This is a genomic window from Micrococcus sp. GPGPB33, assembly GCF_037853785.1.
In the GTDB taxonomy this organism is placed as follows: domain Bacteria; phylum Actinomycetota; class Actinomycetes; order Actinomycetales; family Micrococcaceae; genus Micrococcus; species Micrococcus luteus.
Window position 1 is genome coordinate 227212 of record NZ_JAQMWO010000002.1, and the last position, 115343, is coordinate 342554.

The 115343-nt window shown below is 73.0% G+C and carries 93 protein-coding genes, 7 tRNA genes, 3 rRNA genes and 2 pseudogenes (2 of these 105 only partly in view); 43 read left to right on the forward strand and 62 right to left on the reverse strand.

What is annotated here, in order from left to right; translation table 11 throughout:
* Window positions 1-1874 carry the 5' portion of an NADP-dependent isocitrate dehydrogenase gene (locus POD19_RS01105; protein ID WP_144818782.1) on the reverse strand. The gene continues 349 nt to the left of window position 1, outside the view, so the window shows 1874 of its 2223 coding nt (coding positions 1-1874); its start codon is at window positions 1872-1874; its stop codon lies off the left edge, out of view.
* A gap of 323 nt (window positions 1875-2197) precedes the next feature.
* Entirely contained in the window at window positions 2198-3889 is a 1692-nt protein-coding gene (purH, locus tag POD19_RS01110; RefSeq protein ID WP_144818780.1) for a bifunctional phosphoribosylaminoimidazolecarboxamide formyltransferase/IMP cyclohydrolase, read from the reverse strand.
* A gap of 118 nt (window positions 3890-4007) precedes the next feature.
* Here purH and POD19_RS01115 point away from each other — a divergent pair, with 118 nt between their 5' ends.
* The gene (locus POD19_RS01115; protein ID WP_144818778.1) at window positions 4008-5429 is read left to right on the forward strand and encodes an MFS transporter; all 1422 of its coding nucleotides are present in this window, start codon (window positions 4008-4010) and stop codon (window positions 5427-5429) included.
* On the opposite strand, the gene purN is transcribed toward POD19_RS01115, so the two are convergent.
* A complete protein-coding gene (gene purN, locus POD19_RS01120) occupies window positions 5416-5979 on the reverse strand; it encodes a phosphoribosylglycinamide formyltransferase (RefSeq protein WP_041102979.1) in 564 nt (187 codons plus the stop codon). The two genes, POD19_RS01115 and purN, sit on opposite strands and share 14 nt — an antisense overlap.
* Window positions 5980-6001: 22 nt before the next feature.
* Here purN and POD19_RS01125 point away from each other — a divergent pair, with 22 nt between their 5' ends.
* Window positions 6002-6439, forward strand: coding sequence for a hypothetical protein (locus POD19_RS01125; RefSeq protein WP_002853717.1), 438 nt, complete (start codon window positions 6002-6004; stop codon window positions 6437-6439).
* Between the two features lie 10 nt (window positions 6440-6449).
* Here the strand turns inward: POD19_RS01125 and POD19_RS01130 are convergent, their stop codons facing one another.
* Window positions 6450-7814, reverse strand: coding sequence for a cell division protein PerM (locus tag POD19_RS01130; protein WP_239664476.1), 1365 nt, complete (start codon window positions 7812-7814; stop codon window positions 6450-6452).
* Between the two features lie 160 nt (window positions 7815-7974).
* On the opposite strand from POD19_RS01130, the gene POD19_RS01135 reads away from it, so the two are divergent.
* The 3 genes from POD19_RS01135 (at window position 7975) to POD19_RS01145 (ending at window position 12006) form a co-directional block, all read left to right on the forward strand.
* A complete protein-coding gene (locus tag POD19_RS01135) occupies window positions 7975-9192 on the forward strand; it encodes a glycosyltransferase family 4 protein (RefSeq protein WP_070709353.1) in 1218 nt (405 codons plus the stop codon).
* Window positions 9193-9413: 221 nt separating this feature from the next.
* Window positions 9414-10754, forward strand: coding sequence for an NADP-specific glutamate dehydrogenase (gdhA, locus tag POD19_RS01140; RefSeq protein ID WP_100058532.1), 1341 nt, complete (start codon window positions 9414-9416; stop codon window positions 10752-10754).
* A gap of 193 nt (window positions 10755-10947) precedes the next feature.
* On the forward strand, window positions 10948-12006 hold the full coding sequence (locus POD19_RS01145; RefSeq protein WP_101965717.1) for a hypothetical protein: 1059 nt from the start codon (window positions 10948-10950) through the stop codon (window positions 12004-12006).
* A gap of 140 nt (window positions 12007-12146) precedes the next feature.
* Here POD19_RS01145 and POD19_RS01150 read toward each other — a convergent pair whose 3' ends face one another.
* The 3 genes from POD19_RS01150 to POD19_RS01160 are packed head-to-tail and all read right to left on the reverse strand — an operon-like array spanning window position 12147 to window position 14284.
* Complete coding sequence (locus tag POD19_RS01150) at window positions 12147-12593, reverse strand: acyl-CoA thioesterase (RefSeq protein ID WP_002853740.1); 447 nt, start codon at window positions 12591-12593, stop codon at window positions 12147-12149.
* Window positions 12590-13810, reverse strand: coding sequence for an App1 family protein (locus POD19_RS01155; protein WP_100058769.1), 1221 nt, complete (start codon window positions 13808-13810; stop codon window positions 12590-12592). Before POD19_RS01155 ends, POD19_RS01150 begins: the two co-directional genes overlap by 4 nt.
* Window positions 13811-13837: 27 nt before the next feature.
* On the reverse strand, window positions 13838-14284 hold the full coding sequence (locus tag POD19_RS01160; protein WP_020621601.1) for a DUF6508 domain-containing protein: 447 nt from the start codon (window positions 14282-14284) through the stop codon (window positions 13838-13840).
* 82 nt (window positions 14285-14366) lie between these two features.
* Between POD19_RS01160 and POD19_RS01165 the strand changes: the two genes are divergently transcribed.
* Window positions 14367-15272: an inositol monophosphatase family protein gene (locus POD19_RS01165; protein ID WP_020621600.1), complete on the forward strand. Its 906-nt coding sequence runs from the start codon at window positions 14367-14369 to the stop codon at window positions 15270-15272.
* Between the two features lie 67 nt (window positions 15273-15339).
* Window positions 15340-15864 (forward strand): pyridoxamine 5'-phosphate oxidase family protein, encoded by a 525-nt coding sequence (locus tag POD19_RS01170; protein ID WP_020621599.1) that lies wholly within the window; start codon window positions 15340-15342, stop codon window positions 15862-15864.
* A 55-nt stretch (window positions 15865-15919) separates the two neighbouring features.
* Here the strand turns inward: POD19_RS01170 and POD19_RS01175 are convergent, their stop codons facing one another.
* The 4 genes from POD19_RS01175 to POD19_RS01190 all read right to left on the reverse strand — a co-directional run bounded on the left by POD19_RS01175 (window position 15920) and on the right by POD19_RS01190 (window position 20605).
* Window positions 15920-16972 (reverse strand): dioxygenase family protein, encoded by a 1053-nt coding sequence (locus tag POD19_RS01175; RefSeq protein WP_144818776.1) that lies wholly within the window; start codon window positions 16970-16972, stop codon window positions 15920-15922.
* A gap of 258 nt (window positions 16973-17230) precedes the next feature.
* Window positions 17231-18949, reverse strand: coding sequence for a thiamine pyrophosphate-binding protein (locus POD19_RS01180; RefSeq protein ID WP_144818774.1), 1719 nt, complete (start codon window positions 18947-18949; stop codon window positions 17231-17233).
* Window positions 18946-19962, reverse strand: coding sequence for an agmatinase (speB, locus tag POD19_RS01185; RefSeq protein ID WP_100058845.1), 1017 nt, complete (start codon window positions 19960-19962; stop codon window positions 18946-18948). Before speB ends, POD19_RS01180 begins: the two co-directional genes overlap by 4 nt.
* Before the next feature lie 73 nt (window positions 19963-20035).
* The gene (locus tag POD19_RS01190; RefSeq protein WP_144818772.1) at window positions 20036-20605 is read right to left on the reverse strand and encodes an XRE family transcriptional regulator; all 570 of its coding nucleotides are present in this window, start codon (window positions 20603-20605) and stop codon (window positions 20036-20038) included.
* Window positions 20606-20789: 184 nt separating this feature from the next.
* Here POD19_RS01190 and POD19_RS01195 point away from each other — a divergent pair, with 184 nt between their 5' ends.
* Both POD19_RS01195 and POD19_RS01200 read left to right on the forward strand, forming a co-directional pair.
* Complete coding sequence (locus tag POD19_RS01195; RefSeq protein WP_144818770.1) at window positions 20790-22286, forward strand: sodium:solute symporter; 1497 nt, start codon at window positions 20790-20792, stop codon at window positions 22284-22286.
* Between the two features lie 218 nt (window positions 22287-22504).
* The gene (locus POD19_RS01200) at window positions 22505-23698 is read left to right on the forward strand and encodes an alcohol dehydrogenase catalytic domain-containing protein (protein WP_098093545.1); all 1194 of its coding nucleotides are present in this window, start codon (window positions 22505-22507) and stop codon (window positions 23696-23698) included.
* Between the two features lie 75 nt (window positions 23699-23773).
* On the opposite strand, the gene POD19_RS01205 is transcribed toward POD19_RS01200, so the two are convergent.
* Both POD19_RS01205 and POD19_RS01210 read right to left on the reverse strand, forming a co-directional pair.
* The gene (locus POD19_RS01205) at window positions 23774-24097 is read right to left on the reverse strand and encodes a DUF202 domain-containing protein (protein ID WP_129867222.1); all 324 of its coding nucleotides are present in this window, start codon (window positions 24095-24097) and stop codon (window positions 23774-23776) included.
* 4 nt (window positions 24098-24101) lie between these two features.
* A complete protein-coding gene (locus tag POD19_RS01210) occupies window positions 24102-24521 on the reverse strand; it encodes a YidH family protein (protein ID WP_129867221.1) in 420 nt (139 codons plus the stop codon).
* Window positions 24522-24614: 93 nt separating this feature from the next.
* Here POD19_RS01210 and POD19_RS01215 point away from each other — a divergent pair, with 93 nt between their 5' ends.
* Window positions 24615-25745, forward strand: a complete 1131-nt coding sequence (locus tag POD19_RS01215) for a VIT1/CCC1 transporter family protein (protein ID WP_144818768.1) — start codon at window positions 24615-24617, stop codon at window positions 25743-25745.
* Between the two features lie 126 nt (window positions 25746-25871).
* Here POD19_RS01215 and sucD read toward each other — a convergent pair whose 3' ends face one another.
* The 3 genes from sucD to pcrA all read right to left on the reverse strand — a co-directional run bounded on the left by sucD (window position 25872) and on the right by pcrA (window position 30735).
* Window positions 25872-26792 carry a succinate--CoA ligase subunit alpha gene (gene sucD, locus POD19_RS01220; RefSeq protein WP_044659020.1) on the reverse strand — a complete coding sequence of 307 codons (921 nt, stop codon included), beginning with the start codon at window positions 26790-26792 and terminating at the stop codon, window positions 25872-25874.
* Window positions 26793-26819: 27 nt separating this feature from the next.
* Window positions 26820-27989 carry an ADP-forming succinate--CoA ligase subunit beta gene (sucC, locus tag POD19_RS01225; RefSeq protein ID WP_144818766.1) on the reverse strand — a complete coding sequence of 390 codons (1170 nt, stop codon included), beginning with the start codon at window positions 27987-27989 and terminating at the stop codon, window positions 26820-26822.
* Window positions 27990-28173: 184 nt separating this feature from the next.
* The gene (pcrA, locus tag POD19_RS01230) at window positions 28174-30735 is read right to left on the reverse strand and encodes a DNA helicase PcrA (protein WP_144818764.1); all 2562 of its coding nucleotides are present in this window, start codon (window positions 30733-30735) and stop codon (window positions 28174-28176) included.
* Window positions 30736-30850: 115 nt separating this feature from the next.
* Between pcrA and POD19_RS01235 the strand changes: the two genes are divergently transcribed.
* The 3 genes from POD19_RS01235 to POD19_RS01245 all read left to right on the forward strand — a co-directional run bounded on the left by POD19_RS01235 (window position 30851) and on the right by POD19_RS01245 (window position 32711).
* Entirely contained in the window at window positions 30851-31891 is a 1041-nt protein-coding gene (locus POD19_RS01235) for an acyltransferase family protein (RefSeq protein ID WP_083908104.1), read from the forward strand.
* A 30-nt stretch (window positions 31892-31921) separates the two neighbouring features.
* Window positions 31922-32599 (forward strand): hypothetical protein, encoded by a 678-nt coding sequence (locus POD19_RS01240; RefSeq protein WP_043282793.1) that lies wholly within the window; start codon window positions 31922-31924, stop codon window positions 32597-32599.
* A gap of 38 nt (window positions 32600-32637) precedes the next feature.
* Window positions 32638-32711 (forward strand) — tRNA-Arg (locus POD19_RS01245).
* Window positions 32712-32737: 26 nt separating this feature from the next.
* Here POD19_RS01245 and POD19_RS01250 read toward each other — a convergent pair.
* The 3 genes and pseudogenes from POD19_RS01250 to POD19_RS01260 form a co-directional block, all read right to left on the reverse strand.
* Window positions 32738-34606 (reverse strand): ABC transporter ATP-binding protein, encoded by a 1869-nt coding sequence (locus POD19_RS01250; protein WP_020628345.1) that lies wholly within the window; start codon window positions 34604-34606, stop codon window positions 32738-32740.
* A gap of 76 nt (window positions 34607-34682) precedes the next feature.
* Window positions 34683-35177, reverse strand: a complete 495-nt coding sequence (locus POD19_RS01255; RefSeq protein WP_020628346.1) for an HNH endonuclease — start codon at window positions 35175-35177, stop codon at window positions 34683-34685.
* Between the two features lie 159 nt (window positions 35178-35336).
* Window positions 35337-36058: pseudogene (locus POD19_RS01260) on the reverse strand (metal-dependent transcriptional regulator).
* 128 nt (window positions 36059-36186) lie between these two features.
* Here POD19_RS01260 and serC point away from each other — a divergent pair.
* A complete protein-coding gene (serC, locus tag POD19_RS01265; protein WP_020628348.1) occupies window positions 36187-37314 on the forward strand; it encodes a phosphoserine transaminase in 1128 nt (375 codons plus the stop codon).
* 19 nt (window positions 37315-37333) lie between these two features.
* On the opposite strand, the gene POD19_RS01270 is transcribed toward serC, so the two are convergent.
* The gene (locus POD19_RS01270) at window positions 37334-37855 is read right to left on the reverse strand and encodes a DUF3027 domain-containing protein (protein ID WP_020628349.1); all 522 of its coding nucleotides are present in this window, start codon (window positions 37853-37855) and stop codon (window positions 37334-37336) included.
* A 3-nt stretch (window positions 37856-37858) separates the two neighbouring features.
* Window positions 37859-38242 carry a cold-shock protein gene (locus tag POD19_RS01275; RefSeq protein ID WP_020628350.1) on the reverse strand — a complete coding sequence of 128 codons (384 nt, stop codon included), beginning with the start codon at window positions 38240-38242 and terminating at the stop codon, window positions 37859-37861.
* Between the two features lie 211 nt (window positions 38243-38453).
* On the opposite strand from POD19_RS01275, the gene POD19_RS01280 reads away from it, so the two are divergent.
* The 6 genes from POD19_RS01280 (at window position 38454) to POD19_RS01305 (ending at window position 42643) form a co-directional block, all read left to right on the forward strand.
* Window positions 38454-38705 carry a hypothetical protein gene (locus POD19_RS01280; protein ID WP_020628352.1) on the forward strand — a complete coding sequence of 84 codons (252 nt, stop codon included), beginning with the start codon at window positions 38454-38456 and terminating at the stop codon, window positions 38703-38705.
* 77 nt (window positions 38706-38782) lie between these two features.
* A complete protein-coding gene (locus POD19_RS01285) occupies window positions 38783-39490 on the forward strand; it encodes a response regulator transcription factor (RefSeq protein WP_020628353.1) in 708 nt (235 codons plus the stop codon).
* Between the two features lies 1 nt (window position 39491).
* On the forward strand, window positions 39492-40442 hold the full coding sequence (locus POD19_RS01290; protein ID WP_340309272.1) for a HAMP domain-containing protein: 951 nt from the start codon (window positions 39492-39494) through the stop codon (window positions 40440-40442).
* Window positions 40379-41296: a sensor histidine kinase gene (locus POD19_RS01295; RefSeq protein ID WP_340309496.1), complete on the forward strand. Its 918-nt coding sequence runs from the start codon at window positions 40379-40381 to the stop codon at window positions 41294-41296. The genes POD19_RS01290 and POD19_RS01295 overlap by 64 nt, the downstream gene beginning before the upstream one ends.
* A gap of 55 nt (window positions 41297-41351) precedes the next feature.
* Window positions 41352-41642, forward strand: a complete 291-nt coding sequence (locus POD19_RS01300) for a WXG100 family type VII secretion target (protein WP_010079419.1) — start codon at window positions 41352-41354, stop codon at window positions 41640-41642.
* Window positions 41643-41710: 68 nt separating this feature from the next.
* Window positions 41711-42643, forward strand: a complete 933-nt coding sequence (locus tag POD19_RS01305) for a DUF4031 domain-containing protein (protein ID WP_041103081.1) — start codon at window positions 41711-41713, stop codon at window positions 42641-42643.
* Window positions 42644-42753: 110 nt separating this feature from the next.
* On the opposite strand, the gene groL is transcribed toward POD19_RS01305, so the two are convergent.
* The 3 genes from groL to POD19_RS01320 form a co-directional block, all read right to left on the reverse strand.
* Entirely contained in the window at window positions 42754-44391 is a 1638-nt protein-coding gene (gene groL / locus POD19_RS01310; protein ID WP_340309273.1) for a chaperonin GroEL, read from the reverse strand.
* A gap of 320 nt (window positions 44392-44711) precedes the next feature.
* A complete protein-coding gene (locus POD19_RS01315; protein ID WP_136940008.1) occupies window positions 44712-45743 on the reverse strand; it encodes a LytR C-terminal domain-containing protein in 1032 nt (343 codons plus the stop codon).
* Between the two features lie 3 nt (window positions 45744-45746).
* Window positions 45747-46091, reverse strand: a complete 345-nt coding sequence (locus tag POD19_RS01320) for a DUF3263 domain-containing protein (RefSeq protein WP_240756375.1) — start codon at window positions 46089-46091, stop codon at window positions 45747-45749.
* Window positions 46092-46127: 36 nt separating this feature from the next.
* Between POD19_RS01320 and POD19_RS01325 the strand changes: the two genes are divergently transcribed.
* Window positions 46128-46805, forward strand: a complete 678-nt coding sequence (locus POD19_RS01325) for a uracil-DNA glycosylase (protein ID WP_136940010.1) — start codon at window positions 46128-46130, stop codon at window positions 46803-46805.
* 13 nt (window positions 46806-46818) lie between these two features.
* Here POD19_RS01325 and POD19_RS01330 read toward each other — a convergent pair whose 3' ends face one another.
* The 5 genes from POD19_RS01330 to POD19_RS01350 all read right to left on the reverse strand — a co-directional run bounded on the left by POD19_RS01330 (window position 46819) and on the right by POD19_RS01350 (window position 51980).
* Window positions 46819-48735, reverse strand: a complete 1917-nt coding sequence (locus tag POD19_RS01330; RefSeq protein ID WP_136940027.1) for a threonine/serine exporter family protein — start codon at window positions 48733-48735, stop codon at window positions 46819-46821.
* A 166-nt stretch (window positions 48736-48901) separates the two neighbouring features.
* A tRNA-Val gene (locus POD19_RS01335) sits at window positions 48902-48975 on the reverse strand.
* Window positions 48976-49175: 200 nt separating this feature from the next.
* Complete coding sequence (locus POD19_RS01340; RefSeq protein WP_340309274.1) at window positions 49176-50453, reverse strand: S8 family peptidase; 1278 nt, start codon at window positions 50451-50453, stop codon at window positions 49176-49178.
* A 449-nt stretch (window positions 50454-50902) separates the two neighbouring features.
* Window positions 50903-50979, reverse strand: a tRNA-Thr gene (locus POD19_RS01345).
* A gap of 128 nt (window positions 50980-51107) precedes the next feature.
* A complete protein-coding gene (locus POD19_RS01350) occupies window positions 51108-51980 on the reverse strand; it encodes a DsbA family protein (RefSeq protein ID WP_100058880.1) in 873 nt (290 codons plus the stop codon).
* Window positions 51981-52087: 107 nt separating this feature from the next.
* Between POD19_RS01350 and POD19_RS01355 the strand changes: the two genes are divergently transcribed.
* Entirely contained in the window at window positions 52088-53389 is a 1302-nt protein-coding gene (locus tag POD19_RS01355) for a DUF4032 domain-containing protein (RefSeq protein ID WP_100058879.1), read from the forward strand.
* A gap of 13 nt (window positions 53390-53402) precedes the next feature.
* Here POD19_RS01355 and treZ read toward each other — a convergent pair whose 3' ends face one another.
* The 4 genes from treZ to POD19_RS01375 all read right to left on the reverse strand — a co-directional run bounded on the left by treZ (window position 53403) and on the right by POD19_RS01375 (window position 59493).
* Window positions 53403-55394 carry a malto-oligosyltrehalose trehalohydrolase gene (gene treZ, locus POD19_RS01360; RefSeq protein ID WP_136940011.1) on the reverse strand — a complete coding sequence of 664 codons (1992 nt, stop codon included), beginning with the start codon at window positions 55392-55394 and terminating at the stop codon, window positions 53403-53405.
* A complete protein-coding gene (gene treY / locus POD19_RS01365; RefSeq protein ID WP_136940012.1) occupies window positions 55391-57871 on the reverse strand; it encodes a malto-oligosyltrehalose synthase in 2481 nt (826 codons plus the stop codon). Before treY ends, treZ begins: the two co-directional genes overlap by 4 nt.
* A gap of 61 nt (window positions 57872-57932) precedes the next feature.
* Window positions 57933-58391: a hypothetical protein gene (locus tag POD19_RS01370; protein ID WP_020625726.1), complete on the reverse strand. Its 459-nt coding sequence runs from the start codon at window positions 58389-58391 to the stop codon at window positions 57933-57935.
* 58 nt (window positions 58392-58449) lie between these two features.
* Entirely contained in the window at window positions 58450-59493 is a 1044-nt protein-coding gene (locus tag POD19_RS01375; protein ID WP_020625725.1) for an aldo/keto reductase, read from the reverse strand.
* 65 nt (window positions 59494-59558) lie between these two features.
* On the opposite strand from POD19_RS01375, the gene POD19_RS01380 reads away from it, so the two are divergent.
* The 5 genes from POD19_RS01380 to POD19_RS01400 all read left to right on the forward strand — a co-directional run bounded on the left by POD19_RS01380 (window position 59559) and on the right by POD19_RS01400 (window position 63819).
* Entirely contained in the window at window positions 59559-60461 is a 903-nt protein-coding gene (locus tag POD19_RS01380; RefSeq protein WP_020625724.1) for a fumarylacetoacetate hydrolase family protein, read from the forward strand.
* The gene (locus tag POD19_RS01385) at window positions 60448-61188 is read left to right on the forward strand and encodes an NADPH-dependent F420 reductase (RefSeq protein ID WP_020625723.1); all 741 of its coding nucleotides are present in this window, start codon (window positions 60448-60450) and stop codon (window positions 61186-61188) included. The genes POD19_RS01380 and POD19_RS01385 overlap by 14 nt, the downstream gene beginning before the upstream one ends.
* 61 nt (window positions 61189-61249) lie before the next feature.
* Window positions 61250-62809, forward strand: coding sequence for a DUF5129 domain-containing protein (locus POD19_RS01390; protein ID WP_020625722.1), 1560 nt, complete (start codon window positions 61250-61252; stop codon window positions 62807-62809).
* Between the two features lie 92 nt (window positions 62810-62901).
* Window positions 62902-63399, forward strand: coding sequence for a carboxymuconolactone decarboxylase family protein (locus POD19_RS01395; RefSeq protein WP_144818760.1), 498 nt, complete (start codon window positions 62902-62904; stop codon window positions 63397-63399).
* A 57-nt stretch (window positions 63400-63456) separates the two neighbouring features.
* Window positions 63457-63819, forward strand: a complete 363-nt coding sequence (locus POD19_RS01400; protein WP_070709497.1) for a GNAT family N-acetyltransferase — start codon at window positions 63457-63459, stop codon at window positions 63817-63819.
* A gap of 65 nt (window positions 63820-63884) precedes the next feature.
* On the opposite strand, the gene POD19_RS01405 is transcribed toward POD19_RS01400, so the two are convergent.
* Window positions 63885-63961 (reverse strand) — tRNA-Pro (locus POD19_RS01405).
* A gap of 131 nt (window positions 63962-64092) precedes the next feature.
* Here POD19_RS01405 and POD19_RS01410 point away from each other — a divergent pair.
* Window positions 64093-64521, forward strand: a complete 429-nt coding sequence (locus POD19_RS01410) for a hypothetical protein (RefSeq protein ID WP_144818759.1) — start codon at window positions 64093-64095, stop codon at window positions 64519-64521.
* A gap of 132 nt (window positions 64522-64653) precedes the next feature.
* On the opposite strand, the gene rrf is transcribed toward POD19_RS01410, so the two are convergent.
* The 12 genes and pseudogenes from rrf to POD19_RS01470 all read right to left on the reverse strand — a co-directional run bounded on the left by rrf (window position 64654) and on the right by POD19_RS01470 (window position 82984).
* Window positions 64654-64770 (reverse strand): 5S ribosomal RNA (gene rrf, locus POD19_RS01415).
* A gap of 192 nt (window positions 64771-64962) precedes the next feature.
* Window positions 64963-68054: ribosomal RNA gene (locus tag POD19_RS01420) — 23S ribosomal RNA — on the reverse strand.
* A 436-nt stretch (window positions 68055-68490) separates the two neighbouring features.
* A 16S ribosomal RNA gene (locus tag POD19_RS01425) occupies window positions 68491-70012 on the reverse strand.
* The 16S, 23S and 5S rRNA genes sit together here, the layout of an rRNA operon.
* A 743-nt stretch (window positions 70013-70755) precedes the next feature.
* Entirely contained in the window at window positions 70756-73086 is a 2331-nt protein-coding gene (glgB, locus tag POD19_RS01430; protein WP_445299758.1) for a 1,4-alpha-glucan branching protein GlgB, read from the reverse strand.
* A 40-nt stretch (window positions 73087-73126) separates the two neighbouring features.
* Window positions 73127-75227, reverse strand: a pseudogene (locus POD19_RS01435) (alpha-1,4-glucan--maltose-1-phosphate maltosyltransferase).
* A gap of 103 nt (window positions 75228-75330) precedes the next feature.
* Window positions 75331-76122: an ABC transporter ATP-binding protein gene (locus POD19_RS01440; protein WP_036382449.1), complete on the reverse strand. Its 792-nt coding sequence runs from the start codon at window positions 76120-76122 to the stop codon at window positions 75331-75333.
* On the reverse strand, window positions 76115-77104 hold the full coding sequence (locus POD19_RS01445) for an ABC transporter permease (protein WP_036382447.1): 990 nt from the start codon (window positions 77102-77104) through the stop codon (window positions 76115-76117). Before POD19_RS01445 ends, POD19_RS01440 begins: the two co-directional genes overlap by 8 nt.
* Before the next feature lie 132 nt (window positions 77105-77236).
* Window positions 77237-78244, reverse strand: a complete 1008-nt coding sequence (locus tag POD19_RS01450; protein WP_060973912.1) for an ABC transporter substrate-binding protein — start codon at window positions 78242-78244, stop codon at window positions 77237-77239.
* A gap of 233 nt (window positions 78245-78477) precedes the next feature.
* Window positions 78478-79467, reverse strand: coding sequence for a 23S rRNA (guanosine(2251)-2'-O)-methyltransferase RlmB (rlmB, locus tag POD19_RS01455; protein WP_036382443.1), 990 nt, complete (start codon window positions 79465-79467; stop codon window positions 78478-78480).
* A 74-nt stretch (window positions 79468-79541) separates the two neighbouring features.
* Window positions 79542-80999 (reverse strand): cysteine--tRNA ligase, encoded by a 1458-nt coding sequence (gene cysS / locus POD19_RS01460; protein ID WP_060973913.1) that lies wholly within the window; start codon window positions 80997-80999, stop codon window positions 79542-79544.
* A gap of 73 nt (window positions 81000-81072) precedes the next feature.
* Window positions 81073-82347 carry a 2-C-methyl-D-erythritol 2,4-cyclodiphosphate synthase gene (locus tag POD19_RS01465; protein WP_340309497.1) on the reverse strand — a complete coding sequence of 425 codons (1275 nt, stop codon included), beginning with the start codon at window positions 82345-82347 and terminating at the stop codon, window positions 81073-81075.
* A gap of 154 nt (window positions 82348-82501) precedes the next feature.
* On the reverse strand, window positions 82502-82984 hold the full coding sequence (locus POD19_RS01470) for a CarD family transcriptional regulator (RefSeq protein ID WP_036384689.1): 483 nt from the start codon (window positions 82982-82984) through the stop codon (window positions 82502-82504).
* 201 nt (window positions 82985-83185) lie between these two features.
* Here POD19_RS01470 and POD19_RS01475 point away from each other — a divergent pair, with 201 nt between their 5' ends.
* On the forward strand, window positions 83186-83737 hold the full coding sequence (locus POD19_RS01475; protein WP_036384688.1) for a hypothetical protein: 552 nt from the start codon (window positions 83186-83188) through the stop codon (window positions 83735-83737).
* Window positions 83738-83828: 91 nt separating this feature from the next.
* On the opposite strand, the gene POD19_RS01480 is transcribed toward POD19_RS01475, so the two are convergent.
* Both POD19_RS01480 and POD19_RS01485 read right to left on the reverse strand, forming a co-directional pair.
* A complete protein-coding gene (locus POD19_RS01480; RefSeq protein WP_041104721.1) occupies window positions 83829-84509 on the reverse strand; it encodes a response regulator transcription factor in 681 nt (226 codons plus the stop codon).
* Window positions 84506-85735, reverse strand: coding sequence for a sensor histidine kinase (locus tag POD19_RS01485; RefSeq protein ID WP_340309275.1), 1230 nt, complete (start codon window positions 85733-85735; stop codon window positions 84506-84508). The genes POD19_RS01480 and POD19_RS01485 overlap by 4 nt, the downstream gene beginning before the upstream one ends.
* Window positions 85736-85898: 163 nt before the next feature.
* On the opposite strand from POD19_RS01485, the gene phoU reads away from it, so the two are divergent.
* On the forward strand, window positions 85899-86567 hold the full coding sequence (gene phoU / locus POD19_RS01490) for a phosphate signaling complex protein PhoU (RefSeq protein ID WP_136940051.1): 669 nt from the start codon (window positions 85899-85901) through the stop codon (window positions 86565-86567).
* Between the two features lie 61 nt (window positions 86568-86628).
* Here phoU and POD19_RS01495 read toward each other — a convergent pair whose 3' ends face one another.
* Entirely contained in the window at window positions 86629-87387 is a 759-nt protein-coding gene (locus tag POD19_RS01495; protein ID WP_063189350.1) for a phosphoglyceromutase, read from the reverse strand.
* Window positions 87388-87436: 49 nt separating this feature from the next.
* Here POD19_RS01495 and POD19_RS01500 point away from each other — a divergent pair, with 49 nt between their 5' ends.
* Window positions 87437-88279, forward strand: coding sequence for an SAM-dependent methyltransferase (locus POD19_RS01500; protein WP_101966087.1), 843 nt, complete (start codon window positions 87437-87439; stop codon window positions 88277-88279).
* A 25-nt stretch (window positions 88280-88304) separates the two neighbouring features.
* On the opposite strand, the gene POD19_RS01505 is transcribed toward POD19_RS01500, so the two are convergent.
* On the reverse strand, window positions 88305-88601 hold the full coding sequence (locus tag POD19_RS01505; protein WP_036384680.1) for a DUF2516 family protein: 297 nt from the start codon (window positions 88599-88601) through the stop codon (window positions 88305-88307).
* An 81-nt stretch (window positions 88602-88682) separates the two neighbouring features.
* On the opposite strand from POD19_RS01505, the gene tmk reads away from it, so the two are divergent.
* Both tmk and POD19_RS01515 read left to right on the forward strand, forming a co-directional pair.
* Entirely contained in the window at window positions 88683-89342 is a 660-nt protein-coding gene (gene tmk / locus POD19_RS01510; protein WP_036316043.1) for a dTMP kinase, read from the forward strand.
* Window positions 89339-90529 carry a DNA polymerase III subunit delta' gene (locus tag POD19_RS01515; protein WP_036316045.1) on the forward strand — a complete coding sequence of 397 codons (1191 nt, stop codon included), beginning with the start codon at window positions 89339-89341 and terminating at the stop codon, window positions 90527-90529. The genes tmk and POD19_RS01515 overlap by 4 nt, the downstream gene beginning before the upstream one ends.
* A gap of 29 nt (window positions 90530-90558) precedes the next feature.
* Here POD19_RS01515 and POD19_RS01520 read toward each other — a convergent pair whose 3' ends face one another.
* Entirely contained in the window at window positions 90559-91293 is a 735-nt protein-coding gene (locus POD19_RS01520) for an HAD family hydrolase (RefSeq protein ID WP_036316046.1), read from the reverse strand.
* A gap of 182 nt (window positions 91294-91475) precedes the next feature.
* Between POD19_RS01520 and POD19_RS01525 the strand changes: the two genes are divergently transcribed.
* Window positions 91476-91549, forward strand: a tRNA-Thr gene (locus POD19_RS01525).
* Between the two features lie 74 nt (window positions 91550-91623).
* Here POD19_RS01525 and POD19_RS01530 read toward each other — a convergent pair.
* Window positions 91624-92073, reverse strand: coding sequence for a hypothetical protein (locus POD19_RS01530; protein WP_049145163.1), 450 nt, complete (start codon window positions 92071-92073; stop codon window positions 91624-91626).
* Window positions 92070-93131 (reverse strand): NAD(P)H-quinone oxidoreductase, encoded by a 1062-nt coding sequence (locus tag POD19_RS01535; RefSeq protein ID WP_081097720.1) that lies wholly within the window; start codon window positions 93129-93131, stop codon window positions 92070-92072. The genes POD19_RS01530 and POD19_RS01535 overlap by 4 nt, the downstream gene beginning before the upstream one ends.
* Window positions 93132-93267: 136 nt before the next feature.
* On the opposite strand from POD19_RS01535, the gene POD19_RS01540 reads away from it, so the two are divergent.
* The 3 genes from POD19_RS01540 to POD19_RS01550 all read left to right on the forward strand — a co-directional run bounded on the left by POD19_RS01540 (window position 93268) and on the right by POD19_RS01550 (window position 98534).
* Window positions 93268-93355 (forward strand) — tRNA-Ser (locus tag POD19_RS01540).
* A gap of 142 nt (window positions 93356-93497) precedes the next feature.
* A complete protein-coding gene (locus tag POD19_RS01545; RefSeq protein ID WP_136940050.1) occupies window positions 93498-95762 on the forward strand; it encodes a bifunctional metallophosphatase/5'-nucleotidase in 2265 nt (754 codons plus the stop codon).
* Between the two features lie 27 nt (window positions 95763-95789).
* Window positions 95790-98534, forward strand: coding sequence for an ExeM/NucH family extracellular endonuclease (locus POD19_RS01550; protein ID WP_169577791.1), 2745 nt, complete (start codon window positions 95790-95792; stop codon window positions 98532-98534).
* Between the two features lie 84 nt (window positions 98535-98618).
* Here POD19_RS01550 and POD19_RS01555 read toward each other — a convergent pair whose 3' ends face one another.
* Window positions 98619-100574: an FAD/NAD(P)-binding protein gene (locus tag POD19_RS01555; protein WP_340309276.1), complete on the reverse strand. Its 1956-nt coding sequence runs from the start codon at window positions 100572-100574 to the stop codon at window positions 98619-98621.
* 292 nt (window positions 100575-100866) lie between these two features.
* Here POD19_RS01555 and POD19_RS01560 point away from each other — a divergent pair, with 292 nt between their 5' ends.
* Window positions 100867-101769, forward strand: coding sequence for a PRC and DUF2382 domain-containing protein (locus tag POD19_RS01560; RefSeq protein WP_002858048.1), 903 nt, complete (start codon window positions 100867-100869; stop codon window positions 101767-101769).
* 196 nt (window positions 101770-101965) lie between these two features.
* A tRNA-Ser gene (locus POD19_RS01565) sits at window positions 101966-102057 on the forward strand.
* Between the two features lie 77 nt (window positions 102058-102134).
* Here the strand turns inward: POD19_RS01565 and POD19_RS01570 are convergent.
* Window positions 102135-102986 (reverse strand): hypothetical protein, encoded by an 852-nt coding sequence (locus POD19_RS01570; RefSeq protein ID WP_145032424.1) that lies wholly within the window; start codon window positions 102984-102986, stop codon window positions 102135-102137.
* Between the two features lie 195 nt (window positions 102987-103181).
* On the opposite strand from POD19_RS01570, the gene POD19_RS01575 reads away from it, so the two are divergent.
* Window positions 103182-104546, forward strand: a complete 1365-nt coding sequence (locus POD19_RS01575) for a hypothetical protein (RefSeq protein ID WP_145032427.1) — start codon at window positions 103182-103184, stop codon at window positions 104544-104546.
* Between the two features lie 25 nt (window positions 104547-104571).
* Here the strand turns inward: POD19_RS01575 and POD19_RS01580 are convergent, their stop codons facing one another.
* Window positions 104572-105723 (reverse strand): MFS transporter, encoded by a 1152-nt coding sequence (locus POD19_RS01580; protein WP_260979611.1) that lies wholly within the window; start codon window positions 105721-105723, stop codon window positions 104572-104574.
* 141 nt (window positions 105724-105864) lie between these two features.
* On the opposite strand from POD19_RS01580, the gene POD19_RS01585 reads away from it, so the two are divergent.
* Window positions 105865-107340, forward strand: coding sequence for a phosphomannomutase/phosphoglucomutase (locus tag POD19_RS01585; RefSeq protein WP_145032430.1), 1476 nt, complete (start codon window positions 105865-105867; stop codon window positions 107338-107340).
* A gap of 10 nt (window positions 107341-107350) precedes the next feature.
* Here POD19_RS01585 and POD19_RS01590 read toward each other — a convergent pair whose 3' ends face one another.
* Entirely contained in the window at window positions 107351-109546 is a 2196-nt protein-coding gene (locus POD19_RS01590; RefSeq protein ID WP_101966090.1) for a RecQ family ATP-dependent DNA helicase, read from the reverse strand.
* Window positions 109547-109617: 71 nt separating this feature from the next.
* On the opposite strand from POD19_RS01590, the gene POD19_RS01595 reads away from it, so the two are divergent.
* Window positions 109618-110076: an RrF2 family transcriptional regulator gene (locus POD19_RS01595; RefSeq protein ID WP_036339809.1), complete on the forward strand. Its 459-nt coding sequence runs from the start codon at window positions 109618-109620 to the stop codon at window positions 110074-110076.
* A 94-nt stretch (window positions 110077-110170) separates the two neighbouring features.
* Entirely contained in the window at window positions 110171-111361 is a 1191-nt protein-coding gene (locus POD19_RS01600; protein WP_098093631.1) for a globin domain-containing protein, read from the forward strand.
* Between the two features lie 26 nt (window positions 111362-111387).
* Here POD19_RS01600 and POD19_RS01605 read toward each other — a convergent pair whose 3' ends face one another.
* The 5 genes from POD19_RS01605 to POD19_RS01625 form a co-directional block, all read right to left on the reverse strand.
* Window positions 111388-112380, reverse strand: a complete 993-nt coding sequence (locus POD19_RS01605; protein ID WP_060775568.1) for an urea transporter — start codon at window positions 112378-112380, stop codon at window positions 111388-111390.
* Window positions 112377-113435: a HoxN/HupN/NixA family nickel/cobalt transporter gene (locus POD19_RS01610; protein WP_100056467.1), complete on the reverse strand. Its 1059-nt coding sequence runs from the start codon at window positions 113433-113435 to the stop codon at window positions 112377-112379. The genes POD19_RS01605 and POD19_RS01610 overlap by 4 nt, the downstream gene beginning before the upstream one ends.
* 38 nt (window positions 113436-113473) lie before the next feature.
* A complete protein-coding gene (locus POD19_RS01615) occupies window positions 113474-114328 on the reverse strand; it encodes an urease accessory protein UreD (protein ID WP_002854155.1) in 855 nt (284 codons plus the stop codon).
* Entirely contained in the window at window positions 114321-114932 is a 612-nt protein-coding gene (ureG, locus tag POD19_RS01620; protein ID WP_002854154.1) for an urease accessory protein UreG, read from the reverse strand. The genes POD19_RS01615 and ureG overlap by 8 nt, the downstream gene beginning before the upstream one ends.
* 82 nt (window positions 114933-115014) lie before the next feature.
* Window positions 115015-115343, reverse strand: the final stretch of a protein-coding gene (locus POD19_RS01625) for an urease accessory protein UreF (protein ID WP_100056466.1). It continues 388 nt past the right edge of the window; only the last 329 of its 717 coding nucleotides appear in the window; its start codon lies off the right edge, out of view; its stop codon occupies window positions 115015-115017.

Genomic DNA, 115343 nt, shown 5'->3' on the forward strand with positions numbered 1-115343 from the left:
CGCGCGCGGTGGTTCTCGTTCGCGGCCGCCTCGTGCTCGAAGGACACGGCCAGCGCGAGGAACTCACCGAGGGAGTCCCAGCGCAGGTGGTTCTCCTCCACCAGCTGCTGCACGTGCTTCGGGGCGGAGCCGCCCGCACCGGTCTCGAACAGGCCGCCGCCGTTGAGCAGCGGGACGACCGAGAGCATCTTCGCGGAGGTGCCCAGCTCGAGGATCGGGAACAGGTCCGTGTTGTAGTCACGCAGCACGTTGCCGGTCACGGAGATGGTGTCCTCGCCGCGGCGGATGCGCTCCACCGAGAGCTTGGCGGCCTCCACCGGGGAGAGGATGCGCAGATCCAGGCCCTCCGTGTCGTGCTCCTTGAGGTACTCCTCGACCTTCTTGATGAGCTCGCGGTCGTGGGCGCGGGTCTCGTCCAGCCAGAACACGGCCGGGGTCTGGGACGCGCGGGCGCGGGTCACGGCCAGCTTCACCCAGTCGCGCACCGGGACGTCCTTGGTCTGGCAGGCGCGCCAGATGTCGCCGGCCTCGACCTCGTGGGAGAGCAGGGTCTCTCCGGCGGAGTTCTTCACGGCCACGGTGCCCGCGGCGTCCATGATGAACGTCTTGTCGTGCGAGCCGTACTCCTCGGCCTTCTGCGCCATGAGGCCCACGTTCGGGACGGTGCCCATGGTGGTGGGGTCGTAGGCGCCGTTGGCCTTGCAGTCGTCGATCACGGCCTGGTAGACGCCGGCGTAGGAGGAGTCCGGGATGACGGCCAGGGTGTCCTGCGTCTGGTCGTCCTTGTTCCACATGCGGCCGGAGGTGCGGATCATGGCCGGCATGGAGGCGTCCACGATCACGTCGGAGGGCACGTGGAGGTTGGTGATGCCCTTGGCGGAGTTCACCATGGCCACGTCCGGGCCGTTCTCGTAGGCGGCGGCGATGGCGGCGCGCACGCCCTCGGCGGTCTCGGCGTCGAGCTTGTCCAGGCCGCCCTCGATCGCGGCGAGGCCGTTGTTCGCGGACAGGCCGGCGGCGGCCAGCTGCTCGCCGTACTTCTCGAACAGCTCGGAGAAGTAGGCCTTCACGACGTGGCCGAAGATCACCGGGTCGGAGACCTTCATCATGGTGGCCTTCAGGTGCGCGGAGAAGAGGATGCCCTCCTCCTTGGCGCGCTTGACCTGCTCGGCGAGGAACGCGTCCAGGGCCTTGGCGGACATGAACGTGCCGTCCACGACCTCGCCCTTGAGGACCTTCAGGCCCTCCTTGAGCACGGTGGTCTTCCCGTCCTCGCCGGTGAACTCGATCGTCAGCACGTCGGCGGCCGGCAGCGTCACGGACTGCTCGTTGGCGCGGAAGTCGTCCGCGCCCATGGTGGCGACGGCGGTCTTGGAGTCCGGGGTCCACTCGCCCATCGAGTGGGGGAAGCGCTTGGCGTACGCCTTCACGGCCTTCGGGGCGCGGCGGTCCGAGTTGCCCTCGCGCAGCACCGGGTTCACGGCGGAGCCCTTGACCGAGTCGTAGCGCGCCTTCGCGTCCTTCTCCTCGTCGGTCTTCGGCTCGTCCGGGTACTCCGGCAGCGCGTAGCCGTCCGCCTGCAGCTCCTTGATCGCGGCGCGCAGCTGCGGCACGGAGGCGGAGATGTTCGGCAGCTTGATGACGTTCGCCTCGGGGGACTTCACGAGCTCGCCGAGCTCGGCGAGGGCGTCCGCGGTGCGCTGGTCCTCGGGCAGGACGTCCTTGAACGCGGCGAGGATGCGGCCGGCCAGCGAGATGTCACGGGTCTCCAGCTCCACGCCGGCGGTGCCCGCGTAGGCCCGCACGATCGGCAGCAGCGACGCGGTGGCCAGCATGGGCGCCTCGTCCGTGAGCGTGTAGATGATCTTCGACATGCGGATGATCTCTCCTTCTGGCCGCACTCGAGACGCGGCCCTCGTCGGCAGGGAACGGGTGACTCCCCGCCAATCTACCCGGCGCCCCGGACGCGCCACACCGTGTGTGGCTCGTGTGGCTCGGCGTCAGCGCCCGCGGCCGTCGCCGGTGCCCTCGCCGGGCCGGACGGGGTCGCCCGGGCACCAGGGGGGCGTCGGGTCGGCGGGGGCGCCCTCCGACGACGGCGGCGTGGATCGTGGCCGGCTCAGATGCCGAGCACGGCCTGGGCGATGAAGAAGTAGACGACCAGGCCGAGGGGCTCCTCACGACCGGCCCGCCGCGCTCAGCCGTGGAAGAAGTGGCGCGCCCCGGTCAGGTACAGGGTCACGCCGGCGGCCTCGGCCGCGGCCACGACCTCCTCGTCCCGGACGGAGCCGCCCGGCTGGACGACGGCCTTCACGCCGGCGTCGATGAGGATCTGCAGCCCGTCCGCGAACGGGAAGAACGCGTCCGAGGCGGCCACAGACCCGCGGGCCCGCTCGGGGGCCCCCTCCCCGGAGACGTTCTCCGCGCCGCCGGCGCTGCTCACGTCCTGCCCGCCGGTCTGCGCGGCGCCCAGGGTGTTGGCGCGCTCGACGGCCAGGCGGCAGGAGTCGAGGCGGTTGACCTGGCCCATGCCCACGCCGACCGTGGCGCCGTCGTGGGCCAGCAGCACGGCGTTGGACTTGGCCGCGCGCACGGCGCGCCACGCGAAGGCCAGGTCGGCCAGGACGGCCTCGTCGGCGGCCGGGCCGGCGGCGAGGGTCCAGGTGGCCGGGTCGTCGCCGTCCGCGTCCACCGCGTCCGCGATCTGCAGCAGCATGCCGCCGGAGACCTGCTTGGCCTCCACCGCGTCCCGCAGGAAGCCCTCGGGCAGGCTCAGCAGGCGCAGGTTCTTCTTGGTGGAGAGGATCTCCAGGGCCTCGGGTTCGAACGCCGGGGCCACGACGACCTCCGTGAACACGTCCTTCACCTGGGCGGCCATGGCGGCGGTGACGGGGCGGTTGGCCGCGATCACGCCGCCGAACGCGGAGACCGGATCGCACGCGTGGGCCTTGGCGTGCGCCTGCGCGATGTCCGTGCCCTCGTCCGTGACGGCCACGCCGCACGGGTTGGCGTGCTTGACGATCGCCACGGCCGGGACCGGGTGGTCGAAGGCGGCGCGCACCGCGGCGTCGGCGTCCACGTAGTTGTTGTAGCTCATCGGCTTGCCGTGCAGCAGCTCGGCCTGCGCGATGCCGGGGGCCGCCGAGGAGTCCAGGTACAGCGCCGCGGGCTGGTGCGGGTTCTCGCCGTAGCGCAGGATCTGCGCGCGCTCGAGGGAGAAGCCGGCGTAGGGCGGGAACACGGGGATCTCGTCGGCGTGCGTGTCCTCGCCGAAGTGGGCGGCGGTCCAGGCGGCCACGGCGTTGTCGTACGCCGCGGTGTGGGCGAAGGCCAGGGCGGCCAGGCGCCGGCGGGCACGCAGGTCGAAGCCGCCGGACTGGGCAGCCTGGACGACCTCGCCGTAGCGGGCCGGGTCCACGACGATCGCCACGGACGCGTGGTTCTTCGCCGCCGCGCGCACCATGGACGGCCCGCCGATGTCGATCTGCTCGACGACGGCGTCCTCCGCGGCGCCCGAGTTCACGGTGTCCACGAACGGGTAGAGGTTCACGACGACGAGGTCGAACGGCTCCACCTCGAGCGCGCGCAGCTGGGTCACGTGGTCCTCGCGACGACGGTCCGCCAGGATGCCCGCGTGCACGCGCGGGTGCAGCGTCTTCACGCGGCCGTCCAGGCACTCCTGGAACCCGGTGACCTCGGCGACCTCGGTCACCGGCACGCCGGCGGCGGCGATGCGCTGGGCGGTGGAGCCGGTCGAGACGATCTGCACGCCCGCGGCGTGGAGCCCGGTGGCGAGCTCCTCGAGGCCGGTCTTGTCGTACACGGAGATCAGGGCCCGCTTCAGGGGCACCGTGTCCAGGACGGTGGTGGTGGGCTGGGCAGAGGTCACGAGGGGGCGCTCCTTCGAGGGGGTCCGGGTGCGTCCTCCAGCATAGGCCGGGCCGCATAATGGCCCAGGCGGCCGTGTGACGGACCGCCCCCACCCACCCGACGAACGGGAGCCGACCATGTCCTCCGCCACCCCGCCCCGCCCCAGCGCCGACGGCGCGCACCCCGGGCCCGCGCCCGACGTCGTCGCCCCCGACGTCGCCCTGCCCACCGGCGAGGCGGTCGTCCAGGAGCTGCCGTGGCGCTGGTCCGTCCAGGGACGCATCTTCCTGATCGGCGGCCTGGGCTTCATGTTCGACGCATGGGACGTCACGCTCAACGGCGTGATGATCCCGCTGCTGCGCGAGGAGTGGGCCCTGGACAAGGCCGACGCCGCGTGGATCGGCACCGCCAACCTCATCGGCATGGCCGTGGGCGCGTTCCTGTGGGGCACCATCGCGGACCGCATCGGGCGCAAGGCGGCGTTCGCGTGGACGCTGGCGATCTTCTCCGTGTTCACGATCGCGGGCGCGCTGACGGACTCCCTGCTGTGGTTCGCGCTGTTCCGGTTCGTGGCCGGCATGGGCCTGGGCGGCACGATCCCCGTGGACTACGCGCTCGTGGGCGAGTTCACCCCGCGCCGCCTGCGCGGCCGCGTCCTGGCCGCGATGGACGGCTGGTGGCCCGTCGGCGCCGCGCTGTGCGGCCTCGTCTCCGCCTGGCTCGTGGGCACGTGGGGCGACTGGCGCCTGCCCCTGCTGGCCATGGTCCTGCCGGCCCTGCTCGTGTTCGTCGTGCGCCTGGGCATCCCCGAGTCCCCGCTGTTCCTGATGAGCCGGGGCCGCGAGACGGAGGCCCGCGCCGTCATCGACCGCATGGTGGCGGCCACCGGCGCGCCCCGTCGGCCCTACACGATGCCCCCGGCCGAGCCGGCCCGCTCCGGCGGCGTCGGCGCGCAGCTCGCCGCGGTCTGGCGGTTCTCCCCGCGCATCACCGCGGTCGCCTGGGCCCTGTTCGTGGCCATCATGCTCGTCTACTACATCGCGCTGCAGTGGCTGCCGACGTTCCTCATCGACGCCGGCTACGCGGAGGGCCGCGCCTTCATCATGACCTCCGGCATGGCCGCGGCCGGCTTGCTCGGCGTGGTCGTGGCCACCGTGCTGATCGAGGTCACCGGCCGCCGCTGGCTGCTGGCCGTCAGCGCCGTCGTCGCGAGCGCCCTGACCGTCTGGCTGGCGAGCGTGCTGGACGTGCCCGCCGCGGTGCTGCCGCTCGTGCTGGCGTTCGGCTTCGTGGTGCAGGTCGCGATCCCGGTGCTCTACACGTACGTCTCCGAGCTGTACCCGACGACGCTGCGCGCCTCCGGCTTCGGCTGGGCGTCGGCGGCCTCGCGGGTGGGCGCGGGCCTGGGTCCGCTGCTCTTCGTGGGCACGCTGGTCCCCGCCCTCGGGCTGCCGGGGGCGTTCGCCGTCACCGGCGGGCTCGTGGTCCTGGCCTGCGCGGCGATGCTGGCGCTGGCCCCGGAGACCCGCGGCCGCGCCCTCGAGGTCAGCGCCGACTGAGCTCGCCGAGCACGCGCAGCAGCAGGGCCCGCTCCTGGACCTTGATGCGCTCGTGCAGCTCGGCCTCGGTGTCCGTGTCCAGCACGGGCACCGCGGCCTGGGCGAGGATCGGGCCGGTGTCCACGCCCGCGTCCACCACGTGCACGGTGCAGCCGGTGACCTTCACCCCGTGCGCCAGCGCGTCCCGGACGCCGTGGGCCCCCGGGAAGGAGGGCAGCAGGGCCGGGTGGGTGTTGAGGATGCGGCCGTCGAACCGCTCGAGCAGCGGGGCGCCCAGGATCCGCATGAACCCGGAGCACACGACCCAGTCCGGCGCGTAGGCGGCGACGGCGTCCGCGAGCGCCTCGTCCCACGCGCGCCGGTCCGCGTGGTCCTTCGGGGACACCACGAACGTCTCGATCCCGTGGGCGCGGGCGCGCTCCAGGCCGCCGGCGTCGGCGACGTCGGCGCCCACCGCGGCGATCTCCACGTCCAGGGCGCCGGAGGCGACGGCGTCGAGGACGGCCTGCAGGTTGGTGCCGGAACCGGAGACGAGGGCAACGATGCGCATGCGCCCATCGTAGGGTGAGGGGGTGTCCGCCCCCGTTCCCTCCTCCCCGCCCCGCCCGCCGCAGGGCGCCCCGGACCCCGGCCGCGTCCGCACCGGCCGTGCCCTGCTGTGGCAGTCCGTGGCGCTGCTGGGGATGGTGCTCTCCTTCTCCCTCGTGCTGCCGTGGAAGCTGATCGCCCTCGCGCTGGGGCTGGTCGCCCTCGTGCTCGGCGTGCGCGTGTGGGTCACGAGCCGCGGCGCCGAGCGCTCGGGGCTGCCCCGCGCGGTGGCGTCCGCCGGCATGGCGATGGCGCTGGTGGGCATGACGACGGCGGCGCTGCCGCTGCTCGCGTGGGACGCGACGGTCCAGCTCGAGCAGTGCGGCGCCTCCGCGCTCACCGTGCGGGCGCAGCAGGCGTGCGCGGACGAGTTCACCCGTCAGGTGGAGGAGCGCACGGGGGTGCCCCAGCTGCGGCCCTGAGCCGCGGGCGTCAGTCCCGCGCCCGGCGCGGAGACGGCCGGTCGCGCGGGCCCGAGGCGCGGTCGCCGGACCGCGGCACCGTCGTCGTCCCGTCCCGGTGCCCGGCCACGGCCAGGGCCGTGAGGTAGCCGGCGGCGCAGCCCAGCGCGACCCACCCGGCGACGGCGGCGCACACCGCCCAGACGTGGGAGCCGATGTCCGTCAGCGTGCCGAGCCCGAGCGTCCCGGAGGTGAGGGCCAGCGGCACGAGCAGCAGCAGCCCCGTGAGCAGGCCGGTGAGCACGGCCAGGGCCAGCGTGGACAGCGTCAGGGACACCGCGCGGCTGCCGTGGCGGGCGTGCAGCCAGTCGTCGAGGTGGTTCTCCCCCTCCCGCAGCAGCCACACGCCGGCCACGGCGCCGGCGCCGATCGGCACGGCCAGCAGGAGCAGCTGCCACGGCGACCACGTCCCGGGCAGCGCACCCAGCGCCGGGAGGGCGGGCGCGGTGGCAGGCGTCGCGCCGAACACGGAGTAGAGGCTGTCCGCGCCCACGGAGAACCCCGGGCCCGCCGTCCACGCGATCGACCACGCGGTGAACGTGGGCAGCCAGCCGATCTGCAGCAGCGCCACCAGCAGGCCGCCCAGCGGGCCGCCCCCGATCGCCTGGGCCACGGTGACGACGGCGGCCCACTCGACGGCCAGCCGCCCCGCCACGAGCAGCGCGTTCAGGCCCGTCAGGGCGAGCACGGCGACGGCCGCGGCGCGCACCACGGACCACGCGTACGAGCCGGCCCAGCGTTCGTACTGCGAGCGCCGCGAGATCCGCTCCGTGAGGTCCAGGCCGATCAGGTGCGCCCAGGTGCCGGCCTCGCGCCGCGCCCCCGCGAGGGCGGCGACGCCGAAGAGCAGGGCGGGCAGCAGCGCCGCCGGGGCGGGGTGGGCCGTCAGCTCGTCCGTGCCGGGCAGGAACGCCACGGCCAGCCCCACCAGGGCGTAGGCCCCCACCGCGCCCACGAAGGCCTGCCACGCCTGGTCCCGGTAGGACGCGCGGGCCAGGCGCCGGCCGGCCCGCCAGGACAGCGCGAGCGGGACCAGGGTCAGGCCCCACGGCACGAGCCACGCCGTGCCGGTGATGAGGTGATCCGGCGCGGTGGGCATGGCCGTGGCCACGGTGACGGGCACCGCGTGCAGGGCCAGCCACAGGACGCCGCCCACCTGGACGGCGCCCTCGATGGTCGGCCGCTCGAACCCGCCCGTGGCCCACACCGCGAGGGTGGGGACCATGACCGCCAGCAGGCTGATCATCGCCGTGACGAGCGCCTCGACCACCCCCTGCAGCCACAGCGGCAGGGGGACGGGGCGCAGCAGACGGGGCGCAGCGGGGCGGGAACTCACCCGTCCATGGTGCCACCCGACTCCGGGCGGCGCCTGGACGGGGGCGGGCCGCGCGGGCCGGTGCGACGACCGTCACCGGACCCGAGAGTTCATCGCGGGGTCACCGGGCCGTCGTCGGCGGGTGCCCCGGCCGTGGTCCGGGGTCCTTAGCGTCGGCCACGTGCGTGTCGTCGTGGTCGCCGAATCGTTCCTGCCCCATATGAACGGGGTCACCAACTCCATCCTCCAGGTGCTGCGCCACCTGCGGGAGCGGGGCGACGAGGCGATGGTGATCGCCCCGGCTGCCTCGTGGTCCGCCGGGTGGACCCAACGCGCGGGCGCCGGTGAGGCCCCCCGCGAGGTCGAGGGCTTCCCCGTGCGCACCCTGCCCTCCGTGCCCCTGAGCGGGTACGCCTCTGTGCGGGTGGCCGCCGGCACGGTGGGCCGGCTGCGCGGCATGCTCGCCGACTTCGCCCCGGACGTGGTGCACATCGCCTCCCCCTTCGTGCTGGGCTGGCGCGCGGTGCAGGCGGCCGAGGAGCTCGGCATCCCCTCCGTGGCCGTCTACCAGACCGAGGTCCCCGGCTACGCGGCCCGGTACGGCGCCCCGTGGCTGGAGGACGTCCTGTGGAGCCACGTGGCGCGCCTGCACAACATGGCCACGCTGACGCTCGCGCCGTCGTCGTTCACCGTCCGGCAGCTGCACCGCCAGGGGGTGCGACGCGTGCACCTGTGGGGCCGCGGCGTCGACTCCCGCCGATTCCATCCCGCCAAGCGGGACGAGGCGCTGCGCGCCGAGCTCGCCCCGAACGGCGAGAAGCTCGTGGGCTTCGTGGGGCGGCTGGCGCACGAGAAGCAGGTCGGGGACCTGCGGGTGCTCTCGGACCTGCCGGGCACCCGCCTCGTGGTCATCGGCTCCGGGCCGCTGCGCGAACAGCTCGAGCGGGAGCTGCCCGGCGCGCACTTCGCCGGCTTCCAGGGGGGCGAGGACCTCGCGCGCCACGTGGCCAGCCTGGACCTGTTCGTGCACCCCGGCGAGTCCGACACCTTCGGCCAGACGCTGCAGGAGGCGATGGCCTCGGGCGTGCCCGTCGTCGCCGTCGGCCGCGGCGGCCCCCTCGACATCGTGGACGCCTCCCGCACCGGCTGGCTCTACCCGCCCGGCGAGCTGGACGAGCTGCGCCGCCACGTCGCGGACCTCGTGTACGACGACGTCAAGCGGGCCGCGTTCGCCGACGCGGCGTGGGCGTCGGTGCAGGGCCGGACCTGGCCGGTGCTGTGCGAGCAGCTCGTGGGCTACTACGAGAAGGCGATCGCGGTGCAGGAGCGCCGCCGCGTGGAGCTGGCCCGCCGGCTGCTGACGGCGCCGTCGCTGCTGGCCGCGCGCGTGTTCGGCTGAACCCCGGCCGACGTCGCCCGCCTGGCCGACCTCGTCAACGACGCGACCGTGGAAGGCCCGCGCTGAGCCGAACGCGGGGCCCGGAGTGGCCCGCGTATCATTTCGGTAACAGAGCGCGCTCCCTGTCAGGATGGGCGTCAGGCACCGCGGCCTCCTCCGACCGCGGCGCGCCACGGGGGGCACCGCGGGGCGTCTCTACCCCGACGTCCGAGGAGGACACCATGAATGAGTCTCTGGAGACCCTGCGCGACGAAGTGTTCGCGCGCAACCCCGGCGAGGCCGAGTTCCACCAGGCGGTGTCCGAGGTGTTCGAGGCGCTGGGACCGGTGATGCAGCGCCACCCCCAGTACGTCGAGGCCGGGGTCATGCACCGCCTCTGCGAGCCGGAGCGCCAGATCATCTTCCGCGTCCCGTGGATCGACGACGCCGGCGTCGTGCAGGTCAACCGCGGGTTCCGCGTGGAGTTCAACTCGGCGCTCGGCCCGTACAAGGGCGGGCTGCGCTTCCACCCCTCCGTGTACCTCGGGATCGTCAAGTTCCTGGGCTTCGAGCAGATCTTCAAGAACTCGCTCACCGGCATGCCGATCGGCGGCGGCAAGGGCGGCTCGGACTTCGACCCCGCGGGCAAGTCCGACCGCGAGATCATGCGGTTCTGCCAGTCCTTCATGACGGAGCTGCATCGCCACATCGGTGAGCACACGGACGTGCCGGCCGGCGACATCGGCGTGGGCGCCCGCGAGATCGGCTACATGTTCGGCCAGTACAAGCGACTGACCAACCGCTTCGAGGCCGGCGCCCTCACCGGCAAGGGCCTGACGTGGGGCGGCTCGCTGGTCCGCACCGAGGCCACCGGCTACGGCGCCGTGATGTTCATCGACTCCATGCTCCGCACGCGCGGCGAATCCATGGACGGTCAGCAGGTGCTGATCTCCGGCTCCGGCAACGTGGCCATCTACGCCGCGGAGAAGGCCGCCGCGCTCGGGGCCACCGTGCTCACCGCGTCCGACTCCTCGGGCTACATCGTGGACCCGGACGGCCTCGACCTGGACCTGCTCAAGCAGATCAAGGAGGTCGAGCGTGCCCGCATCTCCGAGTACGCCGAGCGCCGCGGCGGGCGGTCCCGCTACGTGACCGGCGGCAGCGTGTGGGACGTCGAGGGCACCGTGGCCCTGCCGTGTGCCACCCAGAACGAGCTCGACGAGTCCGCCGCGCGGACCCTGCTGAAGAACGGGGTGAAGGCCGTGGCCGAGGGCGCGAACATGCCCTGCACCGAGGCGGCCTCCCACCTGTTCGTCGACTCCGGGACGCTGTTCGGCCCGGGCAAGGCCGCCAACGCGGGCGGCGTGGCGACGTCGGCGCTGGAGATGCAGCAGAACGCCTCGCGGGACTCGTGGAACTTCGACTACACCCACGACCGGCTCGAGCAGATCATGCGTGACATCCACGACCGTTGCGTGGAGACCGCCGAGGAGTACGGCACGCCCGGCAACTACGTGGCGGGGGCGAACATCGCCGGGTTCATCAAGGTCGCCGACGCGATGATCGCCCAGGGCGTGGTCTGAGGCCCGGCCCTGTCCCTTCCGTGATCCTCCGCCGCCCTGCGACATCACCGCCGTTCTGACGCGCGGTGATGTCGCAGGGCGGCGGTCGCTCAAGGGCGCCCGGCTCCTGCACAGGCCCCCCGACGTCGGGTGCCCTCCACCGCCGGCGCGGCCGACCCGTCGCGCCCCCGACGGGCCCACGAGACTGGGCCGCATGACCCTGCTCTCCGACCACTCGCGTGCGCTGCTCCCGGGACGCGGGCCCCTGCTCAGCGCGGCGGACCCTCACGACGGGGCGGCGCGGCGCCGTCTCGAACGCGCCTGGACCCGCGGGGTCCTCGTGCGGCTCTGCCCGCGCGTCTACATCAGCGTCAGCGACTGGGCCGCGCTGCGTCCGTGGGACAGGGCGGTCGTGTCCGCCGTCGCCCTCTCGATCGCCCGCCCCGCGACGGTGTTCACGGGCCTGACCGCGGCCCGGTTGCACGGTCTGGGGCCGGCCGTCGAGCCGCCCGTGCTCGAGCTGCGCGCCCCCTCGCCCGGGCATCACGGCGCCGGTCCGCTGACCCGCCGTCCCTTCGCCCCCTCCGTGGTGGCCCACGATCGCCGGCTTCCCGTCCCGCCGCGCCGCCGACCCCGGTGGGGGCTGCCGGAGGCGGCCCCCGCCGCGCCTCAGCCGGTCGAGGCCGTCCTGTCGGACGGGCAGAGCCTGGGAACCGTCCTGGCGGATCCGCTGCCCACGGTGCTGCTGGTGCTCGGAGCGGCCACCCCGTTCCGCGACGCCGTGGCCCCGCTGGACGCGCTCGTCCGAGCCCGGCCCGAGGAGGCCGCACGCTGGGCGAGGCAGGCGGAGAGCCGACTCAAATCCGCGGCCGCCCTCCGCCGATTCGAGCGGGCCTGGCACTTCGCGGACGCGCGGGCGGAATCCGCCGGCGAGTCCTACAGCCGGGCCAGCATCCACGAGCTCGGCTTCGTCCCGCCCACGGCGCTGCAGCATCGCCACCGGGATGCGAACGGACGCGCGGTGGCCCGCACGGACTTCTGGTGGGAGCAGGTGCGGGTGTACGGGGAGTTCGACGGGCTGGGCAAGTACGACCTGTCGTTCTTCGACGGTGACGACACGGCCCGCCGCGCCAGCATCCGCCGGGAGAAGGAACGGGAGGTGGCCCTGCAGCTGGTCACCCGGGCGGGCGCGCATTGGACGTGGGGAGACCTCCTGCGGCCGGACCGGCTGGCGCGGATCCTCACCGCCGCGGGCGTCCCCCGCTCGGTCTGATCCGCGGCCGTCCCACGGGCCCTGTCTCGACTCGGCGAGCCCGAGCGGCGGACCTCCGCTCTGCGACATCGCAGCCACTCTGCACGGCGGTGATGTCGCTGGGCGGCTGTCGGGCGGTCAGCAGCCCACCTCGGCCCACCTCAGCCGGCCAGGGCCGCCCGCTGCTCGGGGCTGATGCGCACGGGGCGGCCCGTCTGCCCGTCGACGAACACCATGACGGACGTCGCGGTGGCGCAGAGGGTGTCGTCGACGCCGTCGTGCAGGGCGTAGCCCACGTGCACCGAGGCGGCCTTCACGGCGTCCACGCTCACCACCACGCGCAGCGGCACGGGGCGGTAGGGCATCTGGGCCCGGTACTTCACGGTGTGCTCGGAGATGAACGTCCGCACACCGGGGGCCACCCCCTCGAGCAGGTCGATCGGCGGGGCCTGCCCGCCACCGGCGCCGGTGTTCGCGGGCACGCCGAAGGCCGCCACGCGGGCCTCCTCCAGCAGCTGCACCACGGCGATGTTGTTCACGTGGCCATAGGCGTCCATGTCCGCCCAGCGCAGCGGGATGCGGACCTCGACGGAGCGCGAGGCGGTCATCGGGCGGCCTCCTCGTCCGTGGACCGGTCGTCGCGCTGCGCCGCGGCGTCGAGGGTCGCCGGCGCCTCGTCGTCGCCGAGGATGTCCTCGCGCCAGGCCTCGGGCTGCACGTCCACGAACTCGACGGGCAGGATGCCCAGGTCCTCGAGCTGATTGGACAGCGTGGCCCCGTCCGGGCCGTAGCACCACGGGATGCCCGGGGTGGAATGGCGGGTGTCCTCCGCCCGGCCGCCCGCGAGCAGCGCCTGCGAGGGGGTCAGCTGCCGGATGACGATCGCCTTGACCCGGTCGGGGTGGCGCTGCGCGAACTCGGCGTAGATCTCGGGGTCGTGCTGGCCGTCGTCGCCCACCAGGATCCACTGGATGTCCGGGAACTGCTCGGCGAGGCGCTCGAGCTGGACCCTCTTGTGCTCCTGACCGGAACGGAACCAGCGGTCCCTCGTGGGCCCCCAGCTGGTCAGCAGCAGAGCGCCGAGCGGGTAGAGGTTGCGGCCCAGGAAGCGGGTGAGGGTCTGCGCCACGTTCCACGCCCCCGTGGACAGGTACAGCACGGGGGCCTTCGGCTCGAGCTCGGCGATCCGGCGCAGCAGCACGGCGATCCCCGGAGTGGGCGTGCGGGCGTGCTCGTCGATCACGAACGAGTTCCAGGCCGCCAGCAGGGGGCGGGGCAGCGAGGTGACCACCACGGTGTCGTCGATGTCCGAGACCAGGCCGATCCGCGCGCCCGGCTCGCAGATGTACAGGTCCATGACGGCGTGCTCCTCTTGGCCGCCGACGTGGAGGGTGGCGGTCTGCCAGCCGGGCTCCAGCTCGACGTCCAGCACGACGTCGACGACGCCCATCCGGTCCGTGCGCACCGTGGTGCGCAGGTCCCCCACCTGCACCTCCACCTCGGCGTAGGCCATGGGCGGGGCCACGAAGTTGCGCCAGCCGCGCACGCCGTCCGCCACCACCTTCGACAGCCGACGGCCGTTCATGAACTCCTCGTCGGAGGCGATCACCACACGGGAGAGGATCCGCACCCAGCTGGTGCTGCCGTAGCCCGTGAACGCCATGACCGTCGGCACGTTGCCGGCACGCAGCGCGCGGGCGCGGTGCCAACGGTTCCACCCCTCCTGCAGGTGCGTGGCGACGTTCTCCACGGGAGTGGGGTCACCGGAAGGGGCCAGGCGGCCGCGCCGGGGCGCGGGCGTGGGGGCGTCGGAGGCTGCGGGCATGCGCCCAGTATTCCGCACCGTGCGCTCTCAGCGGATCTCGGGGACCAGCGCGGTCAGGCGGTCCAGCATGCGGCCGACCTTGCCGTTCTCGATCGCGGCGGCCACGTGCCCGTCCGCGAACCGCTCGCCGCGCACCAGGTAGGTGAACAGCGTGCCGAGGTCGGCCAGGGACGCCTCGGCGATGCCGGCCTCGCTCACCCGGTCCACGTTCCGCAGGTAGTCGACGTCGATGCCCGCCAGCTCCTGCGCGGCCACGAGGCCGGGGAACACGCGGTCGTCGTAGTCCGGGTAGACGCCGCCGAGGGTGCCGGGCGCGGGGGCGCCGTAGGAGGCGATCGGCCGGGCCTCGGTGCCGTAGCCGGCGGCGAGCAGCTCGCGCAGCGCACGCACGGCGGCCACGCGCTGGGGCGTGGGGGTCTGCGGGCCGGTGAGGGTGGCGTCGTCGTCGGGGGTCGGGAGGGGGTGCTCGGTCATGGCGGCTCCTCTGCTCGGGGGGGTCGGCCCCATTGTCTCGCGTGCGGTCCGACGTGTCCGGGCCCCCGCCTAGGCTCGGGGCATGAGCCCCGCCCTGCCCCGCCCCGCCGAGCTGCGCGCGATCGCCCTCGACGCCGCCCGCGCGGTCGTCGGCGACCTCGCCGCCGCCTTCCGCTCCCCCACCGCCATCGGGCCCGAGGCCAAGACCACGCACCACGACCTCGTCACCGTGCACGACCGACACACCGAGGCCCGGCTCGTCGCCGCGCTCACGACGGCGGTCCCCGGCTCCGGCGTGCTCGGCGAGGAGCTCGGGGCGCAGGCCGGCACCGGTGAGGCCGCCCGGCTGACCTGGATCGTCGACCCCATCGACGGCACCTCCAACTTCACACACGGCTTCGCGATGTTCTCGGTGTCCCTGGCCGCCGAGGTCGACGGCGAGGTGGTGGCCGGCGTCGTGCTGGACCCCGTGGGCCGGCTGGCGTTCTCCGCCGACGCGGACGGCGCCTACCTCACCCGCGGCGACGGGCCGGAGCGCCCGCTGGCCGAGGTCGGCCGGCCGGCGCCGGCCGGCGGCGAGCGCGCCCAGAACCTCGTGACCTCCTATCCGGCGGGCGAGGCGCTCGCGCGCGAGGGCGAGGACGCGCTGCGCCGCTTCGGGCGGCTCGTGACCGCCCACGCGACCGTGCGCCGCACCGTCTCCGGCGCCCTCGAGCTCGCCCACACGGCGGCGGGCTGGGCCGACGCCGCGCTGTACGTGGACACCAAGCCCTGGGACGTCGCGGCGGGGCAGCTGATCCTGCGCCGCGCCGGGGGCAGGTGGCTCACGCCGGACCCGGCCGCGCCGTCGTCGGGCCGGCTCGTCGACGACGGCCCGCGCGCCCACACGTGCCCGTTCGCGCTCGCCGTCGCCCCGGGCCGCGAGGCGCCGACGACGGCGGCGGTGCTGGGTGACATCGTCGCCTCGCGGGCGACCGACCATGTATAGAGTGGATATGAGCCCGATCTCAGCGCCGCGCCCGACGGCGCCCGTCCCGGCATGCCAGGAGGCCCCGATGACCCAGCAGCACCACGACACCGACGACGCCCCGTCGATGCAGCGCCCCGATCCGGTCGCGGAGCCCGGGGACCACCTGATGTTCGAGCACCCGGACGGCGAGGCCGTCCTGGTGCTGGACGAGGACCAGGTCTGGCGACTGCTGGGCCGCGTGGGCCACGCGCGCCTCGGGCTGGCCGTGGACGGGCGGCCGGACATCGTGCCGGTGAACGTGCGGGCCCACGACGGCGCCATCTACTTCCGCACCGCGCCCGGCTCGAAGCTCGCCGAGCTCACGGTGAACCCGCGCGTCGTGGTGCAGGCCGACGGGATCCTGGCCGACCAGGCCTGGTCCGTGCTCGTGCACGGCACCGCGCGCCGCCTGGACACGGAGGCGGAGATCGCGGAGGCCGAGTCCCTCGGCATCGAACCGTGGGTGCCGACGCTGAAGGACTTCTACGTCCGCGTGGACGTCCAGCGCGTGTCCGGCCGCCACTTCGTGTTCGGCCCGCACCCCGAGCGCAACGAGTCCCAGACCGACTGAGCCGCCGGCAGGACGCGTGGGCTGAGCCGGACGGCTCAGCCCACGTCCGCCGGGCTCAGGGCTGCGCCGGGGGCTGGCCGCCCTCGCCGCCCGCCGGGGGCTGGCCACCGCCGGGCCCGCCCATCCCGCCCTGCTCCTGCTCAGTGGTGGTGTCGATCGGGACGTCGATGGTGATGGCGAAGCCCTTTTCCACGGAGCCCGTGATCTGCGGCAGCTGCGTCTCGTAGCCGTCCGAGAAGACGTTGTCCGTCTCGAGGCTGACGTCGGCGAAGTTCTCCGTGGACCCGTCGTAGGCCGAGGTGGCGTAGACCTGCGCGGACTGCTCCTCGGGCATGGCGATCTGGGAGGTGAGGACGTTGTTCGTCGCGTCCGTGATGGACGCCTTGTCCGGGAACACCTCGAAGTGCAGGTGGGGCCACCGGCCGTCGTAGCAGCCGGGCCACACCGTGGTGAAGGTGACCGTGCCGTCGTCGCCCACCACCTGGACGCCGCGCAGGTAGGTCTCCTCCGTGATGCCGTCCGAGTACATCGAGTAGCGGCCCTGCGCGTCGGCGTGCCAGAGGTACACGGCGGCGCCGGTCATGGCGGCGTCGCCGTTGGCCATGTCGATCACGTTCATCGTCACCCTCAGCGGGACGCCCTCGGCGGCGGTGCCCGTGTCGATGCTCGTGGTCAGGTCGGAACGTTCGATGCCGGACGCGTCGAGCACGTCCGGGCCGTTGGAGCCGCCGCCCGGGTACGGGCCTGCGTTCTCGGTGACCATCTCGGTCAGGGTGGCGGACGGCGAGGCGCTCGCCGCCGACGAGGAGGAGGCCGCGGGTGACGAGGAGCCGGCGCTCGCCGACGTCGAGCCGGAGGAGGACGAGGCGCCCTCCTGGACACCGCACGCGGCGAGGACGAGGGCTCCCGCCCCCGCGCCGAAGATGCCCAGCGCGTTGCGGCGGGAGACGAGCGTGCCGACGTCGAAGGCGGCGCCCTGGTCCTCGACGTCCTCGGCCGGGCGGTGGAAGGCCCGGCCCTCGAAGGTGGGCGTGACGGCGGGGGCCTCGCCTCCCTCGGAGACCTGGGGGAAGGGACGACGGGAGCGGGTCGGGAGCCAGGGGGCCATGGAGCTCCTCTCGTGGGGCGCCCGCCGGGTGGCGGACCGCGTCGAGAGGCCAGCATGGCAACGGATGCCGGACGTTTTCGTGAGATCGGCGGGATGGTTCCAGGACATCTCCTGGGCGGTTTCTGACACGGGCGGGACCGCCGGCGCCTCGGTCGACGCCTCAACTACCTGCCGGTCCAGCTCCGTTGCTGAAACATGCACCTGGAAAGGTGGCGCACACTCTCAGGGTCGAGTCAGCGATTCCGGCGCCGGGCCGCGTCAGACCTCCGGGGCCTCCCCCAGGTGGCTCGGCGCCCACATCGCCAGGCGGGTCTGCACCACGACGACGTTCGGCCCGTCCGCCTGGAACGCGCGCTCGAGCGCGCCGCGCACGTCCTCCACTCCCACCGTCTCGGCGGGCACGCCGAAGGAGGCGGCGAGGGCCTGGAAGTCCGGCCGGTCGAGCTCGGTGGCCGTGGCCTTGCCGAACGCGCCCTCCATGTACTCGCGCAGGATGCCGTACCCGCCGTCGTCGATGATCAGCCACGTCACCGCCGCGCCGTGCTGCCTGGCGGCCGCGAGCTCGGCGAGGGAGTACATCGCCGAGCCATCGCCGGCGACGGCGAGCACGCGCCCGTCGATCCCGGTGCGGCCCTGGTGTGCCAGGCCCACCGCGCCGCCGAACGCGGCCGGGAACCCGTAGCCGAGCCCCCCGGCGCCCTGCGCCGAGTGGAACTCGCCGTCCTGCGCGTCCCAGCAGTTCCACGCCCAGTAGGCGGCGATGGTCATGTCCCAGTACGTCTGCATGGTCGACGGGACGGCGGCCCGGATGTCCGCCAGGAGCCGGCGCTCCACGCCGAGGTCCTGGGCGTCGAGCCGGGCGCCGATCCGTGCGTTGACGTCGGCGACCACCTCGGCCGGGGTGCGGCCATGCCAGACGGCGGCGTCCTGCGCCACCGAGCCCGACTCGCGCAGCGCCGCGGCGAGCGCCTCGAGCGCCTGGCCGGCGTCGGCGCGCACACCCAGCGTGGGGTGGTTGGTCTCCAGCACGCGCGGCTCCGCGTCCACCTGGATGAGGCGGCCGCGCGGCTCGAGGGTGAAGTAGTTCGAGGTGACCTCGCCGAGCGAGGAGCCCACCACGAGCAGCACCTCCGCGTCCTCGAGCAGGTCCGTGACGAGGCGGTCCTCCACCCAGCCGCCGAGGCTGAGCGGGTGCTCCCACGGGAAGGCGGTGTTGCCGCCCGGCGAGCAGACCACGGGTGCCTGGAGCAGCTCCGCGACCTCCCGCAGGCTCGCCATCGCGGCCCGGCCGGAGCGGCGCACGCCGCCGCCGGCCACGATCGCCACCCGCCCGGCCCCGCGCAGCCAGCGCACGGACTCGGCCACGAGCTCGGCGCGCGGCGGGTGGTCGTAGGGCACGGCCAGGGCGTCCTCGACCGGGGGCACCATGACCTCGCCGAGCAGCACGTCCTGCGGGATCTCGACCCACACCGGTCCCTGCGGCACGGTGACGGCCTCGGCCCACGCGTCCTGGATGGCGGACGGGATGCCCGAGGCGTGGTGGACCGTGAACTGGGCCTTGGTGACGTTGCGGGCCGAGGCCTTCTGGTCGTCCAGCTGGTGCAGCATGCCCTTGCGCCGGGCACCGAGCCCGGACAGCGGGATCTGCGAGGCGATCACGAGCATCGGCACACCGGTCGCGTAGGCCTCCTGCAGGCCGGCCAGTGAGGTGAGGGCGCCCGGGCCGGTGGACAGGAACAGGACGCCGACCTCACCGGTGGCGCGGGCGTACCCGTCCGCGGCGAAGGCGGCGTTGTTCTCCACGCGGTTCGAGACGAACTCCAGGCGGGAGCGGGACAGGGCGTCGAAGAGGCCGAGGGCGTGCTGGCCCGGGATGCCGAAGACCGTCCGTGCACCCAGGGCGTGGAGCGTCTCGACGGCGAGGTCGCCGCCGTTGCGCCGCGGAGCCGCCGCCGTCGTCGTCTGCTCGTCCGTCATCGGCCCGGCTCCTCACCGGCGGCCGCGCGGGTGGCGCGGCGGTCGGCCATCAGGGAGATGAGGTCGTAGGCCACGTGGGAGGCGGCGACGCCGGTCAGCTCGGCGTGGTCGTAGGCCGGGGCCACCTCCACCAGGTCTGCGCCCACGATGTCGAGCCCGCGCAGCCCACGCAGGATCTCGAGCAGCTCGCGGCTCGTGATGCCGCCGGCCTCGGGGGTGCCGGTGCCCGGCGCGTGCGCGGGGTCGAGGACGTCGATGTCCACCGAGATGTAGAGCGGCCGACCCTCGATGCGCTGGCGCAGCTGGTCCACGATCTCGTCCACGCCCTGACGGAACACGTCCGAGGAGGTGACGATGCCGAAGCCCATGCGGTGGTCGTCGTCGAGGTCCTTCTTGCCGTAGAGCGGACCGCGCGTGCCCACATGCGAGATGGCCTCGGTGTCCAGGATCCCCTCCTCCACGGCGCGGCGGAACGGCGTGCCGTGGGTGTACTCGGCGCCGAAGTAGGTGTCCCACGTGTCCAGGTGGGCGTCGAAGTGCAGCAGGGCCACGGGCTCGCCCGCCCGGGCGGAGGCGGCGCGCAGCAGCGGCAGCGCGATGGTGTGGTCGCCGCCGATGGTCATGAGCGAGGAGCCGTCCTCGGTGAGGTCCATCGCGTCCTGCTGGATCGCCTCGATGGCCTCGCCGATGTCGAACGGGTTCACCGCCATGTCCCCGGCGTCCACCACCTGGGCCTGCGCGAAGGGCGAGGTGTTCGTGGCGGGGTTGTACGGGCGCAGCAGCCGCGAGGACTGCCGCACGTGGCCGGACCCGAAGCGTGCACCGGGGCGGTAGGAGACGCCGGCGTCGAACGGCACGCCGACCACCTTGATCTCCGGGGCGACGCCGGCCGCGGCCGCCTCGTCCAGGCGCGGCAGCAGCGCGTAGGTGGGGGCGCCGCCGTAGCGGGGCACGAGGGCGGAGTTCACGGGGCCGAGGCGGCCGTTGTCCTCGACGCGGGGGATCTCGAGCATCTGGATGTCCTCTCTGGGCGGTTCGGTTCGGTTTGGTCGGTCTGGGCTGTCCGGCGCGGGCGTGTCGCACGGTTCACGCGTGGCCCACGAGGGTCCACAGCACGACGGCGGGGCGGTCGTCCGGATTGGCCCACGAGTGAGGCTCGCGGCCGGGGAAGGTGACGGTGTCCCCCTCCTCCAACAGGTGCACGGCCTCGGTGGTCCGCAGCTCGAGGCGGCCGGTGACCAGGTGCACCGCCTCCACGCGGCAGTCCACGGTGTACAGCTCCGCCTCCCCGCGGCCGCGCGGCGCGATGTCAGCGCGCAGGATCTGCAGGTCACGACTGCCGCGCGGGGTGATCAGGCGCTCGCGGATGCCCTCGCCGCCGAGGCTGACCGCGGGGGCGTCGGTGAGGCGCACGACCGTCACCTCGGGCGCGTCCAGGACGTCGCCCGGGCTCGCGCCGAGCACCTGGCACAGGGTCACGAGCGTGCTCACGGACGGGCTCGTCAGGTCCCGCTCGAGGCGGGAGAGGAAGCCCTTGCTGACGCCGGCCGCCTCGGCCAGCTGGGCCACGGTGAGCCGCCGCGCCTCGCGCAGCGCACGCAGCCGACGGCCGATCAGCGCCTGGCCCGGCGCGGTCTCGAGCGGGAGGGCCTTCATCGCGCTCCTCCCGACGTCGGCCAGGCGACACCGCCGACGTCACCCTGGACGACATGTTGTCTGATAAGCAACATGTGTTTACCGTAGACCCGGATCGTGTGATCGGCAACACGCTGATCTCTTCTGTCCCGCCGCGGCGCACCGCATCCCGGCGCCTCGGATCCCTTCGCTCCAAGGACCGCCCGTGACTCTCAACCTGACCATCGTCGCCGTCTACCTGGTCGGCATGCTCGCCTTCGGCTGGTGGGGCAAGACCCGCGCCGCCAGCTCGGAGGACTACCTCGTGGCGGGCCGCCGCCTCGGGCCGGTGCTGTTCACCGGCACCATGGCCGCCGTCGTGCTCGGCGGCGCCGCCACCGTGGGCGGCGTCGGCCTGGGCTACGAGTTCGGGCTCTCCGGCGCGTGGCTCGTGGCCGCCATCGGCGTCGGCGTGCTCATCCTGTCGGTGGCGTTCGCCCCGATCCTGGCCCGCCTGAAGATCTACACCGTCTCGCAGATGCTGCGCCTGCGGTACGGCCGCGGCGGGGCCTCCCACGCCTCCTCCTTCGTGATGCTCGCCTACACGCTCATGCTCGCCGCCACCTCCACGGGCGCCTACGCGTCGATCTTCGTGGTGCTCTTCGGCTGGGACCGCTGGCTGTCCGTCCTGGTGGGCGGCGGCATCGTGCTGGCCTACTCCGTGCTCGGCGGCATGTGGTCCATCACCCTGGCCGACATGGCCCAGTTCCTCATCATGACCATCGGCCTGTTCGCCCTCATGCTCCCCCTCTCCCTGGCCAACGCCGGCGGCTGGAGCGCCATGCAGCAGCGCCTGGGCGCCGAGTTCTTCAGCTGGGACGGGATCGGCGTGCAGTCGATCGTCACCTACTTCGTGATCTACACCCTCGGCCTGCTGATCGGCCAGGACGTCTGGCAGCGCGTCTTCACGGCCCGCTCCCCGCGCGTGGCTCAGATCGGCGGCGCCACGGCGGGGCTGTACTGCATCGCCTACGGCGTCGCCGGCGCCGTGATCGGCATGGCCGCCCGCACGGTGACCGCGGACATCGCCACCACGGACGACGTGTTCGCGTGGGTCGCCCAGAACCTGCTGCCCGTCGGCGTGGGCGGCGTGGCCCTGGCGGCCGCCGTCGCGGCCATGATGTCCACCGCATCAGGGGCGATCATCGCGGCCTCGACCGTGATGCGCACCGACATCCTCCCGATCCTCCGCGGCGAGGCCACCGCCGCCGAGGACGGCGCCACCTCCGAGGACGAGGCTTCGGAGACCGCGGCGGAGCTCGCCTCGAACCGCGGCTGGGTGATGCTGCTCGGCGCCGTCGTGCTGGGGCTGGCGATCGTCGTCCCGGACGTGGTGGCGGCCCTGACCATCGCGTACGACATCCTCGTGGGCGGCCTGTTCGTCGCGATCGTCGGCGGCCTCGTGTGGAAGCGCGGCACCGGCACGGCGGCCCTGTGGTCCATGGTGGTCGGGACGGTGGGCACCCTCGGCACCATGGGCTGGCTCGAGCTGAACGCGGCCGAGCCCTTCGAGGGCGTCTTCGCGAACGAGCCGATCTACGTCGGCCTGGCCGCCTCCGCCGTCGTGTACGTCCTCCTCAGCCTGATGACCCGGCCCACCGACCCCGCGGTCCTCGAGGCCTGGCGGGTGCGCTCCCGCCACGGCGTCGACGCCGCGGTCTGAGAGTGCCTCTGGCCGACGACCCCGGGGCCTGTGATCCTCCGACGCCCACACGATGGCCGAGGCCATGCGGTGCGGCGGGCGGCGGCGGGCGACCCTTCCCGCGGGCTCCCCCCGGCCCCTAGTGTCTCCGTACAGCCTGAGACCGGGACTCCCCCTCGGGTTCGCCCCGTCTCCCGCCCCGTCGTGGCCTCGTTGGAGACAGAAAGGCAACAGTTCTCATGACCACCAAGAACCGCGCCGTGGCATTCCACGGCATCAAGGACGTGCGCGTCGACGAGCTGGACTTCCCCAAGCTGGAGATGCCCGACGGTTCCGCCGCCCCGCACGGTGTCATCCTCAAGATCATCGCGACCAACATCTGCGGCAGCGACCTGCACATCTACCGCGGGTCCTTCCCCGCCCCCGAGGGCATGGTGCTGGGTCACGAGATGACCGGCCAGGTGCTGGAGGTCGGCAGCGACGTCCAGTTCCTGCAGGAGGGCGACCTCGTCTCCGTGCCGTTCAACGTGGCCTGCGGCCGTTGCCGCAACTGCCGCGCCGGCCGGACCGAGATCTGCGAGACCGCCAACCCGGACCAGGCCTGCGCCGCCTACGGCTTCAATCTGGGCGGCTTCCAGGGCGGGCAGGCCGAGTACCTGTTCGTGCCGTACGCCGACTTCCAGCTGCTGCGCTTCCCGGACCAGGAGCAGGCGATGGAGAAGATCCTGGATCTGACCGTGCTCTCGGACATCCTCCCGACGGCGTTCCACGGCCTCGTGGAGGCCGGCGCCAAGCCCGGCTCCACCGTCTACATCGCCGGTGCCGGCCCCGTGGGCCGGTGCGCCGCGGCCGCCGCTCGGCTGCTGGGCGCCTCGTGCATCATCGTGGGCGACCAGGACGCCTCGCGGCTGGAGCTGGTGCGCAAGCACGGCTGCGAGACCATCGACCTCTCCACCACGGAGAACCTGCAGGACGCCGTGAACGACATCCTCGGCGAGCCGATGGTGGACTGCGCGGTGGACTGCGTCGGCTCCGAGGCCCACGGCCTGGGCTCCGCGTCCGATGAGATGCAGCCGATCGCCGCCGTGAACCAGGTCCTGGACATCACCCGTCCGGGCGGCGCCACGGGCATCATCGGCATCTACGGGCCGGACCCGATCGCGGAGACGAAGGCCGAGCAGGAGGGCACCTTCCCGGTGGACTTCGGCAAGGCCTGGATCAAGTCGCCCCACATCATCGGCGGCCAGGCGCCCGTCATGCGCTACAACCGCCAGCTGATGATGTCGATCCTGTGGGATCGGATGCCGTACCTGACGGAGATGGTCAACCCGCGCGTGATCAGCCTGGACGAGGCACCGCAGGCCTATGCGGAGTTCGACCAGGGCTCCCTGGAGAAGTTCGTCATCGACCCCCACGGCATGATCGCCCGCTGAGCGGTCCGCCTCCGCAGGCACGACGGCGCCCCTCACCTGCCCGCGCAGGTCAGGGGCGCCGTCGTCGTCCGCGGATCAGGCCGCGTGCAGCAACGTGGCGGTGATCCCGAGGGCCGCCAAGCCCACCACCAACGCGACCATGCAGGCCACCGACGCCAGGGCCGGTCGGGCCTGCTCCCGCGCGATCCCGTCCGCCTGCGCCACGTAGCGCCGGCGCTGCGTGGCCAGCACCGCCGCCCCGCCGACGGCCGCCACCACTGCAGGCCCGAACGCCCACCCGCCGACGGCCGGCCACCACCTCAGGAACGTGAGGCTGAGGACGCCCAGCGCCAGGACCGTGCGGCCCCAGCTCATCACGGTGCGCTCGGGCTGCAGCCCCGGGTCGTGATGCAGGCGCATCGTCTCAGCCCCGCGGCAGGACGACGGCGGCCAGCAGCACCACGACCGCCAGCACGACGCCCCCCGCCAGGACCGGGACGATCAGCGGCAGCGGCAGCGGACGGCCGTGGCGCATCGCCCGCTCCACCCGGAGCCAGCGCGCACCCGCGCCCAGGGCGAGCAGCGCCGCCAGGACGAGCAGCACCGTGCTCAGCACCACCCGGACCGGCGGCGCGAAGAGGGCACCGGTGAACGCCTCCACCGCGACCCCGCCGGCCAGCAGCGCCAGTGCCGTCCGGACCCAGGCCAGGAACGTGCGCTCGTTGGCGAGCGTGAACCGGGGGTCCGGCTCCTCCCCGCCCGCCAGGAGGCGGCGCTGCCAGGCCGGCCGGCCGCCGTCGTGGGCGGCGGTCTCGGGGCCGTCGGGGGTCTCTGCTGCGTCCATGCGGCCATGGTAGCGACGGCGTAGACTGGCCGGTCGGGCGCGCCCGGCCGCGACGGCGCCGCCCGTCCCCGCCCGCCCATCCGATGGAGCCCCATGAGCCCCGCCCACACCGCCACGCCCGCGGCACGCCCCGAGCCGACCCGCGAACAGGTCCGACGCTGGCGCCGCTACCTCGCCGACGAGATCGCCGAGGGCCAGATCTACCGCGACATCGCCGCTCGCAAGGACGGCGTGGAGCGCGACATCCTGCTCGGCCTCGCCGAGGCCGAGCGCCGCCACGAACAGCACTGGCGGGCCCTCCTGGGCGAGCACGCCGAGAACCCGCCGCGCCCCTCCCTGCACCGCGTCCTGCTGCGCTGGCTCGCACGGATCTTCGGCTCCGTGTTCGTGCTGGCCCTGGCCCAGCGCGCCGAGTCGGACACTCCCTACGCGGAGGACCAGGACGCCCCCGAGGGCATGGTGGCGGACGAGGCCATCCACGAGGAGGTCGTGCGCGGCCTCGCCGCCCGGGGTCGCGAGCAGCTGGCAGGCAACTTCCGTGCCGCCGTCTTCGGCATGAACGACGGGCTGGTCTCCAACCTGGCGCTCGTGATGGGCATCGGCGCGACGGGCGTGGCGCCGTCCGTCGTGCTGTTCACGGGCGTGGCCGGCCTGCTGGCGGGCGCGCTGTCCATGGCGGCCGGCGAGTACGTCTCGGTGCGGTCCCAGCGGGAGCTGCTCGAGGCATCCTCCCCCACCCAGATCACCCTCGAGGCGGCCCAGCACCTGGACCTGGACCACAACGAGCTCACGCTCGTCTACCTGGCCCGCGGCATGACGCCCGAGGACGCCGAGCACCGCGCGCTCGAGCGCCTCGGCTATCTCACGTGCGACTGCAACCCGCGGTTCTCCGCCCGTCCCGACGGCTCCCAGGGGCCGGTGGACCACTCGGACTCCTTCGCGGAGATCGGCTCGGCGTGGAGCGCCTCCCTGTCCAGCTTCGCGTTCTTCGCCTCCGGCGCGCTCATTCCGATCCTGCCGTACATCTTCGGCATGTCCGGGCCGTGGGCCCTGGGCCTGGCTGCGGCGATGGTGGGCGCGGCCCTGCTCTTCACCGGCGGTGTGGTCGGGCTGCTGTCCGGCTCCTCACCGCTGGCCCGGGGCCTGCGCCAGCTCGCGATCGGCTACGGCGCCGCCGCCGTGACGTACGTGCTCGGCCTGCTCTTCGGCGCGAACGTGGGCTGACGGGCGCCCACCGCCTGCTCCGCCCCGCACAGCACACGGCCCCTGCCCCTCAGGACGAGGGACAGGGGCCGTGGTGCATCCGCCTGCCGGTGCGGAGCGCCGGCATCGGCGCCCCCCACCGCGGGATCAGGCCTGGGCCTGCAGGATCTCCCGCATGAGCTGGGCGGTCTCGGACGGGGTCTTGCCGACCTTCACGCCCGCGGCCTCGAGGGCCTCCTTCTTGGCCTGCGCGGTGCCGGCGGAGCCGGAGACGATGGCGCCGGCGTGGCCCATGGTCTTGCCCTCCGGGGCGGTGAAGCCGGCCACGTAGCCGACGACCGGCTTGGTGACGTTGGCCTTGATGAACTCGGCCGCACGCTCCTCGGCGTCGCCGCCGATCTCACCGATCATCACGATGGCCTGGGTGTCCGGGTCGGCCTCGAACGCCTCGAGGGCGTCGATGTGGGTGGTGCCGATGATCGGGTCGCCGCCGATGCCGATGGCGGTGGAGAAGCCGAAGTCACGCAGCTCGTACATCATCTGGTAGGTCAGCGTGCCGGACTTGGACACGAGGCCGATGGGGCCGGAGCCGGTGATGGTGGCCGGGGTGATGCCCGCCAGGGCCTCGCCCGGGGTGATGACGCCGGGGCAGTTCGGGCCGATGATGCGGGTCTTCGGCTTGCCGTCCTCGCCGGTCTTGGACTGGGACAGGGCGAAGAACTCGGCGGTGTCCTGCACCGGGATGCCCTCGGTGATGACCACGAGCAGCGGGATCTCGGCCTCGATGGCCTCGATGGCGGCGTCCTTGGCGAAGGCCGGCGGCACGAAGGCCACGGACACGTCCGCACCGGTCTTCTCCATGGCCTCCTTGACGGTGCCGAAGACGGGCAGCTCGACGGCGTTGCCGTCCTTGTCCTCGTGGGACACGGTGGTGCCGGCCTTGCGGGCGTTCACGCCGCCCACGATGTTCGTGCCGGCCTTGAGCATGAGGCGGGTGTGCTTGGTGCCCTCACCGCCGGTGATGCCCTGGACGATGACCTTGGAGTCCTTGTTCAGGTAGATCGACATAGCTGTTTCCTCAGTCTTTCCGAACGGTCAGTTCGCGGAGTGGGCGAGCTCGGCGGCCTTGTCGGCGCCCTCGTCCATGGTGGCGGCCAGGGTGACGAGCGGGTGGTTCGCCTCCTGCAGGATGCGGCGGCCCTCCTCCACGGCGTTGCCGTCCAGGCGCACGACCAGCGGCTTGGTGGCGGTGTCACCCAGGATCTCGAGGGCCTTGACGATGCCGTTCGCGACCTGGTCGCACGCGGTGATGCCGCCGAAGACGTTCACGAACACGGACTTGACCTGCTCGTCGCCCAGGATGACGTCGAGGCCGTTGGCCATGACCTCGGCGTTGGCGCCGCCGCCGATGTCCAGGAAGTTGGCCGGCTTCACGCCGCCGTGCTGCTCGCCGGCGTACGCGACGACGTCGAGGGTGGACATCACGAGGCCGGCGCCGTTGCCGATCACGCCGACCTGGCCGTCCAGCTTCACGTAGTTGAGGCCGTTGGCCTTGGCCTTGGCCTCCAGCGGGTCCTCGGTGCGCTCGTCGACGAGGGCGGCGTGGCCCTCGTGGCGGAACGCCGCGTTGTCGTCGAGGGAGACCTTGCCGTCCAGGGCGAGGATCTTGCCGTCGCCGGTCTTCACCAGCGGGTTCACCTCGACGAGGGTGGCGTCCTCCTTCTCGAAGACCTCCCAGAGCTTCTGGATGACCTCGGCGACGTCGGCGCGCAGCTCCTCGGGGAAGCCCGCCTCGGCGACGATCTTCTGGGCGGTCTCGGCGTCGATGCCGGTCAGCGCGGAGACGGGCACCTTGGCGAGGGCCTCGGGGCGCTCCTCGGCCAGCTGCTCGATCTCCATGCCGCCCTCGACCGAGCACATGGCCAGGTAGGTGCGGTTGGCGCGGTCCAGCAGCACGGAGAAGTAGTACTCCTCGGCGATGTCGGCGCCCTGGGCGATCATGACCCGGTGCACGGTGTGGCCCTTGATGTCCATCCCCAGGATGGCCTTGGCGTGCTCGTAGGCCTCGTCGGCCGTCTTGGCGACCTTCACGCCGCCGGCCTTGCCGCGGCCGCCGACCTTCACCTGCGCCTTGACGACGGTGACGCCGCCGATCTTCTCCGCGGCCGCCTTGGCCTCGTCCGGGGTCTGCGCAACGATGCCGGCCAGCACGGGGACGCCGTGCGCCTCGAACAGATCGCGCGCCTGGTACTCATACAGGTCCACGGTGGTGTGTCCTTCTTGGTCGAAGACAGGGTCTGCCGGCCTCGCCCGCGGGCGCGGCCGACGTCGACGCCCCCTCCGTGGCCGGGCCGGGCACGGGGGCACAGCAGGGCGGCGGACGGCGGCGTTCCACGGCTCACTCTAGTCCACACCCCGGAGAGACCGGGGAGTCGGCGGGCCGGTCCCGTCAGCCCTCGACCTTCGTCAGCGGGGCGTAGCGCAGCAGCAGCCGCTTCTGCGCCCCGGTGGCGTCGAAGGTGACGGTCGCGACGGTCTTGTCCCCCGCGCCCGCGACGGCGTCCACACGCCCCTCGCCGAAGGTCGCGTGGGAGACGCGGTCGCCCGGGCTGAGCGCCACGATCTCCTTCTGCGGCTGCACCCGGCTCGGCGCCTTCCCGCGCACCACGGCGGAGGGCACCGTGAGGTCCGCCGGCTCGTCCCCGCGGGTGAGGCGCTGGGGCCGCGCGCCGTCGTCGTCCCGGGACCGCCAGGCCGGTCGCCCGCCGCCGAACCGCCCCGCGTAGCGCGAGGTGCCGGCGCCGGTCAGGCTCAACGACCCGGCCGAGCGCGAGGTGCCCTCCCGCTCCCAGTCGATGAGCGCCTCCGGGATCTCCCCGAGGAACTGGCTGGGCGGGTTGAACTGGTGCTGGCCCCACAGCGAGCGTGCCTCGGCGCGCGTCAGGAACAGGCGACGGCGGGCGCGCGTCAGGCCCACGTAGGCCAGACGGCGCTCCTCCGCGAGCTCCTTCTCGTCCGTCATCGAGCGGGCGTGCGGGAACACCCCGTGCTCCATGCCCGTCAGGAACACCACGGGGAACTCGAGGCCCTTGGCGGTGTGCAGCGTCATGAGCGTGACCTGGCCCTGCTGCTCGGCGAGCGCCTCGCCCTCCACGTCCGGGGCCGTGGGCAGCTGGTCTGCGTCCGCCACGAGCGCCACCTGCTCGAGGAAGTCGGACAGGGTGCCGTCCGGGTGCGTCGTCTCGAAGGAGCGGACGACGGCGACGAGCTCGCCGAGGTTGTCCGCGCGGGACTCGTCCTGCAGGTCCTCGGACTCGCGGAGGGCGGCCAGCATCCCGGACTGCTCGAGGACGGCCTCCAGGACGGTGGCCGGGCCGGCGGACTCGGCGACCTGGCCGAGGTCGTCCATCATCTGCACGAAGCCGCGGACGGCCTTGAGCGAGCGGGCGGCCATGCCGGGGGCGTTCTCGGCGTCGCGCAGGGCCGCGGAGAACGTGGAGCGGTTGCGCTCGGCCCACGCGGCGATGGCGCCCTCGGCCCGGTCCCCGATGCCCCGTTTGGGCTCGTTGAGGATGCGGCGCACGTTGACGTCGTCGTCGGGGTTGACGATCACCCGCAGGTAGGCGAGCGCGTCCTTGATCTCCTTGCGGTCGTAGAAGCGCGTGCCGCCGATGACCCGGTACGGGATGCCGCGCGTCACCAGCCGCTCCTCGAGCGCACGAGACTGCGCGTTGGTCCGGTAGAACACGGCGACGTCGGCCGGGCGGATCCCGTCCTCGTCCTGCAGCCGGTCGATGGTGGTGGCGATCCACTCCGCCTCGGCGGACTCGTTCTCCGCGGCGTAGCCGACGATCGCCGGGCCCTCCCCCTCGGCCGTCCACAGGCGCTTGGGACGGCGGTCCGGGTTGCGCTCGATCACCGCGTTGGCGGCGTCCAGGATGGTCTGTGTGGAGCGGTAGTTCTGCTCGAGCTTGATGGTGGCGGCGTCCGTGAAGTCCTGCTCGAACTCGACGATGTTGCGGATGTCCGCGCCGCGGAACGCGTAGATGGACTGGTCCGAGTCGCCGACGACCGTCAGCTCGCCGCCGGGGGTCTCCACGCCCTCGGGGTCATCCGCCGGGCCGGAGAGGAGCCGGATCAGGCGGTACTGGGCGTGGTTGGTGTCCTGGTACTCGTCCACGAGGACGTGGCGGAACCGGCGGCGGTAGTTGTCCAGCACGCGCGGGAACGCCTCGAACATGTGGACCGTCATGCCGATCAGGTCGTCGAAGTCCAGGGCGTTGGCTTGGCGCAGGCGGGCCGTGTAGTCCCGGTAGACGGCGGCGACGGCGCGGCCCCACGGGTCCCCCTCGGCCACGGTGGCGGCGTAGTCGTCCGCCTCCACGAGCTCGTTCTTCAGGGAGCTGATGCGGTTCAGCAGGGCCTTGGGCGCGAAGCGCTTCGGGTCCAGCTCGTGCTGCTTGGCGACGGTGGTGACCAGGCGCAGGCTGTCCGCCGAGTCGTAGATGGTGAACGTGGACTTCAGCCCGATGTTGGCAGCCTCGTTGCGCAGCAGCCGCACGGCGGAGGAGTGGAACGTGGAGATCCACATCCGCTGGGCGGTGGGACCGATCAGCCCGGCCACACGCTCGCGCATCTCCGCGGCGGCCTTGTTCGTGAAGGTGATGGCGAGGATCTCATGCGGCCGCGCCCGGCCGGTGGCGAGCAGCCACGCGATGCGGTGGGTCAGCACCCGGGTCTTGCCCGAGCCGGCGCCCGCCACGATCAGCAGGGGCGCCCCCGTGTGGGTCACCGCGGCCGCCTGCTGCGGGTTGAGCCCCGCCACGAGCGACTCGGGAGTGTGCGTCGGCGCGGCCGGCCGGACGTCCTCGCCCCATGCCTCGGGGTCCGCGGCCGCGCGCGTGACGGCCGGGGGCACGAGCCCGGGCAGGGCGGTCTCCGGGTCCGCCGGGCGGCGGGTCCGGTCGAGGTTCAGGGGCGTGCGTCCGAGCGCGGAGAAGAGGTCAGCCATGGTGCCCCGAGTCTAGGCGGGGCACCGGACAGCACAGGGCGGGGCCGGGGGACGGAGCGCGAGCCCGACGACGTCGCGGACCCGCGGGCGCCGCGCCGTCGTCTACCCTCACTGTGTGTCCGCCTCCACCATGCCCAGCACCTCACCCTCAGCCCGGAGCGCTGTCTCCGGCTCCCGCGTTCCGGGGGCCGCCGGACGGGAGCACGGGATCGACCAGATCCGCGGTATGGCGGTCTTGCTCGTGGTCATCGCCCATGTGCGCAGCATCCCGATCGGTGTGGGCGTGGACGTGAACTCGGAGCTCCTCGTCATGTTCACGAAGGAGTTCCACACCTTCCGGATGCCCGTGCTGCTCGTGCTCTCCGGTCTCCTGTTGGGCCGTTCTCTTCACAAGCCGCTGTCCACGTACTACCGGGGGAAGGCGGAGAAGATCCTCTGGCCGTTCCTCGTGTGGGCGGCGATCACGGCGTTCGCGCAGGCGGCGCCGGAGCGGCTCCTGGTCACCCCCGGCCGGTATCTGCTCGGCGGCCCGTGGCACCTCTGGTTCCTGTGGGTGCTGCTCGCCTGCTACCTCGTGGGCCCGGTGGTGCGCTGGGTCCCTGCGTGGCTGCTGGTGCCCGCCATGCTGGCCGGCGCGCTCGCGCTGGGCAAGGACGGCCCGGAGTGGCTGCTGGACCCCCTGTTCTGGGGCGCGTTCTTCTTCCTGGGCGCAGCGCTCGGCTCTCGACTCGACTCCGTCCGCCGGCTGCCCTGGCCCGTCGTCGTGGCCGCCGCCGTGTGGGCCTTGGCCGCCGTCACGCTCCACTCGACCTCCGCCGAGTTCCTCTACATCTCACCCGCCCGGCCGATCGTGGCGTTCCTGGGGCCGCTCGGGGCCGTCGTCGTCGTCCTCTGGGCGAGCGGGCGGCTCCCCCGGTTCCCGCTGTTCGAGTTCGTGGGGCGGCGGTCGATGGTGATGTACGTGGCCCATGTGCCCGTGATCATGGTGATCTCCTTGGTCCTGGGAGACTGGGCTGTCGGACACCGTTGGCACTTCTACGCGCTCACGGGTTTGGCGGCCGTCTGCGTCCCCCTGCTGCTGGCCGTCGCCTATCGTCCACTGCGCTGGCTGTTCGAGGCACCCACCTCGGGCCTCGGATCACGCTGCGCACCCTGACCTTCCATCCCGCCATCCCAGGAGTCCGCCGTGGCTAAGAAGTCCCAGAAGCACCGTCGTCCTCAACAGGCGCGCACTGGCTCGCACGCCGGGGTGCCCGCCGCCAGCCACCCGGTCGAGCGCGCCGGACCCGAGCACGCCACCCTGCTCGACGTCTCGCCGCGCGCGGACCTCGCCGCGGCCGCTGAGCGCGAGGGCAGCCCGGCGATCCCGGTGAGCGCGCTGATCGTGACCACCCTGCTCGTGGGCGCCTACTACCACCTGCTGGTGCTGCAGCAGATGACCCAGCTCAGCGGCGGACTGGCGATGCCGGACTCCCTGCTGTTCTACGGGCAGGACCACATCCGCGCGCTCTCCGCGGTCATGGACGAGGACGCCCGCGGCCAGCTGAACTGGGTGCACAAGACGGCCGGCGTGATCTTCCCGATCGCCGTGGCGCTGACGGTCACCGCCGTCGGCGCATGGCGCCTGCGTCCCGTCGGCGCCAAGTGGGCCGTCTTCGGGCTGGGCGTGCTGTTCGCGGTCGTGGACATCTGCGAGAACATCGCGATCGAGCAGGCCATCGCCGCCGGCGGCCCGGGCACCGGCCTGGCCGCCGCCCTGACGCTGACCCGCTGGGTCCTGCTGGCGCTGCTCGCGCTGGCGGTGGCCGTGATGCTGTGGGCCGGGCGGCGCCGTCGTCGTGGTCCCGCCGCGCGGGGGGCCTGAGGGGCTAGACTCGCTCACCGGACCGACGCACGGTCCGCGCCCCAGTAGCTCAGTTGGATAGAGCGACCCTCTCCTAAAGGGTAGGCCGTCGGTTCGATTCCGGCCTGGGGCACCTGGGCGGCCGGTCCGGTCGCCGCCTCATTCCGCGTCGGCGAACTGCGTGGTGTAGAGCTCCGCATACCGCCCGCCCGCCGCGAGCAGCGCGGCGTGCGTGCCGCGCTCCACGATCCGCCCGGCCTCGACCACGAGGATCTCGTCCGCACTGCGCACGGTGGAGAGCCGGTGCGCGATCACGATCGCGGTCCGCCCGGCCAGCGCCTCCCCCAGCGCCTCCTGGATGGCGCGCTCGTTGGTGGAGTCCAGCGCCGCCGTCGCCTCGTCCAGCACCACGACGCGCGGGGCCGCCAGCAGCAGCCGCGCGATCGTCATGCGCTGCCGCTCACCGCCGGAGAGGCGGTAGCCGCGCTCGCCGACCACGGTGTCCAGCCCGTCCGGCAGCGCCTCGACGACGGAGCGCAGGCGCGCCCGCTCGACGGCGTCCCACAGCTCCTCGTCCGTCGCGTCGGGGCGGGCCAGCGTCAGGTTGGCGCGCACGGTCTCGTGGAACAGGTGCCCGTCCTGGGTCACCATGCCCACGGCCCGCTGCAGGTCCGCGAACGCGAGGTCCCGCACGTCCACGCCGCCGATCTCGACGGTGCCGGAGGTGACGTCGTGCAGGCGGGTGACGAGCGAGGCGATGGTGGACTTGCCCGCACCCGAGGAGCCCACGAGGGCCACCGTGGCCCCGGCCGGCACGGTCACGTCGATCCCGTGCAGCACCTCCTCGCCGCCGCGCGTGTCCAGCACGGCGACCTCCTCGAGGGAGGCCAGGGACACCTGCTCCGCGGTGGGGTAGGCGAAGCGCACGTCCCGCAGCCGCACGGACAGGGGCCCCTCCGGCAGGGCCGCGGGCCGCGCGGGCTCCGTGATGAGCGGCTCCAGGTCCAGGACCTCGAACACGCGCTCGAAGCTCACGAGCGCGCTCATGATCTCCACGCGGGCGTTCGCCAGCGCGGTCAGGGGCGCGTAGAGGCGGGTCAGCAGCAGGGCGAGGGTGACGACGTCGCCGGCGTCGAGGGTGCCCGCGATCGCCTGGAGCCCGCCCACGCCGTACACGGCCGCGAGCGCGAGCGCGGAGACCAGGGTGAGCAGCGTGGTGAAGACCGCCTGGCGCACGGAGATGTCCACGCCGGTGGCGCGCACGCGGTCGGCACGGCGGGCGAACTCGGCGGACTCGGCGGCGGGGCGGCCGAAGAGCTTGATGAGCGTGGCGCCGGGGGCGGAGAACCGCTCGGTCATCTGGTCGCCCATGGCCGCGTTGTGTCCGGCCCGTTCGCGGGACAGGCCCGCCAGCTTCGAGCCGACCGCCCGGGCCGGCACCAGGAACAGCGGCAGCATCACGAGGGACAGGACGGTGACCTGCCAGCTGGTGGCCACCATCACGCCCAGGGTCAGCGCGACGGACACCACGTTCGCGACGACGCCGGAGAGCGTCCGCGAGATCGCCGACTGCGCCCCGATCACGTCGTTGTTCAGGCGCGAGACGAGCGCGCCGGTGCGGGTGCGCTGGAAGAACGCCACCGGCATGCGCTGCACGTGGTCGAACACGGCGGTGCGCAGGTCGTAGATGACCTGTTCCCCCAGCCCGGCGGAGAGCCACTTGGTGAACACGGACAGCGCCGCGTCGAGCACCGCCACGAGGGCGATCAGCAGGGCCAGCCGCACCACGAGCCCGCGGTCCGCGCCGCCGGTGATCGCGTTGACGACGTCGCCGGCCAGCACGGGCGAGGCCACGCCGAGCACCGCGCCCACGATGGACGCCGCGACGAACACGATCAGGCGGGTGCGGTACCGGCCCGCGAACGCGATGGTCCGGCGCACCGTGCCGCGGGCGAGGCTCTGCTGGGCGTCGGACTGCCCGCGGGTCATCCGCATCATGGACATCCGTGCCGCCGACTCCATGCTCATGGGCCCCTCCGCTCTCTCGACCGTTGGAGAGTCTAGGAACCGCCGGGCACGGGCGGGCGCGATTCCGCTTCCGGCGTCAGGCCGCCAGGCGCAGGTAGTCCCGCCACGCTTCGGCGGGCCGCTCCAGCTCGCGGATCCGCCACTGGGCCCCGCGCGGGCGCACCGGCTCCACCCGCAGCCGCCAGCCCAGGGCCTCGAGCGAGCGGTCCGCCTTCGCCCCGTTGCAGCGCAGGCAGCAGGCCACGAGGTTCTCCCACGAGTTCTCGCCGCCCCGCGAGCGCGGCCGCACGTGGTCCACGGTGGTGGCGTGGGCGCCGCAGTAGGCGCAGCGGTGTCCGTCCCGGCGCAGCACGCCCTTGCGGGAGACCGGGGCCGCATCCGTGTGGGGCACCCGGATGTACTGGTGCAGCAGGATCACGAGGGGTCGGCCCCACGCGCGGGTGGGGCTGCGCATCGGGTCACCGGCGTCCTCGAGCACGCTCGCCTTGCCGGTGGCCACGAGCAGCAGCGCCCGGCGGTCGGAGACGACCGAGAGGGGTTCGTAGCCGGCGTTGAGGACAAGTGTGCGCATCGGGGGCCTCGGAAGCGTGGGGACACAGGGGCGTCGTGTCTCCACGCTAGACGCGGGTGCATCGGCGCGCCGCGTGTCGCCTGCGGCGGCGGAAGAGGTTCACCGGCCCGTCACCGGGCCATCACGCCCCCGTCACGCACGACGACGGCGCGCCGCGCCTCAGCCGTCGAGACGCTCGACCCACACGTGCGCGGCCGTGGCCTCGGCCAGCTCGAGGGCCCCGCCGTCCGCGGCCGCGCCGTCCTCCGCCTCGCCCTCGACCCGGATGTACCCGGCGTCGCGGGCGGCCTCGGCACGCACCACGCGGCCGGGGGTCACGCCGGCGCCGGCCAGCTGGGCCAGCAGCTCGGGGTCGGTCTGCACGCCCTCGGCCAGCCCGCGGACGCGGAACCGGCCGGCGGTGGCGGCCTCCTCGGAGAGCCGGGCGCCCGCCAGGCCCATGTCGCGGCTCCAGTCCTCGGCGGAGGCCTGCTCGGGCCGGGGCGGGATCGGGGTGCCGTAGGGGGTCTCGGTGGGGTTCTCCAGCAGCGTGAGCAGGCGGCGCTCCACCTGGTCGCTCATCACGTGCTCCCAGCGGCAGGCCTCCTCGTGGACGAGCTCCCACTCGAGGCCGATCACGTCCGCGAGCAGGCGCTCGGCCAGGCGGTGCTTGCGCAGCACGGACACGGCCCGCTCGCGGCCCGCCACGGTCAGCTCCAGCCGACGGTCCGCGCCCACGTGCACCAGCCCGTCCCGCTCCATGCGGGCCACGGTCTGGGAGACGGTGGGGCCGGAGTGCTCCAGACGCTCGACGATGCGGGCGCGCAGCGGGGGATGCCCTCCTCCTCGAGCTCGAGGATCGTGCGCAGGTACATCTCGGTGGTGTCGATCAGATCCGTCATGGCACGTCCTCTTCCCTCGGGCTCTTCGTCCCGGACATCCTAGCGAGGCGTGAGTCACGTGGACGGCCGGTGGTCCCGGGCGCGGGAGAATGGGCGCGACCCGCGACCCCGAAGCGTCAGGAGCACGCATGACCTCCCCCGCCGAGATCACCATCCCCCAGGACCTGCTGCCGGCCGACGGCCGCTTCGGCGCCGGCCCCTCCAAGGTCCGCCCCGAGCAGCTGAGCGCGCTCCAGGACGCAGCCGGGCTGCTCGGCACGTCGCACCGTCAGAAGCCGGTCAAGGACCTGGTGGCGAGCGTCCGGTCGGGCGTCGCCGAGCTGTTCTCGGCGCCGGAGGGCTACGAGGTGATCCTCGGCGTCGGCGGCTCCACCGCGTTCTGGGACGCGGCCGCCTTCAGCCTGGTCCGCGAGCGCGCCCAGCATCTGAGCTTCGGCGAGTTCGGCTCGAAGTTCGCCAAGGCCACCGACCAGGCGCCGTTCCTGGCGCCGTCGGACATCCGCACCTCCGAGCCGGGCACCCGCCCCGAGCCGGAGGCCGTGGCCGGGGTCGACGTGTACGCGTGGCCGCACAACGAGACCTCCACCGGCGTGATGGCGCCCGTCGTCCGCCCCGCGGGCATCGACGAGGACGCCCTGGTCGTCGTCGACGCCACCTCGGCCGCGGGCGGCCTGCCGGTGGACGTGTCCGAGGCGGACGTGTACTACTTCGCGCCGCAGAAGAACTTCGCGTCCGACGGCGGTCTGTGGCTCGCGCTGTTCTCCCCGCGGGCCCTGGCGCGGGTCGCGGAGATCAAGGAGTCCGGCCGCTGGATCCCGGCGTTCCTGGACCTGGCCACGGCCGTGGAGAACTCCCTCAAGGACCAGACCTACAACACGCCCGCGCTGGCCACGCTCGTCATGCTGGACGCGCAGCTGCGCTGGATGAACGGTCAGGGCGGGCTGGACGCGATGACCGCCCGCACCGCCGACTCCTCCTCGCGCGTGTACGCGTGGGCCGAGGCGTCGTCGTTCGCCACGCCGTTTGTGGCCCGGTCCGAGGACCGCTCCGCCGTGGTCTGCACCGTCGACTTCTCCGACGACGTCGACGCGGCGGCGGTCGCCCAGGCCCTGCGCGCGAACGGCGTGGTGGACGTGGAGCCCTACCGCAAGCTCGGCCGGAACCAGCTGCGGATCGCGACCTTCGCCGCGACCGAGCCCGAGGACGTCGCGGCGCTGCTGCGCTGCATCGACCACGTGGTCGAGCGCCTGGCCTGAGCCGCCGGGGTGCGCCGGCTCAGCCGCGGTCGGCCGCCGCGGGCTCGGGGGCCGTCTGGGCGGCGTCGTCCGGCGCGGTCTCGGGCGCCGGGGCGCCGGGCACGCGGCCCTCGGCCACGGCCTTCAGCCGCTCGCGCTCCTCCTCGTTCACGCGCTCGGCGTACGGCACCCACGGGGGTGCCACGAGCGCGCCCTCCCCCGCCATGAGGCCGGTCTCGCACACGGTGACCTGCTTGGCACGCGGGGCCCGGGCGATCGTCACGTACCAGAGCCAGCCCGCGTAGCCGGGCATGCGGCACGCGAAGCGGTGCGTCAGGAGGCGGTCGTCGTCCACGAGCACGTCCACGTGCTCCCCCACCTCGTCCGGGGCGGCCAGCCCATCCAGCCCCGCGCGGGCGGCATCCACGGCGGCGGCGAGCAGCTCGTCGCGGCGCGGGGCCCGGCGACGCGCGGGCGGCAGGGCCGTCCTCTCCTCGGCGGGCGTGGGCTCGGCGTCGGGGCTCCGGTGGTCGACACGCGGGGCGTCGTCGTGGGTGGTCATGGCTCAGGCCTCCAGGTCGTCGGCGACACGACGCAGCACCTGCGCCATCTTCTGCGCCTGGGCGCGCTGGGGGTAGCGGCCGCGGCGCAGGCCGTTGGATGTCTGGTCCAGCCACGTGATGAGGTCCTCCATGAGGACGGCCATCTCGGTGGCGCCGGGTCGGTGGTTGCGGACCACCGAGGGCGCGGCGTCGAGCACGCGCAGCGAGAGCGCCTGCTTGCCGCGGCGGCCCTCGGCCACGCCGAACTCCACGCGGGTGCCTCCGCGCAGCTCGGTCACCCCGGCCGGCAGGGCCGAGGCGGGCACGTGGACCTCCTCGCCCTCGTCCGTCTGGGCGAACCCGAAGCCCTTGGTCGAGTCGTAGAACTTGATGCGTCCGGTGGGCATGTGCGTCACCTGCTCCTCGTCATGTGGGTCCACCGCGTCGGGCCGGCGCCGCAGGGGCGGCCGTGCTCTCGTCTCGGGTCGGCGGGGTCCGGCACCGGCGTGGCGGTGCGCCGCGGCATCGGTGGGACCAGCCTGGCCGTGCGCCCGGAGGGGACGGCGGAGGACGTGGTCGTCAATGACCTCCCAGGATAGCCCGACTAGAGTGGCGGGCATGCCTCGGACCTCCACCCTCCCCACCCCCGCGCCCGCCGACCACCGGGGCGGTCGCGGCGTCGTCCTGGTGCTGGGCGTGGCCGTGACGGCGGTGTCCGCTCTGGCCCTGGTGGCCCTGCTGGTCGCGTACTTCCTGGCGTGGCCGGCGTCCCCGGCGCTGTTCGCGCTCGCGCTGTTCGGCCTGCCCGTCGGCTTCGGCCTGATGCTGCTGCACGTGGTGCTGGGCGCCGTCCGGCGCTCGCGCCCCTGAACCGCCGGGCCCACGACGCCCCGCGACATCCAGCGCCCTTTCAGGGTGTTCCCAGGTCAGAGCGGTTGACTGGCCCCATGCAGCATCAGAACCCCGAAGCACGCCTCCTGGTGGTGGACGACGAGCCCAACATCCGCGAGCTGCTCTCCACATCCCTGCGCTACGCCGGCTTCGAGGTCACGGCCGCGGCCAACGGCCGGGAGGCCCTGGACGCCGCCGAGGAGTTCCAGCCGGACCTGGCCGTGCTGGACGTGATGCTCCCGGACATGGACGGATTCACCGTGACCCGCCGCCTGCGCTCCGCCGGCCGTCACTTCCCCGTCGTGTTCCTCACCGCGCGGGACGGCACCGAGGACAAGATCACCGGCCTGACGGTCGGCGGCGACGACTACGTGACCAAGCCGTTCTCCCTCGACGAGGTGGTCGCCCGCATCCGCGCCGTGCTGCGCCGCACCGCCTCCCTCGACGACGACGCGGCGGTGCTGCGCGTGGACGACCTCGAGCTCGACGACGACGCGCACGAGGTCCGCCGCGGCGGCGAGGTCGTGGAGCTCTCCCCCACCGAGTTCAAGCTGCTGCGCTATCTCATGATGAACCCGAACCGGGTGCTCTCGAAGGCCCAGATCCTGGACCACGTGTGGGAGTACGACTTCAACGGGGACGCCTCGATCGTCGAGTCCTACATCTCCTACCTGCGCCGCAAGATCGACGTCGGCGGCCGCGAGAAGATGATCCACACCAAGCGCGGCGTCGGCTACATGCTCCGCACCGCGGACAAGCGCTGACGTGCGTGCGCGGCTCGACGCCGCGGCGGCCCACGTCCGCCATCCGCGCGCCTGGCTGAGGGGCACGTGGCAGGGGCAGTCCCTGCGCACCAAGCTGGTCGTGATGATCGCGGCGCTCATGCTGGCCCTGGTCGCCGTCACCGCCCTGGCGACCGCGGCGCTGTTCCGCCAGGAGGCGGTGCGCCAGCTGGACGAGGACATGGCCGCCAACCGGGACACCGTCTCGATGTACCTGGCCAACGTCGCCCAGACCGGCGAGTACTACATGCCGCAGCTGCCCATCCTGCGCTTCTACGGCGTCGTGTGGGACAACGAGGGCGCGCGGGTCGTCCAGACCCCGGTGACGCCGGACGCGGACGAGCCGGCCCTCCCGGACATCACCCCGGCCGAGGCCCGCGAGCGCGGCTCCGCCTCCTTCGAGGTGCCCGGCACACAGGAGGACTCGAGCGGCTGGCGCGTGCAGCTGTACGGGCTGAGCAGCGGCGACGGCACCATGGCCGTGGCCCTGCCCCTGCAGAGCGTGACCTCCTCCGTCGAACGCGTCACCTCGATCGTCGTGACCATCGGCCTGCTCGCGACGGCGGGCACCGTGATCGTGGCCAACCTGGCGGTCCAGCGCGCGTTCCGCACCCTGAACCGCGTGGAGCGCACCGCCGCCAAGATCGCCGCCGGCGACCTGAGCCAGCGCGTGGAGAGCGCGGCGCCCGACACCGAGGTGGGCCGGCTCTCCCGCTCCCTCAACGCGATGCTCGCGCACATCGAGTCCGCGTTCCGGGACAAGGAGATCTCCGAGGACAAGATGCGCCGCTTCGTGCAGGACGCCTCCCACGAGCTGCGCACCCCCTGGTCACCATCCGCGGATTCTCCGAGCTGTACCGGCACGGCGGGCTGCGCGAGGAGGAGGACGTCGCCGCCGCCATGCAGCGCATCGAGTCCGAGGCCACCCGCATGACCCGCCTCGTGGAGGACCTGCTCACCCTGGCCCGCCTCGACGAGCAGCGCCCCCTCGAGCACGCCCCGGTGGACCTGCTCATCCTCGCGATGGACTCCATGATGGACGCGTCCGTGAACGCCCCGGACCGCAGGGTCACCCTCGTGGGCCCCGACGACGACCGGGCGGCCCCGGCGCCCATCCTCGGCGACGAGAACCGGATGCGCCAGGTGGTGGTGAACCTCATGGCCAACGCTCTGCGCTACACCCCCGCCGGCACCCCCATCGAGATCGCGGTCGGCACCGTCGACCACCTCGGCGGCCAGGCCGGGGCCGACGGCGCGGGCCGCAGCTCCGTGATCGAGATCCGTGACCACGGGCCGGGCGTGTCCGAGGAGGACCGCGCCCGCATCTTCGAGCGCTTCTACCGCGCGGACACCTCCCGGCACCGCGAGACGGGCGGCACGGGGCTCGGCCTGGCCATCGTCGCGGCGATCGTGGCCCAGCACGGCGGCTCCGTCCGGCTGCTTGAGACGGAGGGCGGCGGTGCCACCTTCTCCGTCCACCTGCCGTGGGCGCCGTTCGAGGACGAGGCGGACGAGGACTTCGAGGACGAGTGCCCGCCCGCACGGGACACCGACGACGACGCGGCCGGTCCGCCCACCGGCCCCCTCGCCCTGACCGCGCCGTCGGGCGCCGGCGCCAGCGCCGCGGACGCCGCCCGGAGCAGCCGCCTGCTGCGGGCGGCGGAGCGGTTCCGTCGCGCCTCGGCCGAGCGCCGCCGTCGGGCGTCTGCTCCTGCACAGGCGCCTCAGACCGCCGCCCCGTCCCCAGGCGAGGACGACCCAGCAGCGGAGCGGGACGCCCGTCCCTAGCGTGGTGCCCGGCGGCACCCGCCGCCCATCAGGACTCACCAGAGGGGATAGTCACATGAGCATCGTGCAGATCGACGTCGAGGACCTGCGGGCCAAGAGCGGGGCGGTGGAGGGCTCCATCGGCCGCCTCCAGGCGGAGGTGAGCACCATGGAGGCCAACCTGCGCCAGCTGCAGGACACCTGGCGCGGCCAGGCGGCCGCGAACTTCCAGGGCGTGCTCACCGAGTGGCGCGCCACCCAGCAGCGCGTGGAGGAGTCCCTGGCGGGCATCCGCCGCGCGATGGACGCCGCCGCCACCCAGTACCAGGACGCGGAGACCGCCAACGCCGCGATGTTCCGGTTCTGAGCGCCCGGCGCGGACCGGGGTGCGGCCGGCCGGCCGCGCCCCCGGTCCGCGCTTCCTAGAGTGGGGGCATGACCGTCCTGATCGACCCACCCGCGTGGCCCGCCCACGGCACCGTGTTCTCCCACCTCGTCTCCGACGCCTCCCTCGAGGAGCTCCACGCGTTCGCGCGGGCGGCGGGGCTCTCGGAGCGGGCCTTCGACCGGGACCACTACGACGTGCCCGCGCACCGACGTGCCGAGCTCGTGGCCCGCGGGGCGGTGCCCGTCAGCGGACGGGAGCTGGTGCGCCGCCTCGCCGCCTCGGGGCTGCGCGTGCCCGCCCGGAGCCGCGCCGAGAAGCGGGACGTGGTCCTCGCCCGGCGCTGGGCGCGGCTGTTCGAGGGCACGGCGGCGAGCCCAGATGCGGTGACGACGGCGGGTCGCGACCTGCTGGCCCGCTGGACGGAGCCGCATCGGCACTACCACGACCCGGCCCACCTGCTCGCGGTGCTCGAGTCCGTGGACCTGCTCGAGCGGGCGGGGGCGGAGACCGGACCGGATCCGCGTGCGGTCCGCCTGGCCGCGTGGTTCCACGACGCCGTCTACGCCGGGGACCCCACCGCGCCCGCCGGCCAGGACGAGGCGGACTCGGCCGCCCTGGCCCGGGACGTGCTCACCGATCCGCGGCTGGCCGTGCCGGCCGACGTCGTCGACGAGGTGGCACGCCTGGTGCTGCTCACCGCCGCCCACGACCCGGCCCCGCACGACGCGGCCGGGGCGGTGTTCTCGGACGCGGACCTCGAGGTCCTCGGCCGCTCCCCCGAGGCCTACGCCCGCTACGTGGCCGCGGTGCGGCGGGACTACGCGCACGTGTCCGACGCGGACTGGGCCCGCGGTCGCGGCGCGGTGCTGGACGCCCTGCTGGGCGCCGAGCGGCTGTATCGGACCGCGCCCGGCCGAGCGCGCTGGGAGGCCGCCGCCCGCCGCAATCTGGCGGCGGAACGAGCCGCGCTGTCGGCCTGAGCGGGGCGCCTCGGTGCTGGCCCGGAACGCGGCGAGGCCCGCCTCCCCGGACGGGGAGACGGGCCTCGCAGGCTGGGCGTCCGAACGGGTCGGGCCGGCTCAGCGGCTGATCACATCATGCCGCCCATGCCGCCCATCGGGTCCATGCCCTCGGCGCCGGCGGCGGCCTTCTCGGGCTTGTCCGCGACGACGGCCTCGGTGGTCAGGAACAGGCCCGCGATGGACGCGGCGTTCTGCAGGGCCGAGCGGGTCACCTTCACCGGGTCGTTGATGCCGGCGGCCAGCAGGTCCTCGTACTCGCCGGTGGCGGCGTTCAGGCCGTGGCCGTCGTCGAGGGTCTTGACCTTGTCCGCCACGACGCCGGGCTCCAGGCCCGCGTTGAAGGCGATCTGCTTCAGCGGGGCCTCGATGGCGACCTTGACGATGTTCGCGCCGGTGGCCTCGTCGCCCTCGAGCTGCAGGCCGCCGAACGCCTTGGCGCCGGCCTGGATCAGGGCCACGCCGCCGCCGGCGACGATGCCCTCCTCCACCGCGGCCTTGGCGTTGCGCACGGCGTCCTCGATGCGGTGCTTGCGCTCCTTGAGCTCCACCTCGGTGGCCGCGCCGGCCTTGATGACGGCCACGCCGCCGGCCAGCTTGGCGAGGCGCTCCTGCAGCTTCTCGCGGTCGTAGTCCGAGTCGGTGTTCTCGATCTCGGAGCGGATCTGTGCCACGCGGCCGGCGATCTGCTCGGCGTCGCCGCCACCCTCCACGATGGTGGTCTCGTCCTTGGTGATGACCACCTTGCGGGCGGAGCCCAGCAGGTCGAGGGTGGCGTTCTCCAGGGACAGGCCCACCTCGGAGGAGATGACCTGGCCGCCGGTGAGGATGGCGATGTCGGCGAGCATGGCCTTGCGGCGGTCACCGAAGCCCGGGGCCTTCACGGCCACGGACTTGAAGGTGCCGCGGATCTTGTTGACCACGAGGGTGGCCAGGGCCTCGCCCTCGACGTCCTCGGCGATGATCAGCAGCGGCTTGCCCGACTGCATGACCTTCTCGAGGATCGCCACCATGTCCTTCACGGAGGAGATCTTCGAGTTGACGATGAGGATGTAGGGATCCTCGAGGACGGCCTCCTGGCGGTCCGCGTCGGTCACGAAGTAACCGGAGATGTAGCCCTTGTCGAAGCGCATGCCCTCGGTGAGCTCGAGCTCGAGCTCGAGGCCGAAGGTGTTGGACTCCTCGACGGTGATGACGCCCTCCTTGCCGACCTTGTCCAGGGCCTCGGCGATGAGGGAGCCGATCTGCTTGTCCGCGGCGGAGATCGAGGCGGTGGCCGCGATCTGGTCCTTGGTCTCGATCTCGCGGGAGGCGGAGAGCAGCTCAGAGGTGACGGCCTCCACGGCCTTCTCGATGCCGCGCTTCAGGGACAGCGGGTCGGCGCCCGCGGCCACGTTGCGCAGGCCCTCGCGGACCAGCGCCTGGGCCAGCACGGTGGCGGTGGTGGTGCCGTCGCCGGCGACGTCGTCGGTCTTCTTGGCGACCTCCTTGACGAGCTCCGCGCCGATCTTCTCGTACGGGTCCTCGAGCTCGATCTCCTTGGCGATGGAGACGCCGTCGTTGGTGATGGTGGGGGCGCCCCACTTCTTCTCCAGCACCACGTTGCGGCCGCGGGGGCCGAGGGTCACCTTCACGGCGTCGGCCAGGGTGTTCAGGCCCTTCTCCAGGCCGCGGCGGGCCTCTTCGTCGAATGCGATGGTCTTGGCCATGTGCAGGTCCTTTCTGGACGTCGGCTTCCTACTTCTGGTGGCTGACCCGCGCCGATGCCCGCGACGGACGGCCCCTGGGGGCCTCATCGGTGGACAGGTCCTCCTCCACGGCGCCGGACCGACCGGGGTACGGCTGGCAGTCGCGCCTTCGGAGTGCTAACCCCATTATGAGCACTCGCACCGGGAGAGTGCAAAGGGTCCGCGGTGCGGGAGCCCGCTCTTCCGCGGACGGCGGACGGCCCCCGGCAGAACGCCTCGGGAGGCGCCCCGCCGGGGGGCCGGGAAGGGTGCGCGTCCGGCACGGCCGCACGGCGGGCGGGTCAGCCGGTGACGACCACCGCGACGCCGTTCACCTGCAGGTTCGGGGTCTGCATGACCGGGAAGCCGAGCTCCTTGCCGACCGCCTCGGCGGCGGCCTTGTTGGCCGAGCCGTTGTACAGGACGGTGGAGGACTGGATGCCGTAGCCGCTCCAGTTCTTCGCGTCCACCGAGGTGTAGCCGGCGCTCGTGAGCCGCTGCGCGTAGGAGGCGGCGAGGCCCTGGGTACGGGTCGCGTTGTACACGGTGACGTGGGTGCCGCGCACGGCCGCGGACTGCGCGGCCGCACGAGAGCTCGACGCGGCCGCGGACTGCGAGCGCGAGGCGTCCGCCGCGGCGGCCGAACGGGACGCGGCGGCGCGCGAGGACTCCGCCGCCTGGGCGGCCGAACGGGACGCGGCGGCGCGCGAGGACTCCGCCGCCTGGGCGGCCGAACGGGACGCGGCGGCGCGCGAGGACTCCGCCGCCTGGGCGGCCGCCGCCGACCGAGACGCCTCTGCGGACTGCGCGGCGGCCTCGGAACGCGAGGCCTCCGCCGCCTGTGCCGCGGCGGCGGCACGGGACGACTCGGCGGCCTCGGCGGCCTCGGCGGCGGCTCGGGAGGACTCGGCGGCCTCGGCGGCGGCCGCCTCCTGCGCCGCCCGCGAGGACTCGGCCGCGGCCGCGGAACGGGACGCCTCCGCCGTGTCCTCGGACGGGGTGGCGGACTCGGTCGCGGATGCAGTCGACGCCGACGCGGAGGACGCCGAGGAGGACTCGGACGACGTCGACGGCGACGGCGACGGCTCGACCGCCGGGGCCGTCGTCGAGCTCTCGGCGGCGACGGGCTCGGAGCGGTCGCCGGTGAGCCACGGCAGGACGACGCCCACGAACAGGCCGGCGAGCAGGACGAGGCCGGCCACCCAGAGCAGCGGGCTCAGGCGGCGACCCCCGCCCGCGGCGGTCGCGCCGGCAGCGGCGAAGGACTCGCGGTGCGCGCCGCGCTGGTCCGTGTACTCGGGGACCTCGTCGAAGCGGTCGGGCTGGTAGGCCATGGGTCAGTTCTCCTGGCGGGAAGCGGGCGTGGACGGCGCCGGATCCGCGGGTCCCCTCCGGGCCCGGCTGCGGGTGCCGCGCTTGCGCAGCAGCCGCGTGACCAGCAGGGGTCGGTAGGCCAGGGCGGCCTCACGGTCCAGCAATCCGTTCAACACCTGATAATAGGCGGTCGGAGACAGCCCCAGACGCTCTCGGACGGCGTGGTCCTTGGCCCCGCCGTACCGCCAGGTGGCGGCCTCCAGGTCCAGGACCGCACGCTCCAGGTCCGTCAGCTCGTCCCGCCGTGGCCGCGCGTCGGCACCCTCGTCCGGGGCCGGATCGGGCGAGACGGGCGTGGGGTGGGACATGGCGGCCACTGTACCCACCCGGTCTACCCTCGGGGCATGGAGTTCATCGCGCCCCTGGATCCGGGCTGGGAGGCGGCCCTCGCCCCGCAGGCCGCCGCGTTCGAGCAGGTCGGCGAGCGGCTGCGGGCCCGCCGGGCGGCCGGAGAGCAGGTACTGCCGGCGCCGGAGCACATCCTGCGGGCGTTCCGTCAGCCGTTCGCGGACGTCCGCGTCCTCGTGCTGGGCCAGGACCCCTACCCGACGCCGGGCCATCCGATCGGCCTGAGCTTCGCGGTGGACCGCCACGTGCGGCCGCTGCCCCGCTCCCTGGCCAACATCCACCGGGAGCTGCACGACGACCTCGGCATCGCCCCGCCTGCCCACGGCGACCTCTCCGCGTGGACGGACCAGGGCGTGCTGCTGCTGAACCGCGCCCTCAGCGTGCGGGCCGGCGCACCCGGCAGCCACCGCGGCCTCGGCTGGGAGCAGATCACGGAGGCCGCGGTGCGGGCCCTCTGCGCGCGCGGCACCCCGCTCGTGGGGCTGCTGTGGGGAGCCGACGCGCGGCGCATGGCGCCGCTGCTGACGGCGGCGGGGGCCGGCGTCGTGGAGTCCCCGCATCCCTCGCCCCTGAGCGCCCACCGCGGGTTCTTCGGCTCCCGGCCGTTCAGCCGGGTGAACCGGCTCCTCGAGGCGGCCGGCGCGGAGCCGGTGGACTGGCGCCTGCCCGACTGAGCCGGGCCGCCGGTCAGCCGCGCTGGTGCATCACGAGCTCGGTGGGCAGCAGCGTGCCCATCCGGTCGGTGATCGGCTTGGCCAGGGTGTTGCCGAAGGCGACGCCGGCCGCGATCGCCACGACGATGACCGCGGCGTTGAAGAGTCCCTCGACGCCCAGCAGCGTGGCCCCGGTCTCCACGGTGAACCCGTAGACGGACCGGAACATGGTGAGTCCGGGAAGCAGGAACAGCATGGACGGCAGGACGATCACGAGCGCCGGGGCCGCGAGCCGCTGGGCCACCAGGCGGCCGAGGAACCCGACCGCCGCCGCGGCGACCGCGGGCACCAGCCGGTCGCTGACCCCGATCTGCTGCGCTGCCAGGTACGCGCCGAAGCCGGCCCCGGACACGAGACCGCAGGCCAGGATCTGGGGCCACCGCGACTGCTCCACCACCGCGTCCGCCATGCCCGCGGCCATCACGAGGCCCAGCAGCAGCAGCGGCGGATAGCTCAGCGTCCCCGCCTCGGCCAGGTCCAGCTGTTCGAATCCCACGAGATCCCCGATGCCCACGGCGATCATGATCCCGGCCATCACGCCGGCGAACACGAGCAGCGCGGAGAGGAAGCGGCCCGCGGCGGTCACCGGGAAGCCGTGGATGGCGTCCTGCACCGCGGTGACGAACCTCGCCGTGGGCAGGAGCATCATGATGCCGCCGGCGATCACCAGCGCCGGGTTGACCGGCAGGTCGAGGGCGTGGGCCATCAGCGCGATCACCGTGGCCGTGATCGCCCCGAACATCGTGGAGAAGATCTCCGGGAAGCGCGCCTTGTCCGCCTGGACCTTGAGCCAGAAGACCAGCCAGGTGGAGACCATGCCCAGGGCCGCGCCCGTCCAGGTCCCGCCGATGAACGGCACGAAGCAGGCCACGAACACGCCGGAGAAGAGGACCTCGAAGACGGCGGGGAACGGCTTGGGCTGATGCCGGATCTCCACGAGCCGGCGCTGGGCCTCGGCCCGGTCCACCTCGCCCGCGGCGATCTCCTCGACGAGCCGGTGGACGGCCACGAGCCCCTCGAAGTTCACCGAGGACGAGCGGACCACCCGCTGGAGGGTGAACGGGGCCTCGCCGCGTGAGGAGTCGGGCGCGTAGTTCAGGGAGATGGACTGGTTGGTCAGGTCCACCTCGGTCTCGAGGATCCCGTAGGCCTGCGTGGCCACGATGATCGAGGTCTCCACGTCCAGCGAGGCCGCGCCGAAGCTGAACATCGTCTCGCCCAGCTTGAGCGCGAAGTCCAGGGTCGTGCGGGCCTCAAGGGCCTGCGCCTCCGCGCGGCGCTGCTGCAGCGTGGAGCGCATGCGGCGCCCGTACGGCGAGGAGTGAAGGCGGTCGGCCAGCACGAGCGCCTGCGTCGGCAGGTTCTCGACGAAGACCTCGCGGGAGCGCCGGCCGCGCCGACGCCCGCGCTTCTCGGCCGGGCCCACGGGGACCACCGGGTCCGGGACGGTGACGTCCGGCTCGGGGATCATCTCCGGGGCGGGCAGGGCGCCGTCGGCCTCCGCGGGCGCCAGGACGGAGGTGGGCACCTGCTCGGACAGCGGCGGCTCGGTCAGGGGCGCGTCCGCGGCCGGTTCCGGCAGCGTCTCCGCCTCCGGCTCTGCCGGCTCCTCCGGCTCCGGCTCCGGCTCCGGGACCGGATCGGCGGCGGCGGGGCGGACCACGGGCGGCAGCGGCTCCGTCGGCTCGACGGCGACCGCGGCCGGGTGGGCGGACTCCGCCGGGTCAAGGTCGAGCAGGCCGGGGTCCTCCGGGTCGAGTGCGAGGTCGCCGGCAGCCGCGGCATCCTCGGCGCCGGCCGGGCGCAGCACGGGGATGAGCGTGGGGACGGCCGGGGGCTCCGCGATGCGGGGGTCGAACCGCGCCGGCTCCTGGGTGCCCTCCTGCTCCATGCGGCTCACCCTCTCCTTCCGTGTGCGGGCGCTGGACGCGCCACGGCGGTGGGCCGAGCCCCGCCGACGCGTCCATCCAACCACGCCGGCACCTCCCCCGCCGGGGCCGTCGGCACCGCGGCCCGGGGACGCGAAAGGGCCCTCCCGGAGGAGGGCCCTGCTGCGGTGGATCTTACTGGACTCGAACCAGCGACCTCTCGCGTGTGAAGCGAACGCTCTAACCAACTGAGCTAAAGATCCGGGCGTCGCCCCATGGGGGTGACAACTCGAAAAACGATACCTCAGGCGGCGCCGCCTGTCCACCCGGGCGACGGCCACCCCGCGCACGGCGGAGCGGCCATCGAGAGCCGACGAGCACGTCAGGCGTCGGTCAGCGTGGCGCCGGGCTCGAAACCGCCCTGGGCGACCAACGAGGTCCCGGCGCCCGGGGCGGGCTCCGGTCAGGAGCTGCCACCGAGGGAGGAGACCGCCCTGGCGGCGTCCGCCAGGCCGGCGCCGCAGCCCGCGGAGCAGGACACGGGCATGGACCGGGCCGTGGACCTGAGGGTGGACTCGACCTGGGCCGGGGTGAGGCTCGGCCGCTCGGCCAGCAGCAGGGCGGCCAGGCCCGCGACGTGCGGGGTGGCCATCGAGGTGCCGTTGTAGGCGGCGTGGCCGGCCGTCGTCGGGGTGGTGGCGCCGTTGTTCACGGTCGAGATGATGTTCGCGCCCGGGGCGGTCACGTCCACGGCGGAGCCGTAGTTCGAGAACGAGGCGCGGGCGCCCTGCGAGGTGGAGGCGGCCACCACGATGGTGTTCCGGCAGTTGGCCGGGCGCACGTTGGCGGCGGGCTGGTTCTCGTTGCCCGCCGCCACGACGACGGGCACGCCGCGGGAGACGGCCGCGTTGATCGCGTTCTGGTAGGTGGTGCCGCACGTGCCGGAGCCGCCGAGGGACATGTTGATGACGTCCGCCGGGTTCGGGTTGGCCGGCACGCCCGCCACGGTGCCGCCGGCGGCCCACACGACCGCGTCGGCGATGTCGGACAGCGAACCGCCGCACTTGCCGAGCACGCGGATGGGCTGGATCTTCGCGTTCGGGGCCACGCCGACGACGCCCCGGGAGTCGGCCACGGCCGCGACGGTGCCCGCCACGTGGGTGCCGTGCCACGAGGAGTCGGAGGCACCGGCGGTGCCGCACTCGCCGGCGGCGTACCAGTCGCCCTCGTCGCGCGGATTGGAGTCGCGGCCGCCGCCGTCACGTGCCGCCGCGCTGTTGGAGATGAAGTCGTAGCCGGGCACCACGTTGCGGTCGAGATCCGGGTGGGAGGTGATGCCGGTGTCGATGACGGCCACGGTCGCACCGGAGCCCGTCGTGCGGTCCCACGCCCCCGGGACCCGCATGCCGTGGGTGCCGGTGAAGCCCCACTGCTGCGAGTAGAGGGCGTCCACGGGGCTCAGGCCGGTGGCGGTGAGGATGGCGTCCGGCTCCACGGCCTCGACCGCCCCGGAGGCCTTCAGGTCGGCCATGAACTTCGCGGACTCGGCCTGATCCAGCTTGCGGTCCGCCTTGACCACGCGGGAGCCGAGCGCGGTCTCACGCAGCTCCTTCACGGAGACGCCGGCCTCCTTCGCGGCCTTGCCCCAGGCGTTGGCTCGGCCCTTCGCGTGGGCGTTGGCGGCGGTCTCCTTGTAGGTGACGATGAAGGAGTCGTAGCCGTCGGCGTTCGGGTCCTCCACCTGCGCCGCCGCCAGGGGCGAGGCGGCGGTCGGGCTGGCTGCCGGTGCGGCGGGGGCGCCGCCGGAGGGGCCGCGAGCGCGGGGGACGAGGTCAAGGTCCCGCCGGCGAGGACGGCGCCGGCCACGAGGGCGCCGATGCGGCGGCGGGTGCTGCGGGGTGTGGAGGACTGCACGGGATCTCCTGGGAGTTCGGGGCCACCGGGTGCGGGTGCCCGAGGGGCTCGGGCCGGGGTGACTGAGATCACGGTAAGGTCACGATTCCGTCACGACGAGGCCGCGGGCCGAAGTCTGGCGGATGGTCGAGGCATCTCTGGCGGATCCGCCAGCCGTACCTGGCGGATGGCCGCAGACCCGCACAGCGGCGCCCCAGCTTCGGCCCGCGCCGGACACGACGACGGCGCCGCGCCCTCCCGGCGGAGGTGCGCGGCGCCGTCGGGCCCGCGGTGGGGTGGAGCCCCCTGCCGGATTCGAACCGGCGACCTGCTGTTTACAAGGCAGCTGCTCTGGCCAGCTGAGCTAAGGAGGCCTGCGGCCGGCGCCCGGGGCGCCGCGGCCGGCCCTTCCAGCGTACAAGGCCCGGGCGGACGGCGCGGGGCGCCCCCTGCGTGGGGACGCCCCGCGGACCTCGGCGACGGGTCAGCCGGGTCAGCCGGGTCAGCCGGCGATCTTGGCGCCCGCCCAATCGGTGAAGGTCTTGTCCTCGCCGTCGAGGGCCCAGTTCTTCCCGTCCACGAACACGGTGGGGGTGCCGGCCACGCCGGCGACGCGCGCCTGGCGGGTGGTGTGCTCGACCGCGGAGCGGAACGTGCCGTCCTCGACGCAGGAGGCGATGTCCGCGCCGTGCTCCTGCGCGAGCTGCGTGATCGCCGCGTTGTCCAGGCCCTTGCCCTGGTGCTCGTCGTAGGTGGCGAACAGGGCGGCCACGAAGCCGTTGTAGGCCTCGGGCTTCTGGTCCGCCACGCAGTACGCGGCGTTGGCGGCGCGGGCCGAGTAGTTCTGGTTGTTCGGGGCGCTCAGGTAGTCCACCATCCGGTACTCGACCGTAACCTCGCCCTGCTCGAGCCACTGCTCGATCTGGTCCCCGTTGGTGGACTCGAAGTCCGCGCAGTGCACGCAGTTGAAGTCCGCGTAGAGCACGATCCGCGTCGGCTCGCCGTCCGCCCGGGGCTCGGTGTTCGGCAGGGTCTCGGGCTGAGAGCTCGCGGCCTGCTTCGGCACCTCGATCTTCGAGGGGTCGACCTCGCGTTCTCCCGCGCCCTCCGCCAGGGCCGTGGCCGAGGTCAACTCGATGCCGCCCTGCTCGTTCGCCACGGCGGGGATGGGGCCGGCGGCCGCGGCGTCGTCGCCGTTGCGGTTGAGCACGAACGCGACGACGAGGCCGATCACGAGCACCGCCGCGAGGACCGAGCCCCAGATGACGCCGGTGCGGCGGCGGCTGTCCTTCCTGCGCTGCTCCTCCTGGATCTGGCGGGCACGCGCACGAGCGTCCGTCGCCGAGGTGTGCGAGCCTGACGTGTTCCGGGCCAAGGGTCCTCCTCGTGGGGCAGTCGGTCCGGGTCGAGCACCGGAGCCGGCGGGCAGCGGGCGCGCCGCGCCAGGCGAGCATAGCGGCCCTGTCTGGAAGGATCGTGACCATGGACACCGTCGAGACCCCCTCCCCCGTCGATCGACTGACCATCACGGGCGCCCCGTCGGGGGACGCGACCGAGGACCCGGCGACGTCTCTGCTCGCCCTGCCCTGGGCGCTCCCCCTCGAGACGTGGCCGCGTGAGGTGCTGGCGGCCCTGCCACGCGGCATCTCCCGTCACGTGGTGCGCTTCGCCCGGATGGGCGGGGGCATCGTGGCGGTGAAGGAGACCACCGAAGAGCTCGCGTTCCACGAGTACCGGCTGCTGCGCCGGCTCGAGCGGAGCCCGGCGCCGTCGGTGGTGCCGGTGGCCGTGGTCACCGGACGCACGGAGGACGACGGCACGCCCCTGCCCGCCGCCCTCGTGACCAGGCACCTGCGCTTCTCCCTGCCGTACCGCGCCGTGTTCTCGGAGCGCCTCGAGCGCCGCACCCTCGTGCGCCTCATGGACGCACTGGCGACGCTGCTCGTGGAACTGCACCTCGAGGGGTTCTTCTGGGGTGACGTCTCCCTGTCCAACGTCCTGTTCCGGCGGGACGCGGGCGGGTTCGCCGCTCACCTGGTGGACGCCGAGACCGGCGAGCTGCGGGAGCGGCTGTCCAACGGCCAGCGCGAGCACGACCTGGACGTGGCCGCCGTGAACGTGGGCGGTGAGCTGCTGGACCTGCAGGCCAGCGGGCTGCTGGACCCGGAGGTGGACCCCGTCACCACGCCGGACCTGCTCGTGGCGTCCTACCGACGGCTGTGGGACGAGCTGACCGAGCCTCTGCTGTTCCCCCGCGCCGAGCCGTGGCGCCTGGACCGCCGCGTCCGCCGCCTGCAGGAGCTCGGGTTCGAGCTGGCCGAGTACTCACTGCGCGCCGCCGACGCTCCCGGGATGATGATCGCCCGGCCCGTCGAGATCCACGCGGGTTACCACCGCCGTCGGCTGACCCGCCTCACGGGACTCGAGGTCCAGGAGAACCAGGCCCGCCGGCTGCTCGTGGACATCGAGGCCGCCCGCCGGGAGTGGGACCCGTACATGGACATCGAGGCTGCGGCGCACCGCTGGGTGGTGGAGGTGTTCGACCCCGTGGTCCGCTCGGTGCCCCTTGAGCTGCGAGCCAAGCTCGAGCCCGCCGAGGTGATGCACCAGCTCCTCGAGCACCGCTGGTACCTCTCCGAGGCCCGCGGCCAGGCCGTGCCCCTGCAGGAGGCGGTGGACTCCTACGTGGACACGGTGCTGCGGGCCCGCCGCGACGAGGACGCGGTGGCACTGCACCCCACGACCACCATGCTGCGCGCCGTCCCGCCCGCGGACGCGGACTGAGCCCGGACGCGGCTCAGCGGCGCAGGAGCAGGAAGCCGGGGGCCGGGACCGCCGCCGGCACCGTGCCGGGGCCGAGCGGGCCGTCGTCGCCGTGGCCGGCGAGGAGCTCGGCCCGCGTCAGGTCCGCGGGCACGGGCAGCGGCTCCGCGCCGAGGGCGACGAGCAGGACGACGTCGGCGTCCTCGCCGGCGCGGGTGAGGCGCACGTGGCGCCGGGCCGCGTCCACCTCGGCCCGGACGCGGTCGCGGCGGGGGTCGGTGAGCTGGGGCAGCGTGCGGCGCAGGCCGATCAGGGTGCGGTAGGCGGCGAGCACGCGCGCTCCCCGACCGTGGCCGTCCGCGCCGCCCGCGGCCTCCGCCCAGTCCAGCACGGCCGCGTCCCGCGTGGCGGGGTCCTGCGGGTCGGGGACGTCGGCCGGGTCCCAGCCGTGGGCGGCGAACTCGCGGCGACGTCCCTGCCGGACGGCGTCCCCGAGCTCGGGCTCGCGGAACGAGGTGAAGAACGGCCACGGCGTCGAGGCCGCGAACTCCTCCCCCATGAAGAGCATCGGCACGTGCGGGCCGGTCAGCAGCAGGGCGGCCTCGGCCGCGAGCGCGCCCTCGGACAGGACGGCCGCTGTGCGGTCGCCGCCGGCGCGGTTGCCCACCTGATCATGGTTCTGGATGCTGGCCACCCACGCATGGTTGGGGATGGTGTCCGGCACGGGGCGCCCGTGGTCACGGCTGCGGAAGGTGGAGCGGGTGCCGTCGTGGAAGTAGGTGCGCTCCATGACCTTGGCCACCGCCTCCAGCGGGGCGAAGTCCGCGTAGTAGCCGTGGGTCTCCCCCGTGGCGGCCACGTGCAGGGCATGGTGGACGTCGTCGTTCCAGGCCGCGGCGAGGCCGAGCCCGCCGGCGTGGCGGGGCAACACCAGACGCGGGTCGTTGAGGTCGGACTCGGCCAGGAGGGGCACGGGTCGGCCGGCACGGGCCGCGATCCCGTCCGCGAGCGCGGCCATCTCCTCGAGCAGGTGCACGGCGCGGGCGTCCCGCAGGGCGTGCACCGCGTCGAGGCGCAGCCCGTCCACGCGCATCTCCTCGAGCCAGAAGCGGACGTTGTCCAGGACGAACCGGCGCACCTCGTCCGAGTCGGCGCCGTCCAGGTTCAGGCCGTCGCCCCAGCCGGTGCCGCCCTGACCCAGATACGGCCCGAACACCTGCAGGTAGTTGCCGGAGGGGCCCAGGTGGTTGTGCACGACGTCCTGGACCACGCCGAGGCCGGCGGCGTGGGCGGCGGCCACGAAGCGGCGGTAGGCGGCGGGGCCGCCGTAGGACTCGTCGACGGCGAACCACGCCACCCCGTCGTAGCCCCAGTTCCGCGGCCCGGAGAAGGAGTTCACGGGCAGCAGCTCGACGTGGGTGACCCCGAGGTCCGTCAGGTGCGGCAGGCGGGCGATGGCGGCGTCGAGGGTCCCCTCCGCCGTGAAGGTCCCCACGTGCAGCTCGTAGAGGACGGCGCCGCGCAGGCCGCCGCCCTGGGGCGCGGCCGGATCGGACTCCACCCCGGGCGGCCCGGCCCAGCCCTCGTCCGGCCACGCGAAGACGCGGCCGGCGACGTCGCGGCGGGAGGGCCCGTGGACCGTGTCGGGCTGGCGGCGGGAGCGGGGGTCCGGCACGGGGTCCGCCCCGTCCACGCGGTAGCCGTAGCCGGGGTCGGCCGGCGGCTGGGCGGCGTCGAGGCCGAGGGCGGCCAGCGGGTCCTCCGTGGGCGTCCACCAGCCTCCGGCGGCGGGGTCCATCGCCACGACGGCGGCGACGGGCCAGCGGTCCTCGGCGTCGTGCAGGGCGCCGGGCTCGGTGTCGACGAGGACGAGGTCGACGCTCTCGGCGTGCGGCGCCCACACGGCGTAGGGGATGGCGCGCGCGGCATCGACGGCGGCCCGCTCGGCCGCGGCGGGGTCCACGGGGTCGGAGCCGATCGGGTGCAGGCCCGGGGCGGGGGCGTCGGCCGGACGGGGCTCGGTCACGGGGCGGTCCTCTCTCGGCGGTCGGACGGGGCGTGCGCCGGGACGAGCAGCGCGACGGGCAGGGTGCTGAGCAGTTCGTCGAGGCGCACGGCGCCGCGCGCGTCCGGGTGGACGGGGTGGCCGGTGACGGCGTCCTCCCACCGCCCGGCCGGCACGGTCACGACGGTCTCGCCCCAGCCACCCGCGGCCGCGAGGCGGACGGGCCAGCGCGTGGCCACGGCGAGCGCCCCGCCCCGGTCGAACGCGATCGCGTGTTCGGCGGCGGGGCCGGAGACGTCGAGCGGGCGGTGGCCGGTGAACAGCTCGGGCCGGTCGCGGCGGGCGCGCAGCACGCCGGCCACGACGGCCAGCTTGGCGGCGGCGGGGTCGTCGAGGCCGGGCGTGTGGCCGGCGTCGAGGCGGTCCAGCAGGTCGGCCCGGGCCGCGAAGTCCACGGGGCGGCGGTTGTCCGGGTCCACGAGGGTGGGGAAGGGCACCTCCGTGCCCTGGTAGACGTCGGGGACGCCGGGGGCGGCGAGCTGGACGAGCTTGTGGCCGAGCTGGACCACGAGGCCGGGCTCGGCGATACGGTCCGCGACGGCCTGCAGCACGCCCCGCGCTGGCCCCTCGGGGGAGGTGACGGCGGCGGCGAGCGCGGCGAGCCGGGCCTCGAACTCGGGGTCCTGGTCCGTCCAGGTGGTGGCCAGGGCCGCCTCGCGGGAGGCCTTCTGCAGGAAGCCGAGGATCCGCTCCTCCTCCGGCGCGGTGCCGTCCGTGGGCCAGACGCCCACGATGGACTCCCAGAGCAGCCGCTCCGCGTCGGGGTGGCCGAGCGGGTGGAGGCGCCTCAGCTCCGCGAGCTCGGCGGCCCAGCGGTCGGGCTCCTCGGCGAGCACGGCGATGCGGGCGCGCACGTCCTCACCGCGCTTGGTGTCGTGGGTGCTCAGGGTGGTCATGGCCGTCGGCCAGGCGGCCTGGCGCGCCTGCTGGGCGGCGTGGAAGTCGGCCAGGGACAGGGCGACGTGGGAGGGGTCTCCGCCGACCTCGTTCAGATTGGCCCACCGCGTGTACCGGTAGAAGGACCGGTCCTCGACGCCCTTGGCCATCACCATGCCGGAGGTCTGCTGGAACCGGCGGGCCACGGGCGAGTCCGGGTCGGTCAGCTCGGGCCGCAGGTCACCGAGCACGTCGGCGAGGCCCGGCTCCGCCTCGGCCGCGTCCGCCAGCGCGCCCTCGAGCACGGCCAGGCCCACGGGCAGGTAGGTGCGGTACACGGGCAGGCGGGCGAGCACGGCGGCGAACGCGGCGGCCACGTCCTCGTCCGGGTGGGCGCCGAGGGCGTGCACGGCGCGGACCTCCCGGACCAGCCGGGCGGTCTCGGCCGCGAGGGAGCCGGTGGCCACGTCGTGCTTGGCCCGCACCACGGCCTCGCCCCACTCCCGACGACGGCGCGCGTCCTCGGCCGCATCGCCCGCGGCCTCGGGATGCATGAAGACGCGTTCGACCTCGCCGAGCGCGTCGTAGCCGGTGGTCCCGTCCACGGGCCAGTCAGCGGGCAGCGCCTCACCGGGCTCGAGGATCTTCTCCACCACGAGGTAGCCCTCCGGCAGGACGTGGGAGCGCAGGCGCCGCGCGTAGCCGGCCGGGTCCGCCAGGCCGTCCGGGTGGTCCACGCGCAGCCCGTCCACGAGCCCTTCGCGGACCCAGCGGGCGGGTTCGGCATGGACGACGTCGAAGACCTCGGGCTCCTCCACCCGGACGCCCGCGAGCGTGGTGACGGTGAAGAAGCGGCGGTAGTTCAGCTCGGCGTCGCCGCGGCGCCAGCCGACCAGCCGGTAGTGCTGGCGGTCGTGCACGGCGCGGGCCAGGCGGGCCTGCTCCGCGGTCGGCTCCTTCGCCGGGTCCGCCGACGCGAAGACCTCCGCGGTGCGCAGCCCGGTCTCCGTCTCGGCCGCCTCGAGCGATCCGGGGGCGAGGGGGTAGACGTTGTCCCAGTAGCGCAGACGGCCGCCCTCGGCGTCGACGACGAGACGGTCCAGTTCCGCGTCCGCGTCCCCGTCAGGGCCGTCTCCCAGCACGGGGATGAGCAGGGACCCGCCGCCGGCCGCCCAGTCCACGTCGAACCACGCCGCATGCGCCGCCTCGGGACCGTGGGTGAGCACGTCCCACCACGCCGGATTGGCCTGGGGCGTGGCCACGCCCACGTGGTTCGGCACGATGTCCACGAGCACGCCCATGCCCGCCTCGTGCGCGGCGCGCGCGACCATGTCCAGCCCCTCGGCCCCGCCGCGGGCGGCGTCCAGCCGGGTGGGGTCCACGACGTCGTACCCGTGGTCGGAGCCGGGCTCGGCCTCGAGCAGCGGCGAGAGGTAGAGCCAGTCCACGCCCAGGCGCCGCAGATAGGGCACGAGCCCGGCCACGGACTCCAGCGGCAGATCCGGGCTGACCTGGAGCCGGTAGGTGGACGCGGGGGCGGAACGGACGGTCGAGGTGCTCACGCGGCGACGCTAACAGAGGCCCCCGACGCGGCATCAGGCCCGACGGGCCGGGGCGGGAAGGTCACCGCGTCTCGACCGGACGGGCGAAGATGTCCTCCCCGACGACGGGCTCGCCCGAGGACTCCAGCAGGACCATCTCGTCGCGCAGCACGGTGCCGTCGGCCTGGGTCAGATCGGCCACGAAGCCGGGGCCGGACTGGCGGATGCGGTCCACCGCGGTGTAGCCGTACTTCGCCTCGAGGTTGCCGCGGAACGCGTCCAGACCCTGGACGTGCAGGACGGCGCCCGTCGCGCCGAGGGCGACGGCGGCCGCGAGCGCGACAGCCCCGACCCCGCGCTGGGTGCGGGTGTCCTCGAGGAGTCCGATCTCCGGGTTGCGGCCGTGGGTCGCGGCGAAGCGCCGGTGCCGCCGGGCACGCCACAGGCCGACGACCACGAGCGTGCCGCCGACCACGAGGGTCAGTGAGGCCAGCCAGTAGAGGATCCAGGGGGTCACGAGGTCGACGTTCGCAAAGTCCATGTCCCAGTGTGACACAGGCCTCACTCCGGCGGGAGGGCACGCGGCCGGTCGCGCCTCGTCAAGGCAGCGGCCGGCCCCGCGCCGCGGTCCACAGGCGGTGCCACTGCGCGGAGTCCATCGCCTCGGCCACGGAGGCCGCCTCGGCGCACGCGGCGACGCGCTCCGGGTCCTGGGTGCCGATCACGGGCCGCACGCCCCACGGCAGGCGCAGCAGCCAGGCGAGCACCACGGCCTCCCGGCTGACGCCCAGCTCCGCCGCGACCTCGCCGACGACGCCGGCCGCGCCGTCGTCGCCGGAGCTGAACCGACCCTGCCCCAGCGGACCCCAGGCCTGCAGCTCGATCCCCTCCGCGGCGCACACCGGGCCGAGGCGCCCGGCGTCGGCGTCCGCGGGGGCGTCCGGGTGGTTGGCGAGCACGACCGCCTCCACGAGGGTGCGGTGGTGCAGGCCGAGCTCGACCTGGACGCACGCCAGCCCGGTCCCGTCCGCCGCCTGGCTCTCGAGCTCGCGCTGGAACTCGAGGACGCGGCCCACGCCGAGGTTGGAGACGCCCAGCTTGCCGACCAGGCCCGCCTCCCGCGCGTCGAGGAAGGCGCGCACGGTGTCGGCCACGGGCGTGAGGACGTCGGGCCGGTGGATGATCAGGGTGTCCACGCGCTGCTCGCCGAGGCGGGACAGCGAGCCCTCCAGCGAGGCGCGCACGTGCTCGGGCGAGGAGTCGTAGCGGGTCAGACGCCGCCCGGCCGGGTCCGTCTCGTGCAGGACGATCCCGCACTTGGTCTGCACCTTCAGGGCGGAGCGCTCCTCGTAGGGCAGCTCGTGCAGCAGCCGGCCGACGGTCTCCTCGGAGCGGCCGGCCCCGTAGATGTCCGCGGTGTCCAGCAGGTCGACGCCGGCCTCGATCCCGGCGCGCAGGGCGCGGCGGGCACGCTCCACGGCCGCCTCGGCCTGCGCTGCGCCCGCGGGCCCCTCCGGCCCCGCCCCCGGATCGGCGTCCGGGGGCGGCGGGGGAACGGACCCCCAGGCCATGGTCCCGAGGACGATCGGGGTGGCCGGGGTCGGGTCGAGGTCGAGCGGCGGATGCGTGGAGGCTGTGCTCATGGCCTCACCGTCTCACGTCCGCCCGCCCCGGGTCCGGACCCGCCGCCCTGTGATGGGATGGGTCCATGAAGCTCGCCACGTTCCGCCAGCCCGACTCCGACGCCGCCTACCCCGGCGCCACGTTCGCCGCGGTCATCACCTCCGTGCACCCCGAGGACCCCGAGGTCGCCGTGCGCGCCGTCGCCCTGCCGGACTGTCGCGACGTCGGCGAGTACCTCACCGCCACGCCGGAGGAGCAGCGGGAGATGGTGGAGGGTGCCCTCCGCGCGGCGCAGGCCGACCGGTCCCTCCTGCTGGACACCTCCGGCCTCGTCTACGACACGCTCGTGCCCTTCCCCACCAAGGTGTTCTGCGTGGGCCTGAACTACACGAACCACATCGACGAGACGGGCCTGGATCGCCCCGAGCATCCGACGCTGTTCGCGAAGTTCCCGCAGTCCCTCACGGGTGCGCTGGACCCGATCGAGGTCCCCGAGGAGGACCACCGGGTCGACTACGAGGGCGAGCTGTGCATCGTGGTCGGGGAGCCGGGCCGACGCATCGCCGTCGAGGACGCCCCGGAGCACATCGCGGGCTACGCGGTGGCCAACGACATCTCCATGCGCGGCTTCCAGGGCCGCACCTCCGAGTGGCTGCAGGGCAAGGTGTGGGAGGCCTCGACGCCCGTGGGTCCGTGGCTGGTCACCCCGGAAGAGTTCCCGGCGGACGCGCGCGTCCTCACGCACGTCAACGGTGAGCTGCGTCAGGAGGACAGGGTCGCCGACGTCGTCTTCTCCCCCGCCGAGCTGGTCTCCTACGCCTCGCAGCTGATCACCCTGAACCCGGGTGACCTGATCCTGACCGGCACGCCCGCAGGGGTCGCCCTGGCCCGCCGGGACGCCGAGGGCCGCCGCCCGTGGCTGCGTCCCGACGACGTCGTCGAGGTGGAGATCACCGGGCTGGGACGCCAGCGCAATGAGCTCGTCTGAGGCGGCGCCGGCGGACGCCCTGCCCCGCGTCGTCGGCATCCTCGGTGCGGGGCGGGCGGGCACCGCGCTGGCACGTGCGATCGCGCGCATCCCCCGCCTCTCCCCGGGCACGGCCGCCCCGCGGGTGATGGTCGCGGGCACGCGGCGCCCCGCGGCGGTCCAGCGCCACCTGACGATCTACGCGCCCAAGGCCGTCGCCGTGTCGGCCGAGGACCTGGCGGCGGAGGCGGAGCTCGTCGTCGTGGCCGTGCCGCGCGAGGCGCTGGACGACGTCGACCCACTCGCCCTCGCCGGGCCGGCCACGCGCGCCGTGGTGGACCTGACCAACACGTGGGGGGACGAGCCGGTCCCGGCGTGGCTCGACGACGACGGCGCGCCCGGCTCCGTCCGGATCGCCGCGCGCTGGGCCGCCGCGGGGCTGTGCGTGCCCGTCGTGCGCGCGTTCTCGGAGATCTCGCACCACGACCTGGAGGATGCCGGGCGTGCCACGGCCCCGCGCCGCGCCCTCGCGGTGGGCACCGAGCGGACTGACGCGGCGCCCGAGCCGGCCGCGGTCGCCGCCGCGCGCGACACGGTGGTCGCCCTCGTCACCGCGATGGGCTTCGACGCGGTCCCCTACACGGGCCTCGACCGGGCCGGGGTCCTCGAGCCGGGGGCGGCGGGGTTCGGCACCGCGCACGACGCCGGCCGGCTCGCCGCGCTGCTCGCCGACGCGCCCACCGGCTGAGGCGCCACCCGCCCGGCGGTACCTAGGCTGGGCGGGACCGCCGACCCGTCCAGGAGGCCCCGTGACCCGTCCGCCGCACCGCATCGCCCGCCGCACGCTCACCGCGGTCGCCCTGTCCGCCGCCGCCCTCACCGGACCGGCGGCGTCCGCCACCGTCGTCGCCCTGCCGGTCACGGCGGGGGTGACGGGCGCCGTCGTCGCCGCCGCGCCGCAGGCCCACGCCGTGGCCTGGGACCAGGTGGAGCTCGTGGATGACGCGGGCGTGATCGACCCCGCCCAGCTGCGCCGAGACCTGGCGGGGATCGAGTTCCGGGAGCCGACCCGCGTCGCCGTGGTCACCGAGCGCGGCCCGGACCTGTCCGCGCTGGACGACGACCGCGCGTCTCAGGCGTTCAACGGGCGGGTGCTCGAGCGGGCTCGCGCCGAGTACCCGGACTGGATCAGCGCGGACGGCCAGAAATGGGCCGACGACCTCGTGATCGTGGCGCTCGACCCGGACAACCGGTTGATCGGGGTGTACGTGGGCCAGGACCGGATGCTCAGCACGGACCGGCTGCGGGAGGTGCGCGAGGCCGGACACGAGGCGGCCCGTGCGGCCCGGTGGACGGACACGGTCGTGGATGTGACGGACGCCGCCGCCGAGCTGATCGGGCGCCCCTGGTGGCAGGCTCCCGAACTGTGGTTCGGCGCGGGGATCGTCGGTGTGGCGGGCGGCGGCGCCGCGGCCGCGGCACTCGCGAGCCGACGGCGTCGCCGCCGCCGGACGGCCGACCTGCTGGCCGAGGCCCGCACCCACCTGACCTCCGTCACCCTGGAGATGGACGCCACCGAGGTGAACGCGTCCACGGTGCCCGAGGACTCGCCCCACGCGGCCGCGTTGATGGAGCGCTTCCGCAACTTCCGGCGCCAGACGCTCGACGCGTCGGCGGAGCTGGACCGCCTCGAGGCCCTGCCGGAGCGCAGCCTGCATCGCACGGAGCATGCCCGGGCCGCGGAGGACGTCCGGGACCGCGCCCGTGAGCTCGACCGCCTCGACGACGCCGTGGCCGCGGCGAACACCTTCCTCAACCGCCACCCGGGGTGGCCGGCGGCGTGGGACCAGCAGACCGCCCCGCTGCGGGCCGACCTGGACGCCGTCGGCACGCTGGCCTCCTCCGTCGGCTCCGCCGGACCCGTCCGGTCCGCGGTCGCCGCGCTGGAGTCCTTCCGCACCGAGGCCCAGGACCGGCTCGAGGCGCTGGGTGCGGACCTGCAGGACGAGCGCCTGACCCCGGCCGCGGCGTTGGACGAGCTGGACGCGCTGCGGCGTCGCCTGACCGGGCTCGTCTCCGCCCTCGCCGACGCCGAGGTGGCGGCCTTCGGCAAGGACGAGGCCGAGCGTGAGCTGCTGCGCGACGAGCTGCGCTCGCACCGTGGCCCGGCCCGGTCCGGGCGCGGCTCGATCCTGGACTCCGCGCTGCCGGCGGATGCCTACTGGACGGTGGTGGCCTTCACCACGGGCCACCAGGCCGGCGAGCGGTCCGTCCAGGACCACCGCCAGGCGCAGTCCAGCTCCTCCGGGACCGGCTACGGATCCTCGGGCGGCTCGTTCTCCGGGGCGGGCTCGTCCGGCCGATTCTGAGCCGGTCGGGGCCGGATCTGAGCCGGAAGCCCGTCCGGGCCGGGCACCCGGTCCGTGGCCCACCGCCCCGTTCTGCGAGACAGTGAAGGACCATGACCGCCGCTGACACCCCCGCACCCCGCCAGGACCCCCTCGCGTTCTTCCTCGACAAGGCCGTGCCCGAGGCGTGGCACGCGGTCGGACCGCTGGCCTCGGCCGCGCGCGGTGCCGCCGAGCAGGCCGGGCTGGACCGGCAGCTCGTGGAGCTTGTGAACCTCCGGGTCTCCCAGCTCAACGGCTGCGTGTTCTGCCTGGACCGGCACACCCGCCAGGGCGCCGACGCCGGTCTGAGCGTGCAGCGCCTGGGGCTGCTGCCGGCGTGGCGTGAGGCCGGGGCCGTGTACTCGGAGCAGGAGCGCGCCGCACTCGAGCTCGCCGAGGCGGTCACGGACCTCCCCGAGCAGGAGCAGCTGAACTACGTGCAGGCCTCCACGGCCGCCGCGCTCACGGACGCCCAGTCCGCGGCCGTGCAGTGGGTCGCGATGGTGATGAACCTGACGAACCGCATCTCGATCCTGTCTCACCACCCCGTGCGGCGCCGGGACGGCTGACCCCTTCCCCGCCGCCGGCCCGGCGGCGGGATCCACCCAGGAACGAGAGGACCGACCATGACCGAGCAGACCCCCAGCCTGGAGCACCCGCAGGTCCGCAAGAACGGGGAGAGGTACGAGATCGTCGTCGATGACGCGGGCACGGTGGCCGGCTTCACGGTGGCGATCGACGACGACACCGCCGACGGCCCGGCCCAGCGGATCTTCCCGCACACCAAGGTCGACCACCAGTACGAGGGCCGGGGCCTGGCCTCGACCCTCGTGCGCGAGGCGCTGAAGGACACCGTGGCCGCGGGCCGCCGGATCGTCCCCGTGTGCCCGTACGTGAAGGACTGGGTGGACGAACACGACGACGTGGCCGGCGAAGTGGACCCGGCGCGCCCCGAGCATCTGCAATTCCTGGAGTCCCGCCAGGACTGACGCCCCGCACCCGGTGAGCACCCGGAGACGAGAAGAGCCCCCGCCGATCCGGCGGGGGCTCTTTCTGGTCGGGGTGACAGGATTTGAACCTGCGGCCTCGTCGTCCCGAACGACGCGCGCTACCAAGCTGCGCCACACCCCGTTGGAGGTCTCAGACCTGAATCCAACAGAGAGCGACTATACCAGCCACGCCGGGTGCCGCCAAACCGAGATGCGGGGCAGAATCGCACGCGTGAGACCTCTGCGCACCCGACGAATCCGAGAGAGGCCGGCATGAGCTGGTGGCCGTTCCTGCGTTCCTCCGTGAGCCCCTCCCCCGACGACGACGGCGCCCCGGCCGCTGCCGAGCTCGAGGAGGCCGTGGCCGCCCTGCGACAGCTGTTGCGCGCGGAGCGGCACCGACTGCGCCCGGACAGCTGGGCCCTCGCGTGGGAGATGGTCGAGCACGCCGCCGAGTACGCGCCAGCCTGGACTCGCCTGCAGCGCACACGGCCCGTGGAGACCCAGGAGCTCGTGATCGCCCTCACCGGGCGCTTGGAGCCGCTGCTGCGCGACTTCCTCGCACTCCCCGACTCGGAGAAGCCGGCCCATGCCGACGCCGTGCACGCGCGCCTTCGGGAGCAGGGCACGGAGCACGGCCGGCTGCGCCGCCGACTCACCCGCGCGCTCACGGCACGACTGCGGGCCGGCGAGGAGCTCTGAGCGCCGCGGGGGGGGGAGGCACCCCGGAACGCAGAAAGCCCCGTGCAGATCGCACGGGGCCGCCCGGTGAATCCTCCCGGGAATGCGGGAAGGGCCTCGCACCCAACGGTGCGAGGCCCTCCCTCAAAGAATGTCCGGCGGCGACCTACTCTCCCACAACCTCCCGGCTGCAGTACCATCGGCGCTGTGGGCCTTAGCTTCCGGGTTCGGAATGGAACCGGGCGTTTCCCCCACGCTATGACCGCCGTAACCCTAACCCCACACCACCACCCTCAACACGGGCAACAGCAGGGAAACCTACGGGTCACACAACAGTGACACTATTCAACTCAAAACACCTCAACCACCCACCAACAAGCAGACAGCCGGTTGCAATCAGACAACCGCACAGTGGACGCGAACACCAACCCATCACCTTGAAGCAAGCAATAGGATAAGAGTGTGTGTAAGTCATCGGCCTATTAGTACTGGTCAGCTTCACGAGTCTTCAGTCCTCGCTTCCACATCCAGCCTATCAACCCAGTGTTCTAGCTGGGGGCCTCACACCCTCAAAGGGACAAGGAAATCTCATCTCGAAGCCGGCTTCCCGCTTAGATGCTTTCAGCGGTTATCCATCCCGAACGTAGCTAATCAGCCATGCACCTGGCGGTACAACTGACATACCAGAGGTTCGTCCGTCCCGGTCCTCTCGTACTAAGGACAGACCTTCTCAAATTTCCAACGCGCGCAGAGGATAGGGACCGAACTGTCTCACGACGTTCTGAACCCAGCTCGCGTACCGCTTTAATGGGCGAACAGCCCAACCCTTGGGACCTACTCCAGCCCCAGGATGCGACGAGCCGACATCGAGGTGCCAAACCATGCCGTCGATATGGACTCTTGGGCAAGATCAGCCTGTTATCCCCGAGGTACCTTTTATCCGTTGAGCGACGGCCGTTCCACAACGAGCCGCCGGATCACTAGTCCCGACTTTCGTCCCTGCTCGAGCTGCCACTCTCACAGTCAAGCTCCCTTGTGCACTTGCACTCGACACCTGATTGCCAACCAGGCTGAGGGAACCTTTGGGCGCCTCCGTTACATTTTGGGAGGCAACCGCCCCAGTTAAACTACCCATCAGGCACTGTCCCTGACCCGGATCACGGGCCGAAGTTAGATATCCAGAGTGACCAGAGTGGTATTTCAACGGCGACTCCACGAACACTGGCGTGCCCGCTTCACAGTCTCCCACCTATCCTACACAAGTCACACCGAATACCAATACCAAACTATAGTAAAGGTCACGGGGTCTTTCCGTCCTTCTGCGCGTAACGAGCATCTTTACTCGTAATGCAATTTCGCCGAGTTCATGGTTGAGACAGCGGGGAAGTCGTTACTCCATTCGTGCAGGTCGGAACTTACCCGACAAGGAATTTCGCTACCTTAGGATGGTTATAGTTACCACCGCCGTTTACTGGGGCTTAAGTTCTCCGCTTCGCCGAAGCTAACAGGTCCCCTTAACCTTCCAGCACCGGGCAGGAGTCAGTCCATATACATCGTCTTACGACTTCGCATGGACCTGTGTTTTTGATAAACAGTCGCTTCCCCCTGGTCTCTGCGGCCCCGATCCCCTCACACCAGCACGTGGTGCTCAAGGTTGGGGCCCCCCTTCTCCCGAAGTTACGGGGGCATTTTGCCGAGTTCCTTAACCATGATTCTCTCGATCGCCTTAGTATTCTCTACCTGACCACCTGTGTCGGTTTAGGGTACGGGCAGTTTGAACCTCGCGCCGATGCTTTTCTAGGCAGCATAGGATCACCGGATCACCCACCACGTGGGCGCCCATCAGGTCTCAGGCATACAGCCGGCGGATTTACCTACCGGCAGCCCTACACCCTTAGACCAGGTCATTTCCATTGCCCGGCCCGGCTACCTTCCTGCGTCACACCCGTTAATGCGCTTGCCTCCCCGGTTCAGGTCCCGCGCTCCCCACCACCGACCCCGTCAAAGACGGGGTTCGGGATGGTTCGGGCGGTTAGTATCACCGGCTCAACATGGACGGTTCTTCACTGGTACGGGAATATCAACCCGTTGTCCATCGACTACGCCTGTCGGCCTCGCCTTAGGTCCCGACTTACCCAGGGCAGATTAGCTTGACCCTGGAACCCTTAGTCATCCGGCGGACGGGTTTCTCACCCGTCTTTCGCTACTCATGCCTGCATTCTCACTCGTCCACAATCCACCAGAAGTTACCCGCTGGCTTCACCTCGTGAACGACGCTCCCCTACCCATCCAGCAAAACTGAATGCCACGGTTTCGGCGGTGTACTTGAGCCCCGCTACATTGTCGGCGCGGAATCACTTGACCAGTGAGCTATTACGCACTCTTTCAAGGGTGGCTGCTTCTAAGCCAACCTCCTGGTTGTCTCAGCAACTCCACATCCTTTCCCACTTAGCACACGCTTAGGGGCCTTAACCGGTGGTCTGGGCTGTTTCCCTCTCGACTATGAAGCTTATCCCCCACAGTCTCACTGCCACGCTCTCACTTCCCGGCATTCGGAGTTTGGCTGAAGTCAGTAACCTTGTAGGGCCCATCGTCCATCCAGTAGCTCTACCTCCGGGAAGAAACACGTGACGCTGCACCTAAATGCATTTCGGGGAGAACCAGCTATCACGGAGTTTGATTGGCCTTTCACCCCTACCCACAGCTCATCCCCTCCATTTTCAACTGAAGTGGGTTCGGTCCTCCACGCGCTCTTACACGCGCTTCAACCTGGCCATGGGTAGATCACTCCGCTTCGGGTCTAGGACACGCGACTCAATCGCCCTATTCAGACTCGCTTTCGCTACGGCTTCCCCACACGGGTTAACCTCGCCACGTATCACTAACTCGCAGGCTCATTCTTCAAAAGGCACGCTGTCACCCCACAAGGAGGCTCCAACGGTTTGTAGGCACTTGGTTTCAGGTACTATTTCACTCCCCTCCCGGGGTACTTTTCACCATTCCCTCACGGTACTGATCCGCTATCGGTCAACAGGTAGTATTCAGGCTTACCAGGTGGTCCTGGCAGATTCACACGGGATTCCTCGGGCCCCGTGCTACTCGGGCAACCCTCCAACAGCGGCGGAACACATTTCGACTACGGGACTCTCACCCTCTACGGTCCAGCATCCACACTGGTTCGTCTATATGCCCGCACCTCACTGCGCCATGCCGGCAGACATGACAAGGAGGGGCCCACAACACCGCACATGCAACCCCTGCCGGGTATCACACACATACGGTTTAGCCCCATCCGCGTTCGCTCGCCACTACTAACGGAATCACTTTTGTTTTCTCTTCCTGTGGGTACTGAGATGTTTCACTTCCCCACGTTCCCTCCACCCGGTCTATGTGTTCAACCGGGGGTCACACGACACGTCGTGCGGGGTTTCCCCATTCGGAAATCCTGGTCTCAACGTCCGGTTATCGACTCCACCAGGCTTATCGCAGATTCCCACGTCCTTCTTCGGCTCCTGTTGCCAAGGCATCCACCATGCGCCCTTGGAAACTTTCACACACAATGAAAGTCCTCAAATGAGCAATATCTAACTAAGATGTCATTCTCGGCATCACCACACCTCACACACCACCCCAGGGGGAACAGTGCGATCAACGATGCAGCAACAAAAAATAAGATGCTCGCGTCCACTATGCAGTTCTCAAACAACAACCCACACCCCATCCACCAACCCACAAGGCCAGCTTCACAAGATACGGAGACCAGAAACAACAACCCAACCCTCACAGATCAGGGTGCCTGCTGTTCCAGGACCCAACAGTGTGCCAACACCAGCTCGCAGCCACCAACACCACCCATTCCAACCACACCCTCACAGGCATGACGTACTCGAGCACTGCCGGCACCACCACTGGCACCATTCATTGATGTTCCACCCATGAGCAACCCGCCATCACACACGCGGTGATGCAACGGGCACTGATGCTCCTTAGAAAGGAGGTGATCCAGCCGCACCTTCCGGTACGGCTACCTTGTTACGACTTAGTCCCAATCGCTGGTCCCACCTTCGACGGCTCCCCCCACAAGGGTTAGGCCACCGGCTTCGGGTGTTACCAACTTTCGTGACTTGACGGGCGGTGTGTACAAGGCCCGGGAACGTATTCACCGCAGCGTTGCTGATCTGCGATTACTAGCGACTCCGACTTCATGGGGTCGAGTTGCAGACCCCAATCCGAACTGAGACCGGCTTTTGGGATTAGCTCCACCTCACAGTATCGCAACCCATTGTACCGGCCATTGTAGCATGCGTGAAGCCCAAGACATAAGGGGCATGATGATTTGACGTCGTCCTCACCTTCCTCCGAGTTGACCCCGGCAGTCTCCCATGAGTCCCCACCACGACGTGCTGGCAACATGGAACGAGGGTTGCGCTCGTTGCGGGACTTAACCCAACATCTCACGACACGAGCTGACGACAACCATGCACCACCTGTGAACCCGCCCCAAAGGGGAAACCGTATCTCTACGGCGATCGAGAACATGTCAAGCCTTGGTAAGGTTCTTCGCGTTGCATCGAATTAATCCGCATGCTCCGCCGCTTGTGCGGGCCCCCGTCAATTCCTTTGAGTTTTAGCCTTGCGGCCGTACTCCCCAGGCGGGGCACTTAATGCGTTAGCTGCGGCGCGGAAACCGTGGAATGGTCCCCACACCTAGTGCCCAACGTTTACGGCATGGACTACCAGGGTATCTAATCCTGTTCGCTCCCCATGCTTTCGCTCCTCAGCGTCAGTTACAGCCCAGAGACCTGCCTTCGCCATCGGTGTTCCTCCTGATATCTGCGCATTCCACCGCTACACCAGGAATTCCAGTCTCCCCTACTGCACTCTAGTCTGCCCGTACCCACCGCAGATCCGGGGTTAAGCCCCGGACTTTCACGACAGACGCGACAAACCGCCTACGAGCTCTTTACGCCCAATAATTCCGGATAACGCTCGCACCCTACGTATTACCGCGGCTGCTGGCACGTAGTTAGCCGGTGCTTCTTCTGCAGGTACCGTCACTTTCGCTTCTTCCCTACTGAAAGAGGTTTACAACCCGAAGGCCGTCATCCCTCACGCGGCGTCGCTGCATCAGGCTTGCGCCCATTGTGCAATATTCCCCACTGCTGCCTCCCGTAGGAGTCTGGGCCGTGTCTCAGTCCCAGTGTGGCCGGTCACCCTCTCAGGCCGGCTACCCGTCGTCGCCTTGGTGAGCCATTACCTCACCAACAAGCTGATAGGCCGCGAGTCCATCCAAAACCGATAAATCTTTCCAACACCCACCATGCGGTGGACGCTCCTATCCGGTATTAGACCCAGTTTCCCAGGCTTATCCCAGAGTTAAGGGCAGGTTACTCACGTGTTACTCACCCGTTCGCCACTAATCCACCCAGCAAGCTGGGCTTCATCGTTCGACTTGCATGTGTTAAGCACGCCGCCAGCGTTCATCCTGAGCCAGGATCAAACTCTCCGTAAAAAAATTACAGAACAACACCGTGGCAGCCGGAAATAACCACCACGACATCCATTCAATACCTGGCAGACCATCACCACACCACGGGGGTGGCAGGCGATGATCAACCAATATGTGTTAAAACAATTGGCATCAACAAACTTGGCACACTATTGAGTTCTCAAACAACAGGCGCTTCCAGCTTCAGCGACCCGCTCCGCGGGCCGTTTCGCTCTGGAGCAACTTCTCCATCCTAGACCATCCGTTTCGACCGTGTCAACTCCGTGTCCGAAGCATTCACCGTCCGTTCACATGGCCGGGCTAGAAAACCTTACCACGTGATCCGACCATGTCAACTCCGCTCAACGCGGTGTCAGACACTCACCGGACCATCCACGTGGAAGGCCTTGAAAAGCTTACCACATGATTCCCGGCTGTCAAACCAGATCATCTTCTTCAGGAATCCCGACCCGCATCACTGCCGGCCGCGCACCCGGTGAGCACCACCCGCCCTGGACCTGCCATTCTCGGCATGAATCCGCGGATTCTGTGTTCTTCACCCCGCCTCCCGGTCACCCGGTCGGCGTCTTGAGCACGAGATGGAACTCTACACACGAATCCCACCGAACACAAAATCAGGGGCGGCACCCGGCGTGCGGTCAAGGGTGGGCGGCCGGTTTCCGCCTGTTCTCGCGGATTCCTTCGGCCTGGCCCGCCCCGTTCGACGCTCCAGCGCCGTCACCCCCGGCCGTGACGTGCACCACTCCTCAGGGCGTGGCCGTCGTGTCCAGGGTCGGCTGGAGCCACAGGGTGGTCAGCGCCGGCACGTTCACCGTGACGCGGGCCGGCTGGCCCTGCCACTGGCCCTCGTGTGCCGCGATCACCTCGGACTGGCCGGTCTGCTCCCGCCAGCCGTCACCGTGGAAGTCGGTCGCATCGGTGTCCAGCACCACCGTCCACTCCCCCGCGGACGGCACCCCCACGCGCAGCCCCTGACGCGGCGACCCCGAGAGGTTGGTGATGCACAGCAGCGGGGCGCCGCCCGGTTCAGCGGCCGGGACCGCGGCGCCGTCGTCGTCGATCCGTGTCTCCGGCACCACCTGCGCCGCGGGCATGCGGAGGAACACGAGCGTGTTGCCGTCGGCGTCGCCGCCGTCCACCCACGAGAATCCCTCCGGGCTGTGGTCCAGCGACCACAGCGCCGGCTTGCTGCGGTAGAGCGCGTTGAGCTCCCGGATCGTCAGCTGGACCCCGCGGTGCGCCTCATCCCACGAGACGGGCCAGTCCAGGCCCTCGCCCTCGGACCACTCGCTCGGCTGCGCGTACTCCCCGCCCATGAACAGCAGCTGCTTGCCGGGGTGCGCCCACATGTACCCGTAGTAGGCGCGCAGGGTCGCCAGCTGCTGCCGTCGGTCGCCCGGGATGCGGCCCAGCAGGGAGCCCTTGCCGTGGACGACCTCATCGTGGGACAGCGGCAGCACGTAGTTCTCCGAGTAGGCGTACACCATGGAGAACGTCCACTGCTCGTGGTGCCACCGGCGGTTGACCGGGTCCTGGGACAGGTAGGCCAGGGTGTCGTGCATCCAGCCCATGTTCCACTTCTTGCCGAAGCCGAGACCGCCCGCGTCCACGGGAGCGCTCACCCCGGAGAAGGCCGTGGACTCCTCCGCGATCATGTGGACGCCGGGGTGCAGGCGGTACACGGTCGCGTTGACCTCGCGCAGGAAGTCGATGGCCTCGAGGTTGTGGTTGCCGCCGTGCACGTTGGGCTCCCACTGCCCGTCCTCGCGCGAGTAGTCCAGGTAGAGCATCGAGGCGACGGCGTCCACGCGCAGCCCGTCGATGTGGAACTCGCCGAGCCAGTAGAGCGCGTTGGCCACGAGGAAGTTGCGGACCTCGGTGCGGCCGAAGTCGAACACGAGGGTGCCCCAGTCGGGATGTTCGCCCCGCCGCGGGTCCGGGTGCTCGTACAGGGCGGTCCCGTCGAAGCGCGCGAGCGCCCACTCGTCCTTCGGGAAGTGCGCCGGCACCCAGTCCACGATGACGCCGATCCCCGCCCGGTGGAGCGCGTCCACCAGGTGCTTGAACTCGTCCGGGGAGCCGAACCGGGAGGTGGGGGCGTAGTAGCCGGTCACCTGGTAGCCCCAGGACCCGCCGAACGGATGCTCCGCGACCGGCAGGAACTCCACGTGCGTGAACCCGAGCCACTGCACGTACTCCACGAGCTGCTCGGCCAGCTCGCGGTAGTCCAGCCCGGGCCGCCACGAGCCCAGGTGCACCTCGTAGATGCTCAGCGGGCGCTCGTGCGGGTCCGTGAGACGGCGGCGCTCCATCCAGGTGCGGTCCCCGAAGGCGTAGTCGGACTCGAGCACACGCGAGGCCGTGGCCGGCGGGACCTCCGTCCAGCGGGCCATCGGGTCCGCCTTCTGCCGCCAGAGCCCGTCCCGGCCGAGGATCTCGAACTTGTAGCGGTCGCCGTGACCGACGCCAGGCACCAGCAGCTCCCACACGCCGGAGGAGCCGAGGGACCGCATGGCATGGGTCCGGCCGTCCCAGCCGTTGTGGTCGCCCACCACGCGCACGCCCCGCGCGTTCGGCGCCCAGACCGCGAAGGCCGTGCCGACGGCCTCGCCCGCGGAGGTGCGGACCACGCGGGCGCCCAGCACCTCCCACAGCCGTTCGTGCCGGCCCTCCCCGATCAGGTGCAGGTCCAGCTCGCCGAGCGTGGGCAGGTGCCGGTACGCGTCGTCCTGCTCCTGGACGGGGCCGGTCGTGCCGTCCTCGGTCTCGTACGCCACCTCGACGCGGTAGTCGCCCGCGGCAGCCCCGGCCACGCGGGGCGTCGGGGCCACGCCCGCGAACACGCCGTCGTGCTCGTGCGTCAGCTCCACCCGCTGCCCGTCGCCGGCGCGGACCACCGTGACCGTGCGCGCCAGCGGGCGCAGCACGCGGTAGGTGACCGCCGCGCCGTCGGGATGCGGGTGGGCGCCCAGCACGGTGTGCGGATCGTGGTGCCGGCCCTGCGCGACGGCGGCCAGCACCTCCGGGTCCACGGCGAGCGGGGCGACGGCGGGACGGGGGGCGGCGGACGGGGTCATGGCGATTCCTGTTCTGGGGACGGCGGGCGTCGGGAGCGGCTCAGCCGTTCCGGACGACCCGCAGGACATGGGCGGGCTCGACGTGGGGGTCCAGGCGGACGTACGGGGTGCGGCCCCACCGCCAGCGCTGGCCGGTGAGCAGGTCCTCCACCTCGACGGCCCCGGACGCGTCGCGGTCCTCGGGGCGCAGACGCAGCGCCTCGAGGTCCAGGTCCAGGGTCGCCTCGACGACGTCGTGCGGGTTCGTGGTGACGACGACGATCAGGGTGTCCTCCGCGGGACCGGCGTCGGTGACCGCCTCGGCGTCCCGGTGCGCACCCTCGGGCCGGGCCGAGCGCGTCTTCGAGAACACGAGCAGGTCAGGGTGCGTCGAGGCGTGCAGGGTCAGGTTCTGCAGGTCGCCCAGCGCCGGGTGCGCCGCGCGGATCTCATTGAGCCGGGTGAGGTACGGGGCGAGCGAGGCACCCGCGGCCTCCGCGCCCTCCCAGTCCCGGGGGCGGTACTCGTACTTCTCGTTGTCGATGTACTCCTCCGCGCCCGGCCGGGCCACGTGCTCGAACAGCTCGAACCCGGCGTAGACGCCCCACAGCGGGCTGGCCGTGGCGGCGACGACGGCGCGGATCCGGAACGCGCCCGGGCCGCCGTGCTGCAGGTACTCCGTGAGGATGTCCGGCGTGTTGACGAAGAGGTTGGGGCGATAGAACGCCGGCGTCTCGTGCGAGATCTCCTGGAGGTACTCCGCAAGCTCCTCGGCAGTGTTCCGCCAGGTGAAGTACCCGTAGGACTGCTGGAACCCGACCTTGCCCAGGGCGTGCATCATCGCGGGACGGGTGAAGGCCTCGGCGAGGAACACGACGCGCGGCTCCTCGGCGCGGACCTTCGCGATCAGCCACTCCCAGAACCACAGGGGCTTGGTGTGCGGGTTGTCCACGCGGAAGATGTGCACGCCGCGGGCCACCCAGCCCCGCACCACGTCCAGCACCGCCTGGGCGAGGCCGCCCGGGTCGTTGTCGAAGTTCAGCGGGTAGATGTCCTGGTACTTCTTCGGCGGGTTCTCCGCATACGCGATGGTGCCGTCCACGCGGGTGGTGAACCACTCCGGGTGCGCGGCGACCCACGGGTGGTCCGGGGAGCACTGCAGGGCCAGGTCCAGGGCCACTTCGAGGCCCTCGTCCGCGGCCGCGGCCACGAACGCCTCGAAGTCCTCGACGGTGCCCAGGTCCGGGTGCACGGCGTCGTGCCCGCCCTCGGGCCCACCGATCGCCCACGGCGAGCCCGGGGTCCTGCGGCCCGGCCGTCAGCGTGTTGTTCGGACCCTTGCGGTGCGTGGTGCCGATCGGGTGGATCGGCGGCAGGTAGACCACCTGGAAGCCCATCCGGGCGACCGCCGGGAGCCGGTCGGCCGCCGTCGCGAAGGTGCCAGAGGACCACGTGCCGGAGGCCTCGTCGAAGCGGGCGCCCTCGGAGCGGGGGAAGAACTCGTACCAGGCGCCGCGGCCGGCGAGCTCGCGCTGCACGTCCAGCGGGTAGAGCTCGGAGCTCGTGAGGTGCTCCCGCACGGGGCGGGCGTGGAGGACGGCGGACACCTCCGCCGACTCGGCGGAGGCCAGGCGCTGGGCCGGGATGAGCGACTCGTCCTCGAGGCCGCGAACGACCTCCTCGAACACGGCGCGGTCCTCGGCCGAGCGCTCCGCGTCCTCGGCGGCCCGGCGGAACAGGGCGGCGCCCTCGGCGAGCATCAGCTCCACGTCGACGCCGGCGGCGATCTTGACGGTGGCCGCGTGCTTCCACGTGCCCACCGGATCGTCCCAGCCCTCGACCACGAACTGGTGCAGGCCCGGCTCGGCGGGCCGCAGCGTGGCCACGACCTCGTCCAGGCCGGGCCGGCCCGGACGCATCTGCACGCGCTGCACCTCGGCGCCGGCCGGGTCGAACAGGCGGACGGTGGCGCGCACGGAGTCGTGGCCCTCGCGGAACACGGTCGCGCGGACGGGGATGTCCTCGCCGACCACGGCCTTCGCCGGGAACCGGCCGTCCAGCACAACGGGCTGCACGTCCGTCACCGGGATACGCCCCGTGACGGTCTGGAGGCGGACATCGGCTGCGGTGGCGCTCTGGGTGTCGGGCTTCACGGTGCTCACGCCACGACGCTACCCCGCGGCCGCGCCGGTGAGAACGGCCGGCCCGCCCGCCCGCCGTGGGGGGCGGAGGGGCGGGCCGGGGACGGGGCGCCGGACGGGACGCTCAGGACAGCATGGTCTTGTCGTCCACGACGGCGCCCTTGATCTTGCCGAACTCGGCCAGCAGGTCCGCCGGGGTGCGCCCGGCCTTCTCCTGCTCGTCCAGCTCGAGGATGATCCGGCCGTCGTGCATCATGATCAGCCGGTTGCCGACCTCGAGGGCCTGGGACATGTTGTGCGTGACCATCAGCGTGGTGAGCCGGTGCTCGGCCACCACCTGCCGGGTCAGGCGGGTCACCAGCTCCGCCCGGGACGGGTCCAGGGCGGCGGTGTGCTCGTCCAGCAGCAGGATCTTCGGTCCGGAGAACGTGGCCATGAGCAGGCTGAGCGCCTGACGCTGGCCACCGGAGAGCAGCCCGACCTTGGCGGTGAGGCGGTTCTCCAGGCCGAGTTCGAGCTTCGTGAGCTCGTCGCGGAACATCGCGCGCCGGGCGCGGGAGACGCCCCGCGAGAGCCCGCGGGCGTGCCCGCGTCGCCAGGCCAGGGCCATGTTCTCCTCGATCGTGAGATTCGGGGCCGTGCCCGCCGTCGGGTCCTGGAACACCCGGCCGATCGAGGCCGCGCGGCGGTGGTCCGGCATGCGGGTGACGTCCTTGCCGCCCACGGCCACGGTGCCGGTGTCCGGGAGCAGCTTGCCGGCGATCGTGTTCAGGATCGTGGACTTGCCGGCGCCGTTGGAGCCGATCACGGTGACGAAGTCGCCCTCGGCCAGGTGCAGGTCGATGCCCTGCAGGGCGCGCCGCTCGTTGACGGTGTTCGGGAAGAAGGTCTTGGAGACCTGTGAGATCTCAAGCACGGGGGGCCTCCTCGGAGACGGATGCGGCGGGGGTGGCGCCGCCCGGCTCGCCAGTCAGGGGCATGCCGGCGGTGGCCGGAGCGGCGGCGGCCGGCGCCGGGGTCGCGGCCGTGCCCCGCGTGCGCAGGCTCAGGCGCCTGGCGAAGCCGAAGCGCGGCAGCAGCAGGGCCACGACGACGAGGGCCGCGGAGATCAGCTTCATGTCGTTCGGGCTCAGGCCCGCGTTGAGGGCGAACTGGATGATCAGGCGGTAGAGCACGGCGCCGACGATCACGGCGAGCGTCGCCCAGAAGACCGTGCGCTGGCCGAACACGGCCTGGCCCACGATCACGGACGCCAGGCCCACGAGGATGAGGCCGATGCCCATGGAGATGTCCGCGAAGCCCTGGTACATGGCCAGCAGGGAGCCGCCGAGGGCCACGAGGCCGTTGGAGATCATCAGGCCGAGGATCTTCATCCGGTCCGTGGAGACGCCGTACGAGCGGATCATCTCCTCGTTGTCACCGGTCGCCTGCAGGGCGAGGCCCAGGTCCGTGTGCAGGAACCAGTCGAGGATCAGCTTCACCACGAACACACCGAGGAAGAGCACGAGGATCGAGCCCCAGTTCCGGGCCAGTCCCAGGTCGCCGAGCCACGTGAACAGGGTGTCCTGGCCGAGCAGGGGGATGTTGGCCTTGCCCATGATCCGCAGGTTGATCGAGTAGAGCGCGATCATCGTGAGGATGCCGGCGAGCAGGCCGTCGATCCGGCCCTTCGTGTGCAGCAGGCCGGTGACGAGGCCCGCGAGCGCGCCCGCCACGAAGGCGGCGAGCATGGCCAGGGGCACCGGCGTGCCGCCCGTGATGAGCACGGCGGCCGTGGCGGCGCCGGTGGTGAACGAGCCGTCCACCGTGAGGTCGGGGAAGTCGAGGATGCGGAAGGTCAGGTACACGCCGAGCGCGACGACGGCGTAGATCAGACCCAGTTCCACTGCGGTCAGCATGGGGCGGGTGCCTTTCGGGCGGTGCGAGGGGGGGACGGACGACGGCGGGACGGGGTGGGCCGGCCGTCGACGTGCTCCGCGGCGGCCCGGACCACGAGGTCCGGGCCGCCGCGGAGGCGGGCAGGCGCGGGATCAGCCCTCGACGAGCTGATCGGCCCTGTCCGTGAGCTCGGCGGGGATCTCGACGCCGTAGGCCTCGGCGGCCTTCGGGTTCAGCACGAGCTGCAGGTTGGCCGGGTCGGCGTAGCCCACGGGCAGCTCGGCCGGCTTCGCGCCGTCCTTGAGGATCTTCACGGCCATCTCGCCGGCCTGCTTGCCGTGCGCCTCGTAGTCGATGCCGTACGTGCCCAGGGCGCCGCGCTCGACGGAGTCGATGTCCGCCGAGATGACGGGGACGCGCTGCTCCTTGCCGTAGCCCACCACGGTCTCCAGCGCCGAGACGACGGCGTTGTCCGTGGGCACGTAGATGCCGTCCACGCCGGACAGGGACTGCACGCCCTGCTGGACCTCGGACGAGTTGGTGATGGTGGCCTCCTTGACCTCGAGGCCCAGCTCCTTGCCGGCCTCCTTGGCCTGGTCCACCTGGACCTTGGAGTTGGCCTCGCCGGAGTTGTAGACGATGCCGACGGTCGTGGCGTCCGGCTTCACGTCCTTGAGCAGCTGCAGCTGCTCCTTGACCGGGTTGCGGTCCGAGACGCCGGTGACGTTGCCGCCCGGGGCCTCGTCCGAGGCCACGAGCTCAGCGCCCTGGGGATCGGTGACCGCCATGAACACGACCGGCTTGTCCTTCACGGCCGAGGCGGTGCCCTGCGCGGCAGGGGTCGCGATCGCGGCCACGAGGTCCACGTCCGCGTCGTTGGCGAAGGTGGAGGCGATGGAGGTGACCGTGGCCTGCTCGCCCTGGGCGTTCTGCTCCTCGAACGTCACGTCCAGGCCGGCGTCCTTGAACGCCTCCTTGAAGCCCTCGGCCGCGCCGTCGAGCGCCGGGTGGGAGACGAGCTGGTTGATGCCCACGGTGTAGGAGCCGTCGCCGGCGGCGGAGGACGAGCCGGAGCCGCCGGAGCCGGAGTCGCCGCACGCCGTGAGCCCGAGGGCGGCGACGGCGAGGGCGGCGGTGAGGGGGAGGGAGGGGTGCTTCATGAGACGGACCTCGTTCTGATGGTGCGGTGCGGGATGCGCTCGCCGACGGGGGCCCGTCGGACACAGTGCAGACACTGTGCGCGGTGACGCGCGTCACGGGCAAGACGTGCGCGCATCCACACGACATCCTGCCATGTGACCGGCGTCACTGTGGACACTCTGCCCGCGTCGGCGCCGTGTGCGAGACCCGCGTCCCCGCCCGGCCGTCATCCCGGGCGGCGGCGCCGTCGAGGTCAACGCCCGCCGGCGCGCTGCACCGAGATCTCGTACAGCGAGATGCCCACCGCCATCGAGGCGTTGAGGGACTCCATCGTCGAGTCGATCGGGATGGACACGATCTGCTGGCAGTGCTCCCGCACCATGCGGGACAGACCCTTGCCCTCGGCCCCCACCACGAGCACGAGCGGCTCCGTGGCCAGGGCGAGCCCGGGCAGCGAGACGTCCCCGCCGCCGTCGAGGCCCAGCACGAAGTAGCCGGCCTTGTGCAGGTCGACGAGGGTGGTGTTCAGGTTGCCGGCCTGGGCCACGGGCACCCGCGCGGCCGCGCCGGCCGAGGTGCGCCAGGCGGTGGCGGTCACGCCGACGGAGCGGCGCTCGGGCACGATCACGCCGTCCGCGTCGAACGCGGAGCCGGCCCGGATGATGGCGCCGAGGTTGCGGGGGTCGGTGATGCCGTCGAGCGCGATCAGCAGCGGCGGGGTCCGCAGGTGCCCCTTCTCGTGCTTCGCGAGCGCGTCGAGGGCCAGGGCCGTGGCGTCCGCGTACTCATAGGGCGGGATCTGCAGCACGATGCCCTGGTGCACGGCCTCGCCGGAGAGGCGGTCCAGCTCCGGCTTGGTGTTCTCCAGGACCGGCACGCCCTGCTCGAGGCAGAGGCGCAGGGCCTCCTTGACGCGGTCGTCCATCTCGATGCGCACGGCCACGTGCAGCGCCTTGGCCGGGATGCCCGCGCGCAGCGCCTCGAGCACGGGATTGCGACCGGAGACCGTCTCATCCGTGAGCTTCACGCGGCCGCGGACCTGGTCCTTCACGGGACCGCGCTTGGCGGCCGAGCGCTCGGCCAGCTGCTTGGCGCGGTGCGCCTTGTGGTAGACCCGGTCCTCGGCCTTGGGGGTGGGTCCGCGGCCCTCGAGCGCCTTGCGACCGTGGCCGCCGGTGCCCTTCATGGGGCCCTTCTTGCCCTTGGGCTTGCGGGATCCGCCGGAGCGGGGTGCGGTGGACATGGCGGGACTCCTGCGGGCCGGGGACGGGGGCGGCGGCACGCGGGGCGCCGCCGGATCGCCCTCCAGTCTAGGTGTCAGTCCGCCAGGCGCCATGTGGCGCCGTCGGCGCCGTCCTCCACCACGACGCCGGCCGCGGCCAACGCGTCGCGGATGCGGTCCGCGGTGGCCCAGTCCTTGTCCGCGCGGGCCTGCGCCCGCGCCTCGATCTGCGACCGGACGAGCGAGTCGAGGGCGTCCGACACCGGGCCGGCCGCGGCGTCGTCGCCCTCGGGCACGTCGTCCAGGCCCAGCACCGCGGTCATGGCCTCCACCTCGGCCAGGCGGGCGGCCGCGGCGTCGAGGTCCTGCCCGGCCAGCGCCGAGTTGCCGGCGCGCACGGCCTCGTGCAGGGCCGCGAGCGCCTGGGGCACGTTGAGGTCGTCCTCCATGGCGGCGCGGAAGGCGGCGGGCACGCGGTCCGCGAGCGCCCCGTCGGGGGCGGGCGGGACGGCACCCGCGGCCCGGGCGCGGGCCGTGAAGCCCTCGATGCGCTCGACGGCGGCCTCGGCCTCGTCGAGGGCGCCGGGCCGGTAGTCGAGCTGGGAGCGGTAGTGGGCCTGCCCCAGGAAGTAGCGCACCGCCGTCGGGCGGGCCATGCCGAGCATCTCCTCGGGGGAGATCGTGTTGCCCACGGACTTGGACATCTTCTCGCCGCCGTAGGTGACGAGCCCGTTGTGCAGCCAGAAGCGGGCGAAGCCGTCACCGGCGGCCGCCGACTGGGCCAGCTCGTTCTCGTGGTGCGGGAACCGCAGGTCCAGGCCGCCGCCGTGGATGTCGAACTCGGCGCCGAGGTACTTCGTGGACATGGCCGAGCACTCCAGGTGCCATCCGGGGCGGCCGGCGCCCCAGGGCGACTCCCACACGGCGGTGGCGGGCTCGCCGGGCTTGGCGCCCTTCCACAGGGCGAAGTCGCGGGGGTCGCGCTTGCCGCGCGGGTCGGCGTCGGGGGCGTCCTGCATGTCCTCGACGCGCTGGCGGGTGAGCTCGCCGTAGCGCTCCCAGGACCGGACGTCGAAGTAGACGTCGCCCGAGCCGTCCTGCGCGGGGTAGGCGTGGCCGCGCTCCATCAGGCGCTCGATGAGCGCGAACATCTCGGGCACGTGGCCGGTGGCGCGCGGCTCATAGGTGGGACGGCGGACGCCGAGGGCGAGGTAGGCGGCGTCGAACGCCTTCTCGAACCGGTAGGCCAGGGCCCACCACGGCTCGCGGGCCGGGTAGAGGTCCGAGGCCTCGAAGCCGGCCTCGTGGGAGGCGGCCGAGCGGTCGAGGATCTTGTCGTCGATGTCCGTCACGTTCCGCACCGAGGTGACGCGCAGCCCGGTGGCCTCGAGCCAGCGGATGAGGATGTCGAACACGATCGCGCTGCGCACGTGGCCCACGTGCGGCATGCCCTGCACCGTGGCCCCGCAGTAGTACACCGACGCCTCGCCGGGCACGAGGGGCTCGAAGTCCCGGATCTGCGCGGTGCGGGTGTCGTAGAAGCGCTGGGCCATGGGGGCGCGGTCCTTCCGGAGGGGCGGGGTCCTGACGGGGCTCTGCCAGCCTAGTCGGTGCGCCGACGCGGGCTCAGGCCGCGGGGACGACGAGCGCGGTCGCGATCCCCACCAGCCCCTCCCTGCGCCCGATGAAGCCCAGCCGGTCCGTCGTGGCGGCGGAGACGGACACGGGGGCCCCGCCGAGGGCGGCGGACAGGGCGGCCTCCATCTCCGCGCGGCGCGTGCCCACCTTGGGCCGGGGTGCGACCACCTGGACCGCCACGTTCCCGACGGCGACGCCCGCCTCCGTCAGCAGGCGCAGCACCTCGCGGAGCATGTCCGCGCCGGAGGCGTCCGCCATCTCGGGCCGGTCGACGCCGAACACGGCCCCGAGATCGCCGAGGCCGGCGGCGGAGAGCAGGGCGTTGCACGCCGCGTGGGCGGCCACGTCCCCGTCCGAGGTCGCGGCCACCCCCGCTCGCCGGGCCAGTGGATGCCGCCGAGCCACAGGGGCCGGGGGCATCCTCGGGTGCCCACGCGTGCACGTCGGTGCCGATCCCCACGCGCGGCAGGGGGGCGGCCGCGACGGCGGGGCGGGTGGGCTGGCGCATGGAGGCCCCCTGGGGGCGCGGCGGGCGAGCTCGAGGCGGGCGAGGTCGAGGTCGGCGGGGGCGGTGACCTTGAACGCGGCCGGGTCGCCGGGCACCACCACGACCTCGTGCCCCGCGGCCTCCATGACCATCGCATCGTCGGTGAGCGCCGCGGCGTCGAGCGTGGGGTCCGTGCGCACGGCCTCGTGGGCCGCCAGCAGGGTGTCCAGGTCGAAGCCCTGCGGCGTCTGGATCGCGCGCAGTCCGGCGCGGGCCGGCGTGGCCGCGACGACGTCGACGCCGCCCCGTCCGGGGGTGACCTGCTTGACGGTGTCCGTCAGCGGCAGGCCCGGGACCGCGGCGACCGCGCCGGTCCCGAGCGCCGCCGTCACGGCCCCGAACACGCTCGGCGGGGTCAGCGCGCGGGCCGCGTCGTGGACGAGGACACAGCGGGGCGCCCCCGCCGGGGCGAGGTCGGCCAGAGCGCCGGAGGCCGCGGCGAGTCCGGCGCGGACCGAGTCCGCGCGCTCGGCGCCGCCGGGCACGCAGTGCACGGGCACGTCCAGGCGCGGGCCGGCGTCGACCTCGGCGGCCACGCGGCCGGCATCGGCCTCCACCGGCGGGGTGAGCACCACGACGGCGTCCAGGGCGAGCCCGGCGGCGCGCGCGGCGGCGACGGACTCCAGGCAGTGGCGCAGGAGGGTGCGGCCGTCCGCGAGGGGGGGCGAGGGCCTTGGGCAGCCCGGCGCCGAGGCGGGTGCCGGCGCCGGCGGCAGCGATCACGAGGGCGGTGGGCATGGCCTCATCCTAGGGAGCGCGCCGGTGCCCGTGGCCCGGGACCCCCTCCGGCGGCGCCGGACGGGCCGGGGACGAGACAGGGGAGGGGCCCGCGTCGTGGACGCGGACCCCTCCCCTGCCGTGTGCTGCCCGTCAGCCCTCGAGCACCTTGTCCAGGCGACCCTCGGCCTCCTCCTCGGTGACCTTCTTGGCCAGCGCCAGCTCGGACACGAGCACCTGGCGAGCCTTCGCGAGCATGCGCTTCTCACCGGCGGACAGGCCGCGGTCCTGGTCGCGGCGCCACAGGTCGCGGACGACCTCGGCCACCTTGTTGACGTCGCCACTGGCGAGCTTCTCCAGGTTCGCCTTGTAACGGCGGGACCAGTTGGTCGGCTCCTCCACGTGCTCGGCGCGCAGGACCTCCATGACGTGCTCGAGCCCCTCCGCATCCACGACGTCACGCACGCCGACGAGGTCGACGTTCTCCGCAGGGACCTCGATGGTCAGGTCTCCCTGCGCCACCTTGAGCTTGAGGTACATCTTCTCCTCCCCCTTGATGGTGCGCATCTTGATCTCCTCGATCCGCGCAGCACCGTGATGGGGGTAGACGACGGTCTCTCCGACCTCAAAAACCATGTTGTTGTGCCCCTTTCAGTCGTCTCATTCTATCATGCGGCCTCGTCATGCCGCGCGCGCCGTCACATCTTCGGCCTCCGGATGTGATAGTGGACGACCCGGCGCCACGGGCCGGCCGGCGTCCCGGGATGCGGTAGCCTGACCTGGCAGGACCCCTGCCTCGGGGCTCCTGAGCACGTCATCGCACCTGAGGAGACCTCTGTGAAGAACGCATCCCGGCCCGCCCGGCGCCACCTCGCCGCAGGTGCGCTGGCCGCGGTCGCCCTGCTGGGCGCCACCGGCTGCTCCGCCGTGAGCCCGATCGCCACCGCCATCCAGTACTCCCCCTCGGACGGCATCAACGGCCAGGAGCAGGACTTCCTGAGCTACCGCAACCTCGCCCTCGTCGGCGACGGCGAGTCGGGCCCCGCCCGCCTGATCGGCACCGTGGAGAACACCTCCGGCCAGGATCAGACCTACACCTTCCAGGCCGAGGGCGGCGGCTCCGCGACCCTGAAGGTCCCCGCCGGCGAGAGCCGCAAGCTCGAGGACGAGGCGAACACAACCGTCCTGGAGCGCGAGGGCGTGTGGGTCGGCGAGAACCTGCCCGTGACCGTCTCCGGCAACGGCGGCACCGCCGACCTGGCCGTCCCGCTGCTGAGCGCCACCCAGGAGCAGTACCGTGACCTGCTCCCCGAGGGAGTCGAGCCCTCGGAGGAGGATCTCGTCGGGCACCTCCACGAGGAGACCCACCACTACGGCGAGGAGCACTGACCTCCGCCGGGCCTGCGCCCGGCACGCCACGGCCCCGGCCCCACCGCGAGGTGGAGCCGGGGCCGTCGTCGTCCCGGGTGCAGCGCGCCGGTCAGGCCTCGAACTTGTAGCCCAGGCCGCGCACCGTGACGAGGTAGCGGGGGCTCGAGGGATCGGGCTCGATCTTGGAGCGCAGGCGCTTCACGTGCACGTCGAGGGTCTTGGTGTCCCCCACGTAGTCGGAGCCCCACACGCGGTCGATCAGCTGGCCGCGGGTGAGCACGCGCCCGGCGTTGCGCAGCAGCATCTCCAGCAGCTCGAACTCCTTGAGCGGCAGGGACACCTGCTCGCCGTCCACGGAGACGACGTGCCGCTCGACGTCCATGCGCACGGGGCCGGCGCTGATGGTCGCCGACATCGGCTCCTCCTGGTCCCCCTGACGGCGCAGCACGGCGCGGACGCGGGCCACCAGCTCACGCGAGGAGTACGGCTTGGTCACGTAGTCGTCCGCCCCGAGCTCGAGGCCGACGACCTTGTCGATCTCCGAGTCCTTCGCGGTCAGCATGATCACGGGGACGTTGGAGCGCTGGCGCACCTGACGACACACCTCGGTGCCGGACATCCCCGGGAGCATCAGGTCCAGGAGGATCAGGTCCGCGCTGTCGCGCTCGAAGACGCTCAGCGCCTCGTTGCCGTCGGCGGCGACGGTGACCTCGAACCCCTCCTTCTCCAGGAGGTAGGACAGGGGGTCGCTGAACGACTCCTCGTCCTCCACGATCAGAATGCGGCTCATGCGCTCGTCTCCTTCCGGGTCGGGGGTGCGGCCGAGGCGGTCACCCGGTGACCGCGCCGCTCGGTGACGTGGGCGGCACCCGGCGCGCCGTCGACGGCGACACCGTCCCCCCACTCGGGCAGGCGGATGGTGAAGGTCGACCCGCGGCCCGGCTGGGACCAGAGGGTGACCTCCCCTCCGTGGTTGATGACGACGTGCTTGACGATGCTCAGCCCCAGGCCCGTGCCGCCCGTCTGACGCGACCGCGCCGCGTCCACGCGGTAGAAGCGTTCGAAGACCCGCTCCTGCTCCTCCGGGCTGATGCCGATGCCCTGGTCCGTGACGGTGACCTGGGCGAGCCCGTCCACGGAGCTCAGGCCGATGCCCACCGTGGTGCCCTCCGGGGAGTAGCGCACCGCGTTGTCCACCAGGTTGCGCACCGCGGTCATCAGCTGGTCCTGGTCCCCGTGCACCACCGCGTCCACGCGGCCGCCCACGCGCAGCGCGATGCCGCGGTCCTCGGCGGTCAGGCGCAGGCGGTCCACGGCGTCGGCGACGACGGCGTTGAGGTCCACGGGCCCCCCGTCCTGGACCACGTCCTTGGCCTGCAGCCGGGAGAACTCGATGATGTCCTGCACGAGGGCCGAGAGCCGGCGGGACTCGACGCCCAGGCGTGCGGCGAAGCGACGCACCGCCTCCTCGTCCTCCGCGGCGTCGCCGATGGCCTCGGAGAGCAGGGAGATGGCGCCCACCGGCGTCTTGAGCTCGTGCGAGACGTTGACGACGAAGTCGTGGCGCATGGCCTCGGTGCGGGTCACGTCCGTGCGGTCGTCGGCGAGGATCAGGATGTACTCCTCGTCCAGCGGGGCCACGCGCAGCTCGACGACGAGGCTCGACTGCCCGAGGGGTCCTCGGGGCAGCTCCATGCGGCGCTCGACGATGACGCCGTCGGCCCGCACGGTCCGCGTGAGCTCCCGCAGCTGGTCCTGGACGAGCGAGTGCCCTCGCACGAGGCCCAGGGCGTAGGCGCGCGGGTTCGCGCGCACCACGCCGTCGACGTCGTCCACCACCGCGTACGCGCGGCCGACCACGGAGAGGACCTCGGCGGCGCCCGGGGCGAGGGTGGGTTCGCCGACCGTCAGGTCCACCGTCCGCGAGCGCTCGGACGCCCGGAAGGCCAGCATGGAGGCCACTCCGGTGAACAGTCCGACCGCTCCGCACAGCAGGCCGATGATGACGGGATCCACGGCACCAGACTAGCCTCTGGCGGCCCGGAGACGGGCTGCCCAGGCACCGCCAGACGCCGGACGATCGGCGTTCATGGGCCGTTCATCTTGCCCTGCCAGGGTGGACCGTTGCCCCGGGGAGTCGGGGTCGGCGGCGCACGGGCGTCGCCGGGGAGAGGAGACCATGCGCGAGCTCTACCGGGCCGACCTCGAGCGGCTGGGCCGCGACCTGAGCGAGATCGCCCGCCTCGTGCACCGCGCCATGATGGACGCGCAGGCCGCCCTCGAGGCGGCCGACGTGCACGGCGCCGAACGGGTCATCTCGGAGGACGCGCGGATCGACCAGCTGCAGGAGTCCCTCGACGAGCAGGCCGTGCGCATCCTGGCGCTGCAGGCGCCCGTGGCCACGGACCTGCGCACCGTCGTCGCCACGCTGCGGATGAGCTCCTCGCTCGAGCGCATGGGCGACCTCGCCCGCCACGTGGCCCAGCTGACCCGGCTGCGCTACCCCGAGCACGTCATCCCGGAACAGGTCCGGACCGTGATCACCGCGATGTGCGACGCCGCCGTGGAGGTGGCCGAGGAGGTCGTCCTGCTGCTCGAGACCCAGGACCTGGCGCACGGGGACCGGATCGACGCCCTCAACGAGGACGTCAACGCGCTGCACCTGTCCGTCTTCCGCGCGATCGCCGCCCCGGACTGGAGCGCGACGCCGGCCACCACCACGGACGTCACGCTGGCCTCGCGCTACCTCGAGCGGTTCACGGACCACGGCCTGTCCGTGGCCGCCAAGGTGCGCTACCTCGTCACGGGCGAGTGGGCGACCCACCGCCCGGACGCCACCGGCTCCTGACCGTCCCCGACGCCACGGGCCGGGCCCCCGGCGGGGTCCCGGCCCGTCGTCGTCGGACGCGTCAGTGCGCGGAGCCCTGGGCGGCCACGGCGGCGGCGCCGGCGGCGGCGGCCTCCGGGTCGAGGTAGCGGCCGTTCGCGGTGATCGGCTTGAAGTTCTGGTCCAGCTCGTAGACCAGCGGGATGCCCGTCGGGATGTTCAGGCCCGCGATGTCCTCGTCCGAGATGCCGTCCAGGTGCTTGACCAGGGCGCGCAGCGAGTTGCCGTGCGCGGCGATCAGCACGGTCTTGCCGGCCTTGAGGTCGGGCAGGATCTGCTCCTCCCAGTAGGGCAGCAGGCGGTCGATGACCTGCTTGAGGGCCTCGGTGCGGGGGGCGTCCTTGCCCAGGTCCGCGTAGCGCTCGTCGCCGATCTGGGAGAACTCGGAGTCGTCGTCCAGGGCGGGCGGCGGGGTGTCGAAGGACCGGCGCCAGACCATGAACTGCTCCTCGCCGAACTCCTCCTTCACCTGGGCCTTGTCCTTGCCCTGCAGGGCGCCGTAGTGGCGCTCGTTCAGGCGCCAGCTGCGCTTGACCGGGATCCACTGGCGGTCCGCGGCCTCGAGGGCCAGGTTGGCCGTGGTGATGGCGCGCTTGAGCAGGGACGTGTGGACCACGTCCGGGCGGATGCCCTCCGCCTCCAGCAGCTCACCGCCGCGGGCGGCCTCGGCGCGCCCCTTCTCGGTCAGCGGGACGTCCACCCAGCCGGTGAACAGGTTCTTCTCGTTCCATTCGCTCTGACCGTGCCGCAGCAGGACCAGCGTGTACGTGGTGTTCGCCATGTCACCATCCTAGGCGGACCCGTCCCGCCGCTCCCCTACGCTGGAGCCCATGGTGGAGAAGGCCCGGCGGCTGCGCGCGCGCACGACGCCCGGCCCAGTCCCGGCACGGGGCCCGCAGGGCCACATCACCCGCGGCACGACGGCGGCGCAGCGGATGCGCCGGGTGGACCGCTGGCTCACGGACGTGCACGGCCCCCTGCTGCGGCGCACTCCCCGCCCGCTGGCCGTGGACCTGGGCTTCGGCGCGGAGCCGGTGACCGCCGTCGAGATGGCCCAGCGGCTGCGCGTGCAGAACCCGGCCCTCGAGCTGGTGGGCCTCGAGATCGACCCCGCTCGGGTGGCCCGGGCCCGGGAGCGGGCCGGCGACCTGCCGGGGGTCACCTGGGCGGTCGGCGGCTTCGAGCTGCCCGTGCCGCGGCCGCCCACCGTGGTGCGCGCGTTCAACGTGCTGCGCCAGTACCGGGAGGAGGACGTGCCCGCGATCTGGTCCCTGCTGTGCGCGGGGCTCGCCGACGACGGCGTCCTCGTGGAGGGCACCTGCTCCGAGGACGGCCGGCGGGCGGCCTGGGTGGACCTGCGTCGGGACGGGCCCGCGAGCCTGACCGTGGCCCTCCGGCTGGGGTCCTTCGCCCGCCCCTCGGACGTGGCGGCGCGCCTGCCGAAGGTCCTCATCCACCGGCACGTACCCGGCGAGCCCGTCCATCGGCTCCTGGCGGAGGCCGACGCCGCGTGGGCCGCGCACGCCCCGCTCGCGGCCTACGGGACGCGGCAGCGGTGGCTGGCGACGGTCGGCACGCTCCGCGCGGCGGGCTGGCCCGTGCTGGGCGGCCCGCACCAGTGGCGGCGCGGGGAGCTGAGCGTGCGCTGGGCGGCGGTGGCGCCGTCGTCATGAGGGCGGCGCCGACGGCGCGGGACCCTCAGCGGCGCAGGGCCGGGCCCATGTCCTGGCGGGGGCCGGCGAGGTAGACGCACGCCACGCACGCGGCCACGAGGCCGAACATGCCCATCCCGCCGCCGGCGAGCACGCCGAGGAGCCCGACGACGGCGGCGACGCCGGTGAGGATCAGCCAGAAGCTCCTGTCCCGGCCCCCGATGCGGGCGAAGTCGTCGGGGCGGCGCCGGACGACGTCCACCAGCGCCCAGACCTCGAGCCCGAGCGCGGCGATCGCCAGGACGCGGAACAGCCAGTGGTCGACGAGCAGGGCGAAGTGCATGGGGGCGCTCATGCCGGTCAGTCTAGGCGGTCGGCCCGGACGGGTTCCCTCCCCGTCCGGGGCGGCGTCTAGGCTCGAGGCGTGAGCACCCAGACCGAGCATCGCGGCCTGTTCGTCGCCGTCGAGGGACCGGACGGATCCGGCAAGTCCACCCAGGCCCGCGCCCTGACCGAGGCCCTGCGCGCCGCGGGCCACGAGGTGGTGCTCACGCGCGAGCCCGGCGGCTCGGACCTGGGCGAGACGCTGCGGGAGCTGCTGCTGGACCCCGGGCACGCCCCCGTGGACCCCCGCACCGAGGCGCTGCTGTTCGCCGCGGCCCGGTCCGCCCACGCCGTCCGCACGCTGCGCCCCGCGCTGGCCCGGGGCGCCGTCGTCGTCACGGACCGGTATGTGGACTCGTCCGTGGCCTACCAGGGCGCGGCGCGCGGGCTGGGCGAGGCGCGGATCGCCGCCCTGAACGAGTGGGCCACGGACGGCCTCGTCCCCGATCTGACGGTGCTGATCGACGTGGACGCGGCCACCGCCGCGGACCGGCGTGACCGGCGCGCGGCGGAGGGCGAGGGCACCCCCGACCGCATGGAGCGGGAGACGGCGGACCGGCACGAGGCCCTGCGCGCCGCCTTCCTCGCGCGCGCGGCGGCCGCGCCCGAGCGGTACCTCGTGCTCGACGGCGCGCTGCCGCCGCAGGAGCTCACCGCCCGCGCGCTGGCCCGCGTCACCGCCCAGGCGGCCGACCGATGACGGCCCCCGCCCCCGCCGTGTTCGCGGACCTCGCGGGCCAGGAGGCCGCGGTGGCCCAGCTGCGCCGCGCCGCGGCCGAGGACCGTCCCACCCACGCCTGGATGTTCACGGGCCCGCCCGGCTCCGGCCGGTCGACGGCGGCGCGTGCGTTCGCCGCGGCCCTGCAGTGCGAGGTCGCGGACCCGGCGGCGCGCGGCTGCGGCGAGTGCCACGCGTGCCGCACCGTCCTCGGCGGCACCCACCCGGACGTGACCGTGCTGGCCACCGAGGCGGTGAGCTATCGGATCGAGGACGTCCGCGCCCTCGTGGAGGCCGGCCAGTCCACCCCCGCCACCGGGCGCTGGCGGATCTTCCTCATGGAGGACGCGGACCGCATGACGGAGCGCGCCACGAACGTGCTGCTCAAGGCCATCGAGGAGCCGCCGGCCCGCACGATCTGGATGCTGTGCGCCCCGTCCCCCGCGGACGTGCTCCCCACCGTCCGCTCCCGCTGCCGGCTGATCACGCTGAGCATCCCCGCCGTGGAGCAGGTGGCGGAGCTGCTGCACCGCCGCGACGGGCTGGACCGCGAGACGGCGCTCACCACCGCCCGGATCTCCCAGTCGCACGTGGGCATGGCCCGCCGCCTCGCGCGGGACCCGGAGGCCCTCGAACGCCGCGAGCGCATCCTCTCCCTGCCGCTCCAGGCCACCGCCGTCTCCGACGCGATGGCCCTGGCCGCCACGTTGGCCGAGGTGTCCAAGGCCGAGGCCGAGTCCGCCGCCGAAGCCCGGGACGCCGAGGAGCTCGAGGCACTGCGCCGCTCCCTGGGCCTCGAGCCCGGCGAGCCCGTCCCGCCCAAGCTCCGCCACCACGTCAAACGGCTCGAGGAGGACCAGACCCGCCGGCGGCGCCGCGCCGTCCGAGACTCGCTGGACCGGGCCATGATCGACGTCATGGGCCTGTTCCGGGACGTGCTGCGCGTGCAGCTGGGGGCCGACGGCGAGCTCATCAACGAGCACCGTCGGGACGAGATCGAGGCGTACGCCCGCGGCACCGCCGGCGACTCGGCCGAGGTGCTCGCCCGGATCGACGCCGTCACCACGGCCCGCGAGCGCATCGCCGCCAACGTGCCGGAGCAGCTGGCCCTCGAAGCCATGATGCTGGCCCTGCTGCCCCGCCGGGTGCGCACCCCGCGACGTCGCTGAGCGGCCGCGCCGGGTGGACCGGCGCCGGCTCAGCGGGTGCGGACCACCAGGTCCGGCACGTCGGCCAGGCCCGGCACCACCCGGTCCGAGCCCGCCGCCAGCAGGACGTGGTCCGCGTCGCGACCCGTGCGCACGCCGACCACGAGTCCGGCCCCGGCGCGGCGCCCGGCCGTCATGTCCTCCGCGGTGTCCCCGACCACGAGGACGCTGCGGACGTCCTCCAGGTCGAGACCGAGCAGGGCGGTGAGGATCATGTCCGGGTAGGGGACGCCGCGGCCGGCGTCGTCCGGGGAGAGGCTGAGATCCGCCAGGCCCATCCACCCCAGCGACTCGAGGATCATGTTCTGGGTGTGGCGGGCGTAGCCGGTGCACAGGCACACGTGGAGGCCGAGGGCGCGCAGGCGGATGAGCGCCTCCTCCGCGCCCGGCACGGCCCGGACGCCGTGCTCAGCCAGCAGCGCGTCGAAGGTCGCCTCGAACGTGCGGGTCGCCGCCGCGGCCACCGCCCGGTCGGCGAACACGCGGGGGAAAACGGCCGTGCGCGAGGTGGGCCGGAGCGCGCGGAACCGCCGCGCGGCGTCGTCGTGCTCCGGCGTGCCCGCCGGGACGCCGTGCTGGTCCAACGAGCGGGCGAACGCCGTGTCCTGGAGCCCGTGCTCCACGATGGACGTGCCGGACATGTCCACCACGGCCAGGCGGAGGGGCACGGCCGACGAAGCCGCGGCGGGGGGTGCCGGGGTGCGAGGGGCGTGGGGCAGGCTCATGCGTCTCCCGTCGACGGTGTGTGCCCACCAGGGAACCGTCCTCGTCTGGCCACGGCATGGCCTGGGGGTGAACGCCCGCGGAAGGGGCGGGCCACACTCGGTGGCCCGCGCACCCGGCCGCGCGGTGGAATCGGGGCCGCGAAACCGGTATGCTCGTCAGCCGTGGCCGTTCACGGTCGCGTGCCTCCTTAGCTCAGCTGGCCAGAGCAGCTCCCTCGTAAAGAGCAGGTCGCCGGTTCGAATCCGGCAGGGGGCTCCCCCGGACCCCGCCGCGTGACCACGCGGCGGGGTCCTCTCGTCTCCGGGCCGGCCCTCCGGGGCGCGCCGCCGTCAGAGCCCGGCTCCCAGCTCCTCCGCCCGGTCCAGGTGGCCGAGGGTGCGTTCGGCGTGCCGGCCGACCGACTCCGCCGAGCCCTGGCCGAGCCGGTACAGGGCGAGGGCCTGGGCGGTGGCGGCCAGCTCGTGTGCGGCGCGGGAGAGCTCACGGTGGACGTCGGCGGCCTCGGCCGGGATGTGCTCGCCGTCGCCCTCGTGGTCCCGGTGCAGGCGGACGCACAGGGCACGGACCGCGGGGAGCCGTTCCGTGAGGACGTTGCCGGCGTGGACCACGCCGTTGCGCTCCTCGTGGCTCAGCACGTCCGTGCCCCGCTGGCCCTCCAGCACCTGCCAGTAGCGGTCCAGGGCCCGGCCGAGGCGGTCGTGGGCACGGCGCCACAGCCCTGTGCCGAGCTCGCGGTCGTCGGCACGCTCCTGACGGAAGCGTGCGAAGGGCCCCCTCATGCGCGGTCGCCGGACGGCCGGCGCGCGTCGGCGGGGTCGGTGACGAGCACGACCTTGCCCGTGCGGGTGGCGGAGTCGAACCAGTCGAACGCCTCGGCGGCCTCGGCGAGCGGGAAGCACGCCCCGACGCTCGCGTCGATGCGGCCCGCCGCCACCAGGGGCCACACGGCACGTTCGGCCGCGGCCACGATCCCGGCCTTGTCCACGACCGAGCGGGAGCGGAGCGTCGCCCCCGTGAGCCAGCCGCGCTTGACCACCAGCTTCATGATGTTGAAGTCCTCCGGGACGGCGCCGCCCTGGACCGCGAGCGTCACGATGCGTCCCTCGGGGGCGAGCGCGGACACGTTGGGCGCCAGGTACGGGGCGCCGACGACGTCGAGGATGACGTCCGCGCCGTGGCCGTCCGTGACCTCCTTGACCCACGGGGCGAAGGCACCGGACTCGGCGGCGCGGTGGTCGAACATGTGCTCGGCGCCCAGCCGCCGGCCGAGCGCCACCTTCTCCGGGCCGCCGGCGGTGCCCAGCACCCGTGCACCGAGCGCGGCGAGGAACTGGACGGCGAAGGAGCCGATGCCGCCGGTGGCGCCGTGCACGAGCACCCGGTCCCCGGCCTGGACGCCTGCCCGGCCCACGAGCGCCGAGTGCACCGTGCAGGCGACCTCCGGCAGGGCCGCCGCCTCGACGAGGCCGACGCCGTCGGGGACGGCCATGAGCTGGCCCGCCGGCACGGCGACGTACTCGGCGAAGCCGCCGCCGGCCAGGAGCGCGCACACCCGGTCACCGACGGCGAAGCGCCCCTCACCCGGCATCCCGGCCTCGGGTCCCAGCGCCGCCACGGTGCCGGAGACCTCGAGCCCGGGGATCTCGGAGGCGCCGCGCGGCGGCGGGTAGCGGCCCTCGCGCTGCGCGATGTCCGCGCGGTTGAGACCCGCGGCGGCCACGTGCACCAGCACCTCGCCCGGGCCGGGGTCCGGCACGGGCTCGTGGCCCACGCGGACGACGCCGTTGTCGCCGGCGCCGGTGAATCGCACGGCGCGCATCTGTGCGGGGACGTCCATGGGGGTCTCCTCCTCTGGTCGGGGGTCGAGGGTCCATCCTCGCGCGCGGGGGCCGGACTCGCCACCGGTCGCCCGCCGGGCCACGGGCTAGAGTGGGTCCTCGACGCGGCGGCCCACGCCGTCGCGGTCAGGCCCGGGATGGTTGTCCGAGCGGCCGAAGGAGCCGGTCTTGAAAACCGGTGTGCGGTGACCCCGTGCCGAGGGTTCGAATCCCTCACCATCCGCGTGCACACGACGAGAGGCGGCGGGCCGGACGGCCCGCCGCCTCTCGTTCACCTGGGGGCCACCTGGATGTGATGGACTCCGCGCGTCACCCCGCCGTCCACCGGCGGCGCACCTCTGTCATCACGCATCCCGGGGAGAGCCATGCCCAGCCTGTTCCGCCGCCGTGCCGTCACCACGGCCGCCTGCACCGTCCTCGTCCTCGCGCCCGCGAGCGCGGCGCCCGCCCTGGCCGTGGAGACGGCCGCCGCGGACGAGACCACCATCTCGATCCTGTCCTTCAACGACTTCCACGGCGCGCTGTCCGCGGACTACATCGGCACGCAGTTCGCGGACACCGTGGAGGACTACCGCACCGCGTTCGAGGCCGAGCACGGCGCCGGCTCCACGCTGCTGACCAGCGCCGGCGACCTGATCGGCGGCTCGAAGTCCGTGTCCAACGTGCAGCAGGACAACCCGACGATCGACGTGATGAACGCGCTCGGCCTGGCCTCGCTGACCGCCGGCAACCACGAGTTCGACAAGGGCCTGGACGACCTGCAGGGCCGCGTGGAGTCCCGGGCCCAGTTCCCGGTGCTCTCCGCCAACCTGGTGGACCCGACGAGCAAGGAGCCCGTCCTCACCTCGCACGCCGTCTTCGACGTCAACGGCGTGCGCGTCGCGGTCATCGGCGCCTCCCCCAACGAGCTGTACGCGACCACCACCGGCGCGGGACTGAAGGGCAACGAGGTCCTCGACGAGGTCGCCGCCGTGAACGCGGTCGCGGACGAGCTGGAGGCCCAGGACGCCGCCGACGTGATCGTGGCCTCGTACCACGACGGCGCCGCCGGCGCGGGCGAGCTGGCCGCCGAGCGGGCGGCCCGGGCCGAGTTCGACCGCATCGTCGGCGAGACCTCCTCCGCCGTGGACCTCATCTTCAACGCCCACACCCACCAGCTCTACCAGTACGACGCCGCGGCCGGCGGCGCCCACCGCCCCGTGATCCAGGCGGGTGCCTCCGGCAGCCACCTGGCCGCCGTCGAGCTGACCGTGGGCGCCGACGGCGAGGTCACCGGGCTCACCCCGCGCCTGCTGGCCCGGTCCACGCAGGCCCCCGCCGAGGCCGCCGCGGAATCCCCCGTCACCGCCCAGGTGTACGCGATCGAGCAGGAGGCCGTCGCGGTCTTCGAGGACCTGCAGGGCGAGGTCGTGGCCGACCTGTCCGCCTCCATCACCACCGACTACCAGACGCTCATCGACGCCGGCGGCTCCTGGAAGGCCGGCGGCACGCGCGCCGCCGAGACCACCCTGGGCACCTGGGTGGGCGACGCCGTCAAGCACGCCGCCGAGCAGGCGAACCCCGAGGTGGACCTCGGCGTGACCAACCCCGGCGGCCTGCGCTCCGAGCTGCTGACGGACCGCTTCACCGACGGCGGCGCGTTCCCGGCCAAGCCGGCCGACCTCGTCGGTCGCCTCACCCTGGGCGAGCTGCTCGACATGGCGCCGTTCGGCAACACCATCACCTACTTCGACATCCCGGGCTCCTCCATCAAGCTGGCCCTCGAGGAGAACTGGCGGAACGACGTGCGCAAGTTCACCCTCGGCTGGTCCGAGGAGCTGACCTGGACCTACGACGAGTCCCGCCCGCAGGGGGACAAGGTGACCGGCGTGTGGATCGACGGCGAGCCGCTCCAGGCGGACCGCATGTACACGGTGGCCAGCCAGTCGTTCCTGGCCGACGACACCTGGACGACGCTCGGGGACCCGACCAAGGCCCCCGACGGCTACACCGCCTTCGCGACCGGCCGCCAGAACTTCGTGAACATGGGCCTGTTGGACTCCCAGGCGATCACGGACTACGCCCGCGCCCAGGACGCGGCCCACGGCGCCGTCGCCCCGGACTTCGGCAAGAACGGCGTGCCGGTCACCGACGCCCCCGCCTCGGTCGAGGCCGGGCAGGCCGTCGGCCTGACCCTCGGGGACCTCGTGGTGGACTCCGACGGCGCCCCCGCGGCGACCGCGGTCGACGTCGCCTTCCGCACGGCCGACGGCACCGAGACCGCCCTGGGCACCGTGGCCGTCCCCGCGGGCTCCGAGACCGTCACGCTCTCCGGGATCACCGCCCCCGCCGCGGCGGGCACGGGCGAGCTCGTGATGACCGTGCGCTACGCCGACGGCAGCACGACCGTGGTGCGCCATGCCCTCGAGGTCACCGCGGCCCCGTCCCCCACCGAGCCGGAGCAGCCCGCCCCGACCCACCCGGGCAAGGGTCATGGCAAGGGCCATGACAAGGGCGCCGACCACCCGGGCAAGGGCCGCGTGAAGGGCGAGGACCACCCGGGCAAGGGCCGCGGCGTGCAGCGCGGCGCCGCCACGCACCCCGTCTTCTCCGCCCATGCCTGGCTGACCGCCGCGGGCCTGCCGCGCTGACCCATCGAGAACGAGACCGAGGACGACATGACCCCCCTGCCCCGCTTCGCCGCGCGCACCGCGGTGACCACCGCCGCCCTGGCCCTGCTCGCCCCCGCCGTGGCCCTGCCCTCCCAGGCCAGCCCGGCCGGCGACTCCCTCGTCATCAACGAGGCATACACCAACGGCGGCTCCGCGAACGCCGTGTACACCCACAAGTTCGTGGAGCTCTACAACCCCACCGACCAGCCGATCAACCTCGACGGCTGGTCCCTGCAGTACCGCTCCGCCGCCGGCACGGCCGCGACCCAGGGCACGGTCGCGCTGTCCGGCACGGTGCCCGCGAAGGGCCACTTCCTGGTCTCTGGCGGCTCCAACGGCACCGCGGGCGCGGCCCTGCCGCAGGCAGACCTCGTGGCCGGCGGGGCGTTCAACCCCGCGGGCACCAAGGGCACGATCGTGCTCGCGCGCCAGGCGGGCACCGTGACGGACCTGCCGGTCGGCTCCGTGGTGACCGGCCAGGTGCCGGGCGTCGCGGACGTGCTCGGCTACGGAGCCACGAACACCTTCGAAACAGCGGCTGCCGGCGCCCCCTCGGCCAACTCGGACCCGAAGTCCCTCACCCGCACGAACGGCGTGGACACGGACGACAACAGCGCCGACTTCACCGTCACCGACCAGGTCACCCCGACCAACGCCGCCGCCACCGGCGGCGAGCCGACCCCGGAGCCCGAGCCGCAGCCGACCCCGGCCGAGCGGATCACCATCGCCCAGCTCCAGGGCACCGGCACGGCCACCCCGTACGCCGGGCGCCAGGTGACCACCACCGGCGTCGTCACCGCCGTGTACTCCACGGGCGGCTACGACGGCTACTACATCCAGACCGCCGGCACCGGCGGCGACACCCCCGACGCCACCCCGGGCGCCTCCGACGGCGTGTTCGTGTACTCGCCGGACACGGTCGGCTCCGTGACGCTCGGCGACCACGTCCAGGTCACGGGCGAAGCGGCCGAGCACTACGGCCTCACGCAGATCAAGGTCGCCGCCGGCGGCGTGCTGCCGGTCGCCGAGCCCGGCGCCGTGGCCCCCACGCCGGTGGAGTTCCCGCTGGAGGAGGCCGACCGTGAGGCGCTCGAGGGCATGGTCCTCGCCCCGCAGGGCGACTGGACGGTCACGGACAACTACTCCCTCAACCAGTACGGCTCCCTCGGCATCGTCCCCGGCACCACGCCGCTGGACAACCCGACGTCGGTGGCTCGGCCCGGCGCCGAGGCCCAGGCCGTCGCGGCCGCCAACGCGCAGCAGCTGATCGTGCTCGACGACGGGGCCACCACGAACTTCATGCGCTCGCCGGGCAACCAGAATCCGCTGCCGTACCTGGACGCGGACCAGCCGGTGCGCGTGGGCGCGGGCCTGGAGTTCACCACCGGAGTCATCCTCGACTGGCGCTTCGACGCGTGGTCCTTCCAGCCGCTGGGCCACCTCACCGATGCCACGGCGGCCGCCGTCCAGCCCGTGACGATCGAGGACACCCGCCCGGCCGAGGCCGCCCCCGAGGCGGTCGGCGGCAACGTCACCGTCGGCAGCTTCAACGTGCTCAACTACTTCACGACCCTGGGTCAGGACGTGGCCGGCTGCAGCGCCTACCGCGACCGCGCCGGCAACCCCGTCACCACGAACGGCTGCCTGCCGCGCGGCGCCTACACCTCCGAGGCGTTCGCCCGCCAGCAGGAGAAGATCGCGGCCGCGATCAACGGCCTCGGCACCTCGGTGGTCGCGCTCGAGGAGATCGAGAACTCCGAGAAGTTCGGCCTCGACCGGGACCACGCGCTGGCCCACCTCGTGGAGGCCCTCAACGCGCAGGCCGGCGAGCAGCGCTGGGCCTACGTGGCCTCCCCGACCGCGCGTCCCGCGCTCGCGGACGAGGACGTCATCCGCTCCGCGTTCATCTACCAGCCGGCCGAGGTCACCCCGGTGGGCGAGTCGGTGATCCTGGACGACCAGACGAACTTCGACAACGCCCGCGAGCCGATGGCCCAGCTGTTCCGCGCCGCCGACGGCACGTCCGAGGGGGCGGCCGGCACCGACTTCGTGGCGATCACCAACCACTTCAAGTCCAAGGGCGGCTCGGGTGCGACCGGGGACAACGTGGACGCGGGCGACGGCCAGGGCGCGTACAACGCGGACCGCGTGGGCCAGGCCGAGGCCCTCGTGGCCTTCGCCGAGCGCATGAAGGCCGAGACCGGCACCGACCGCGTCCTGCTGATGGGCGACTTCAACGCCTACGAGAAGGAGGACCCGATCCGCGTGCTCGAGGCGGCCGGGTACCTCTCGCAGGGCGCGCTCACGGGCGAGTACTCGTACGCGTTCGGCGGCGCCGTCGGCAGCCTGGACGGGATCTACGCCTCGCCGTCGGCGGCGACGGCGATCACCGGCCAGGACATCTGGATGATCAACGCGAACGAATCCGTGGCACTGGAGTACTCGCGCCACAACTACGTGGTCGAGGACCTGTACTCCGCGGACCAGTGGCGGTCCTCGGACCACAACCCGATCCTGGTGGGCCTCCAGCTCGACGCGCCCGTGACCGAGCCGACCCCGGAGCCGGAGCCCTCCCCGGGCGAGACCTGCGACGGCGTGACCGATCCGCGCGGCGTGCCGGGCAAGCCCGCGAACTCCGTGCGCGAGTGGCTGCGCTGCGTCGGCGCGACCCCGGGTCACGGCGGCGACCACCCGGGCAAGGGCCACGGCCCGGAGCACCCCGGCAAGGGCCGCGGGCCGGTCCGTCCCTGACGGGACGCGGGGCGCCGCACCCGGCATGACGACGGCGGGGCCGTCCGGGAGCAACCCGGACGGCCCCGCCGTCGTCGTGGGGGCTCAGCCGGCGAGCACGGCCGTCGCGGCGGCGTCGGCGTCGGCGAGGAAGAGGGCACGTCCGGCCGGATCGGCCCCGGCCTCGGCCGCGATCGCGGTGCCCCACTGCACGCCCGAGAGCTGCAGGCCCAGCACGAACACGTCCGCGTGGACCGTGCCGTCCGCGGCCCGCAGCCGGTACGGGCGGGCCGTGACGTCGAAGCCGGTGGCGGGCACGCGCACACCCTCCTCGTCCTCCCACGTCCCGGCCGCGGCGACGCCGTCCGCCAGCATCTGACGGACCAGCGGGGAGGCGGCGGCCTGCACGCGGTTGGGCGGCATCATCGCCTCCACCAGCCAGGCCCCCTCGACGACGGCGGGCCCCAGCGAGTCCTGCGCTCCCACCTGGGGGCTGTGGGCGGTGAATGCGTGTTCCTCGGCCTCGACCACGGGCGCGGGGCCGGCCCAGGTGAGCAGGCCGGCCCGGTGCACCGCGAGCATCTGCTCCACGCGCCACAGGGGCGGGCCGGAGGCGAGGCCCTCGACCAGCGGCTCGAACCAGCCCTGGACGTCCCGGATGCGGGAGGCCTCGGTGATCCGGCCCTCGGCGACCCACGCCTTGATCCGCAGTCGGCCGGCATGAAGCGCGCCGACGGCCATCATGAACGGGGACTCCTCCCCGAGGGCGGCCTCGACGCAGGTCTGCTCCATGAGCTCCGCGACGGCCCGCTGATAGTCCTCATGGGAGGCGAACACGGCGTCCTCGAACGGGGACCCATAGGCCAGGATGTCGAGGAAGCGCCGGCCGGGGGCGTACCGCTGGAGGAGCTCCTCGGCGTGCGCGGAGGTCACGGGGGCGCCGCGGCCGGCCTCCTCGAGCTGGCCGACGAGCTCCCCGAGGAATCGGCGCGCCTCGACGGGGCCGCCGAGGATCTCGGGCTGGGCCCGGACGAGCGTGGCGTAGTAGTGCCGGACCACGTCGCGGTGCAGCAGCGGCCAGAGGTGCTCGGCGAGGTCCAGGGCCCCGTGCCGGGCGGCGAGGGCGTCCACGGCGGCGTCGGAGAGGTAGCTGAGGGTGACGCCGCGGGGCACGAAGGCGTCCACCTCAGCCTTGGGCAGGTACGGGATGCCGCGGCGGGACATCAGGTGCAGGCGCGGCTCGTCCCCCGACGGCTCGTACCGCAGGGCCCGGCCGGGTCCGTCGCCGGTGCGGCGGTACACCCCGCCCCGGCCCTGGGTGAGCTGGGCCAGCAGGTCGAACGCGTTCAGGCCCATGCCCCGCACGAGGACGTCCGCCCCGGCCTCCACGGTCTCCCAGTCCACGTCCGAGGGGATCTGCGGGCCCTGGTAGTGCAGCTCGTCCCTGCCCCGCGCGGCGGCGGCCATCCGGTTCTGGCCGGGGCTGAGCTCCGCAGGCTGATGGCCCAGACAGAGCACGACGGCGTCCGCGTCGAGCGCGGAGACCGCACCGTCGGCGTCCCGCAGCTCCAGGCGGGCGCCGCCGTCGGGCCGGGGGTGCAGGGCGGTGGCCTCCGCGCGGTGCTCGACGACCTCGACGACCTCGGGGCGGGCGCGCAGCCCCGCGACGACGTCCTTGTACAGATGCCGGAGGTAGCGCCCGTAGACCGCACGGGCCGGGTACTGGTGGCGGCGCACGCCGAGGCTGGCCTCCGGGTGCACGCGTCGCCACTGGTCGAAGGTCTGGGCGGCGGTGGAGGGGCGCAGACCGGGGTTGTCGGCGGCGCACGCGGTCGGGAAGAACGCGGGGGTGTTCATGAGGTACAGCTCGGACTGGTCAGTGCGCCACACCCGCCCTGGCCCGGGCGGATAGGGGTCCACGACGTCGATGCGCATCCGCCGAGGGTGTGCGTCCGGGGCCGCGCCCTCGAGTCGGGCGAGGATCCGCTCCAGCAGCATGACGCCGCGGGGGCCCGCTCCCACCACTGCGAGGCGGCGATCGGCCACCAGGGGCTCGGACATGGGGCCTCCACTCTCCTCGGGATCGTTATTCACGCCTGCGGCGCGCGTATTCCACACAATATCGGTGGCCGTCAAGGGTCGCGGACCGCTTGCGCCACACTCCCACCGATCCCCCAGGATCTACAGCAGGGCCGGACGGAGAATCCGCGGAATCATGCGGATCGCACCGAGATTCTGAGAGAAGTCTGGGAATTAGGAATCTGGGGGGCCGATGGTTGACGCCACTCGGGCCCATGGGGAATTGTGAATGAGCGTAAGGCAACAAAACACCGATTCAGAAGGAGAATTCCTCATGGACCGCAACGCTCTCGACCAGCTGCAGAACTCCACCGTCTTCGCCACCGACGGCGACAAGATCGGCTCCGTCGGTCAGGTCTACCTCGACGACGTCACCAACGAGCCCACCTTCGTCACGGTGAAGACCGGCCTGTTCGGCGCCCGCGAGACCTTCGTCCCGCTGCAGCAGGCCCAGACCACCGCCGACGGCATCACGGTGCCCTTCGAGAAGTCCTTCGTGAAGGATGCTCCGAACGTGGACGCGGACGGCTCGCTGACCCCCGAGGAGGAGCAGCGCATCTACGAGTACTACTCCATGGAGTACTCCGCCGCGGACTACGACGGCGACGTGCGTCGTGACGACGTGCGCACCGACGCCGGCGCCGCTGGCGTGGCTGGCACTGCGGGCGTGGCCGGCGTGGCCGACCGCCGCGACGAGGCCGTCGTGGACGGCGACCGCCACGACGTGACCGACCGCGACCGCCGCGACGTGGCCGACCATGACCGCCGCGACGTGACCGACGCCGACTCCGTCGTCGTCAAGGACGAGCACCTGAACGTCGGCACCGAGCGCCGCGCCTCCGGCCGCGTCCGTCTGCGCAAGCAGGCCTACACCACCACCGAGACCGTCGAGGTGCCCGTCACCCGCGAGGAGGTCGTGGTGGAGCGCGAGTCCGTCGACCCGAACTCCGCCGAGGCCCGCACCGCCGGCCGCGACGGCGACGTCGAGGTGACCACCTACGAGGAGACCCCGGTCGTCAACAAGACCGTGGACGCCGAGAAGGTCTCCCTGGGCAAGCGCCAGGTGCAGGACACCGAGACGGTGACCGAGGAGGTCCGCCACGAGGACGTCAAGGTCGACGGCGACGCCACCGATCGCGACCTCGACGGCCGCAACGACCGCAAGGATCGCATCTGATCTGAACGGACGCGTCGGCCTCAGGCCGGACGGCTGACAGATCACGCGGGGCCCCGGATCCATGGATCCGGGGCCCCGCTCGTGCGCGGTGGTGGTCCGACCGTGAGCACGTCGCTCCTTTGCCCTGCCCTGGCCTGGCGCGCTAAGCTGGACCGGTCTGACCGCGCGTCGCCCCGTGCGAGGCGCGCCGGACGGAGGAGACGTGCCAGAGCGGCCGAATGGACTTCACTGCTAATGAAGGGCTCGGCGAAAGTCGGGCCGGGGGTTCAAATCCCCCCGTCTCCGCCAGAGAGGGCCGGAATCCACGCGATTCCGGCCCTCTTCGCGTCTGCGCGCGGCGACCTGACATGGCGACCGGCTGGTGACTAGCCCTCCCCGCGACGCTCGCGCATGCGGCGCAGCAGCTCGTACGCCTCCGGGACGGAGAGCTCCGAGTGGCTGGACAGCTGGACGGCGGCGGACTCGAGGTTGCCGTCCCGCACCATGGCGGAGAGCTGGTCGCGCAGCCACGGCGGCAGGTCCTGCGAGGAGAGGCGGACGGACTCCGTCCCCCGCATCACCTCGACCTCGAAGGGGAACTCCTCCTCGGCGGGGGCGGCGGTCCACTCGGCCGGGACGGTCAGGGTGGTCAGCTCATCGGCGGGCGTCGCCGTCGGACGCGGCGCGGCTGAGGCGTGGTCGGTGTCCTGCCGGGCGTCGTCCTCGGCCACGGCGTCAGAGGTCTCGCGATCGGGCGTCTGAGCGTCCGGCTCCCGCTGCCCGCTCGAATCCTGTCCGGGCCGCTCCGGCCCGGGGGTCTCGGCCGGGGCCGCGTCGTCCCGGTGGGGCTCCTCATGGCCAGCGGAAACGGGCCCCGCAGCTCCGGCGGACGTGGCGTCCGGTTCCTGTGCCGGCTCGGAGTAGACCTGCGGATGCACGGCGAGGGACTGCACGTCCATGACGGCGTCCTTCAGGCCGCGCCCGGTGTGGGCGCGGTAGTCGCGCACGGCCTCCATCACGCGGCTCTGGGCGATGTGCCCATACACGCGCCGATGGGCGTCCTCGTCCAGCAGCCCCGCCGCCAGACGCGCACGCTCCGGTCCGATGTCCAGCCCGCGACCGGACGGCGTGCGCTGGTCCGCCGCCTGACGCGCTCGACCGGCCGACATCCACCGGGCGGCGGTGAACGCGAGGGCGCCGATGACGACCACCGCGAGGACAGGGACGAGATATTCCATGCCTCCATTCTAGGTGTGGCCCGCGAGGGCCATGCCGGCGGCCGCGGCGCCACATCACAACCTGGTCACAGTTCTGCCAGGGCCCCAGAGCCACCGAGGGCCTCGCCTACGGTAGAAAGTGGAGTTCTCCGTGTCTGGTCACGGCGGCCAGGGAGGAGACACTCCGCCCGCCACTCGACCGAGCCAGGAGACCGCATGTCCTTCCCCCGCCCGTCCGCCCGCACCGTCGACACCCCCTCGCCCCGGCGACGCCGCTGGTGGGGGACGTCGGTGGCGCTCGCCCTCGTGCTGGCCGGCTGCGCCGCCCCGCAGGGGGATGAGGGGACGACGGCCGGGTCCTCCAGCGCCACGGACGCTGCCGTCTCGTCGCCCGCATCTGCGGACGGATCGGAGGCCTCGTCGTCGCAGGGACGGTCCTCGGATGCGGCCTCCTCACAGGCTGCGGCGTCGTCCGGCGAGGGCTCGCCGTCGGCCGCCGCGGACCCCGCGGTCCCCCTGGCCGCCCGCTCCCATGAGGGCGTGCCGATGCGGGCCTTCACGGCGGAGGAGCGCCCGCCGCAGTTCGTCCTCTTCTCCTTCGACGGCGGCCGTCAGGATGCTCGCTGGAAGACCTTCCTGGACGCGGCGGCGGACTCCGACGCGAAGTTCACGGTGTTCCAGTCCGCGATCAACCTCATCGAGACCGCCAACCGGGAGAACTACACGGCGCCCGGCAACACTCCCGGCTACGTGGGCACGGAGTTCGGCGGCGACGAGGCCGAGGTGGCGCAGCGCATCGAGAACATCAACACGGCCCACGCCGCCGGCCACGAGATCGGCACCCACTACGCGGGCCACCTGTGCGCCCTTGCGACATACGGCGGCGACCAGTGGTCCACGGCCGAGTGGGAGCAGGAGTACGGCTCGTTCGCGGACATCCTCTCCGACCCCGGCGCCTACAACCCGGGCAGCTCCCTGCCGGCGCTGGAGGTCACCCCCGAGGACGTCAAGGGCGGACGTCTGCCCTGCCTCGACGGGGAGTGGGACCAGCTCGTCCCGATGTGGAAGGACAACGGACTCGAGTACGACACGTCGCGTGCCGCGGCCACCTCCGGCGTCGCCTGGCCCTACCAGGAGGACGGGATCTGGGAGTTCGAGATGCCGATGGCCTGGTCCCCCGTGCTCGCCGAGAAGGGTGCGGCCAGCCCGTTCGTGATGGCGATGGACTACAACTTCTGGATCGCCGGCAACGGTGGCAAGGACATCCCGGAGGACGTCGCCCGGCTCACCGACTTCCAGTACCGCACCTACCGCTACATGTACGACTCGGCGTTCGCGGGCAACCGCGCCCCGCTGGTCTTCGGCAACCACTTCAACGACTGGGGTCTCAACGCGTTCAACCCGGCCGTGGAGAAGGTCATGCGGGAGGTCTGCGTCGAGGAGGACACCTACTGCGTGACCTACCAGCAGATGAGAGCGTGGCTCGAGCTGCAGGACCCGGAGGTCCTCGCCGCCTGGCGTGACCAGGCCCGGTCTGCCACCGGCACGGATGCCGAGGCCCTCGGCTGGTCGACCCACTGACACCCGCCCCGACGACGGCCCCGGCTCAGCGCGCCGGGGCCGTCCCGCGCCCGCGCAGCACGACGACGGCGCTCGCCAGGGCGGTCAGCACCAGGGCCAGGACCATCAGCACCGTCCCCGGCCACCCGTGGGACTCGTGGAACACGCCGCCCAGCCAGCCGAAGAGGCTCGAGCCGGCGTAGTACGCGAAGTTGTACAGGGAGGTCGACTGGGCGCGGCCCGTGGGGGCGGCCGTCCCGGACCACGCGGAGGCCACGGCGTGGGCGGCGAAGAACGCGCCCGTCACGAGCACGAGGGCGGGCACCAGCACCGCCGGATGCGGGACCGACGTGAGGGCGACGCCCGCGGCCATGGCCGCCGTCGCGCCGGCCAGGACGGGCAGCCGGCCCACCCGCGCGGCCAGCCGGCCCGCGCGCGGCGACGACCACGTGCCCGCGAGATAGGCGAGGAAGACGAGGCCGGCCGCCGTCGGCGTCCAGGAGAACGGCGGGTCGAGCAGGCGGTACCCCACGAAGTTGTACAGCGCCACGAACCCGCCCATCAGCAGCGCCCCCTGCAGGTAGACGGCGACGAGCTCCGGCGAGCGCAGGTGACCGCGCACGATGCGCACGAGCGTCGCCGGGGAGGTGGGCGACGGCGTGAAACGTCGGGCACGCGGCGTGATCGCCAGGAAGCCGACCGTGCACAGCACCCCGACCACGGTGACGGCCAGCATCCCGCCGCGCCACGAGGACGCCTCCGCGACGGGCAGGGCGAGGAGCCGGCCGGAGAGCCCGCCGAGGGTGGTGCCGGCGATGTAGGTGCCGGCGGCCGCCGCGACCGCGTGCGGGGCCACCTCCTCCGCCAGCAGCGCCACGGCGAGTCCCGCGACGCCCCCGTGCGCCATGCCCTCGAGCAGGCGCAGGCCGAGCATGGCCTCGAACGTGGGTGCGAGGACGCCCGTGAGCGCGCACGCACTGGCGGAGACCATCGAGACCACCATGGCGCGTCGGCGGCCCCACCGGTCCCCGGCCACGGACCACGGCACCACCGACAGGGCGAGGCCGAGTGTGCTGGCGGAGACGAGCAGGGCGGCACGGTCCGCGGGGACGCCCAGGTCGTCGCTGACCAGCGGCAGCAGGCCCTGCGGGGAGTAGAGCTGGGCGAACGTGGCCACCCCCGCCAGGAACAGCCCGATCAGCAGCCTGCGGTACGCGGGCTCCCCGGGAGCGGCCGGCGCGGGTCCCGACGGCGGGACGGCCGGGGGCCCCGCGCTCGGGGGCGGAGTGGTCGGGGGCACGCCCTCACTGTATCCAGGCTGTCCACTACGATCGGTCGGGTGACTACCTCGACCCCCTCCCTCGACCTGCACGACTCCTTCAAGGCGTACGACGTCCGCGGCATCGTGGGCGAGTCCATCACGGCGGAGAGCGTCCGCGCGGTGGGCGCGGCCTTCGTGGACGTGCTGGGCCTGGCCGGTCAGACCGTGCTGGTCGGCGGGGACATGCGCCCCTCCTCGCCCGCGTTCATGACGGCCTTCGCCGAGGGCGCCACGCGCCGCGGCGCCGACGTCGTCACCCTGGGGCTGATTTCCACGGACATGCTCTACTACGCGGCGGGCGTGAAGCAGGCCGCGGGTGTGGTGTTCACCGCCTCGCACAACCCGGCCGAGTACAACGGCATGAAGATGGCCCAGGCCGGCGCCGTGCCGGTCTCCTCGGACACCGGGCTGTTCGAGATCCGCGACGCGGCCCAGGCGTACCTCGACGCCGGTGAGATCCCCGCGGCCGAGACCACCGGCACCGTGACGGAGGAGGACATCCTCCCCGGCTACGCCGCGTACCTGCGCTCGCTCGTGGACCTGACGGGGGTGCGCCGCCTGAAGGTCGTGGTGGACGCGGGCAACGGCATGGCGGGCAAGACCACCCCGGCCGTCCTCGGCGACGCCGAGCTGGCCGCCCTGCCGCTGGAGATCGAGCCGCTCTACTTCGAACTGGACGGCACCTTCCCGAACCACCCGGCCAATCCTCTGGAGCCGGAGAACCTGCGGGACCTGCAGGCCGCCGTCGTGGGGCACGGTGCGGACATCGGCCTGGCCTTCGACGGCGACGCCGACCGCTGCTTCGTGATCGACGAGCAGGGCGCTCCGGTCTCCCCCTCCGCGGTCACCGCCCTGGTGGCCCGCCGCGAGATCGCCCGCGCGAAGGCCGACGGCGAGCAGACCCCCGTGGTCATCCACAACCTGATCACCTCCCGCGCCGTCCCCGAGCTCGTGGCGGCCGACGGGGGCCGGGCCGTGGAGACCCGCGTGGGCCACTCCTTCATCAAGGCGGTCATGGCCGCCGAGTCCGCCGTGTTCGGCGGCGAGCACTCCGCGCACTACTACTTCCGCGACTTCTTCAACGCGGACACCGGCATGCTGGCGGCCATGCACGTGCTGGCGGCCCTGGGCGGCCAGGAGCAGCCGCTGTCCGAGCTGGCCGAGGAGTACGAGCCGTACGTGGCCTCCGGAGAGATCAACTCGCAGGTCGCGGATAAGGACGCCGCCGTGGCCGCGGTGGTGGCGCAGTTCGCCCCCGCCGTGGGCGAGGGCGTCGGCGAGGGCCGGGCCGTGCACGAGGACTTCGCCGGGGTGGCCACCACGGTGACCCGCATGGACGGCACCACGGTCGCCGCCCAGGACGGCACGTGGTGGTTCAACCTCCGCCCGTCCAACACGGAGCCGTTCCTGCGCTACAACGGCGAGGCCCGCACGGCCGCCACCATGGAGGCGCTCCGCGACGCCGTGCTGGCGATCGTCCGCGCGGAGCGCTGACCGCGGCGGCTCATCCGGCCTGGGCGAGGACGAGCGGCAGCACCCCCTGCGCGCCGGCCTCGCGCAGCACCCGCGCAGCCTCGGCGAGCGACCACCGCGAGTCGACGAGGTCGTCGACGAGCAGCACGGGGCCGTGGCGGCCGGCGTCCGGGGCGGTGCGCAGCATCTGCGCCATCGCCTCGGGGACGGCGAACCGGCCGTACACGGACCCGAGCCGGTAGGCGCTGTTGCCGCCCGGCCCGGCCGTGGGGCCGCCGCGCGCGTGCTCAAGCGAGCCGAGGAACGGCAGCCGGCCGATCCGGGCGATCCCCTCGGCGAACGACCCCACCAGCTGCGGGCGGGTGCGCGAGGGCATCGCGACGACGGCGATCGGCCGCGTCCGCCACCCCCAGCCGGCCAGGACGTCGACGGCGCCCCGCAGGACCTCCTCCGGCACCGGCGCGTCCTCCCGGTCCAGCAGGTCCCGCAGGACGGTGCCCCACCCGAGGTCCGTCAGGCGGGCGAGCGCGCGGCCCTCCTCGGCCTGCGACTCGGACGCGATGCGCCCCTTGACGGGCACGCCCAGCCGGTCCATGCCCGAGGGCCACATGCGACGGGGCTCGATCGGCACACCGGTGCGGCGCAGGGCGGCCTCCGCGCGCTCACGCGCCGCCCCGTCCGATCCCGTCGGGTACCAGGGGCCGGCGCAGACGTCGCAGCGGCCGCACGGCGCCGCGGTGGGGTCGTCCAGGGTGCGGGCCAGGAACTCCATGCGGCACCGGTCCGTGGTCTGGTAGTCGAGCATGAGCCGCTCCTCGGCCCGGCGGGCCTCGGCCACGCGGGCGTACCGCTCGGCGTCGTACGTCCACTCCCGCCCGGTGGCGCGCCAGCCGCCGCCCACCCGCTCGACCGCCCCGTCCACGGCGAGGACCTTGAGCAGCAGCTCCAGGGAGGTGCGCTTGATCCGCACGGACGGCTCGAGCGCCGCCACGGAGAGGGCCCCGCCGTGGTCCGCGAGCGCCCCCAGCACGGCGCGCGCCTGCCCCTCGTCCGGCATGGAGGCGGTGGCGAAGTACTCCCAGATGCGACGGTCCTCGGGCCCGGGCAGCAGGAGCACGTCCGCGTGGTCCGTCCCGCGGCCGGCGCGGCCGACCTGCTGGTAGTACGCCACGGGCGAGCCCGGCGCACCGAGGTGCACCACGAACGTCAGATCCGGCTTGTCGAAGCCCATGCCGAGCGCCGAGGTGGCCACGACGGCCTTCACCCGGTTGGCCTTGAGGTCCTCCTCGATCTCGGCGCGACGCTCCGGGTCCGTGCGGCCCGTGTAGGCGACCACCTCGTGCCCCGCCTCGCGCAGGGCGCGCGCCGTGTCCTCGGCGGCGGAGACGGTGAGGGCGTAGACGATCCCGGAGCCCGGCAGGTCCCCGAGGTGGTCGAGGAGCCAGGCCAGGCGCGCGGCCGGGCTGGGCATGCGCAGCACGCCCAGGCGCAGCGAGGCGCGGGCCAGGGGGCCGCGGAGCACGAACACGTCCTGCTCGGAGGCGACGCCGAGCTGCTCCACCACGTCCGCCACCACACGGGCGTTGGCCGTGGCGGTGGTGGCCAGCACGGGCACCGCGCGCGGCCCCTCGGCGGGAAGCAGCCCGATCAGGTCCCGGATGCGGCGGTAGTCCGGCCGGAAGTCGTGGCCCCAGTCGGAGATGCAGTGGGCCTCGTCCACCACGAGCAGGCCCATGCGCGCCACGAGGTCCGGCAGCTGCTCGTCCCGGAACCGGGGGTTCGTGAGGCGCTCGGGCGAGATCAGCAGCACGTCCACCTCGTCCGCCGCGAGCCGGGCCCGGACCTCGTCCCACTCCGTGGCGTTCGCCGAGCTCACGGACACCGCGCGCACGCCCGCCCGGGCGGCGGCCGCGACCTGGTCCCGCATGAGCGCGAGCAGCGGGGAGACGATCAGGGTGGGCCCTGCGCCGCGGGCGCGCAGCAGCAGGGAGGCCACGAAGTACACGGCGGACTTGCCCCAGCCGGTGCGCTGCACCACCAGGGCGCGGCGGCGGTGGGCCACGAGCGCCTCGATCGCCTCGAACTGCCCGTCCTTGAATCGCGCGTCCGGCCGGTCCACGAGCCGACGCAGGACGGCCAGGGCCTCCTCGTGCAGCGCGGCGTCGCCCCCCGGTGCGGAGGTCTCGGGGAGGCGGGGGCCGGCGTCGGGGTGCGAGGTGGCGTCCATGGCGTCAGTATGCCAACCGGCCCGGACACCGCAGGCGCGGCGGGGCCGTGCACCGGTGGGATGATGGGGGGATGAAGCTGAGCGCCTACACCGACGTCTGCCTGCGGGTGCTGATGACGCTCGCGGCCGCCGAGGGCGAACGGCTCACCAGCCAGCAGATCGCGGACCGGATCCAGGTGCCCTACAACCACGTGATCAAGGCGGTCGCCGAGCTGCGCCGCCGCGGGACCATCGAGGTGCTGCGCGGTCGGCACGGCGGGGCCATGATCGCCGCGGCCGGTCTGGACCAGCGTGTGGGCGAGCTCGTGCGCTCGCTGAGCAGCCGCGACGAGGTGATCGACTGCGCCGGGCGCGACTCCGGGGTGGCGTGCCCCTACGCCGGCGACTGCCGCCTGCGCGGCGCCCTGCACCGCGCACGCGAGGCCTTCCTCGCCGAGCTCGACACCGTGCGGATCCGGGATCTGGTGAGCGCTGGGCCTGTCGGCGGGCCCGTGCTGCTGGGCCTGCCGGAGATCCCCGTGGCGCGCTGACGGAACGGGCCGGGAGCGAGTTCCCGGCGGCGACGGCCGGGTGTAATCTGGCAAAATCAGCGCAAGATTCCCCACCGAGGAGACGGAGACCCCCGTGCTGTCCGAGAAGTCCCGCCCCGTCATCGAGGCCACCGCCGCCGTCGTCGCCGAGCACATGCCGGAGATCACGCCCCTGTTCTACGCCCACATGTTCGAGGCCCACCCCGAGCTCCTCGACGGCGTCTTCTCCCGCGCCAACCAGCGCAACGGCGAGCAGGCCCAGGCCCTCGCCGGATCCATCGTGAAGTTCGCGGTGCACCTGCTCGAGAACCCGGGCACCCTGCCCGAGGCCGTCCTGTCCCGCATCGCCCACAAGCACACCGCCCTCGGCATCGTCGAGGAGCAGTACCCGATCGTCTACGAGAACCTCTTCTGGGCCATCGGCGAGGTGCTCGGCGACGCCGTCACCCCCGCGGTGGCCGACGCCTGGACCGAGGTCTACTGGCTCATGGCCGACGCCCTCATCAAGATCGAGAAGGGCCTCTACGCCCAGCAGGCCAACGACAGGATGTGGACGGACTGGAGGGTCGTCGCGAAGGAGCCCACCGGCAACGCGGCCGTCACCTTCCGCTTCGAGCCGGCCGACGACACCCCGCAGTCCCGCGGCAGGGCCGGCGGCTACGTGTCCGTGCGCCTGAAGGTCGAGGACGGCCTGCGCCAGTGCCGCCAGTACTCCCTCTCCGAGAAGGCCGAGTCCACCACCGAACGTGTCATCACCGTGAAGCTGGACGAGGGCGGCGAGGTCTCGCCCATGCTCATCCAGAACGTGGAGGTCGGCGACGTCATCGAGCTGTCCAACCCCTACGGCGACATCACCCTCGAGGACGAGGACTCCACCGCTCCCCTGGTCCTGGCCACCGCCGGCATCGGCATCACCCCGGCCGCCGCGATCCTGGACGCGCTCGCCCAGCAGGGCTCGGACCGCCAGGTCCTCTTCTTCCACGGCGACGCGTCCTGGGAGGCGGTGGCCCTGCGCGAACAGGTGACGGAGTCCCTGGCGGCGTTGCCGCACGGCGACGCCCGCCTCTTCCTCGGGGTGCGGCCGGAGCAGGACCCCGAGGGCGTCACGACCGTCGAGGGTGTGATGCACTTCGACGACGTCGAACTGCCCCGCGACGGGCACTACATCCTGTGCGGCCCGCTCGCGTTCATGCAGTCCACCCGCTCGAAGCTGATCGACGCCGGCGTGCCCGCGACGTCCATCCGCTACGAGATCTTCGGCCCGGACCTCTGGCTCGCCGCCTGATCCGGCCCTCCTCCGGACGTCGGGTCTCAGCCCCGGCCGGCCGCCCGCCGCGCCCCGGCGACCAGCAGCAGCGTGGCCCACATGCCCAGCAGGAAAGGCCAGGTGAACACCGGGATCGCGGTCTCCACCAGCACGTGCTGGAAGGCCAGGCTCAGCGCCACGCCGACGACGACGAGCGGCACCCGCCGTCGCCAGCCGCCGAGCCCCTGGACCACCGCGCCGAGCGCGATGGCGACGAGCACGGAGCTGTACCCCCACAGGCCCGTGGACACGTCCGTGAGCTCGTGCCCCACGATGAGACGGGCCGCGGCGAAGGAGGCCACCGCGCCGAACAGCCCGTAGAGCCCCACCCGCCAGGACCCCACGAAGAGGGCCGCCAGGATCAGCGCGCCCGGGAGAGCGCCGTCCGCCAGGACCACCTCCGCGAAGCTGTTGAGCAGTCCCAGGCCGAGACCGGGCCACGGGGACCCGGATGAGGTCAGCGGGGCGGAGGGCCCGGCGAGGGCGGCCGTGAGGAGGGTCAGCATGCCCGCGGTCAGGCAGAACGGGGCGGTGGACACCGGGAGTCCCGCGGAGCGCAGGGGCCGGGTCGCGAAGAGCCGGGCCACGAGCACGTGCACGGGGACGCAGGCTGCGGCGCCGACCACCGTGGCCAGCACGGCTGTGAGGGGGGTGGGCGCGAAGACGAGCGCCGCGGCGGCCCCCACGAGCGCGCCGTTGTAGCCCATGATCCCGTGCCGCGCCTCGTCGCCGAGCACGACCGCCCGGGCCCGCAGGTCGTCCTCGGTCTCGTCGGGGTGCCGGACGGCCGAGCACAGCGCCTGCACGGCGGAGCCCAGGGCCGTCGTCACCGCCGCCCAGGGGTGCATCAGCGCCAGGGCACCCAGGATCAGCGCGCCGCTCAGGGAGTTCTCCAGAAAGAAGATCTGGGACACCCCGCGCAGCACCGTGCGGAGGGCCGTCCCGAGGGGACGCGGCGCACGGGGGGATCGGGACGGAGCCGTGGTCGACGTCGTCATGCCCCATCCCCCACGGGACAGACCCGGCCGCGCCGGTGCTCGAGCAGGGCGGCGCACAGCCAGATGAGAACGAAGACGCCGACGAGCGCCAGTCCCGCGTGGCCGAGGTCCACCTCCGCCAGCCAGGTGGTCACCGGGTCCGTCAAGCCCAGCAGCTCATGGACGAACGCGCCGAGGGTGAGCACCGCGATGAACAGGGCCGAGACCGCGGACACGGAGGTGACGACGAGGTTGAAGCGGCGCCGGCGCTCGGACTGCTGCAGAGCGCTCGAGTAGAGCCGCATCATGCCCAGCCCGTTGGTGGTGTCGCAGAGCGTCATGGCGGCGGTGAACGCCACCGGCAGCGCCAGCAGGGTCACCAGGGGGATGCCGGCGGCGGAGACGGACACGGCCAGCAGCAGCAGGCCGATGGTCGTGGCCGTGTCGAAGCCCAGGCCGAAGAGGAACCCGATGACGAAGATGTCCCGCGGGGAGCGCACACGGCGCAGCGGGGCCCGCAGGAGGCGCGTGACCAGACCCGTGGGCTCCTCCGCCGGGCCCGGACGCCGTACTGCGGACGCCCGGCGCAGCCGCAGCGCCGAGACGCCGTTGTACACGCCGAGCAGCAGCAGGTAGCCACCGGACACGCCGGTGCCGATCAGTCCGAGCACCCGGTTCGCCGGCGACCCATCGGCGAAGGCCCCCTGCATGAGCCCCGCCCCGGCGACGGCCAAGACCGCCGCGAGAGTCACCACGAGGGAGTGGCCCAGGCTGAACGCCAGGCCCACGCCGGCCGGGCTGCCGCCCTCGGAGACGAACTTGCGCGTCGAGTTGTCGATCGCGGAGATGTGGTCCCAGTCGTAGCTGTGCTTGAGCCCCGCCCCGTAGGCGGTGACGAGCGCGGCCAGGAGCACGGGCGAGGGCGACGCTCCGCCGTACCCGCCCAGCAGCAGCGCCGCGGCGAGGACGTGGAGCGCCACCACCACTGCGTAGACGGCCGCCACCCGCACCCGGAGCGGTCGCTCCGGGGCGGCTGTCCTGTGGGGCGTCACGGCGGTCGGGACGGCATGGCTCATAGGGGGTCCTCCTCCTCGGCGGGCACGGATGGGGTGGGTCAGTACTTGCGCAGGGCGAGCGGGGACTGGTCCCGCCAGCGGGCACGGAGCAGGTCCGCGAGCGCGTGGTGCAGGGCGGTGATGCGGCCGGTGGAGGCGGCGAGGGAGCGCACGCTCACGCAGTCCACCCCGTGGGCGCGGCCCGTGCCCGCCCGGGTGATGCCGGAGACCGTGTCCGAGGCGTCGACGACCTCCGTGAGCTCGGCGACGAGGTCCGCGTCCAGCCGACGGTCAGCGACCAGCAGCTGCCCGGTGTGGGAGTGGCCCTCGAGCATGCCCATCCCGGTCAGGCCCTGGCCCTCCGCGGGGTGGAGCCGGAGCTGGTCCACGACGAGCCGGCGGGGGTCCCCGCCGGGATCGACGGTCACCTCCGTGCGCATGCCGAGCCGGTCGTAGCGGAACGGCTCGGCGGTGGGCGACCACCCGGGGGTGATCACCTCGGCCAGCAGCACAGAGGCGGAGGGGTCCATCACCACGCGGGTGTCCTGCAGATAGGACCCGCCCCGGTACACGATCAGCTGGTCGGGCACGTACTCGAGGACGGCACCGGGTCCCAGCCGCAGGGTCATGTCCTGCCGGGCGGGGCCCTGCGGGGTGCGGTAGACCTTCGTGGCGGACTGCGTGGTCAGCAGCAGGGAGGCATCCTCCTCGACGTCGACCTCGATCCCGTACCGGTCGGCGCCGAAGTAGGCGCCGCCGGGGTTGATCACGGTGTAGGAGACCTGCCCGGACCGGTCCAGGTAATGGGGGCGCAGCACGCGCAGCGCCCCCTGGTGGAACTGCCGGGCGGCCACGGAGCGGCCGCCGCGGACGGCGACGCGCAGGCGCAGCTCGCCGGTGAGGCCCTCAGCCAAGGTCTGCCATCAGCACGTCGTTGCGGATCCAGTCCATGACGACGTCCAGGCCCTCGTCGGTCTTGAGGTTCGTGAAGGCGAACGGGCGGTCCTTGCGGAACACCTTCGAGTCGGACTCCATGACGGACAGGTCGGCGCCCACGTACGGGGCCAGGTCCGTCTTGTTGACGATGAACAGGTCCGACTTGATCATGCCCTGGCCGGCCTTGCGCGGGATCTTCTCACCCTGGGCGACGTCGATGATGTAGATCGAGAAGTCGACGAGCTCCGGGCTGAAGGTCGCCGAGAGGTTGTCGCCGCCGGACTCCACGAAGATCACCTGAAGGTCCGGGAAACGGGCCTTGAGCTGCTCGATGGCCGCCTCGTTCATGGAGGTGTCCTCGCGGATGGCGGTGTGGGGGCAGCCGCCCGTCTCGATGCCCACGATCCGCTCCTCCGGGAGCACCGAGGTGCGGGAGAGGATCTTGGCGTCCTCGATCGTGTAGATGTCGTTGGTGATGGCGGCCATCGAGATCTCCTCGCTCATCGCGCGGGTGAGGCGCTCCACGAGCTGGGTCTTGCCGGCCCCCACGGGGCCTCCGATGCCGATGATCACGGGATCCATGGTGTTCTCCTTCTGTGTGTGTCGGTGGTGCCGGGCCGGCCCCGCGCGGGGTACGGCCGGCCCGGTGTGGTGCGCGGGCCGCTCAGCTCATGAACATGCGGGCGCGCTGCCGCTCGTGCCGCATCTGGGCGATCTCCAGCCCCGGGGCGATGGCCCCGAGGTCGTCGGGGTCGAGGTCACGGGAGACCTCGACGGCCCGCAGGACCCACTCCTGGGCCCGGCGGACGACCCGCTGGCCCGCGTCCTGGCCCAGCGGGATGCCGCGGACGGCGTTCTGCGTCAGCGACATGACGGAGGCGTGCAGGTGCGCGGCCACCGCCTCCTCGACGGGCACCCCGATCTCCCGGGCGATGACGCCCCAGACGAGGGCCTGGTGGGCGTCGAGCGTGCCCGCCTCGACCCCCTCGTGGT

Coding starts and splice junctions, on each gene's coding strand:
- POD19_RS01115 (WP_144818778.1), top strand. CDS start 4,008: ATGTCCTCCGCCACCCCGCCCCGCCCCAGCGCCGACGGCGCGCACCCC.
- purN (WP_041102979.1), bottom strand. CDS start 5,979: ATGCGCATCGTTGCCCTCGTCTCCGGTTCCGGCACCAACCTGCAGGCC.
- gdhA (WP_100058532.1), top strand. CDS start 9,414: ATGAATGAGTCTCTGGAGACCCTGCGCGACGAAGTGTTCGCGCGCAAC.
- POD19_RS01145 (WP_101965717.1), top strand. CDS start 10,948: ATGACCCTGCTCTCCGACCACTCGCGTGCGCTGCTCCCGGGACGCGGG.
- POD19_RS01150 (WP_002853740.1), bottom strand. CDS start 12,593: ATGACCGCCTCGCGCTCCGTCGAGGTCCGCATCCCGCTGCGCTGGGCG.
- POD19_RS01155 (WP_100058769.1), bottom strand. CDS start 13,810: ATGCCCGCAGCCTCCGACGCCCCCACGCCCGCGCCCCGGCGCGGCCGC.
- POD19_RS01160 (WP_020621601.1), bottom strand. CDS start 14,284: ATGACCGAGCACCCCCTCCCGACCCCCGACGACGACGCCACCCTCACC.
- POD19_RS01165 (WP_020621600.1), top strand. CDS start 14,367: ATGAGCCCCGCCCTGCCCCGCCCCGCCGAGCTGCGCGCGATCGCCCTC.
- POD19_RS01170 (WP_020621599.1), top strand. CDS start 15,340: ATGACCCAGCAGCACCACGACACCGACGACGCCCCGTCGATGCAGCGC.
- POD19_RS01175 (WP_144818776.1), bottom strand. CDS start 16,972: ATGGCCCCCTGGCTCCCGACCCGCTCCCGTCGTCCCTTCCCCCAGGTC.
- POD19_RS01180 (WP_144818774.1), bottom strand. CDS start 18,949: ATGACGGACGAGCAGACGACGACGGCGGCGGCTCCGCGGCGCAACGGC.
- speB (WP_100058845.1), bottom strand. CDS start 19,962: ATGCTCGAGATCCCCCGCGTCGAGGACAACGGCCGCCTCGGCCCCGTG.
- POD19_RS01190 (WP_144818772.1), bottom strand. CDS start 20,605: ATGAAGGCCCTCCCGCTCGAGACCGCGCCGGGCCAGGCGCTGATCGGC.
- POD19_RS01200 (WP_098093545.1), top strand. CDS start 22,505: ATGACCACCAAGAACCGCGCCGTGGCATTCCACGGCATCAAGGACGTG.
- POD19_RS01205 (WP_129867222.1), bottom strand. CDS start 24,097: ATGCGCCTGCATCACGACCCGGGGCTGCAGCCCGAGCGCACCGTGATG.
- POD19_RS01210 (WP_129867221.1), bottom strand. CDS start 24,521: ATGGACGCAGCAGAGACCCCCGACGGCCCCGAGACCGCCGCCCACGAC.
- POD19_RS01215 (WP_144818768.1), top strand. CDS start 24,615: ATGAGCCCCGCCCACACCGCCACGCCCGCGGCACGCCCCGAGCCGACC.
- sucD (WP_044659020.1), bottom strand. CDS start 26,792: ATGTCGATCTACCTGAACAAGGACTCCAAGGTCATCGTCCAGGGCATC.
- pcrA (WP_144818764.1), bottom strand. CDS start 30,735: ATGGCTGACCTCTTCTCCGCGCTCGGACGCACGCCCCTGAACCTCGAC.
- POD19_RS01250 (WP_020628345.1), bottom strand. CDS start 34,606: ATGAGCATGGAGTCGGCGGCACGGATGTCCATGATGCGGATGACCCGC.
- POD19_RS01255 (WP_020628346.1), bottom strand. CDS start 35,177: ATGCGCACACTTGTCCTCAACGCCGGCTACGAACCCCTCTCGGTCGTC.
- serC (WP_020628348.1), top strand. CDS start 36,187: ATGACCTCCCCCGCCGAGATCACCATCCCCCAGGACCTGCTGCCGGCC.
- POD19_RS01270 (WP_020628349.1), bottom strand. CDS start 37,855: ATGACCACCCACGACGACGCCCCGCGTGTCGACCACCGGAGCCCCGAC.
- POD19_RS01275 (WP_020628350.1), bottom strand. CDS start 38,242: ATGCCCACCGGACGCATCAAGTTCTACGACTCGACCAAGGGCTTCGGG.
- POD19_RS01280 (WP_020628352.1), top strand. CDS start 38,454: ATGCCTCGGACCTCCACCCTCCCCACCCCCGCGCCCGCCGACCACCGG.
- POD19_RS01285 (WP_020628353.1), top strand. CDS start 38,783: ATGCAGCATCAGAACCCCGAAGCACGCCTCCTGGTGGTGGACGACGAG.
- POD19_RS01300 (WP_010079419.1), top strand. CDS start 41,352: ATGAGCATCGTGCAGATCGACGTCGAGGACCTGCGGGCCAAGAGCGGG.
- POD19_RS01305 (WP_041103081.1), top strand. CDS start 41,711: ATGACCGTCCTGATCGACCCACCCGCGTGGCCCGCCCACGGCACCGTG.
- groL (WP_340309273.1), bottom strand. CDS start 44,391: ATGGCCAAGACCATCGCATTCGACGAAGAGGCCCGCCGCGGCCTGGAG.
- POD19_RS01315 (WP_136940008.1), bottom strand. CDS start 45,743: ATGGCCTACCAGCCCGACCGCTTCGACGAGGTCCCCGAGTACACGGAC.
- POD19_RS01320 (WP_240756375.1), bottom strand. CDS start 46,091: ATGTCCCACCCCACGCCCGTCTCGCCCGATCCGGCCCCGGACGAGGGT.
- POD19_RS01325 (WP_136940010.1), top strand. CDS start 46,128: ATGGAGTTCATCGCGCCCCTGGATCCGGGCTGGGAGGCGGCCCTCGCC.
- POD19_RS01330 (WP_136940027.1), bottom strand. CDS start 48,735: ATGGAGCAGGAGGGCACCCAGGAGCCGGCGCGGTTCGACCCCCGCATC.
- POD19_RS01355 (WP_100058879.1), top strand. CDS start 52,088: ATGGACACCGTCGAGACCCCCTCCCCCGTCGATCGACTGACCATCACG.
- POD19_RS01370 (WP_020625726.1), bottom strand. CDS start 58,391: ATGGACTTTGCGAACGTCGACCTCGTGACCCCCTGGATCCTCTACTGG.
- POD19_RS01375 (WP_020625725.1), bottom strand. CDS start 59,493: ATGAGCACAGCCTCCACGCATCCGCCGCTCGACCTCGACCCGACCCCG.
- POD19_RS01380 (WP_020625724.1), top strand. CDS start 59,559: ATGAAGCTCGCCACGTTCCGCCAGCCCGACTCCGACGCCGCCTACCCC.
- POD19_RS01385 (WP_020625723.1), top strand. CDS start 60,448: ATGAGCTCGTCTGAGGCGGCGCCGGCGGACGCCCTGCCCCGCGTCGTC.
- POD19_RS01395 (WP_144818760.1), top strand. CDS start 62,902: ATGACCGCCGCTGACACCCCCGCACCCCGCCAGGACCCCCTCGCGTTC.
- POD19_RS01400 (WP_070709497.1), top strand. CDS start 63,457: ATGACCGAGCAGACCCCCAGCCTGGAGCACCCGCAGGTCCGCAAGAAC.
- POD19_RS01410 (WP_144818759.1), top strand. CDS start 64,093: ATGAGCTGGTGGCCGTTCCTGCGTTCCTCCGTGAGCCCCTCCCCCGAC.
- glgB (WP_445299758.1), bottom strand. CDS start 73,086: ATGACCCCGTCCGCCGCCCCCCGTCCCGCCGTCGCCCCGCTCGCCGTG.
- POD19_RS01445 (WP_036382447.1), bottom strand. CDS start 77,104: ATGCTGACCGCAGTGGAACTGGGTCTGATCTACGCCGTCGTCGCGCTC.
- POD19_RS01450 (WP_060973912.1), bottom strand. CDS start 78,244: ATGAAGCACCCCTCCCTCCCCCTCACCGCCGCCCTCGCCGTCGCCGCC.
- rlmB (WP_036382443.1), bottom strand. CDS start 79,467: ATGTCCACCGCACCCCGCTCCGGCGGATCCCGCAAGCCCAAGGGCAAG.
- cysS (WP_060973913.1), bottom strand. CDS start 80,999: ATGGCCCAGCGCTTCTACGACACCCGCACCGCGCAGATCCGGGACTTC.
- POD19_RS01470 (WP_036384689.1), bottom strand. CDS start 82,984: ATGGTTTTTGAGGTCGGAGAGACCGTCGTCTACCCCCATCACGGTGCT.
- POD19_RS01480 (WP_041104721.1), bottom strand. CDS start 84,509: ATGAGCCGCATTCTGATCGTGGAGGACGAGGAGTCGTTCAGCGACCCC.
- phoU (WP_136940051.1), top strand. CDS start 85,899: ATGCGCGAGCTCTACCGGGCCGACCTCGAGCGGCTGGGCCGCGACCTG.
- POD19_RS01495 (WP_063189350.1), bottom strand. CDS start 87,387: ATGGCGAACACCACGTACACGCTGGTCCTGCTGCGGCACGGTCAGAGC.
- POD19_RS01500 (WP_101966087.1), top strand. CDS start 87,437: ATGGTGGAGAAGGCCCGGCGGCTGCGCGCGCGCACGACGCCCGGCCCA.
- POD19_RS01505 (WP_036384680.1), bottom strand. CDS start 88,601: ATGCACTTCGCCCTGCTCGTCGACCACTGGCTGTTCCGCGTCCTGGCG.
- POD19_RS01515 (WP_036316045.1), top strand. CDS start 89,339: ATGACGGCCCCCGCCCCCGCCGTGTTCGCGGACCTCGCGGGCCAGGAG.
- POD19_RS01520 (WP_036316046.1), bottom strand. CDS start 91,293: ATGAGCCTGCCCCACGCCCCTCGCACCCCGGCACCCCCCGCCGCGGCT.
- POD19_RS01530 (WP_049145163.1), bottom strand. CDS start 92,073: ATGAGGGGGCCCTTCGCACGCTTCCGTCAGGAGCGTGCCGACGACCGC.
- POD19_RS01535 (WP_081097720.1), bottom strand. CDS start 93,131: ATGGACGTCCCCGCACAGATGCGCGCCGTGCGATTCACCGGCGCCGGC.
- POD19_RS01545 (WP_136940050.1), top strand. CDS start 93,498: ATGCCCAGCCTGTTCCGCCGCCGTGCCGTCACCACGGCCGCCTGCACC.
- POD19_RS01550 (WP_169577791.1), top strand. CDS start 95,790: ATGACCCCCCTGCCCCGCTTCGCCGCGCGCACCGCGGTGACCACCGCC.
- POD19_RS01555 (WP_340309276.1), bottom strand. CDS start 100,574: ATGTCCGAGCCCCTGGTGGCCGATCGCCGCCTCGCAGTGGTGGGAGCG.
- POD19_RS01560 (WP_002858048.1), top strand. CDS start 100,867: ATGGACCGCAACGCTCTCGACCAGCTGCAGAACTCCACCGTCTTCGCC.
- POD19_RS01570 (WP_145032424.1), bottom strand. CDS start 102,986: ATGGAATATCTCGTCCCTGTCCTCGCGGTGGTCGTCATCGGCGCCCTC.
- POD19_RS01575 (WP_145032427.1), top strand. CDS start 103,182: ATGTCCTTCCCCCGCCCGTCCGCCCGCACCGTCGACACCCCCTCGCCC.
- POD19_RS01590 (WP_101966090.1), bottom strand. CDS start 109,546: ATGGACGCCACCTCGCACCCCGACGCCGGCCCCCGCCTCCCCGAGACC.
- POD19_RS01595 (WP_036339809.1), top strand. CDS start 109,618: ATGAAGCTGAGCGCCTACACCGACGTCTGCCTGCGGGTGCTGATGACG.
- POD19_RS01605 (WP_060775568.1), bottom strand. CDS start 112,380: ATGACGACGTCGACCACGGCTCCGTCCCGATCCCCCCGTGCGCCGCGT.
- POD19_RS01610 (WP_100056467.1), bottom strand. CDS start 113,435: ATGAGCCATGCCGTCCCGACCGCCGTGACGCCCCACAGGACAGCCGCC.
- ureG (WP_002854154.1), bottom strand. CDS start 114,932: ATGGATCCCGTGATCATCGGCATCGGAGGCCCCGTGGGGGCCGGCAAG.